Raw genomic sequence first — 113,401 nt, 5'->3', positions numbered from 1 at the left:
TCGAAGCCGGCCCCGGCGACGACGACGTCCGCACCCTCCCCTCCGCCGATGGATGGCGGATCCGGGTGTGGCTAGGGCCCGGCAGTGACCACTTCGCCGGCGGCGCGGCGGGCGAGGAGGTCAACGCCGACGACGGGTCGACCGTCGACGATCCCGACGTCGTCCGCACCGGCGGTGGACGTGACGAGGTGTCGTCGGGCGAGCAGAACACCGACCTGGTCGACGTGATCGATCTCGGCTGGGGCAACGACCGCCTCAGACTGGTCAGTCGCACGGCCGCGGCCACGTTCTCCGTCACGGGGAGCGCCGGCTTCGACGAGCTCGAGCTGTGGCCGTGGATGTACGACGGCCTCGGCAATCGGCCCTGGCTGGTCGACAACCGCGCGAGCGTCGGTCACGCCGGCTTCGAGGGCCGCACCACGATGTCGTGGACGTCGTTCGAGCGGTTCGGGCTCGAGCCCTCCGCCCGCTCGTGGAGCTTCCTCGGCGGGCCGTCCGACGAGACGGTGGACGTGAAGCGGCTCGGCTCGGCGCAGATGGGTGGCGGCGATGACCGCGTGCAGATCCTCGATGTGCCCCGAGACACTCGGATGCGCGGCGGGAGCGGCACCGACACCGTCGCCTTCAACAGCATGTCCATCCTGGACTGTCCGCGCACGGCGACGGTACGGATGGCGGTCGGCACTTACTCCTGTGCGGGGCCGGACGCCGACACGGGATCCTCGGAGTCCAGCAGACCAGACAGGCGGGCCTCGTTCTCCGGCTTCGAGTCGGCCGTGGCGAGCGGTCGCCGAGTGGTCATGGTGGGGAGCAGGCACGACGACCGCCTGGTCGCGATCCCCGACTGCGTCGCCCGAGTCCGCGCCGGAGGCGGCGACGATCAGGTGATCCTGCGCGGCGTCTGGTCCACCGAGTGCGGACCGGACTACCCGGTGCGCCGTCTCCTCGGCGGTCCCGGCGACGACGATCTCGTCGGCTGGAAACGCCGCGACCTGCTGATCGGCGGCCCCGGCCGCGACGTCGCGAACGGCCGCGGCGGAGAGGACCGGTGCGTCGCCGAGCGCCGAATCGACTGCGAGCGCTGAGCACGGATCCCGACTAGGGTGCGCCCCATGACGCGACTCCCCTCGGCACGTTCGCTATCGGTCGCCGCTTCCCTTGCCGCTGGGACGCTGATCCTCGGTGCGCTCAGCGCGCCCGACGCTGACGCGGCACCCGAGGCGACCTGCGCCGGCGAGACCGCCACGGTCGTCGGCAAGCCGCGCGCCTGGAAGCTGTACGGCACCGAGGGGCGTGACGTGATCGTCACCAACGGCGCCGAGTGGGTCGAAGCACTCGGTGGCGACGACCTGGTCTGTGTCACCGGTGACACCCGGACGGTCATCGCCGGGACCGGCGCCGACGACGTCCGAAACCTGCAACTCGCCGGCACCCTGCCGCGGGGCACGTCCATGAGCGCTCACCTCGGCCCGGGGTCCGACACCTATCTGGGCGGACCCGACGCCGACTTCGTGTTCGCCGACGACGACTTCCCGGGAGAGCGGGCCGATCGCGACGATCTCGACGTCGTCCGCACCGGTGCCGGCAATGACGGGGTGGCCAGCGGGCGCCCCTACTCGCGGCTGGTCGACACGATCGAGCTTGGCTCAGGGCGGGACTTGGCCTTCCTCGACGCCCTGTCGGGGGCGCCATCCTTCTCCCTGTCGGGCGGCAGCGGCAGGGACATGATCGTCATCGCGCGCGAGGCCAAAGGGGCCCTGCTGAAGGCGGACTGGGTCTTCGACAATCGGTCCTCGGCGGGCATCGCGACTGCCGATGGCGAGGCAGCCCTGAACTGGACGTCGTTCGAGCGGTTCGTCCTCGAGCCCCGATTCTCCTCCACGCGCTTCTACGGCGGCGACTCCGACGAGCGCGTTTCGGCGATGACCCTGCGCGAGGCCGATCTCGGGGCCGGCGACGACGTGATCGAGTACACGATGGCTCACCCGCGCCGCTCGGTCCTTCGTGGCGGTCCGGGGAGCGACCGGTTCGTGACCCATTTCCAAGACGAGCAGGCCGAATGCCTGGGCACTGCCACCGTGCGGTTGGCTGCGGGCACCTATGTCTGCGACGACGATCCCGCCTACCGAGCCTCGTTGGACGGGTTCGAGGGGGTCCGCATCGCGGCGGGGCGGGTCGACATCGCCGGGTCGCGGCGCGCCAACACGATTTTGGTGCATGCCCGCTGCGGTGGCACGGTGCGCGCCGGGTACGGAGCCGATCGGGTAACGATCCGACGTCCCCGGTACGGCTGTCGTCCCGTGCTGGACTGGCGGCCGATCCGGGTCGACGGCGGCCCCGGCGACGACGAGCTCGTCGGCTGGATCCGTCGTGACGTCCTCATCGGCGGGCCCGGGCGCGACAGCGCCGATGGACGAGCCGACGTCGACCGCTGCGTGGCCGAGCGCCGGGTGAGCTGCGAGGAGTAAGTAGCCCGACGCCAGGATCTGGCGTGGTCACCGCGTTAGGCTGCCGCATGACTCGGCTGCACTCGGCGATTCCCTGCTCCATCGCGAGCGTTCTGACGTTCGGCGCGCTGTCGCTGCTGCCAGCCGCCGGGGCCGCGGCGCCCGAGGCGACCTGCGGCGGGGAGACGGCCACGCTCGTCGGCCGCCCCGGCAGCGCCGAACTGGTCGGGACCAGCGGCCGCGATGTGATCGTCACCAACGGCGTCGAGTCGGTCGACGCTCTGGGTGGCGGCGACCTGATCTGCATCACCGGCGATACAGAGTCCGTCACAGCAGGCAGCGGCCGCGACGACGTCCGCAATCTGCAGACCGCCGACGGCGTTTCGGACGGGCCCGGAGTCTGGCTCGGACCGGGAGGCGACACCTACCTCGGTGGTCCAGGGCCCGAGGTCGTGTTCACCGACGACGACTTCCCCGAGTCGTTCGCCGCCCGCGACGACCGCGACGTCGTCGACACCGGAGCGGGCGCCGACATCGTCGCCACCGGACGTCCGGGCTCGCGGATGCTCGATGCTGTCGACCTCGGTCCCGGGCGGGACTCCGCGTCTCTGGAAGGACTCGCAGCCGGATCGACCTTCTCGCTCGCGGGCGGCACGGGTCGAGACACCCTCGTGACCTCAGAGGACGCCACCGGGGCCCTCAGCAATGGACGCTGGGTCTTCGACAACCGGCGCTCGCCGGGCATCGCGACGGTTGTCGGTGAGCCCGTCCTGTCCTGGACGTCGTTCGACGTGTTCGTGTTCGAGGCCCCGGTCCGCTCGGTCGACTTCCTCGGCGGCGACACCGACGAGCGGCTCACGGCGGACTCTCTACGCAGGGCAGACATGGGAGCCGGCAACGACGTCGTCCGGTTCACCGCAGCACACCCACGCGGCTCACAGGTAGCGGGCGGCTCCGGGACCGATCGCTTCGTGACGCATCGCCAGGACTACCCGGCGGAGTGCTTCGGCACGGCAACGGTTCGGATGGGCGCCGGCACCTATCGGTGCGACGACGACGCTCGCTACCGGGCGGCGTTCGACGGCTTCGAGGTTGCCCGGATCGCCGCCGGACGCGTCGACATCGTCGGCTCGCGGCGCGCCGACCAGATCGTCGTGCATGCCCGTTGCGGAGGCCGGGTGCGCGCTGGATACGGAGCTGATCGGGTGATCATCCGGCGTCCCAAGTACCGCTGCCTCGAGGGCGGCTGGACGCCGATCCGCGTCGATGGCGGTCCGGGCGACGACGATCTCGTCGGCTGGATCCGGCGCGACGTCCTGATCGGGGGACCAGGCAGCGACAGCGCCGACGGCGGCCCCGACATCGACCGTTGCTTCGCGGAGAACCGGGAGAACTGCGAGGAGTGAGTCGCCCGAGACCTCCCGCCTCACACGGCGGTGGTCGCCGGGAAGGCACGCCCGACGGCGCGGTACGGATCTAGATCGTCAGGTCGACGCGCCGAGACGGTGTCGGTCTGTGCCCGTTGCGGCGGTCAGCCGCCAGGGGTCTGTCGCGGGTACGGTGCCGTATGGTCCGACAGCGCTCAGCCGTCCGCGCAGCACTCACCGTGGGAGTCCTGATGAGCGGTGGCCTCGCCGCTCCCTCGCCCGCGCACGCGCACGCGGCGACGACGCCCGCCGCTACCTGCGCGGGCGAAGAGGCCACGCTCGTAGGCTCGCCGAGCCGCGACTACATCAGCGGAACACCACAGCGCGATGTGATCGTCACCAACGGCTCCTTCAGCGTCGAAGCCGAAGGCGGCGACGACCTGATCTGCATCACCGGGCGCACCCAGGAGGTCTACGCGGGCCCCGGAGCCGACGAGATCCACAATCTCCAGCCGAGCACCGGGTCCGTGCAGGTCGAACTCGGAACCGGCACCGACACCTACGTCGGGGGCCCGGGCCGCGACGAGGTCGACGCACTGGACCGCTACTTCGGCCCCGACGACCGCGACGTCATTCAGACCGGCGGCAATCGCGACCTTGTCGCGACCGGCAGTTGGGACACCGACATGGTCGACAGCATCGACCTCGGCCCGGGTCGCGACGCGTTCACGTCCTTCAGCCGGACCTCGGCGCCGTCGTTCTCCCTCGACGGCGGGCAGGGGTCGGATGAGATCTTCTTACTGGACGGCATCGACGACCAGTTCAACAGCGCGAAGTGGGAGATCGACAACCGGGCGAGCGCTGGGGTCGCCCGCGCCGACGGAGTACCGATACTGGCGTGGACCTCGCTCGAGCGCTTCTACCTCGAGCCGCCGGTGGGTTCGCTCTCGTTCCGCGGAGGGGACGCTGACGAGATGCTCACCGCGCCCAAGCTGCGCTCGGTCTCCATGGGCGCCGGCGATGACCTGGTGTCGTTCTACTCGCGTCCTCGAGAGGCCCGGGTCTCCGGCGGGTCGGGGACCGATCAGCTCGTGGTGGGGAGTACCTACAATCGGCTCTGCCGGGGCACCGCGACCCTGCATCTCAAGCGAGCTACCTACACCTGCACCGAACCGCGGGTGCGGGTGCGGGCCACCGGGTTCGAGGGAGCCGGCGTCGAAGGACGGTGGGTCGTGCTGACCGGCACCCGGACGGCCAACCGGCTCACCGCAGTGGCGACGTGCGGCGGCGTCGTGCGCGCCGGCTACGGGCGCGACACGGTCACCCTCGAACCCTCCATCGCGCCCTGTCCCGGGAAGCCCAGGCAGCCGGTCCGGGTGCTGGGCGGGCCGGGTGACGACGAGTTGATCGGAGGCCGGCATGCCGACGTCCTCCTCGGTGGTGCGGGCCAAGACTCCGCCGACGGTGGCCCTGGGGCCGACCTGTGCCGCGCGGAGCGTCGGACCCGCTGCGAGCGTTGAACCTCGATCTGGTCGTGCCCGGCCCGGCGTCGGTCTCATACGGCGATGGGGGCCTTGATGCCGGGGTGTGGGTCGTAGCCCTCGACGCTGATGTGCTCGAGGTCGAACTCGTCGAGCGCGGTGACGCCGGCGTCGAGCACCAGCCGCGGCAGCGGCCGCGGCTCGCGGGTGAGCTGGAGGCGCGCCTGCTCGAGGTGGTTCTCGTACAGGTGGGCATCGCCCAGGGTGTGCACGAAGTCGCCGGCCTCGAGCCCGGTCACCTGGGCGACCATGTGGGTCAGCAGGGCGTAGGAGGCGATGTTGAACGGCACGCCGAGGAAGACGTCGGCCGAGCGCTGGTAGAGCTGGCAGGAGAGCCGGCCGTCGGCGACGTAGAACTGGAACATCGTGTGACAGGGGGCCAGTGCCATCTCCGGGATGTCGGCCACGTTCCACGCCGAGACGAGATGCCGGCGGGAGTCGGGATTGCTCCGGATCTGCTCGACCACCTGGGCGATCTGGTCGACGTGGTGGCCGTCGGGTGTCGGCCACGAGCGCCACTGATATCCGTAGACCGGTCCGAGGTCGCCGTCGGCGTCGGCCCACTCGTCCCAGATCGTCACGCCGCGGTCCTGGAGCCACTTCACGTTGGTGTCGCCGCGCAGGAACCATAGGAGCTCGGCGAACACCGAGCGGGTGTGGACCTTCTTGGTGGTCACCAGCGGGAAGCCGTCGGCGAGGTCGAAGCGCATCTGATGCCCGAAGACGCTGCGAGTGCCGGTCCCGGTGCGATCGCCCTTGGCGACCCCGCGGTCGAGGATCAGCTGGACGAGGTCGAGGTACTGCTGCACCCGCTCAACTTTAGTTCACAGTGACAGGGTGCCCTCGATGGTCGTGCGCGTGTCCCCGCCGACCCAGACCTCGCCGGACCCATCGGTCTCGGCTGTCACATGGACCCGCCCGCTTCGCTGGAGGGCCGTGCCCTGGGCCGCGATGTAGGACGTCGGCAGGACCCGCCCGGCGAGCCACTGACCGAGGCCGGCGTTGAGGCTGCCGGTGACCGGGTCCTCCGGCACGCCGTACTGAGGGCAGAACGCACGAACCTCCAGGTCGGCGGCACCCCCGGGGCCGGCCACGCCGAGCTTGAGCTCGTCGAACCGGGCGAAGTCCGGGTCGAGCGCCAGCACGGCCTCGGCGTCGCGGAGGAGCAGGCCGAGCCAGCCGGGACCGTTGTCGATCCAGGCGGCCTCGACCACGTCGTCGCGAGTGACCCGCAGGGCAGCCACCGCGCGGTCGAGGTCGGCGTCGTCGGGCGGCCCCGACCGTTGCAGTGCGGGGGCGGCGAAGGCCAGGCGCTGGCCGCGGCGCACGCGCACGAGTCCGGCACCGCACTCCTGCACCACGACATCGTCGGAGTGGGAGGCTCCTCCAGCCTCCAGCCAGGCGTGCGCGGAGCCGAGAGTCGGGTGGCCGGCGAACGGCAGCTCGCCGCCGGGTGTGAAGATCCGCAGCCGGTAGTCGGCCTCGGGGGTGGTCGGCGCGAGGAGGAACGTCGTCTCCGACAGGTTCGTCCACCGGGCGAACGCGGCCAGTTGGTCGTCGGCGAGGTCGTCGGCGTCGTGGACGACGGCGACCGGATTGCCACCCAGCGGCTCGGCCGAGAACACGTCGACCTGGCGGAACCGGTGCATGCAGGCGAACGTAGCCGATCCGCCACGTGGCCGCCCCGCGACGTACGGGATCCGCCACGTACGGGATCCGCCACGTGTCCGCCCCGCCACGTACGGGACCCGTCACGTACGGGATCCTCCACGTAGCGGACCACTCACGTACGGGATCCGCCACGTAGCGGACCGCTCACGTAGGCGACCCAGTACGAGCGCGACCCGCTTCGTGCGCGGGCGTCGACGTCAGGGGTGCAGCGACATCGGGCCGTAGACGACCCGGTCGTGCTCCAGGAGTGTCACCTGGTCCACGCCGGCCTCGGCCAGCTCCGCCCAGGTCTCGCCGACCCACGACTCGGCGTCGGCCTGGCTGAGGAACTCCTGGCCGGCGAACTCCGCGGGCACCTGGACGCTCGCGCCCTCGGCGTCCTCGAAGCGCCAGATCCACGGGCGCTCCTCCTTGACCGGTGGCCGGAAGGACGGCGGCGGGTCGGGGAGATTCATGACTCGCGCACCGAGGTGTCGACGAAGGGGAGCTTCACCAGCTGGAACTGCTCACGCCGGCCGCGGACGTCGACCCCCACCTGCGCCTCGGGGTTGACGACCGAGGAGACCAGGGCGAGTCCGATGCCCTTCTTCAGGGTCGGGGAGAAGGTGCCGGAGGTGACCTCGCCCAGCAGGATGTCGGGCACCAGGCTCACGCTCATGTGCGGGCGCGGGATCGCCCGGCCCAGCGACTCCAGCGCGACCAGCTTACGGCGCGGTCCGCGCTCCTTCTCGGCGAGCAGCGCGTCGCGGCCCCAGAAGGCGTCCTTCTTCCAGCCCACGGCCCAGCCGAGCCGGGCCTCGTTCGGGGTGACGTCGAGGGAGATGTCCTGGCCGTGCAGCGGGTAGCCCATCTCGGTGCGCAGGGTGTCGCGGGCCCCGAGCCCGCAGGGCAGGAGTCCGTGCGACTCGCCCGCGGTCATCAGCGCATCCCACAGGTCGCCGGCGACGGCGTTCGGCGCGACCAGCTCATAGCCGCGCTCGCCGGTGTAGCCGGTGCGGCACACGACGACGGTCTCGCCCTCGAACGGCGCCTCGACGAAGCTCATGTAGTCGTGGCCGGTCGGGAATCCCGCGGCCTCGAGCACCTCGTCGGAGAGCGTGCCCTGGACGGCGAGGACGACGTACTCGCGATGGAGGTCGACCACCTCGATCCCGTCGGGCGCGGCCTCACGGAGCCGGCGGACGACCTCGGCGGTGTTGGCGGCGTTGGGGATGAGGAAGACGCTGTCGTCGCTGCGGTAGTAGGCGATCAGGTCGTCGACGATGCCGCCGGTCTCGGCGTCACAGCACAGCGTGTACTGCGCCTTGCCGGGCGCGATCTTCGCCAGATCGTTGCTCAGCGTGGCGTTGACGAAGTCGGCAGCGCCCGGGCCGCGGACCTCCGCCTTGCCCAGATGGCTCACGTCGAAGATGCCGACGCCGGTGCGCACGGCGGTGTGCTCGGCGACGACGCCGGAGTACTCCACCGGCATGCTCCAGCCACCGAACTCGGCGAACTTCGCGCCCAGGGCCTCGTGGCGCTCGTGCAGCGGGGACCTCAGGAGGTCAGACATGCCACGGAACCTACCGCAGCCGCCCGAGTACCCTGCGGCAGTGACGTCGTACACGCTGCGCAATGCCAATCCCGCCAAGACCCGCGCCGACGCGGTCGTCGTGGGCGTGCTCACCGGCTCCACGAGCGGCAAGGGCTCGAAGGCGTCCAAGGCGGCGCCCCGACCGACCCTGGCCCCCGGCGCCGACGACATCGCCGAGGCCTACGGACGCCGCCTGGCCCCGCTGCTCGCCACGCTCGGGGTCACCGGCAAGGCCGGCGAGGTGGTCAAGGTGCCGACGTCGAAGACGATCTCCTCGCCGGTGCTGGTGCTGGTCGGTCTCGGCTCCACCGTGACGCCCACCGGCGTCCGCCGCGCCGCGGGCGCGGCCGCCCGAGCCGTCACGAACTCGGCCTCGGTCGCCCTGGCGCTGCCCGGCGACTCCCCCGACCTGGTGCGCGCGGCCACCGAGGGCTACCTCCTCGGCGGCTACACGTTCACCGCGCACAAGGGCACCCCTCCCTCCTCGTCGGGTCCCGCCGAGCTCGTCGTCCTCAGCCCGGTCGCGCGCAAGAAGGACGTCGCGGCGGCATTCGAGGAGGCCCAGGTCGTCGCCCGCGCGGTGAGCGGCACCCGCGACTGGGTCAACGAGCCACCCAACTCGCTGCGCCCCCCGAGCTTCGCCGACGCGGTCGTGGCGACGGTCAAGGACCGCCCTCGCGGCGCGGCGAAGGTGAAGGTGAAGGTCCTCGACGAGAAGGCCCTCGCCGAGCTCGGCTGCGGCGGGATCCTCGCCGTGGGAGCCGGCTCCGACGCCCCACCCCGCCTGGTCGAGCTCACCTACTCACCGCGGGGCGCGAAGACCCATCTCGCGTTGGTCGGCAAGGGCATCACCTTCGACAGCGGCGGCCTGTCGATCAAGCCCGCCCCGCGGATGCACGAGATGAAGTCCGACATGGCCGGGGCCGCCGCCGTCGTCTGGGCCACCCTCGCCATCGCCGACCTCGGTCTCCCGATCAAGGTCACCACCTACGCCGCGCTCGCCGAGAACATGCTCGGCGGCGCCGCCATGCGGCCCGGCGACGTTGTCACCATGTATGGCGGCACCACCGTGGAGGTTCTCAACACCGACGCCGAGGGCCGGCTCGTGCTCGGTGACGCCCTGGTGCTCGCCAGCGAGCAGAAGCCCGACGTCATCCTCGACGTGGCCACCCTCACCGGCCACATGGTCGTCGCACTGGGCGACCGGGTCGGCGGCGTCATGGGCGCCGATGACATCGTCGCGGCCGTGCTGGAGGCCGCCGAGGCCGCCGGCGAGGACCACTGGCCGATGCCGATCCCCGAGTTCATGGACGAACGGATCCACTCCAGCAAGATCGCCGACCTCGCCCAACACGACTGGATCCGCTGGGGAGGCGGGCTCTTCGCCGCGGCGTTCCTTCGCGAGTTCACCGGCGGCCTGCCCTGGGCCCACCTCGACATCGCCGGCCCCTCCTACAACTCCGGAGGCCCCACCGGCCACGTCACCAGCGGCGGCACCGGCGTCGCCGTCACGACCCTCATCGAGTACGCCCGCGCCCTGTCCGAACGCTGAGTCGGCGCGGTGCGCGTCGACTCAGCCCTCGGTGCGGCGCTGGGCCTTCATCCGGGAGTTGTACTCGCGCATCCGCTGCGGGATGCCGACCACAGCGGCGTCGTAGGACGGCACCTGGTGCTTGTTGGCGAAGTCGTGGGCCCACTTGACCGAGGGCACGCGGCGGCGGGTCCACTCGCCGTCGTGGGCGACCAGCAGCAGCGTCACCTCGCTGACGGCGGTGCGGGGCTCCACGAAGCCCTCGACGCCGCGGCGGCTGGTGACGAAGTCGCGCAAGTGCTGCTCATCGACGCGGCCCGAGGCCCGGACCGTGGTGGAGCCGGTGCGCTCGCCGCCGGTCGGGCGGCTCATCCGCTGACGTGAACCGCCGCGGAACCGGTCGAGGAATCCCATGACACCAGTCTGCCTGCTCGGACCAGACGCCGACGGCAAATTCGTCGCCCACGCCGTATCGGGTCCTTGTCGCGGTGATCACCGGTAGTGCAAGGATGGGGCCGGATCAACCTCGACCTGACCTCGATCTGTGTGGAAGGACCAGCGTGGCCGACTTCGACGTCCTCGTTCTCGGAGCGGGATCGGGCGGCTACGCCTGTGCGCTCCGCGCCGCCCAGCTCGGGCTCTCGGTCGGCCTGATCGAGAAGGACAAGGTCGGCGGCACCTGTCTCCACGTCGGTTGCATCCCGACCAAGGCGCTCCTGCACGCGGCCGAGGTCGCCGACAGTGCGCGCGAGTCCGAGCAGTTCGGGGTCCGCGCCAGCTTCGAGGGCATCGACGTGCCCGCCGTCAACGACTACAAGGACGGCGTGGTCTCCCGGCTCTACAAGGGCCTGTCCGGGCTCATCAAGGGGCGCGGGATCACCGTCATCGAGGGTGCCGGCATCGTCACCGGCCCGCGCGAGGTCACCGTCGACGGGACGGTCCACACCGGCAAGAACCTCGTGCTCGCCTCGGGCTCCTATCCCCGGTCGCTGCCCGGACTCGAGATCGACGGCGAGCAGGTGCTCAGCTCCGAGCATGCTCTGCGTCTGGAGCGCGTGCCCGAGTCGGTCATCGTGCTCGGCGGCGGCGTGATCGGCTGCGAGTTCGCGAGCGTGTGGCGCAGCTTCGGCGCCGACGTGACGATCATCGAGGCACTCCCCCACCTGGTGCCCGCCGAGGACGAGGCCGCCTCGAAGGCTCTCGAGCGCGCCTTCCGCAAGCGCAAGATCGGCTTCCGGCTCAACACCCGTTTCCAGGGCGTCGAGGTCGGTGACAACGGGGTCACCGTGACGGTCACCGATGCCGACGGCAAGGAGAGCACCCTCAAGGCCGATCTGCTGCTGGTCGCCGTGGGCCGTGGGCCCGCCACCGACGGGCTCGGCTACGAGGACCTCGGCGTCACCCTCGACCGTGGCTTCGTCGTCACCGACGAGCGCTGCCGCACCGGCGTCGAGGGCGTCTACGCCGTCGGCGACATCGTGCCCGGCCTCCAGCTGGCCCATCGAGGCTTCCAACAGGGCATCTTCGTCGCCGAGGAGATCGCGGGGCTCGACCCGCAGCCGATCGACGAGGCCGGGATCCCGCGAGTCACCTACTCCCACCCGGAGGTCGCCTCGGTCGGACTCGACGAGGCCGCGGCCCGGGAGAAGTTCGGCGACGACGACGTCGAGACCGTCACCTACGACCTCGGCGGAAACGGCAAGAGCCAGATCCTCAAGACGCAGGGGTTCGTGAAGCTCGTGCGTCGCAAGGACGGCCCCGTCGTCGGCGTCCACCTGGTGGGCGACCGCGTCGGAGAGCTCATCGGGGAGGCCCAGCTCATCTACAACTGGGAGGCCTACGCCGACGACGTCGCGCCCCTCGTCCACGCCCACCCCACTCAGAACGAAGCTCTCGGCGAGGCCCATCTGGCTCTCGCCGGGAAGCCCCTGCACGCCCACTCCTGACCCACCCAGAAGGAAGCAGCTAGCCATGGCCACCGAAGTCAATCTCCCGGCACTCGGAGAGTCCGTCACCGAAGGCACCGTCACCCGCTGGCTCAAGCAGGTCGGCGACGAGGTCGCCGTCGACGAGCCCCTGCTGGAGGTCTCCACCGACAAGGTCGACACCGAGATCCCCTCCCCCGTGGCCGGCACCCTGCTCGAGATCAAGGCCAACGAGGACGACACCGTCGAGGTCGGCGCCGTGCTCGCGGTGGTCGGTGAGGCGGGTGAGTCGTCCGGTGAGTCATCGGACGAGTCTGCCGAGGAGCCGGAGAAGTCCGAGGAGCCCGAGCCGGCCCAGGATGAGTCCGAAGAGCCCGAGCAGTCGGAGGAGCCGGAGCAGTCCGAGGAGCCGGAGCCGGCGAAGTCTGAGGAGCCTGCCGCGTCGAGCTCGTCGGGCGGCGGCTCGGCCGAGGGCACGGCGGTCACCCTGCCCGCGCTGGGCGAGTCGGTCACCGAGGGCACCGTCACCCGTTGGCTCAAGCAGGTCGGCGACGAGGTCGCCGTCGACGAGCCCCTGCTGGAGGTCTCCACCGACAAGGTCGACACCGAGATCCCCTCCCCCGTGGCCGGCACCCTGCTCGAGATCAAGGCCAACGAGGACGAGACGGTCGAGGTCGGCGCCGAGCTGGCGATCGTCGGCGACGGCTCGGCCGCGCCGGCCGACTCCGAGCCCGAGCAGAAGTCCGAACCCGAGCCGGAGCCGGAGCCCGAGCCCGAGCCGGAGCCGGAGCCCGAGCCGGAGCCGAAGAAGGACGAGCCGCAGCCCAAGAAGGACGAGCCGGCCAAGCAGGAGGAGCCGGCCTCGAAGGAGGAGGCGGCGCCGCCGGCCAAGGACTCCTCGTCCAGCTCGGCGGGCTCCGCGTCGGAGAGCACCAACTACGTCACGCCGTTGGTGCGCAAGCTGGCCGCCCAGCACAACGTCGACCTGTCCTCGGTGACCGGGTCCGGGGTCGGTGGCCGCATCCGCAAGCAGGACATCCTCGACGCCGCCAAGGCCGCCGAGGCGGCGAAGTCGGCCCAGCAGTCGGCCCCGGCGTCCTCGGCCGCCCCGGCCGCGAGCGCGGCGCCGTCGGCCCAGGCGCCGTCGGTCACCCCGTCCCCGCTGCGCGGCACCACGGAGAAGATCAGCCGACTGCGCAAGATCATCGCCGAGCGGATGGTCGACTCCCTGCAGTCGGGCGCCCAGCTGACGCAGGTGGTCGAGGTCGACGTCACCAACATCGCCAGACTGCGTGACGCCTCGAAGGCTGACTTCCTGGCCCGCGAGGGCGTGAAGCTGTCCTACCTGCCGTTCTTCGCCAAGGCCGCGATCGACGCGCTCAAGCAGCACCCGAAGCTGAACGCCACGATCGACACCGACGAGGGCACGATCACCTACTACGACCGAGAGAACATCGCCTTCGCCGTCGACACCGACAAGGGCCTGATCACCCCGGTCGTCAAGGACGCCGGTGACCTCTCGATCGCCGGCCTGGCGAAGAAGATCGCCGACGTGGCCGAGCGGACCCGCACCAACAAGATCGGTCCCGACGAGCTCGGTGGCGGCACCTTCACCATCACCAACCTCGGCAGCGTCGGGGCACTGTGGGACACCCCGATCATCAACAAGCCACAGGTCGGCATCCTCGGCCCGGGCGCGGTGGTGAAGCGGGCCGTGGTGATCGACGACCCGAACCTCGGCGAGACGATCGCGGTGCGCCACATGGTCTACCTCGCGCTCACCTACGACCACCGTCTGGTCGACGGCGCCGACGCCGGCCGCTTCCTCCAGGACGTCAAGGCACGGCTGGAGGCCGGCGTCTTCGACGTCTGACCGGCTTCAGCCACACGGCGAAGGCCCGCCCCGAGCACTCGGGGCGGGCCTTGCCGTCGTTCTACCTGCGAGCTACCTGCAAACTACCTGCAAATGAGAGGGCTCAGAGCTCGAACTCGGACGGGTCGATCCCGACGGCGTGACAGGCCTCGCGCACGACGGCCTTCTCCTGCTCGTCGAAGTTCCCGTCGGCGCCGCCGATGATGATGCCGATCTGGATCACCGCACGCGCCTCGGCCGGCTTCTTCTTGGTCTTGCCGACCTGCTGGATCAGCTCGACCTTGCCGAGCTGGTAGTCGGCGGTGAGCTTCTGGCAGCTCTCGTCGAACTTGGCCCGCAGGCTCTCGGGCGGGAAGTTGCTGAGCACGTCGTTGGTGGTGATCAGGCCCGAGACCTTCTGCCGCTCGGACTCGTCGATGCTGCCGTCGGCGGCGGCCACCAGGGCGCACATCGCCATGCTGGCGTCGCGGAAGGCGCCGCTCTGCAGATCGTTCTTCTTGGCGAGCAGCTGCTGCTGCATCCCCTGGGTGGACTGGCGCAACTGCTTCCAGATGGACATCGGTGGGCGACCTCATTCACGTCGGGGATGGGTTCGGGAGTGGTGAGGTCTCATCGTGCCCGACCGTTCCAAGGGCTGCTGCTGTGCCACCCTCGCCGGCGCATCTGACAGGCTCTGGGCATGGTCGACGTCGCCGAGTCCCTCTCCTCCCCCGCTCCCGAGCCGCTGCTGGTCGTCGTGGCGGGCGGCTCGGGGTTCCTCGGGTCGCACCTGCGCTCGACGCTGCGCGAGCGCGGGCACGAGGTCGTCACCCTGGTCCGGCGAGCGCCCACCGCGACCGACGAGTCGCCCTGGGACCCCGAGGCCGGCACCCTCGACAAGACCCTGGTGCGGGGCGCCGACGTCGTGGTGAACCTCGCCGGCAGCCCGACCCTGGGAAACCCGCACTCCAAGGGGTGGGCGCGGGAGCTGCGTGAGAGCCGGGTGCGGACCACGGCGCTCCTGGCCGACACGATCGCCCAGGCGAGCACCCCGCCGGCGTTCCTGGCCGGCAACGGCATCTCCTACTACGGCGACCACGGTAACCAGATGCTCACCGAGGCCTCCGACACCCGTGGTCATGCCTTCCTGACCACGGTCACCCGCGACTGGCAGGACGCCGCCGAGCCGGCGGTGGAGGCCGGGGCGAGGGTGTGCGTGCTGCGCACCTCGCCGGTGATGGACCGTCGGGCGGCGCCGCTGAAGCAGCTGCGGCTGCAGTTCCTGGCCGGTCTCGGCGGCCGGCTCGGCAACGGCCGCCAGTACATGCCGATGTCGTCGCTGCGTGACTGGGTCGGCGCGGTCACCTTCCTGGCCGAGCATCCCGAGGCCAGCGGCCCGGTGAACATCTGCCTGCCGAAGGCTCCCACCAACGCCGAGTTCACTCGGGTGCTCGCTCGCGACCTGCACCGTCTCGCCGTGCTGCCGGCGCCGGCACCGGCGATCCGGCTGGGCGCGGGCCGGATGGCGCCGGAGCTACTGGGTTCGTTGAACGTGCGCCCGGCCGCCCTGCTCGGCTGGGGCTTCCGGTTCCAGGACGCGGACGTGGAGGCCTGCCTCGCCACCGGCCTCAACCCGCGCGATTGACCACTGAGGCCATCTGCCACGCACCTGCCCCGGAGCGCCGGAGCACCAGGCGCCGCGTGCTCGCCTCGTCGCTGGGCAGGGTGACCCCCTCGGCGTCGACGTCGCTGCCGGCGGACCGTGCCGTGGCGCGGGCCACCCGATCGGTGACCTCGAGCACCAGCCGCCGCTCGCCCTCGGCCCGCACGGTGAGCTCGAGGACCTGGGTGCTGAGCTCGGTGATCCGGGCCCCGCGCCCGTTCCACGCCTGGAGCATCGCCGCGTCGCGGCGTCCGGCCACCGAGCCGGGCGTATAGAGCCGGAGCAGGGCTGCGACGTCGCCGTCGGTCCAGGCGCGCGCCCGCGCGGCGTCCCACTCGCGCAGGATGTCGCGCGGGCTCGCCCGGGCGCTGCTGGTGGGGGCCTCGGCGGCCGGACCCGCGTGCGCGGCCGGCGCGGCTGCGTCGAGGGACGCCTTCGCCGGCGGATCGAGGACCGCGATGCCGACCGCGAGCCCCACCCCGAGCAGTCCACCGAGCAGCACCGCCAGCAGGACCCGCACCCACACCTGTAGCGGCAGCTGAACCGGGATCCGAGATGACATGCGACGAGCATGGCCCAGGTCGGCCACCGGCTGCCGAGGTTCTCCACAGGCATACGCTGGACCGCGTGAGCGACCTGTCCTTCCGTGTCGCGGGGCTCGGCCCCGACGCCGTCGACTACCTCGCCGCGTGGGAGCTCCAACGCCGGGTGCACGCCGACGTCGTCGACGGGGCACCCGGGACCGTGCTGCTGCTCGAGCACCCGCCGGTCTACACCGCCGGCACCCGCACCGACGACCACGAGCGCCCGGCCGACCCTGGCGGCGCCGACGTGATCGACGTCGACCGCGGCGGCAAGATCACCTTCCACGGCCCTGGCCAGCTCGTCGGCTACCCGATCGTGCGCCTGCCGGCCCACGTGAAGGTCGTCGACTACGTGCGCCGGGTGGAGGAGGCGCTCATCGCGGTCTGTGCCGACTTCGGCCTCGACACCGCCCGCATCCCCGGCCGCAGCGGGGTCTGGCTCCAAGCCGACGGCGCCCGGCCCGAGCGCAAGATCGCCGCGCTCGGCATCCGGATGAGCCGCAAGGTGACCATGCACGGCTTCGCCCTCAACTGCGATGTCGATCTCGGCTGGTACGACCGGTTCGTGCCGTGCGGGATCGAGGACGCGGGGGTCACCACCCTCTCGGCCGAGACCAGCCGCGACGTCACCGTCACCGACGTCCTGCCCTCGGTGGAGCGGCACCTGCGGCGACTGCTCGCCTGGGAGCCCTACGAGCCCACGCCGTCCTACGAGCCGCGGCCCGAGCCGGCCCACGCCCCTCGTATCCCGCTGGTGCGACCGATCCGCTGACCCGCGGCGCGCCGCGGCGCGGCTAGCCCTGCTTCGTGGTCAGATGACCCGTCATCGACCGAGGAGGGGCAGGGCGTGACCGACTACGTCATCGAGACCACCGGGCTGCGCAAGGAGTTCCGCGGACGGCGCGGGCTGCGGGTGGCGGTCGACAACCTCGACCTCGCGGTGCCGGCCGGCGGCGTCCACGGCTTCCTCGGGCCCAACGGCTCGGGCAAGACCACCACGATCCGGATGCTGCTCGGCCTGGCCCGAGCCACCCAGGGCACGATGCGCCTCTTCGGCGAACCGGTGCCGCACCGGCTGCCTGCGGTGATCGACCGGGTCGGCGCCGTGGTGGAGTCGCCGAAGTTCTCGCCGAACTTCAGCGGACGCCACAACCTGCTGCTGCTCGCGCGCAGCATCGGTGCGCCCACCACCCGGGTCGACGCCGCCGTGGAGACCGTCGGCCTCACCGGCCGCGACCGCGACCGCTACAAGTCCTACTCGCTCGGCATGAAGCAACGACTGGCGATCGCCGCGACCCTGCTCAAGGACCCCCAGCTGCTGATTCTCGACGAGCCGACCAACGGCCTGGATCCGGCCGGGATCCGGGAGATCCGCGACACCATCCGCGACCTCGGCGAGCGCGGCGTCACCGTGCTGCTCAGCTCCCACATCCTCGCCGAGGTGCAGCAGGTGTGCACCTCGGCCACGATCATCGGCAACGGTCGCCTGCTCGCCTCGGGCAAGGTGGCCGACCTGCTCGACTCCGGGTCCACCGCCTACGCCGTCGAGATCGCGGATCCCGCGGCCGCCGCGCGCGTCCTCGGTGCCGCCGGCCTGACTGCCACGCCCACCGAGACCGGGCTCCGCGTCGAGACCCACGACGGCGCAGCGGTCACCCGCACGCTCGGCGAGGCCGGCCTGTGGCTCACCGCGCTCACCCCGCTGCGTCGGGACCTGGAGTCGGTCTTCCTCGAGCTCACCGCGGCAGACACCCTGGGCAACGCCGCGCAGGCTCACGATCCCGGCGCCGACCCGAGGGGCGGTGTCGCGTGATCAGGCTGATCGGGGTCGAGCTGACCCGCGCGCGGTGGCGGCGCGCCGTCCTGGTGCTGCTGATCACGATGATCGTCGCGCCGGTGGGCCTCGGCGTCATCACGATCCTCGACCAACAGCCGGCCTCGGCCGACGCCTACGCCCAGGCTGAGGCGAAGGCCGCCAAGGAGGCTGAACGACCACGGGTCAAGAAGGAGATCGCAGCCTGCCTCGCCGACCCGGAGGGGTACGGCGTCGGGCCGGCCGACGATCCCGAGGTGCTGTGCGAGGAGTGGTACGCACCGCAGCCGGAGTGGTACCTCGACTACAACGCCCTCGATCTCGACGCGGCGCGAGGGGATGCCGGACTCGCCGTCGCGGTGATCGTGGCGCTGCTCGCCCTGCTCGTCGGGACGACGTTCATCGGCCATGACTGGAACACCGGCTCGATGAGCAACCAGCTGATCTTCGAGTCCCGCCGCGGCCGGGTGTGGGCGGCGAAGGCGGTGGCGGTCACGCTGGTCACCGGAGTGATCGCGCTGGTCGGCACCAGCCTCTTCTGGCTCATCCTCGCCGCGCGGTTCTGGAGCGCGGACGCCGAGATCCCCGACGGCGCGCTGCTCGACGGACTCCAGCACGGCTGGCGTGGCGCCGCCGTCGCGGGCTTCGCGGGCCTGATCGGCTTCGCCCTCACCATGCTCTCGCGCAGCACCGTGTTCACCCTCGGCGTGCTCTTCGGAGTGGCGGTCGCGGGCAGCATCCTGATCAACCTGCTCTTCGACGACCCCGGGCCGATCGACCCCAGCATCAACGTCGCGGCGGTCATCAACCACGACTGGGACTACTACGTCCAGACCCCTGAGTACTGCTGGGACGGCTCGGAGGTGACCGAGGACATGCAGGCCGACTGCAGCGAGGAACGCACCCGCGACTTCGGCGACGGCGTCCTCTACCTCGGAGTCCTCGGAGGGGCGATCTGCGCGGCGTCCGTGCTGTCCTACCGGCGACGGGACGTGCCCTGACGCGGCGTAGGATCGACGGGTGACGTCCGCTCCTACCTCGCCCACCGCACCGAACGGCCGCAAGCTCCTCCGCCTGGAGGCCCGCAACGCGGAGACGCCGATCGAACGCAAGCCGGAGTGGATCAAGACCCGCGCCAAGATGGGTCCGGAGTACACCTCCCTGCAGGAGCTGGTGAAGTCCGAGGGGCTGCACACGGTCTGCCAGGAGGCGGGCTGCCCCAACATCTTCGAGTGCTGGGAGGACCGCGAGGCGACGTTCCTCATCGGCGGCGACCAGTGCACCCGGCGCTGCGACTTCTGTCAGATCGACACCGGCAAGCCCGAGCCGCTCGACCGCGACGAGCCCCGACGGGTCGCCGAGAGCGTGCAGAAGATGGAGCTGCGCTACGCCACCATCACCGGCGTCGCCCGCGACGACCTCCCCGACGGCGGCGCGTGGCTCTACGCCGAGACGGTGCGCGCGATCCACGAGCTCAACCCCGACACCGGCGTGGAGAACCTCGTCCCCGACTTCAACGGCCGACCCGAGCTGCTGCAGGAGGTCTTCGAGTCGCGGCCCGAGGTGCTGGCCCACAACGTCGAGACGGTGCCGCGCATCTTCAAGCGGATCCGGCCGGCGTTCAGCTACCAGCGCTCCCTCGACGTGATCACCGCCGCGCGCGACTTCGGGCTGGTCACCAAGTCCAACCTCATCCTCGGCATGGGTGAGACCCGCGAGGAGGTCTCCCAGGCGCTGCGCGACCTGCACGGCGCCGGCTGCGAGATCGTCACCATCACCCAGTACCTGCGCCCCTCGGTGCGCCACCACCCCGTCGAGCGGTGGGTCAAGCCGGAGGAGTTCGTCGAGCTCAAGGACGAGGCCGACCAGATCGGCTTCTCCGGGGCCCTGTCGGGCCCGCTCGTGCGTTCGTCCTACCGGGCCGGTCGGCTGTACCGTCAGGCGATGGACGCCCGCGCGTCCGTGTAATCCCAGTTCTCCCCGTTTCACCCCTAGCCCCTTTCAGCACGGCGAGCGAGGCACCGCAGCACATGGCACGCACCAAGAAGCCCAAGGAGACCGACCCCACCAAGATGGGGCGGCGCCAGCAGCTGGTCGAGACCTACCGGATGACCCGTGAGGTCGACCCCCGCATCGGCCTGTGGATGCTCGTCGCGTTCCTCGTGGGCGCCGCCATCGGCTTCGGGCTCTTCTGGCTGTTCCCGGGCTCGGGCACCTTCGGGCTGATCATGGCGATCATCGGCGGCCTGCTGTTCGGTCTGCTCGCGATGATGATCGTGTTCAGCCGGCGTGCCCAGCGGGCGGCGTTCAACCGGCTCGAGGGGCAGCTCGGTGCTGCCGCCCGCGCACTCACGATGCTGCGGCGCGGCTGGAAGACCGACGAGATGATCGGCTTCACCAAGCAGCAGGACATGGTGCACCGCGTCGTCGGCCCTCCCGGGATCGTCCTGGTCGCCGAGGGCAACCCCAACCGGCTCAAGCCACTGCTGGCCAGCGAGCGCCGCAAGCACGAGCGGGTGGCCGCCGAGACCCCGATCCACGAGGTCATCGTCGGTCACGACGAGGGTCAGGTGCGGCTGCCGAAGCTGGTCAAGCACGTCCAGAAGCTCGGCCGCCAGGTCAAGCCGGCCGAGATCACCGACATCCTCAACCGGCTCAAGGCGCTGGACGCCCAGCGGCCCAAGGTGCCGCTCCCCCGCGGCCCGGTGCCGACGTCGATGAAGGGCATGCGCGGCAACATGCGCGGCCGCTGAGCCGGCTGCTCCTCAGCGCTTGGGCTTGGCCGCCTCGACCAGTCGCGCGAACTCGTCGTTGCGCACCGTCGCTGTGTCTGCGGCGAGGTCGTGCAGTCCGCGCCCGTCGGGCTTGAACACCAGCGGCGGGATCACCAGCGCCACCAGGCCCTGGCGCAGCAGCATCCGCCACAGCCGGTGCGGACGGAGCCGGCCGTCGGCGGGGATCACCCGCAGCCCGGTGATGATCTTGCCGAACGACCCGGCCAGCAGCCAGGTGAACAGAGCCGACTCCACGACGTACACGCCGAGGGTGAGGAAGCCCGCCGGGCTTCCCGGCTCGAAGTACCTCTCGGGCCCTACGATCGCGAGCACGACCAGCATCGAGGCGAACCAGTCGATCAGCAGGGCGAGTGCTCGGCGGGCCCAGGAGGCGGTCTCGAACTCGACGGCGACCGGTTGTTTCACGCCCCTAAGCCTAGGAGTCGACGCCGCTCGCCCACGATCCGGTGCGGTGTTACGTGGGTGAAACAAAGTGGATACGGTCTGGAAACTGCTCGTTCGGTAGTTTGGCGACAGTGCCCGCGGCAGTGTCGCGGCGGGATCCGACGTGAGGTTTCAGGACTGTGGCCGCCAGGCGCACAGCCGAGGAGGACGAATGTTCAGCAACGCCGACGAGCTGCTCGCCTACATCCGCGAGGAGGACGTCGCCATGGTCGACGTCCGCTTCTGCGACCTGCCGGGCGTGATGCAGCACTTCACCGTCCCGGTCTCGTCCTTCGACGAGAGCGTCTTCGAGGACGGCCTCGGCTTCGACGGCTCCTCCATCCGCGGCTTCCAGGCGATCCACGAGTCCGACATGTCGCTGTTCCCGGACCCGACCACCGCCTACATCGACCCCTTCCGCGTCGCCAAGACCCTCGTCGTCAACTTCTTCATCCACGACCCGCTCACCGGTGAGCCGTACTCCCGCGACCCGCGCAACATCGCCAAGAAGGCGATGGCCTACCTGTCCACCACCGGCATCGGCGACACCGCGTTCTTCGCCCCCGAGGCGGAGTTCTACGTCTTCGACAACGTGCGCTTCGAGACCAAGGAGAACGCCGGCTACTACGAGATCGACTCAGCCGCCGGCGCCTGGAACACCGGCGACGCCTTCGAGAACGACAACCGCGGCTACAAGGTCAAGTACAAGGGCGGCTACTTCCCCGTGGCCCCCACCGACCACTTCGGCGAGCTGCGCGACGAGATGGTCATCGAGCTGGAGAAGGTCGGCCTGCAGGTCGAGCGTGCCCACCACGAGGTCGGCACCGCCGGCCAGGCGGAGATCAACTACAAGTTCGGCGAGCTGCTCAAGGCCGCCGACGACGTCATGAAGTTCAAGTACATCATCAAGAACACCGCCTGGCGCAACGGCAAGACCGCCACCTTCATGCCCAAGCCGATCTTCGGCGACAACGGCTCCGGCATGCACGTGCACCAGTCGATCTGGAACAACGGCGAGCCGCTGTTCTACGACGAGACCGGCTACGGCGGCCTCTCCGACATGGCGCGCTACTACATCGGCGGCATCCTCAAGCACGCGCCGTCCCTGCTCGCCTTCACCAACCCGACGGTGAACTCCTACCACCGCCTGGTGCCCGGCTTCGAGGCCCCGGTCTCGCTGGTCTACTCCCAGCGCAACCGCTCGGCCTGCGTCCGCATCCCGATCACCGGCTCCAACCCGAAGGCCAAGCGCATCGAGTTCCGCTGCCCCGACCCCTCGGCCAACCCCTACCTCGCCTTCTCCGCCCTCCTCCTGGCCGGCCTGGACGGCATCAAGAACAAGATCGAGCCCACCGACCCGATCGACAAGGACATCTACGAGCTCCCGCCCGACGAGATGGCCGACATCGAGCAGGTCCCCGCCTCCCTCGGCGCCGTGCTCGACCACCTCGAGGAGGACCACGAGTTCCTCACCGTCGGCAACGTCTTCACCCCCGACCTGATCGACACCTGGATCGACTACAAGCGCACCCAGGAGATCCTCCCGATCCAGATGCGCCCGCACCCGCACGAGTTCGAGTTGTATTACGACATCTGATTGGCGTGAATCAGGGACGGTCGATCAACGCCAAACGTTGACCAAAGATCGCCTCTGACTTGCGGAAACGCCGCCGACGACCTTCGTGGTCGTTCGGCGGCGTTTCTCGTTATTCGTCGGCGGCTTGTTGCATGAGTGGTACATGCGGCCAGCTATCAATGACTTGGCCGCCCGCTGCGGGCAGACAGGGACGACGCCGCCCACGGATTAGGTCGTCTCCGCGCGCCCTTGACCTCATGCTCGAAGAGCTGCCACCGACCGCACGAGCCCGTTTCGTTCGAGCGACGTAAGCACGTCCGCGACCGTGCCGGGCGGATTCGCCCAGGATTCAGCGATGCGCTGGACGGCGCCGTAGACCGTGTCGCGGCTGAGGTCGATCTGGTCGAGGATAAAGGCGTCAGGGCCTTTGGCCTCGATGTCCCAGGCAGGCAACTCATCCGGCGGGAAGTCCCTGAGGTTGCTGGTGACGATCACCTGTACTCGCGCCTTAACCGCAGCCGCGAGGACGTGGCGGTCGTCCGGGTCTGGCAGCTCCAGCGCGTCGACGAGCGGTTCGTAACCCGTGACGAGACAGTCGCGGACCGCCCGGTTCATCAGCTCGCGGGTCCGCTCGAGCCGGGCGCTCTCAAGGTCCGGGCGATTGATCTTCAGGTTCCGGAAGACCTCGTCGAGAATCTGGTCGGTCAACTTGGCCTGCACCAGGCCCGCCTGTGCGACTCGGATGAGGAGATCTCGGAGCGTGCTGGGGTAGAGCACGTTCGCGTCGTACAGGACGACGAATGCCACCTCAGAGCAGGCCCATCTCTTGGTTGAGCCGGGTCAGCTCGTCGGCAGCCTCACGGCGCTCCTGATCGTCGCGCGCGATGTAGGCCATCAACGACTGCGCCTTGATCCGCCGATGCTTGCCGACCTTGCGGTACTCGATCTCGCCTGCGTCGAGCAGTCCAATCAGGAACGGCCGGCTCACGTTGAGCAGATCGGCAGCCTGCTGGGTGGTGAGCTCGGCGTGCGACGGCACGACCGACACACCCTGCCCCGCAGCCATATGAGCAAGTACCCGAGCAAGCAGCTCAACCGCACCACGCGGAACTACGAGCGGCTCCTCATCGTCGCCGGCGACGTCAAGGCGAATCACACTTTCGTGATGGGTCGCCAGATATCCCTGGATATGCGGTAGGGCCTCCACTGCGGCGGTGATGTCCGCATCGTTGGGCTCGACGGGCGCAAGAGCTAGGACGGTCATGGCACGACTCCTTCCTTCACGCATTATTCGCAATGAACGAAGCAAACGCAATAGTCGATAGATCGGACGCGACACGTCCCGGCGCTGCGCGACACGCCCGCTACGTTGCGGCCATGGCGCGACTCGAGCCCAGCGCGCCTGTCTATGCGTTGCCGCAACCGGACGGCACCAGCGTGACGCTCGACGACCGAATGCTGCGAGGTCATGGGTCAGGGCACCTGTCCTGGGTGAGGCACCGCGGCAGTAGGACGGCCCTGCGCCAGCACGCTCTGCAGGAGGTCGGGGTCCAGGCCGTGGGCGACGATGCCGTCGCGGCCGACCATGGTCTGGGCGGCCACGAGGACGTTGACGATCGCTTCCTCGGTGGCCTCGATGACGGCGTCGTACAACGGGTCCAGGTGGGCGTTGGCCACCATGGTGAGCGGCACCTCGACCGGCGACTCGGATCCGTAGTCGCCGTTGGGCAGGCCACGGTTGCGGGTCGCGAAGGCGAGGAAGATGTCGCCCGACCAGTTCTCCCCGGCACCTCCGGTCCGCGCGACCCCGAGGCCGGCGCGCTGGGCCAGCGCACGGCACTGGTGCGGAAGCAGCGGCGCATCGGTGGCCACGACGACGACGATCGAACCGCCACCGGACCGGCCCGCAGGGAGCTCGGGCATCTCGGGCTCCGGGACGACGTCGAGTCCGATCGCGCGACCGACGGGGACCCCGTCGATCGTGAGTCGTTCACGCCGGCCGTGGTTGGCCTGCACCAGGACACCGACGGTGTAGCCGCCCGCCTCGGGCTCGAGGACCCGCGACGACGTCCCGGTCCCACCCTTGAAGCCGTGGCAGATCATCCCGGTCCCGCCACCGACGCCGCCCTCGGCGACCGCACCTCCCGTGGCGATGTCGAGGGCCTCGCGGACGTGGTCCGCGGTGAGGTGTCCGCCGTTGATGTCGTGGAGCACGCCGTCCCACGTCTCGGCGACGACCGGCAGCCTCCAGAAGGGGAAGCCGGCCGGCCGCGCCGAGGTCTCCGCTGCGATGAGGGCGTCCCGGACGACGCCCACAGCGTGCGTGGAGGTGATCGCGACCGGTGACATCAACAGGCCCGACTCCCCCAGCCAGGTGGCACCGGTGAGCTCGCCGTTGCCGTTGAGGGCATGCAGCCCGGCGAAGACCGGCTCCTGCCACGCGGGCTCGTCGCGTGGCAGGACGACGGTCACTCCGGTGCGCACCGGTCCCTGGCCGACGGCGAGCGGTCCGTCGCCGTCGACGAGGGTGACCTGGCCGACCCGTACGCCCGGAACGTCGGTGATGGCGTTCCAGCGCCCGGGTCGGCCACTTCCTGGGCGGATGCCCAGGTCGCGTGCGCGTCGGGTCACGCGCGCCTGTCCTCGTCGGGTGCGTGCCGGTGCACGGGGTGCGGCTCGGGGATGCTGTCGTCGCCCTCGGCCAGGAAGGTGCCGATGGAGTCGAGCACCTCGGGCCGCTTGGCGCGGGTGTAGAGCAGGAACAGCACGCCCAGGACGATCCAGCCGAGGTAGACGAAGGGCAGGACGCCGTAGGTGCCGTCCTGCAGCGGCCACACCGTCTTGTACAGCGGGTAGACGAAGATCAGCGACCCGACCACGCCCAGCACGCCGTGGCGGAACCAGTGGAACTCGCCGATCGAGCGCATGAACCGGATCATTCCAGCGTTGGTGAAGATGTAGGACACCAGGAAGGCGATGGAGATCAGAAAGCCGAAGTAGCCCCACACGTTGAACGGGCCTGAGATGAACGCGAGCGGGACGCCGAGCACGATCGAGACCACGCCCATCACGACGATGGCGCGTGCCGGGGTGGAGCGGGACGAGACCCCGCCGAGCCACCGTGGGAGCACGCCTTCGCGTCCCAGGGTGTAGAGCACACGCGCGCCGGCGATGAAGGCGGTCTGGCTGAACGCGAGGATGCTGCTCAAGGTCGCGATCACCACGATGGCCAGGCCGACGTCACCCCAGTAGTCCTGCGCGATCGTCTGCAACGGAGCCGGGTCCAGCCCGAACTCGTCCATCGCGTCGATGCCATAGCCGTAGACCATCGCGTAGCTGACGAGCACATAGAACGCCGGCACCAGGATCGCCGCGACCCAGAGCCCCTTCGGGATCCCACGACGAGCGTCCTTGACCTCCTGGCCCAGGGTCGCACCCTCCTCGATGCCGACGTGGGACAGCACGGCGTACGTCATGGCCAACCCGATGCCGGACCATCCGGCCGCTCCGGCCGCGCCGGGGGTGAACGGCTCGATGCCCAGCGAGCTGCCGTCGGAGGGACCCGTGATGAGGATGTAGAGCGCGAGCGAGAGCAGCACGACGACCTCGATCGCCAGCAGGCTCAGCGCGGCGTGCAGCGACTGAGAGATGCCGAGGTAGGCCAGGGCGCACACGTAGGCGAGTGCGACGGCGGTGAACAGCCACCAGGGGAGGCTGATCCCGAACTGGGAGTCGAGCCACTGCTCTACCCAGCCTCCGAAGACGGCGAATCCGGCGGCGGAGAACACCATGTAGGCGCCGATGAAGGTCCAGCCGTAGACGAACCCGATGTTCTTGCCCCAGGCCCGCGAGTTCCACGTGTAGAGGCCGCCCGTGGTCGGCAGCCGCTTGGAGAACTCGGCGAACGTGTTGACCAGCAGGAGGATGCCCGGCCAGACGATGAGGAAGGCGAGCACGAGGGCTGCGCCGGCGAAGGCCCCCATGAACTGCAGGTTGAGCGCGATGACGGACGCCGGGCCGCAGCCGGCGATGGACAGCACGGCGACCTGCTTCCAGTCGATCGCGTCGCGGCGCAGGCCCGGGTCCTGGCTGACTTGTGCCGGCGTCATCTCCCCGTGCGGGGAGGACGAGAACTCCCCGTGGGACTTGGGCTGACTTGTCATCACTTCACCTTCGTGTCGGAGCGGATGTGAGATCCGAGAGCGGAGCGGACGGCGTCGGCCGCGTGGCCGAGTGCCGCGGCGCTGCGCGGGCACTGCTCGGGGAACTGGGCGAAGCCATGCGTCTCCCCTGAGTAGGTGTGCAAGGCCGCCTCGACACCGCTGGCCCTCAGGGCCGCGGCGTAGGCGACGCCTTGGGGCTTGATCGGATCCCGTTCGGGGACGAGCACGACAGCGGGCGGCAACCCGGCGAGGTGGGCGTGGTCCAGCGGTGACGTCTCCGGCAGCCGACGGTCCACCAGCCGGGGAAGATAGCGGTCCTGGTGCGACTCCAGCTCGTCGCGCGAGAGCACCACGCCGTCGAGCGCCGGGTCGACGCCGGCCTCGAGGTCGGTCGTGGTGACCGGATAGAACAGGAGCTGCAGCCGGAGCGGTACGCCGGCGGCGCGGCAGCGCAGGGCCAGCGCGACGGCGAGGTTGCCCCCGGCGCTGTCGCCAGCCACGGCGAGACGCCCGGCGTCCAGCCCGTGCGCGGCGCCGATCGACCGCACCCACCCGACGGCGCACTCGGCGTCGTCGACGGGGGCCGGATAGGGGTGCTCGGGGGCGCGCCGGTAGCCGACGCTGAGCACCGCACACCCGCTGCGCGCGGCCAGCTCCCGGCACATCCGGTCGTGGGTCTCGATGCTGCCGAGGACCCACCCGCCTCCGTGCAGGTACACGACGACCGGGACGACCCCGGACGTCGGACGGTAGAGCCGGGCCGGGACGCCGGGCGCGACCCGGACGTCGAGCACCTCCGCGAGCCGCGGCCCGATGCCGGAGGCCGCGGCGCACTCCTGCTCGTAGACCGCCCGCGCCTCGGCGAGCGGCAGGAGGTGCAGACTGGGCCGGCTCATCACAGCGGCTCGAGGTACCGAGCCACTTCCCAGTCGGTGACTGCGACAGCCTGGGCCCGGAGCTCGGCGCGCTTCATCTCGACGTAGTGGCTGACGAAGTCGGCCCCGAGCCAGTCGCGGGCGACCTCGCTGCGCTCGAGGAGGTCGAGTGCCTCGCCCAGGCTCGACGGAAGGAGCGGCACCTCCCCCTGCGGCAGCGCGTAGACGTCGAGGTCGACCGGGTCGGGGGGTTCGATCTTCTGCTCGACGCCGTGCATCCCTCCAGCGAGGAGCGCCGCGGAGGCGATGTAGGGGTTGGCGTCGCCGCCGGGCTGCCGGTGCTCGAGGCGCGTGCCGTCAGGCCCCTCGCAGATCGCCCGGAGCCCCACCGAACGGTTGTCGATGCCCCATGTGGCGGTCGTGCCCGCCCAGGAGTACGGCACGTAGCGGCGGTAGGAGTTGGGTGTCGGCGCCATCAGCGCCGTCAGCTCGGCCATCGTGCTGAGCACTCCGCCGGCGAAGTGCCGCATCGTGGTCGAGATCTCGTGCGGGGAGGCAGCATCGTGGAAGGCTCCGCGGTCGTCCTCGTCGCGCAGGCTGACGTGCAGGTGGCAGCTGTTGCCGGCCCAACTGCTGGCCGGCTTGGCCATGAAGGTGGCGAGCAGGTCGTGCTGCCCGACCACCTCCTTCACCGCGGACTTGAAGAGGAAGGCGTCATCCGCGGCCTTCACCGACCGTCCGTAGCGCAGGTTGATCTCGAACTGGCCCGGTCCGGTCTCGGGGTTGCAGGCCTCGACAGGCAGGTCGTAGGCGAGCATCGCGTCTCGGATCAGGGCCCCGACGCCCTCCTGATGCGAACCGAGCACGACGCCGTACGTGCTCGGCGCCTCCTGCAGCGGCACGAGGTCCTCGGCACGCTTGTGGTGCAGGGTGCCGACCTTCTCGCGCAGGACGTAGAACTCGAGCTCGAGCGCGCTCACCGGCTCGTAGCCCAGGGTGCGGCTGCGCTCGACGACCCGGGAGAGCACGGACCGCGGAGAGATGGGCACCGGTCCGCCGTCGTGCGGCAGGTGCCAGTCGCTGAGCAGCAGCACCGTGTCCGCGTGCCAGGGCACGATGCGCGCGGTCGAGAGGTCCGGCTTGGCGACGATGTCGGGGTAGCCGTTGCGCTCGGTCGGGAAGTAGCCCTCGTGGCCCTCTGGCCTCGCGACGAGGTCCGACTCGTCGACGTGCATGACCCAGAAGACGTCGCACAGGGGCAGGCCGTGCTCCAGTACGCGGCCGAGCTGCGCGAGCGGGATCCGCTTGCCGCGCATCACGCCGTGGGTGTCGCTGCCCCCGAGGACGACGGTGCGGACGCCGCGGCGCTCCAGGATGCCGACGAGGTCGGCGTCCGCCCGGAGCTCGCTCTGGAGGTCACTCATGCGCTCACTTCCTGTTCGGCGTCGGGGCTGGGGTCGTCCAGGATGAAGCCTTCGTAGTCGCGGAGGACGACCTCGCGGGCTTCGCGGCGGTACTGCCCGCAGCCGGCGACGTAGGGCATGAACACCCGCGGCTTGCCGGGGATGTTGGCGCCGACGTACCACGAGGTGGCCTGTGGGTAGAGCGTGTCGGCAGCGAGGTCTGCCACGTGCTCCATCCACTGCGCCTCGGCCCGGGGCTCGGCCTCGATGCGATCGAGGCCGCGCTCGCGCAGGTGGGCTATGCAGTCGGCGATCCAGTCGACGTGCTGCTCGATGGAGACGACCATGTTGCTCAGCACGGACGGGCTGCCCGGACCGGTGACCATGAACAGGTTCGGGAACCCGGCGGACTGCAGTCCCAGGTAGGTGCGCGGCCCGTGCCGCCATCGCTGCTCGAGCGAAACTCCCCCGACCCCGGTGAGGTCGACCTCGGTGAGAGCGCCGGTGATCGCGTCGAACCCGATGGCGAACACGATCACGTCGACCTCGAGCGACCTGCCCGCCAACGCGATCCCGGCCGCAGTGATCCGCTGCATCGGGTGAGCGTTGAGGTCGACCAGCTCGACGTTGTCGCGGTTGAAGCACTCGAAGTAGCCGGTGTCGGTGCACGTGCGCTTCGTGCCGATGTGGTGCCGTGGCGAGAGCAGCGAGGCGACCTCGGCGTCCCGGACGATCTCGCGAATCTTGTCCCGGGCGAAGTCCTGCGCGATGCGGTTGGCCTCGTCGTCGGTGAAGAAGTCGGTGAAGCCGGAGGACAGGGCACTGATGCCGCCGCGCTGCCAGCCCTTCTCGAAGCGTTGTCGACGCTCCTCCGGGCTCGCCTCGGCGGTCCGCTTGGTGGGGCTGTCGACGGGCACACCGCTCTCGGAGTCGCGGCAGACCTCGCGCCGCTCGTCCCAGGAGTCGACTGCCCGTCGCCACTCCTCCTCGGAGAGCGGATGGTTCTGCGCGGGCATGCTGTAGTTGGGCGTGCGCTGCAGCACGTAGAGCTGTTCCACCTGGTCGGCGAGCGCGGTGACGGTCTGGATCCCGGATGACCCGGTCCCGACCACGGCCACCCGCTTGCCGCTGAGGTCGACGGGCGAGGTCGGCCAGCTGCCGGTGTGGTACCACTCCCCCTCGAAGTCGTCGAGCCCGGTGAAGCTGGGACGCTTGATCGTGGACAGGTTGCCGCTCGCCATCACCACGTAGGTCGCCGTCACGGTCTCGCCGCTGTCGCACGTGACGGTCCAGGCGTGCTCCTCCTCGCACCAGGTGGCTGCATCGACGCTTGTTCCGAAGGTGATGTCGCGGCGCAGATCGAAGCGGTCTGCGACATGCTCGAGGTAACGCAGGATCTCAGGCTGCGCGGCATACCGCTCGCTCCAGCGCCACTCCTGCACGAGGTCCTTGTCGAAGGAGTAGCAGTAGTCGATGCTCTCGATGTCGCAGCGGGCGCCCGGGTAGCGATTCCAGTACCACGTGCCGCCCACCCCATCACCGCGTTCGAAGACGCGGACGCTGAGTTCGAGCTCGCGGGCACGGTGCAACATGTACAGACCGGAGAATCCGGCGCCCACGACGACGAGGTCGACCTTGCCGGTGGTCACGACACCACCAGCGTCGTGTCGCGTGACTCCAGGTCGAGGGCCGCCCGAAACGCGCCGTGCACCTCGTCTCGACTCCATGGGTGCGGCGACATCGTGAGGAAGTAGTCGTCGAGCGCGGCGTCGCTGAGACTGTCGAGGTCAGACTCCGTCACCCCGAGATCACGCAGCACGGGGAACTCCAGGTCCGCGAGCAGCTCGCGGACAGCCCGGACCAGACGGGATCCGTCGCGGCTGCCGTCGTCGGGCACGCCCATCGCGTCGGCGACGCGTTCGAGCCGGTCGGGCACGTGGTGCCGCTCGCGCTCGAGGGTCTCGGCAAGGACGAGCCCGATGGTCAGGCCGTGCGGTGCGCCGGTCACGCCGCCGATGGCCTGGCCGAGGGAGTGCTCGGCGGTGCAGTCGGAGATGTTCATCGCGAGCCCGGCCATCATGCTGCCGCACGACATCTCGGAGCGCGCCGTGTGGTCCTGGCCGTCGCGATACGCCGCGAGCAGGGACCGGCCCATGAGCCGGACCGACTCCAGCGCGATCGCGTCGCCGATGGGTGTGCGCACCTTGGCGACCACGGCGGCGATGCCCTGAGCGAGAGCATCGATCCCGACGTTGGCGGTCATCGTCGGCGGCATGCTCCAGGTCAGCTCGGGGTCGACGACGGCGTGCTGCGCCCGGAGGTGCGGGTGGGCGATACCAGACTTCCGGTCGTTCTCGGTGTCGGTGACGACGGCGCCGCCGGAGACCTCGGAGCCGGTGCCGGCGCTGGTCGGGACGGCGACGAGTGGCACGTCGGGGGCCGGGTAGGTGCGCGCCGATCGGAGGAACTCGCTCAAGGTGCACTTCACCTGCACACAGAGACGAGCCGCTTTGGCGGTGTCGATCACGGAGCCTCCGCCGAGCGCGACGATGGCTCCACAGCCGGACTCTCGGATCTGCGCGGCGACGTCGTCGACCATCGTGATCGTCGGCTCGCCGGCCGGCTTCTCGATGCGGCTCACCTGGAGCCCGTCCAGGGCGCGGACGACGGCGGCGGCCGCGGGGTTGAACTGCTCGAGGCCTTCGTCGATCAGGAGGGCGATCCGGTCGACGCCGAGGTCCTCGAGCAGGGCCGGCAGGCGGAGCGCTGCCCCCTCCCCGAACTCGACGCGTACGGGCAGGTGGTTGACGAACGGCAGAACGGGCTGGCTCACGGTGTGTATGTCTCCGGATCGGTTCGGGGTGTGGGTCATGCCGCACTGGGGATGCGGTCGCGGCAGGCGGCGACGAAGCCGGCGAAGAGCGGGTCGAGCGGTGGCTGCTCGGGGTGCCACTGCACACCGAGCACGAAATGCTTGGCTGGCCACTCAACGGCCTCGACGGCTCCGTCCGGGACCGAACGGGCGACGACGCGACCGCCCGTGCCGACCTGCGAGACGCCTTGGTGGTGGTGGGAGTTCACCGTGCGGAGTCCGGCGAGACCGCACTGTCCGAGCATGCTGTCGGCCTCGACCTCCACGCCGTGCTCCGTCACGTGGTCCAGGCGTCCGGGAGCGGGCCGGTGCTCGGAGTACCCCTCGTCTCGCAGGTGCTGGTGGAGGGTGCCGCCGGTGGCGACGTTGAGGATCTGCAGGCCGCGGCAGATCCCGAGGACGGGGAGGTCCTGCTCCAGAGCCGCGGTCGCGAGCGCGAGCTCGAAATCGTCCCGCACGGCGCTGGTCTCCTCCTGCCTGGGGCCGGGCGTCTGCCCATAGCGGTCGGCGCCGACGTCGGTCCCGCCGGCGAGCAGCAGCCCATCGAGGGCGCGGAGCACCTCGGTAACAGGACCCGCGCTCAACGGCGCAGGGGCGAGGACGACCGGCAGCGCGCCGGCCCGGTGCACGGCGGACAGGTAGGTCTCAGCGACCAGGACCGCGGGCTGAGCGGACCAATAGCCCCACGTCGCGAGCGTGGGGACCCCGCCCACGCCGATCAGCGGGACCGTGGCCCTTGGTCCGGTTTGCATACCAACAGACACTAGGACCACGTCGGGTAACCTGCAAGGGTGACGCACGACGACATCCTGCTGGCGCCTCTCCACACGCCGCCGGCCTATGCCGCCGTGGTGGACCGGGTCCGCCGCGCCCTTGCCTTGGGCGTGCTGCTCCCCGGTGACCGCCTCCCCTCAGAGCGCACCCTGGCCGAGGAGCTCGGGGTGTCGCGCGTGACCGTACGCGAGGCGCTCCGCGTGCTCCAGGGTGAGGGACTCCTGGTGACCAAGCGCGGCAGCGGCGGGACCGTGGTGTCCACGCCGGCACGCGAAGTCGGCCGCGTCAGCGAGACGCTGGTGAGCGAAGTGGCCGAGGTGTTCGAGTTCCGGGTGGCGGTCGAGAGCATGGCGGCCCGGCTCGCAGCCGAGCGGAGCGCCGGCGACGTGGCGAAGCTTCTGGACTGCCAGGACGCGCTCGCCTCGAGCACCGATGTGGACGCGTTCCGCAGAGCCGACTCGGAGTTTCACCTGTCCGTGGCCCACATGAGCGCCAACGCGATGCTGCGGCGCTCGATCGAGGACGCCCGCGCGGCGGCATTCTCCTGGTTGGACCTGCGGGAGTTCACGGTCTTCCACGACTCCTCGATCCGCGGGCACGCCGCGATCATCGAGGCCATCAGTCGTGGGGACGGCGAGGCTGCTGCTGCGGCGATGGTGGATCACATCAGCACAGCGCGCGGCGAGGTGTTGGCGGCCCTGCGCGCCGCCTGACGCCCAGCCGATCCCTCGGCGTGAGGCCCTGCGACGTTGCTGCGTGGAACCACCTGAGCCTCTGGCGCCGAGCTCGGCGGTGGGCTGCTCATCAGAGAGCGAGGACGGCTAGGCATCGCACCTCCGTGAACGAGGCGCAGAGAGCTGGAGCGATGCGCACGCCGCCGGCGAGCCGATAGCGGTCGAGCGCAACCCGTCATCCGCACCTGCAAAGTGGGTGGACTCCACCTCCACTCCCCCGCAGGCCTGGGGTTTCGGATCTGGCGATCGACCCCGCTGATCGTCAACGTTGGCCTGCCTGCGGAAACGCCGCCGAGTGATTATCGGGTCGCCCGGCGGCGTTTCTCGTGAGGCGTTCTCCCGGATGGCATCCGACGGTGCGATTGACGTGTCACTCACGGCGACTACGGGATCGTGGCTGGGCCACCGTAGAAGCTCGAGTCGATCGAGGCCTCCTGGCTCGCGCGCTCGCTTGGGGCCAAGTGCGTCTGACTCCGGCGCACGACGGTACAAGCGACCGGACGCGCTCAGTTCTTGTTGTGGCCAAGCGAGCGCGCCTGCAGCACGTCCTTCCAATAGGACTCGCGCTCAAGCACGTGGGAATCGTCAGTACGCATCGACCAGAACTCGAGCAGCGCGAACCTCAGGTTCGTGCGAAAGTGCTCCTCACCTTCCTCCTCCAGGAGTTCCTTCAGGCCGACGTTGTTGCCGTGCAGGGTCACGGCGTAGTTGCTCCACCGTTGCCAGATCCCGGTGTCGCCGTATGCCGAGCCGACGTAGCGCGCACCCGTCGTCTGGTCGTGGATCACGTAGACGCCCTTCATCTGCTCGAGCGCGATCCGCCAATCGGGTCGCTGTTGCCCCACGACGATCTGGAGGTCGGCGAGGGAGTGGTTGATGCGGTCGTGGCCCGGGAACGGATCGCCGACGAACGCTTCCTCGAGGATCGATGAAACGGTCATCTCGTCGATGCAGGACTCCATGTTCCGGCGCCGCTGCCGGCCGGCCAGATGCAGCCTGACGTAGAGCCGCCGGATGAAGGGCCCCATCAGGTCGTCCCGCGGGATCACGTCGTAGGAGTAGGTCCTCGGCTCGGGTCGTCTCCCGGTCACTTCCCAGATCCCCCCGAACAGCCAGAGACACGAATCGTGGCGATCCTGGGCCAGCGAGAATATGAACTGGCGATTGAAGGCGTTCGTGTCGGGTCGCCACGAGTTCCAGCGCTGCCACTCCGCCGGATCGTTCGCCAGAACGTCGATGGGGAACGCGCGACCGTTGAACACGGCGCAATGGACCTTGCAGGCGGCCGGGTCGAAGGTTGTCGGCAGCATAGATGCAAGCGGGATCGGCGGCGCCATGGCCGGAGCGTACGCGGAGGGTCCGATCGTCACGCTGAATCGAGGTGGTCGATCGTCTTCGGTTGACGGCGTCCATGGGGCGCTGGTCGCCGTCGATCGCGACCGCACCTCCGCGCGACTGGCGGGTGATCCGCACCGCATCTGCCGCGGTCGGCGGTTCTCCTGCGGACCCCCACTCCGAAGACTGGAAGGACCACCACACCGGTGGTTCAACGGTCACGAAGGAGTGAGTCATGACTTGGCCCGCAGGAGAAGCCGCGCTCGTCACCGGAGGTGCCTCCGGCATCGGGCTGGGCGTCAGTCGCGCGCTGGTCGCAGCAGGAGCCAAGGTCGCCGTCGCCGACGTCGACGAGGAGCGCATCCTTGCAGCGGTCAGCGAGCTGACCGAGGCTGGCGGAACGGCGACCGGCGTACGCCTGGACGTCAGCGACCAGAACGCATGGCAGCCGGCTGCGGACCAGGTGGAGCGCGAGCTGGGCCCGGTGTCGATCCTGTGCAACATCGCCGGCGTGAACGGCGGCGGGCGCGTCGAGGACACGCCGTTCGAGGTCTGGAAGTGGGTCCAGGGCGTGAACGTCGACGCCCAGTTCCTCGCTGCATCGACCTTCATCCCGCGCTTGCGCGCCCGCGGCGGGCGCGCGGTCATCCTCAACACCGCCTCGATCTCCGGCCTCATCGCGATGCCGCACGTCGGTGCCTACACCGCCTCGAAGTTCGCCGTCGTCGGCTTCACCAACGTCCTCCGCCGGGAGCTCGCCGACAGCGACATCGCCGTGTCCCTCCTCATCCCCGGGTCCGTGGCGACGCGGATCAACTACACGGCCGCCGCTGAGGAGGCGAAGAGGACCGGCCACCCGATCGATCAGGCCGTCGTCGACGCCAACCACGCGATCCTGGCCAAGGGTGCCGACCCGGACGCCGTCGGCCGTCAGGTCGTCGAGGCGCTCCAGGACCAGCAGCCGGTCATCGTCACCCACCGTGAGTGGGCCGAGCTCTACCGTGCCGAGACCGCCGGGATCGAGGCGGCCTACGAGGCCTTCGACGGCCGGCACGGGCCGGACGCGACCGCGCAGATGCTCCTCTCCGGCCACAACCCGGTGTCGGCATGAGCGCCGAGTTGATGAGAGCAGTTGTCTGCCAGTCCGGCGAACTGACGGTCGAGGAGATCCCTGCACCGCGGCCCGGGCCAGGGCAGGTCCTGCTCAACGTCGTGCGGGCGGGCATCTGCGGGTCCGACCTCCATGCGCGGGTACATACCGACACCCTCGCCGACATGGCCGGCATCGTCGGGTACGCCGACGCGCCCCGTCGTGCCGACGCCGTCGTCTTCGGGCACGAGTTCTGCGGCGAGGTCGTCGAGTACGGTCCCGAGACGAACCGGCGCTGGAAGCCGGGCAGCCTGGTCGTGGCGATGCCCATGATCCGCAACGACCGGGTTCCCTACATCCTCGGCTCGTCCCGCCAGGTCAATGGCGCCTACGCCGAGCAGATCGTGGTCCAGGAGTCGTTCACGTTCGAGGTCCCGAACGGCCTCGCCGCCGAGCACGCGGCACTCACCGAGCCGATGGCGGTCGGTTGGCACGCCGTCCGCAAGAGCCGGATCGGCACGAAGCAGACGGCGTACGTCATCGGCTGTGGCCCGGTGGGCCTGGCGGTCATCGCCACGCTGAAGGCGGCCGGTGTCCGCACGATCATCGCCTCCGACTTCTCCCCCACGCGGCGCAAGCTGGCCGTGCAGTGCGGTGCCGACGTCGTGGTCGACCCGCGCGAGGTCGACCCGTTCACCTCCGATCCGGCCCCTTCGGGTCCCGACAACGTGCCGGCTCTGCTCAACGTGGGGTTCGACGCGATGGAGAAGTTGCGCCGGGTGCCGAAGGCGCCGTGGTGGCTGGCGTTCCGCGCCATGCACAAGCTGAATGTCGGCGGCAACGGTCCGGTCGTGTTCGAGTGCGTCGGTGTGCCCGGCATCATCGACAGCCTGCTCGCCGCAGCACCTCTCATGAGTCAGCTCATCGTGGCCGGCGCCTGCCTCGAGCCGGACACCTTCGAGCCGTCGCGCGCGATCGCCAAGGAGATCGACATCCGCTTCTCCACCGGCTACACCCCCGGCGAGTTCCGCGACACCCTCCACATGATCGCCGACGGCATGGTCGAGGCCTCCCCGCTGATCACCGGCACCGTCGGCTTCCACGGCGTCGAGTCCGCCTTCGCGGCCCTGGGCGACCCCGAGCGCCACGCCAAGATCCTCATCGACCCGCACAGTCCCGTCGTGGACGCCTGACCAGTCCGACCCCACCCGAAGGAGCACCATGACCGAGACCGTCAGTGCGCGGTTCGCCGACACCCCGGTGTGCCCGCCGGTCGACCCCGAAGCCGGCGCCGTGCTCACTGCCATGACCGCGCTCGTCCCGGCCGTGAGCGGCGAGACCCTGGACGACCTGCGGGCATGGGGCGCGAGCGTGCCGGTGCCCGACCTCACCGCGGACGGCGCGGTGGTCGTGACGGAGCGGGAGGTCCCCGGCCCCTCGGGTGCGCCGGACCTCACGGTGACGATCCTCGCCCCGGCGAGCGGCCCGACCGGCCTCCCGCTGATCTACAACATGCACGGCGGCGGCCTGGTGATGGGCAACCGCTACATGTACCTGCACGAGTTCCTCCCGTACGTGGCGCGGTCCGAGGCCGTCGTCATCTCGGTGAGCTACCGGCTCGCGCCGGAGCACCCGGCCCCCGCCCAGGTCGAGGACTGCTACGCCGGCCTGGTCTGGGCCGAGGACAACGCACAAGAGCTCGGCGTGGACCCGGAGCGGATCATCGTGGCCGGCATCAGCGCCGGCGGTGGACTGGGCCTGGGCGTGTCGCTGAGGGCGCGGGACGCGGGCTACCCCGCTATCACCCATCAGGTGCTCGTCGCGCCGATGACCGATGACCGCTTCGACCTGCCCAGCATGCGCATGGTCGACGGCGGCCCGAGTGACCGCAACGACATGGCCTGGATGTGGGACGCCGTCCTCGGCACCGATCGTGACGAGACCACCATCGCGCCGTACGTCGTGCCCGCCCGCGCAGCGGACCTGTCCGGGCTGCCGCGCACCTACCTCGACGTCGGCGGCTCCGAGTGCTTCCGCGACCCGGTGCTCGAGCTCGCGATGCGCCTCTCTCAGGCGGGGGTCCTCGTCGATCTCCACCTGTGGGGTGGTGGGTACCACGGCTTCGACCTCAACGCTCCCGACGCCGCGGTCTCGCGCGCTGCCCGCGCAGCCCGCGACGAGTTCCTCACCCGCGCGCTGTTCGCACCGCAGACCCCCACCGACCGCTGAAGGAGACCCTCATGACGACCACCGCGCTCCCCCGCCCGCCGTTCGACCCCGAGCTCGAGGTGATGCTGGAGGCGATCGGCCAGCAGATCCCCCTGACCATGACGCGCGAGATGATCCCGATGATCCGCCAGGTTCCGCCGTTCGCGCTGACTCCGGAGGAGTACGACGCGATGGGGCTCTCCGTGCGCGATGTGCCGATCACCGGCTACGAGGGCGCCGAGATCCTGGTCAGCGTCATCGCCCGCAAGGACCACACCGGCACCGGCCCAGGGATCTACCACACCCACGGCGGCGGCATGGTGACCGGCGACCGCTTCGCCGGCATCCAGCACGTGCTGCCCTGGGTCCTCGACAACGACGCCGTGCTCGTCACGGTCGAGTACCGCCTGGCCCCCGAGCACCCGGACCCGACCCCGGTCGAGGACTGCTACGCCGGCCTCCTCTGGACTGCGGAGAACGCCGGCGAACTCGGTATCGACCCGGACCGGATCCTCATCACCGGCGCGAGCGCAGGTGGCGGTCTCGCTGCCGGCACCGCACTGCTCGCCCGCGACAGGCGTGGCCCGAAGCTGATCGGCCAGGTGCTCGTCTACCCGATGATCGACGATCGCGACCGCACCATCTCCTCCCAGCAGTACGAGGACCTCGGACTGTGGGACCGCACGAGCAACCGGATGGGCTGGAGCTGCCTGCTCGGCGATCGCGTGGGAACCGACGAGGTGTCGATCTATGCCGCCCCGGCACGCGCGACCGACCTGTCGGGGCTGCCGCCGGCGTTCATCGACTGCGGCTCTGCTGAGGTCTTCCGCGACGAGGACGTCGCCTACGCGTCCGCGCTGTGGGCTGCCGGCGTCCAGTGCGAGCTGCACGTCTGGCCGGGCGGATGGCACGGCTTCGACCTGGCGGCGCCGGACACGGTCCTCGCCAAGCGGATGGTCGCGGCGCGCCGCGACTGGGTTGCGCGCCTGCTGAGCGACTGATCCGCGAGAGCATGGGGAGAGGCCGGCCGAGGTGAGGAGCACGCGATGACCAGCAGCCGCCCGCGGCCACCCTTCGATCCCGAGTTGAGTGCGGTTCTCGCGGTGCTGGGCGACCAGCTCCCTGACCTCACCCCGGAGACGATTCGATCGTTCCGGGCCCAGGCGGTGAACCCGATGCCGCTGACGGAGCAGCTGTTGGGCGAGCATGGCGTGACCCGTCGCGACCTCGCCGTCCCGGGGTTCCTGGGCGACGACATGCTCATGACGGTGCTCGCCCGAGCAGACCACATCGGCAGCGGCCCCGCCATCTACCACCTCCACGGAGGCGGAATGATCGCCGGTGACCGCCTGCTCGGACTTGCGCCGATGCTCCCGTGGATCGTCGAGCACGACGCGGTGCTGGTCAGCGTGGAATATCGCCTGGCGCCGGAGTTCCCGGACCCCTACCCGGTCGAGGACTGCTACGCCGGCCTGCTCTGGATCGCTGCCAACGCCAGGCAACTGGGCCTCGACCCCGATCGGATCGTCGTGGCCGGCGCCAGTGCCGGCGGCGGACTCGCCGCGGGCATCGCTCTGCTGGCGCGGGACCGCGGCGGACCGCCACTCGCCGGGCAGCTGCTGCTCTGTCCGATGCTGGACGACCGGGACCAGAGCGTGTCGACGGAGCAGTACGACACCGGCACCTGGGTGCGCGCCCACAACCGGGTGGGCTGGCAGGCGCTGCTGGGCGAACGCCGCGGGACCGGGACCGTGTCCCCCTACGCGGCACCCGCGCGGGAGACGGACCTGACGGGACTGCCACCTGCGTTCATCGACTGCGGATCCGCCGAGCTCTTCCGCGACGAGGCGGTCGGCTACGCCTCAGGTCTCTGGGCGGCCGGCGTGCAGTGCGAGTTGCATGTCTGGGCCGGAGGCTTCCATGGCTTCGACCTGCTCGCCCCGCACACTGCGGTCTCCCAGGCGGCGATCGCCGCTCGGGACAGCTGGGTCACGCGACACCTCGCTACCTGAGCCACGCGCTCGCCGGTCGACGCCGGAGCGTTAGGCTGGACAACCCGACGCTGGAGCGCACATGCAGGAACTCCTCGGGCGGCTCACCGCCCTGGATCCCGAAGCAAGCGAGGCCCTGAAGGTCGTCACCTACTTCGATGCGCTCGTGGCCGCAGGCGTCGGGCTCGACGCCCTGCTCCGGGCAGCAGCGGCCCTGAGCGGCACGGTGGCCGGGGCCGAGCGCCGTGGCCGAGTAAGCAGGTTCGACCCGTCCGGCAAGAGGTGCGAGACCACCGCGGGCACCTGCCGCTCACCCGAGCGCTCCGGCGCACACTCGCGGGTGTGGCTCGAGCGAGACGGAACCCTCCACGCCAACGACGAGATGGTCGTCGAGCGCCTCGCACTCGCCGTCGAGCTGCTGGAGGCGAAACGCGGACGTGACGGCAGCCTCGATCTGGTGCTGGACCACGCGACGCCCCACGGCGAGCGAACGGCGGCCCTGGCGCGCCTCCGCATCAATCCCGGGGCCCAGATCCGGGTGATCGCCACCCGGCTCGAGGACCGGATCGAGGGAGCTGCGTCGACCGTCGTGGCGACCCGCTACGGCATGCTGCGAGCCACCCTCGACCTCACCGGACAGACACCCGTCGGGGCCCGCGCCGGGCTCGGCACCTGGACCCGCGCCGACCGCGCGCCCGAGTCCTGGGAGGGCGCGGTGGTGGCCCAGCGCCTCACCAGCAGGGCCGATCCGGTCGTCGACTCGACCACCCTCGGAGCCATGCTCGGGCTCGCCCTCTCCTATGACCCCGAAGCCCCTCACCCCGACGTCACCGCGCTCGCGCAACTCGACGACCGCGCCCGCGAAGTGCTCCTCGCGCTCGTCGAGTGCGAGAGCATGCGTGCCGCGTCGACCCGCCTCGGCATGCACCACTCCAGCATCCAGGCCCGCCACGACGCACTGACCCGCGAGCTCGGCTACGACCCGCGGACCCCCATCGGTCGCATGCGCTACGTCGCTGCCGCGCTGCTGCTCCGGCTCACGGTGCCGCTCGACCCCACCGACTGACTTCCCACACCTCACGCCGCTCGGCGGGCGGCTCTCGCGGCCCCCCACTACGGTGGCCACATGACCAAACTTTCAATCATCTACTACTCCAGCTACGGCACGGCCCACGCGATGGCGTCGCGGATGGCCGCGACCGCCGAGGCCAAGGGCGCCGAGGTGCGCCTGCGCCGGGTCCGGGAGACCGCACCGGACGAGGTCGTCCAGAGCGTCGAGGGCTGGGCCGCGCACGCCGCCTCCGTCGGCGGCCAGCCGGTCGCCGAGCCCGAGGACATCGACTGGGCCGACGCCGTGATCATGGGCTCCGGCACCCGCTACGGCCACGTCACCAGCCAGCTCCAGTCGTTCATCGACACCCTCGGCCCGCTGTGGCAGGAGGGCAGGCTCGCCGACAAGGTGTACGCCGCGTTCACCTCCAGCCAGACCAGGCACGGCGGGCAGGAGACGACCCTGCTCGCGATGCTGACCACGTTCTGCCACTTCGGCGGCATCATCGTGCCGCCCGGCTACACCGACCAGATCAAGTTCGCCGACGGCAACCCGTACGGCGTCGGCGTGGTCACCGGAGGCGACGGCGTGGACGAGACCGCGAACGCCGCGCTCGATCACCTCGTCACCCGCGTGGTCGACGTCGCCCAGCGCCTGGAGGACTGACCCGCCACGGCTGCCGTGGTCACCGGCTCGGGCGGGGGCCGGGCCGGTGACAGGGCACTGCAGCTACACGTCGTGGTCCCCCGCTCGAGCCCCTCGGCGGCTGCTCACCAACAGCTCGCCGCCCTTCATCGCGACGTCGAACGGATCGCCGCAGACCTCACCGACCGTGGCGGACGAGGTGGACCCGATGGCTCCACCGACGCATCGTCCCGTAGGCTCGGCCTCGCCTGTGGAGCAGGAACCCGGTGTGATTCCGGGGCGGTTCCGCCACTGTGATGTCGCTCGACGACCAGCCAGACACTGACCACCGGCATTCCGACCGATCGACGGGGCGAGAACCCCGGAGGAGGAACCCGGCGATGGCCGAGCCGTCTGTCCGTATCGCGTTGCTGTCGACGTCCGACACCGACCTGCTGTCCGCGCGGGCCAGCGGTGCCGACTGGGTGTGGGCGAATCCGGCGCGCTCGCTGCCGGTGCTCGAGGACGTCGACCTGGTGGTCGTGCGTCTCCTGGGCTCGCCGCACGACCTGGACCCGTGGCGCGAGGCGCTGTTCGTCGGAGACCGGCCGGTGGTGGTACTCGGCGGCGAGCAGCAGCCGAGCGCGGAGCTGATGGAGCTGTCCACCGTGCCGATCGGCGTCGCCGCCGAGGCCCATCGCTACCTCGCCGAGGGCGGGCCCGAGAACCTCGGCCAGCTGCACGCATTCCTCTCCGACACCGTGCTGCTCACCGGCGAGGGCTTCGAACCGCCCGCGGAGGTCCCCGCCTGGGGCATGGCCGAGCGGCCCACCGACCGGCCGCGGGTCGGCGTCCTCTACTACCGCGCGCACGAGGTCAGCGGCAACAACGGGTTCGCCCGGGCGCTGTGCGAGGCCATCGACGACACCGGCGCAGCAGTGGGTGTGCCGATCTTCGCCGGCTCGCTGCGCTCGGCACCCGACGACCTGTACGCCGCGCTCGGCACCCTGGACGCCGTGATCGTGACCGTGCTCGCCGCCGGCGGCTCCGTGCCCGCGGCGGCGAGTGCCGGTGGTGACGACGAGGCCTGGGACGTCGAGCGGATGGCCGCCCTGGACATTCCGGTGCTGCAGGGGCTGTGCCTAACCAACAGCCGAGCGGAGTGGGAGGCCTCCGACGACGGCGTCAGCCCGCTCGACTATGCCGGCCAGATCGCGATCCCGGAGTTCGACGGGCGGATCAGCACCGCGCCGTTCTCCTTCAAGGAGATCGACTCGGACGATCCGGCCGGCCTGCCGGCGTACGTCGCCGACGCCGAGCGCTGCTCACGCGTGGCTCGTATCGCTGTCAACCACGCCCGTCTGCGACACCTCCCGAACGCCGAGAAGCGACTGGCGCTGGTGCTCTCGGCGTACCCCACCAAGCACGCGCGGATCGGCAACGCCGTGGGCCTGGACACCCCGGTCTCCGCCATCCAGATGCTGCGCCGTCTGCGGGACAGCGGCTACGACCTGGGCGCGGACAATGTCGTGCTGCCGCTGCTCGACCTCGACGACGACACCGCCGCCGGCGATGCGCTGATCCACGCCCTGATCGCCGCCGGCGGTCAGGACGAGGAGTGGCTGACCTCGGCCCAGCTCAGTGACGCGCACGTGCGCATCAGCCAGGCCGACTACGACGCGTGGACGGCCGACCTGCCCGACGACCTGCGCGAGTCGATGGTCCAGAAGTGGGGCCCCTCCCCCGGATCGCTGTTCGTCAACGACCAGGGCGAGCTGGTGCTTGCCACGCTGCGCGCGGGCAACGTCGTCCTGCTCATCCAGCCGCCACGCGGCTTCGGGGAGAACCCGGTCGCGATCTATCACGACCCCGACCTCCCGCCGAGCCACCACTACCTCGGCGCCTACCGCTGGCTGGAGCACGGATTCGGCGCCGACGCCGTCGTCCACCTCGGCAAGCACGGCTCGATGGAGTGGCTTCCCGGCAAGAACGCCGCACTGTCGGCCTCCTGCGGTCCGGACGCGGCGATCGGCAGCATGCCGCTGATCTACCCGTTCCTGGTCAACGACCCCGGCGAGGGCGCTCAGGCCAAGCGACGAGCCCACGCCACGATCGTCGACCACCTGGTGCCGCCGATGGCGCGCGCGGAGTCCTACGGCGACATCGCCCGGCTCGAGGGGCTGCTCGAGGAGTACGACAAGATCTCCGCGATGGACCCGGCCAAGCTGCCGGCCATCCGCGGCGAGATCTGGCAGCTCATGCACGCCGCACAGCTGCACCGCGACCTCGGCCTCGAGGAGCGCCCCGGGGACGAGGAGTTCGACGACTTCCTGCTCCACGTCGACGGCTGGCTCTGCGAGATCAAGGACGCCCAGATCCGCGACGGACTGCACGTCCTCGGCGCCGCACCCACGGGCGAGGCGCGGGTGAACCTGGTGCTCTCCATCCTGCGCGCGGCACAGGTGTGGGGTGGGGTCGGCAACGCCGTCCCCGGTCTGCGCGCCGCGCTCGGCCTCGCCGACGGCGCCTCGGCCGCCGAGACCGACGCCTTCGAGGCCCAGGCCCGGGGACTGGTGGAGGCGATGGAGAAGGCCGGCTGGGACCCTGCGGTCGTCGGCGACCTCCACGACGACCAGGACGTGCGGCAGGTGCTCACCTTCGCCGCGACACAGGTCGTGCCGCGCCTGGCCCGCACCACCGACGAGCTCGACGCGGTGCTGCACGCCCTCGACGGCGGCTTCGTGCCCGCCGGGCCCTCCGGCTCCCCGCTGCGCGGCCTGGTCAACGTGCTACCGACGGGACGGAACTTCTACACCGTCGACCCGCGCGCCGTGCCGTCCCGGCTCGCCTGGCAGACCGGCCGGCACATGGCCGACTCGCTGGTCGCCAAGTACCTGGAGGAGACCGGCGACTACCCCGCCTCGGTGGGCCTGTCGGTGTGGGGCACCTCGGCGATGCGCACCTCGGGCGACGACGTCGCCGAGGTGCTCGCACTCCTGGGGGTCCGCCCGGAGTGGGACGCCGAGTCCCGTCGGGTCAGCGCGCTGTCGGTGATCCCGCTCGACGAGCTCGACCGCCCGCGCATCGACGTCACCGTCCGCATCTCCGGCTTCTTCCGCGACGCCTTCCCCCACGTGGTCGCCATGCTCGACGACGCGGTACGGATGGTCACCGAGCTGGACGAGCCCGCCGACCGCAACCACGTGCGGGCCCACTACCTCGCCGACCTCGCCGAGCACGGCGACGCACGCCGGGCCGCTACCCGGATCTTCGGCTCCAAGCCGGGCTCGTACGGCGCAGGCATCCTGCAGGTCGTCGAGTCCGGGACGTGGCGCGACGACCAGGACCTCGCCGAGGTCTACACCGCCTGGGGCGGGTTCGCCTACGGCCGCGGACTCGACGGAGCACCGGCCGCCGACGACATGCGCGCGAACTACCGCCGGATCAAGGTGGCCGCCAAGAACGTCGACTCCGCCGAGCACGACATCGCCGACTCCGACGACTACTTCCAGTACCACGGCGGCATGGTCGCCACCGTCCGGGCGCTGACCGGAGCCGAGCCCAAGGCCTACGTCGGCGACTCCACCTCCCCGGACGCCGTACGGACCCGGACCCTCGCAGAGGAGACCGCACGCGTCTTCCGGGCCCGCGTGGTCAATCCGCGCTGGATCGCGGCCATGCAGCGACACGGCTACAAGGGCGCGTTCGAGCTGGCCGCGACCGTCGACTACCTGTTCGGCTTCGACGCGACCGCCGGCGTCGTGCACGACTGGATGTACGAGAGGCTGGCCCAGGAGTACGTCCTGGACGAGACCAATCAGCGGTTCCTGCGCACCTCGAACCCGTGGGCGTTGCGCGGCATCGTCGAGCGACTGCACGAGGCGGCCCACCGCGGCCTGTGGGCCGAGCCCGACGCCGGCACGCTGGCCGCGATGCAGCAGGTCTACCTCGAGGTCGAGGGCGAGCTGGAGGACGGCGTCGAGGCATGAAGGTCCGGATCCTCGGCGTCGGCATGGGGCCCCAGCACGTCACGGCCGAGGTCGGCGCCGCACTGCGGACCTGCGACTACGTCGTGGCCGCCGCGAAGTCGGCCGACGACGACCTGCTGGCCGTGCGCCGGGCGATCGCGGAGGCGTCCGGCGTCGAGGTCGTGCCGGTCCCCGATCCCGAGCGCGACCGCGATGACCCGGCCGACTACCCACGTGCGGTCGCCGCGTGGCACCAGGCGCGGGTGGCCGCCTACGAGTCCGTGCTGCGCGAGCGCGGCGGCACCGCGGCGTTCCTCGTGTGGGGCGACCCGTCGCTGTACGACTCGACGATCCGCATCGTCGACGGGCTCTCCGAGCGCCTGCCGATCGACTACGACGTCCTGCCCGGGATCAGCGCGCCGCAAGTGCTGGCCGCAGCCCATCGGATCGTGCTGCACCCGGTCGGCCGTCCGGTCCACCTGACCACCGGCCGCCGCCTGCGGCAGAGCATCGCGGCCGGCCAGACGAACCTGTGCGTCATGCTCAACGCCCACCTCGACCTGGCTGGGCTGGACGACTGGTCCATCTGGTGGGGCGCGAACCTGGGCACCGACACCCAGTCGCTGGTGGCCGGTCGGGTCGGCGAGGTCCTCGAGGAGATCGAGGCGGCCCGGATCCGGGTCAGGCGCGAGGCGGGCTGGGTGATGGACGTCTACCTCCTGCGCGCACCCACCGGACGCTCGTCGTGAGCGGCCTGCTGGTCGCCGGGACCACCTCGGACGCCGGCAAGAGCGTGGTGACGACCGGGCTGTGTCGCGCCTTCGCTCGGCGCGGCGTCGCGGTGGCGCCGTACAAGGCGCAGAACATGTCGAACAACTCGATGGTGTGCCGCTCGCCCGACGGCTCGATGGCGGAGATCGGGCGCGCCCAGTGGGTGCAGGCGCTGGCGGCCGGCGTAACCCCCGAGCCGGCCATGAACCCGGTGCTGCTCAAGCCCGGCAGCGACCGGCGCAGCCATGTCGTGCTCATGGGAGAGCCGGCCGGCGAGGTGAGCGCGAGCGACTGGGAGAGCGGCAGACGACACCTCGCGCGCGCGGCCCACGAGGCCTACGACGACCTCGCCGGGCGCTTCGAGGTCGTCGTCGCCGAGGGCGCCGGCAGCCCGGCCGAGATCAACCTGCGCGCCGGGGACTTCGTGAACATGGGGCTGGCCCGCCATGCCGACCTGCCGACGATCGTGGTGGGCGACATCGACCGTGGCGGCGTCTTCGCGGCGATGTACGGCACTCTGGCGCTCCTCGAACCTGCCGACCAGGATCTGGTGGCAGGGTTCGTCGTGAACAAGTTCCGCGGAGAGAGAGCACTGCTCTCCCCCGGCCTCGAGTCGCTGGAAGGCCTCACCGGACGTCGGGTGTTCGGCGTACTGCCGTGGGATCCGGCGCTCTGGCTGGACTCCGAGGACGCCCTCGACCTCGACGGACGCCGTGCGGACGGCGGCGGGACGCGCACGGTGGCAGTGGTGCGGCTCCCCCGGATCAGCAACTTCACCGACGTCGACGCCCTCGGACTCGAGCCCGACCTCGACGTGGTCTTCGCGTCCGCTCCGCGCGACCTGGCGGACGCCGACCTCGTCGTCCTGCCCGGCACCCGCGCGACGATCGCCGACCTGGCCTGGCTGCGCGCTCATGGTCTCGACCATGCGATCAGGGCCCACGTGCGTCGCGGCCGGCCGGTCCTCGGCATCTGCGGCGGCTGCCAGATGCTCGGGCGCACGATCGCCGATCCGCACGGCGTGGAGGGCCCACCGGGAACCGTCGAGGGTCTCGGTCTGCTCGACCTCGACACCACCTTCGGCCCCGAGAAGGCGCTGCGAATCCACGAGCCGGCCGGCTACGAGATCCACCACGGGCGGGTCGCGGGCGAGCACGTCCGCGGCCAGGTCGTCGGCACGATGGTGCACGGGGCGATGGAGGACGACGACCACCGCGCGACCTATCTCGCCCAGGCACTCGGCGTCGCGAGCCGGGCCTCCTTCCCCGCTGCCCGCGAGCGACGCCTGGACCGGCTCGGCGACCTGGTCGAGCGGCATCTGGACGTCGGCGCCCTGCTCGATCTCGCCCGGCACGGAGCACCCGCACACCCGCCCTCTATACCGCTAGGCAGATCCCCGGGCGGCGCGGCATGAGGCTGCTCCTGCTCGGCGGCACCGGTGAGGCCCGCGACCTGGCGGCTCGGCTGGTCGGGGACGGCGTCGACGTGACGAGCTCGCTGGCCGGCCGGGTGGCCCGGCCCCGGCTCCCGGTCGGCACGGTGCGGATCGGCGGGTTCGGCGGGGTCGACGGGCTGCGGGCGGCCCTGACGCGGTTCGACGCGGTCGTCGACGCCACGCACCCCTTCGCTGCCGGGATGACCGCGAACGCCGCGGCCGCCTGCACCGATGTACCCCTGCTGCGGTTGGAGCGTCCGGGGTGGGACCCGGACCCGAGGTGGCACTTGGTCGACACCCACGACGCCGCGGCCGCCGCGGCCGCCGACCTCGGTGCGCGCCCCTTCCTCACGATCGGCCGCCAGGAGCTGGCCCGCTTCGTGCCCGCCCTTCGCCGGAGACAGGTCCTGGCCCGCGTGGTCGACGCACCGGACCTGGACCTGCCGAGTCCGTGGCGGCTGGTGACGAGCCGCGGCCCCTACACGCTCGACGGCGAGCTGGCCGTGCTGCGCGGCCACGGGAGCGACGTGCTGGTCACCAAGGACTCCGGCGGCAGCCACACGTGGCCGAAGCTGCAGGCGGCCGCGGATCTGGCGATCCCCGTCGTCGTCGTCCGCCGGCCCGCCGGCCCGATCGGCGTCACCACCGTGCACACGGTCGACGAAGCCGTCGCCTGGGTGAGGGAGAGAGCATGAGGATCCTGGTCACCGGCGGTGTCCGCTCGGGCAAGTCCCGCCACGCGGAGTCCCTCGTGCCCGGGCCGGCGACCTACGTCGCACCGGGCCCGACGCTCGCCGAGGACGCCGACCCCGACTGGGCGGCACGGGTCAAGGCCCACCAGGACCGTCGCCCACCGACGTGGACGACGGTGGAGGCTCGCGACCTCGCGGCCGCGCTCGGAATCCGCGGGCCGGTGATCGTCGACTGTCTCGGCACGTGGCTGAGCGCCGTCCTCGACGAGCGGGCACTGTGGGACTCCCCGAGCGCGGAGGCCGAGACCGTCGTCCGCGGCCTGGTCGAGGAGGCCGCCGACGTGATCCGTGGCCGGGACGACGTCGTGCTGGTGACCAACGAGGTCGGTCTCGGCGTCGTCCCCGCCCATCGCTCGGGCCGGCTGTTCCGAGACCTGCTCGGACGGGTCAACCAGGAGATCGCCGCGGCCTGCGACGAGGTGCATCTGGTCGTCGCAGGCCGCGTGCTCAGGCTCTGATCACAGACTCGCTGCCAGCGCCCTTCGATCGGCGTCGGCCGCCTCTCGGCGGTAAAGGCGTCCGACGAGGCCGGCCAGGACGACGCCGAGCACGCCCCACATCGTGGCCAGGGTGATGAGCGAGGCTCGGCGGAAATACCAGAGCACGTCGGCCGGGAAGTCGCCGAGCTCGTTGACAGTCGCGAAGACCTCCGCCGCGGCCACCATCACGACCAGGTAGCCGGCCGCGCCGATCACGGTGCCGCCGTAGGTGCCGATGCGGCCGCGCAGCCTGACCGCGGCGTACGTCGCCGCCACCGCGGCGAGCACGGACAGGAGCAGGAAGCCGAAGTAGAGCGCGGTCCGGTCGCCGATCGTGTCGCCACTGCCGACGGCCGGTGGATTTGCGGGGTACTTCAGGAACGGGACCAGGGCCACCGAGACGAACCCGATCAGTGCGACCAGCGCGACGGTCTGACCCGGCAGGAGTCGACCGATTCGACCGACCGCGCCGGCCGAGACGAGAGCCACGATCCCGCCGAGGGCGAGGCCGATCGTCAGGGTCCCGGTGAGCAGGCCCCAGGTGCGCTGGGTGCTCCGGGACACCTCGGCGCCGCCCTCTTCACCGTGCGAGTGGGAGTGGGCGGCCTCGTCGTGGTCGTGGGAGTGCGCCTCGGCCGCCGGCTCGCCGGACGCACCGGCGTCCTCGAGTGAGATGGCGGCCTCGACCTGTGGCTCGGCGACCAGGTAGGCCACGAAGAAGGTGGCCAGTCCGGCGACCAGGCCGGCGAGCAGGCCGCGGATGAGGAATGCGCGTGCGTTCATCGAGTTGTTCCGTTCGGGAGGTCGCCACGACCGCCGCCACGGCAAGCAAGGCAAGCTGCCGGGCGGTGACGGCGAGACGGACGCCGGGTTGCTGGTTCCGGTCAGTGGCAGGGGTAGCCGAGCAGGTGCCGGCCGTCGTGGACCCACTCGTGGATCGCGGTCCCGGACGGGATCGAGATCGCACCCTGGTCGGCGCTGACGAAGAAGATCACCAGCACGGCGAGGAGCCCGAAGAACAGCGCCCATGGCGCGAGCTCGCGCAACGGGATGGTGGGAACCTCGACGGCGCCGGCAGAGGGCGCTGGGATGGCCGAAATGGACTGCGACATGTGTCCTCCTCAGGGGGTGACTGCGCCCCCGGTCAATGGGATCAACGGACACTCGGGTCTGACTTCACCGCCCCTTCGGGCGATGTCACAGTAGCGCGACTGTGCCGGATTCCCACCGGCTTCCTCGCATCCGTGGTGCCAACGCTAGCAGGTGTTCTGCCCTGTGTTCCGGGCAAGTCGGTGTCGTTCCACGACGTGTCCCCCGACCAGGTGTTCGCCGACGATCCGGGTGGCTGCGGCGGCGTCGACGCCGCCGTACCAGACGTCGTCGGGCTGGATGCTGAGGACCGGCGCCTGGTTGCAGGGGAACTGACACCCGGTGTGGACCACGAGCACGTCGGAGTCGCCGATCCGGTGCTCGATCATGCCCAGGAGCAGGGCACGCAGTGAGTCCTCGGCGCCCTTGGCCGTGCATCGCGGGCCGCGACAGACCAGCACCTGGTGCCGATGTCCGGTCACCTGCTCCCACGCGGCCGAGGTCAGCCCTGGCTCCGCGCCGGTGATCGGACGCGTGAGGGTGCGGGCCTTCTCGTAGGCGTCGAGATCGGCGATGAGCGACGACGCCACGAGGATCTCCGGACGGGAGCCGGAACGCTCGCGCCACCAGTGGCCGGCGATCCGACGCAACCAGGAGTGACCTGGGGCGATCGGCCCGGTGTCGACGCCGACGAGCGTGATCGTCGTGGCGCCGGCGTCGGCCAGGCGGGTGAGCTCGGCCGACAACGACGGGTCGCCCATCTGGAGGAAGGCCAGTGTGGCTTGGTGGTTCTTGGCTGCGGCCCGCAGCTCGTCGCGGCGGTCGACGTCGCTGACCGACATCCCCACCAGCACCTGGTGGCGGGTCATCGCCGGGCCCCGAGGAACGCAGCCGCGAGAGCGGCGCTCACACCGACTCGGAGAGCCAGCCGGTTCGCGACCGGGATGTCGCCGGGCTCGACCGGTCGTCCGTCGCCCAGGATCGCGCGGTCCTCGGTGCGGTCGCCGTAGTAGCGGTTGGTTCCGCCCAGCCGGACGCCGAGTGCGCCCGCGAAGGCTGCCTCGACCACGCCGCCGTTCGGACTCGGGTGTCCGGCGGCGTCGTGGCGCCAGGCGCGCCAGGCCCGGTGCGCCCGTGCGGGCTCCGCGGCCAGGACGAGCAGGGCCGACAGCCGCGAGGCGGGCAGGTTGACGAGGTCGTCGAGACGCGCGGCCGCCCAACCGAATCGCTCGTACCGGGCGTTACGGTGCCCGACCATCGCGTCGAGGGTGTTGGCGGCGCGGTAGCCGAGGAGTCCCGCCGGCCCGAGGATCGCTCCCCACAGCAGCGGCGCGACGACCGCGTCGGAGGTGTTCTCCGCGACGGACTCCACGACCGCGCGGGACACCTCGACGGCGTCGAGGTGCTCGGTGTCGCGACCGACCAAGCGCCGGACCCGAGCCCGGGCGCCGGGGAGGTCGCCGCGCGCAAGGCGTGCGTGGACGGCGGCGGCCTCCCGCTCCAGCGAGCGCCCGCCGAGCACGACCCAGGTAGTCGCCGCGACGACTGCGGTCCGCGCCACCGGGATGCGGTCGAGCAGCAGTCCGACGGCGACCGCCCCGCCGACGAGCGCGCCCTCGTGGAGGAGGCCGCGAGTGCGGGAGTCTCCGTACGTCGTCTGCTCCAGCCGCGCCGCGCAGGTCCCGAACCCCGCGACCGGGTGCCAGTGCCGCGGGTCGCCGAACGCCCGGTCGGCGGCGAAGCCGATCAGGAGTCCGACGGCGCGCGCAGGAGGCATCAGGCCCCGGCGAAGACGACGAGCCGGACGTCGGTGACCGGTGCGGGCGGCACCTCGCCCTGACACGAGGCGACCCACACTCCGAGCTCGCCGAGACGGCCCAGCGCTCCCGGCGGCGTGGCGAGGGCGCCCAGGCGAGCCTCGGCCTCGCAGCGGGCGGTGTCGGAGGGGGCGGCGAGGGAGGTCATGGATGCGTCCTTCGAGATGGTCTCGGGGTCCGATGGGATGGTGCGACGGCGTCGAGGGCGGCGAGGAGTCGGGCGGTGAGCACCGGCGGGCGGACCGCGATGCGCACCCAGCTGGCATCCAGCCCCGGGAACGTGTCGGCCCGGCGCACGGCGACGCCACGCCCGCGCAGCGCGTCATGGACGCCGTCGCCGACCCGCGCCAGCACGAACGGCGCCGCCGAGGCTACGTGCTCGACGTCGCGCTCGCGCAGGCCCTGCTCGAGGACCCCGCGCCAGTCGCCGAGGGTGACGGCCCGCTGGTACGACTCGGGCCCGGCCTGCGCGGCCGTGCAGGCCACGGTGGCCGCGATCGCGGCGGTCGAGACCGCCCACGGCGTCTGGAGCTCGGCCAGGCGCCCGACGACCTCGTCGTCGCCGACGACGTAGCCGGCCCGGACGCCGGGGATGGACCAGTGCTTGGTCAGGCTGCGCACCACGACGAGGCTGGGGACGCGTTCCCCGCCCAGCGTCTCGGGCTCACCGGGCACCGCGTCCATGAACGCCTCGTCGACGACGACGACCCGATCCGAGGGGCCTGCCTCCAGGATCCGCAGGAGCGTGGCTGCCGGGTGCAGCACTCCGGTCGGGTTGGTCGGGTTGCCGACGACGACCAGGTCGGCGTCGTCGGGGACCGCACCAGGATCGAGGACGAAGCCGTCGTCGGGGCGGCACAGCACCTCTGTGACCAGGTGGCCGGCCTGGGCGAGGGCCGCGTGCGGCTCGGTGAACTGTGGGTGGACCACCACCGGACGACGCCACGCCCGCAGCCTCGCAATCAGCGAGAAGGCCTCGGCCGCACCTGCCGTGGCCAGCGCCTCCGCGACCGGGCGCCGGTGTCTGGCCGCCACGGCGTCGGCCGCGCGACCGGCGTCGGGGTAGGCCGCGGCGTCCGCGATCGCCTCGCGCAGGGCGTGGTCGAGCCAGCGCGGTCGGGGCCCGTCGAAGACGTTGACGGCGAAGTCGAGGAGCCCGGGCGTCGCCTCGACGTCGCCGTGGTGACGCAGGGGGTCTGCCGGCGCCCGCCGGGACTCGCGGGCGGAGGCCGGAGGCGGGCTGGAGCCGCGGTGTGGTGCGGTCGCGTGCACGGCGTCGGCGAAGCGCTGCGCGAGCCGCGGGTGGCCGGCCCAGTGGGTGTGGAGATAGGAGGCGTGCAGGGTGGCCGTCGCGAAGCCGGTCGGTGCCGAGTCGATCTCCCAGGCAGGGTGCTCGCCGGCGTCGGGGACCGTGCGGGTGCGGTGGAACTCGTGCCCGGTGACCTGCTCCCCGATCCGGGTGAGCAACGAGTCCGCGACCGCGGTCGCGACGGGGTAGCGCAGCGTGAGTCGTTCAGACATCGCCGCGGACGCCGCGACGACACCGGCCATGCGGACGCCGTCGAGCGACTCGGCGAGGTAGAGGAGACCGGCGCACTCGGCGACCGTCGGGACGCCGTCGGCGACCGCGGTGCGCAGGTCGTGCAGCAGGGCGGTGTTCGCGGCCAGCTCACCGGCGTACATCTCGGGGAAGCCGCCGCCGAGGTAGATGCCCTGGGTGCCGTGCGGGAGAGCCGGGTCGGTCAGGGGGTCGAACGACTCGACGCGACAACCGGCTGCCGCGAGCAGCTCCTCGGTCTCGGCGTAGCGGAAGGTGAAGGCACGTCCGCCGGCCATCGCGACGACCGGGCGACCCGGGCCGGCCGGCACCGTCTGCGGGGACCACGGCTCGGCGTCGAGGTCGGGCGCGGCGCGCGCGGCGTCGACCAGGGCGTCGAGGTCGAGATGGCGTGCCACCTGCTCGCCGAGGTCGTGGATGGTGCGGGCCGAGCCGTCGCGCTCGGCGGCGGTGACCAGGCCGAGATGACGCGACGGCGCGGTCAGCCGGTCGTCGTGCGGAAGGACGCCGAGCACCGGGATGCCGGTGCGTTCGAGCGATCGGGTGATCTCGGCGGTGTTGCGCGGCGAGCCCGCCCGGTTGAGCACGACACCGGCGATGGTCACGTCCGGGTCGTAGGCGGCCAGCCCGGCGGCGATCGCCGCGGCCGTGCGGGACAGCCGGTCGATGTCGAGCACCGCCACGATCGGGGTGCGGGTCAGCGCCGCGACGTGGGCGGTGGAGGCGAAGCCGTCGGTGCCCAGGCGGCCGTCGTAGAGACCCATCACGCCTTCGATCACCGCGACGTCGGCGTCGCGGGCGCCGTGCAGGAGGAGCGGCACGATCTGCTCCTCCCCCACCAGGTGCGGGTCCAGGTTGCGTCCCGGGCGCCCCGTGGCGAGTGCGTGGTAGCCGGGGTCGATGTAGTCGGGTCCGACCTTGTGGCCACTGACGGCGTGGCCGGCCTCGCGCAGCGCCGCCATCAGGCCGGTCGCGACGGTGGTCTTGCCCTGGCCGGTGGCCGAGGCGGAGATCACGAGTCGTGGGAGGGCTACCACTCGATGCCCGCCTGCCCCTTCTGGCCGCGGTCCATCTGGTGCTTGACCTTGGTCATCTCGGTCACCAGGTCGGCCGCTTCGACGAGAGCGGGGTGGGCGCGGCGGCCGGTCACCGTCACGAACTGCCGCCCGGGGCGCTCGCGCAGGGTCGAGACGACGTCGTCGACGTCGACCCAGCCCCATTCCATCGGGTAGGTGAACTCGTCGAGCACGTAGAGGTCGTGGCGCTGTTGCGCGAGCCGGCGCTTGACCTCGGCCCAGCCCTCGGCGGCGTCGCGCGCGTGGTCCTCGACGCTTCCTCCCTTGCGCGACCACGACCAGCCGGCGCCCATCTTGTGCCACTCGACCGGGCCGCCCTCACCGGTCTCCTCGTGCAGTCGCCCGAGCCGCTCGAGAACGGTCTGCTCGCCGATGCGCCACTTGGCCGACTTCACGAACTGGAAGACCCCGACGTCCCAGCCCTGGTTCCAGGCCCGGATCGCGAGACCGAACGCGGCGCTCGACTTCCCCTTGCCGTCTCCGGTGTTGACCATCAGCAGTGGCAGGCGGCGGCGCTGCGCCGTGGTGAGACCGTCGTCGGGGACGACGGCGGGCTTGCCCTGTGGCATCAGGCCGCTCCCCTCTGGGTGCGGTCGCGCACCGTGCCGGCCAGCGCCTCGGCACTGACGTCGCCGACCGGGAGATGCTCGGCGCCCAGCAGCTCGGCGAGCCGGCGCGCGAGGCCCAGGCGCATCGGCCCGCTCTCGCCGTCGACGACCACGGTGGTGACGCCGAGACCGGCGAGGTGCTCGGCGGCCTGCTGGGACCGCGCGACGGCGTCCGCGCCACCGGTGGCGCGGCCGTCGGTGACCACGACCAGCAGCGGTCGCAGCCGGGGGTCGCGCAGTCGCTCGCGGGTCAGCACCCGGGCGGCCTCCAGGAGCCCTTCGGCCAGCGGCGTGCGTCCGCCGGCCGGGAGTTCGTCGAGCCGCGCGGCGGCGATGTCGACCGAGCGGGTGGGTGGCAGCGCGATCGCCGCCTCGGCCCCCCGGAAGGTGATCAGGCCGACCTTGTCGCGGCGGCGATAGGCATCGAGCAGCAGCGAGAGGATCGCGGTCTTGACCTCGGTCATCCGGCGACGCGCGGCCATCGAGCCCGAGGCGTCGACGCAGAACAGGACGAGGTTGGCCTCCCTGCCCTCGCGCACCGCGATCCGCAGGTCGGCACCGCGGACGTCGATCCGCCCCGTACGCGGACGGGACGGCTGCTGCGCGGCCGCTGCCTTCAGGGTCTCGACCAGGTCGAGCGAGCCGGACGAGCCCGGGCGGGCTCCCACGCGACGTCCGGTGGTGGCGACGGCGCGGCTGCGGCGCCCCGCATCGCCGGCGCCCAGGCCCCGCACGGTCAACAGGCGCGGCCGATACGGGGCCGCGGCGGCGACGGTCGAGGTGGGCGCCGATCCCCCGCCCGGCGGCGCCTGCCGCGGTTCCCCGGCGACGTCGGACGGCTCGTCGGAGCCCTCGGGAGGTGCGTCCGCCGTCGCGTCCCGCGCTGCGTCGCTCGTCGGGCCCTCGCCGTCGGGGCCCTCGCTGTCGGGGCCCGCCTGCTCCTCGGGACCCTGACCCTCCGGTGGCTCGGGCGGCAGCTCCTCGTCGCCGAGGACCCGGTCGAGCAGGTCCTCGTCGATCCCCGGTGCGTCGAACGGGTTGCGACGGCGGCGGTGCGGCAGCGCCAGCAGTGCGGCGCGGCGGATGTCGGCGCGGGTGACCTCGTCGCGGCCCTCCCAGGCGGCATGGGCGAGCGCCGCCCGCGCGGTCACGATGTCAGCGCGCAGTCCGTCGACCTCGAACGCGGCGCACACCTCGGCGATCTTGAGCAGCGCGGGCTCGGTGAGCCGGACCTTGCCCAGCCGCTCTCGTGACGACTCGATCCGGTCGGTGAGGGCGCGGTCGGCGTCGCGGTAGCCGGCGGCGAACGACACCGGGTCGGCGTCGTAGGCCATCCGTCGGCGGACCACCTCGACGCGCCGCGCCGGGTCCCGCGAGGCGGCGACCTCGACGGTGAGCCCGAACCGGTCGAGCAGTTGCGGGCGCAGCTCGCCCTCCTCGGGGTTCATGGTGCCGATCAGCACGAACCGGGCGGCGTGCTCGACCGAGACGCCGTCACGCTCCACCGTGGCGCGCCCCATCGCGGCCGCGTCGAGCAGCAGGTCGACCAGGTGGTCGTGGAGCAGGTTCACCTCGTCGACGTAGAGGATCCCCCGGTGGGCACGGGCCAGCAGCCCGGGCTCGTACTCGACTCTCCCGTGGGAGAGGGCACGCTCGAGGTGCAGCGAGCCCAGCACCCGGTCCTCGGTGGCCCCGACCGGGAGCTCGACCAGGCGCACCGGCCGGGTGCGCGTCTCAGCGTCGGAGCCGAAGGGGCCGTCCGGCGAGGAGGCGCCGGGGTCGGCGGGGTCGGTGGCGAACCGGTCGTCTGCGTACACCTCGATCGGCGGCAGCACGGCCGCCAGGCCACGAACGGTGGTCGACTTCGCCGTGCCCTTCTCACCGCGCACGAGGACCCCGCCGATCTCGGGCGAGATCGTGGTGAGGACCAACGCGAGGCCCATGTCGTCGAGTTCGTCGGCCGCGCAGCCGACGACTGCTGAAAAGGGGTACTGCTCCGGCATCTGAGGCTCCCGCTCGATTCGCCATGGATCATGGTCGGGCGCGAGGCCGGTCTTCGGACTTGTCGAGTCCGATGCTCGGAGCATCGGCTCGGTTCACCGCAGCGGGCCTGTGCCGGAGTCTCACCGGCTTCCCAGATTCTCCCCGCCGGTCGTTCGCACCGTTTCCGATGATCGGACCGTTGGGGCACCTCGTGCCTGTCGCCGGACACGATAGCGTCTGGCGGCGTGGTGATCGTGGTCGGCATCGGTGCGGACGGATTGGCCGGTCTCTCCGCGGCGGCTCGGGAACAGGTGCTGGCAGCTCCGGTCGTGATGGGCGGTCGACGTCACCTCGATCTGCTCCCCGACGTCCCCGGCCAGCACCGGGAGCCGTGGCCCTCGCCGATGCGCGAGGCGCTCCCCGCCCTGCTCGACGGTCTCGCCGACCGGCTCGGAGTTGGGCTCGACCGAGTGGTCGCGCTCGCCTCCGGCGACCCGCTGGTCTCCGGCGTCGGATCCACCCTGATCGAGCTCCTCGGGGCCGAGCGGGTGCAGATCGTGCCCGCCCTCTCCTCGGTGGCCCTGGCGCGAGCAGAGCTCGGGTGGCCGGCCGAGTCGTGCGCCGTCGTCACCGTGGTCGGACGGCGCGCGGAGCTAGTCCTGCGCGAGCTCGCGCCCGGGCGCCGGGTGCTCGTGCTCTCCGCCGACGAGAACACCCCTGCCGAGGTCGCCGGCCTGCTCACCCGGAGCGGGTACGGCGCGAGCACGATGCACGTGCTCGGCGACCTCGGGACGGCGGGCTTCTCCCGGGTCGACGGCACCGCCGGCGGCTGGGCCGCGACGTCGCCGCGGTTGAACGTCATCGGGGTGGAGCTCCTCGGACCCCCGGCCGGATCGTGGGTCGCCGGGCTCCCCGACGCCGCGTTCGAGCACGACGGCCAGCTCACCAAGCGCGACCTGCGGGCCTCGGCGCTCGCCCGGCTGGCCCCGGTGCCCGGCGCCCACCTGTGGGACGTCGGCGCCGGTGCCGGGTCGGTCGCGATCGAGTGGCTGCGCGCGCATCCGTCCTGCACCGCGACGGCGGTCGAGACGAACCCCGACCGGGCCGAGCGGATCTCGCGGAACGCCGCCGCCCTCGGCGTCCCGGTCCTCCAGGTCGTCAACGGCTGCGCACCCGCCGCCCTCGCCGGGCTGGCGGCCCCGGATGCGATCTTCGTCGGCGGAGGCGCGAGCGTCCCCGGCGTCCTCGAGGCCTGCCGGAGCGCGCTGCGGCCCGGCGGCCGGCTCGTCGTCCACGGCGTGACGCTGGAGACCGAGCAGCTGCTCGCCTCCGCGTACGCCGAGCACGGTGGCGAGCTCACCCGGATCGCCGTCGAGACCGCCGCCCCGATCGGCGGCTTCACCGGTTGGACGCCGGCGCGGGCCGTGACTCAGTGGGCCTTCCGCTCGCGCGAGGGGTCGTAGAGGTACGACTCGCCGCCCGGCCGCGGGTCGAGGGCGCGACCGACCAGGATCACCGCGGCCTGCCGGAGCCCGGCCTCCTCGACCCGGTCGGCGATGGTCGCGACCGTGCCGCGCAGGATGCGCTGGTCCGGCTGGCTCGCGCGGTAGACGACGACGACCGGGCACGCGGCGCCGTACTCCGGCTCGATCTCGCTCATCAGCCCACGGGTATGGGTGATCGCCAGGTGCAGCACCAAGGTCGCCCGCGTGCGCGCGAACGCGGTCAGCGACTCGGTGTCCGGCAGCGGCGTCGAGCGCGCCTGCGTGCGGGTCAGCACCACCGACTGGGCCAGCAGCGGGACGGTCAGCTCCCGGCCGACCTCGGCGGCCGCGGCGGCGTAGGCCGGAACGCCGGGCGTCACATCCCACGCCACGCCGGCGGCGTCGAGCCGGCGGGTCTGCTCGGCGAGCGCGGAGTAGACCGACGGGTCCCCGGAGACCAGCCGCACGACGTCGCGTGCGGAGACCAGCCGCTCCATGATCTGGTCCAGGTCGAGGTTCTGGGTGTCGACGAGCTCGGCGTCCGGGCTCACGTGGCCCAGCACCTCGGGGTCGAGATAGGTGCCCGGGTAGAGCACCACCTGCGCCTGGCCCAGCAGCCTGGTCGCGCGCACCGTGAGCAGGTCGGCCGCGCCCGGGCCGGCTCCGACGAAGTGGACGGTCACCAGTGGTCGCCGCCGTCCGCCACGAATCGGGGGGTCCAGACGCCGGCCGGGCTGACCCGGGTGGAGCCGGCACCGACGATGACCAGGCATGACATGTCGATGCTCGCCGGGTCGAGCTCGCCGAGCGTGGTCACGGTCAGCGACTCGTCGGCGCGACCGATGGCACGACCGACGACCACGACGGTGTCCGGGGTGCGATGCTCGAGCAGCACCCGACGCGCGGTCGCGATCTGCTCGGTGCGCGAGCGCGACGCCGGGTTGTAGATGGCCAGCACCAGGTCGGCCTCGGCGATCGCCCGCAGCCGTCGCTCCACGACCGTCCACGGCTTGAGCCGGTCCGAGAGGGAGACCACGGCGAAGTCGGCGCCGATCGGTGCCCCCGCCCGGGCGGCCACCGCCTGCACCGCGCTGACCCCGGGCAGCACCCGGATCGAGACGCCGGCGTATGCCGGGTCCTCGGCGGCCTCGAAGACCGCGGCCGCCATCCCGAAGACGCCCGCGTCGCCGCCGGAGACGACCGCGACCCTCTCCCCCGACGTCGCCAGGTCCAGTGCGTGCCGGGCCCGGTCGACCTCCACGGTGTTGCCCGAGGCGTGCCGGGTCAGTCCCGCCCGCTGCGGCACCCGGTCGACGTACGGCCCGTAGCCGACGACGTGGCCGACCTCCGCCAGCGCCATGGACACCTCGGGAGTGAGCCAGCACTCCGGCCCGGGGCCGAGCCCCACCACCAGCAGCTCGGCCGCTGCCACGGTGGGGGCGGCAGCGTGGTCCCGCTCGGCGCCGCGCGAGCGCGGGCCGTTGCGCGAGTCGCCGGTGACCACGATCAGCGAGAAGTACGGCACCGTCTCGGCCTCGACGTCGGCGACCGGCAGCCACCGCTGCTCCGGCGTGGTCGCCCGCTCGACGTACAGGGCGTCGTCGAGCCGCCCGGCCGCCTCCAGAGCGCGACGCACCGCGGGGAAGGTGCGCCCCAGCTTCATGATCACCGCCCCGTCGGTGCCCGCCAGGCGCCGGGCCAGCTCGGGCTCGGGAAGCGTGCCGGGCAGCACGGTCAGCACGTCGGTCTGGCGGACCAGCGGACTGGCGACGGCTGCGGTGGCAGCCAGGAACGCGGGCACCCCCGGCACGATCTCGGTCGGGTACCGCTGTGCCAGACGGTCGTGCATGTACATGTAGGAGCCGTAGAAGAGCGGGTCGCCCTCGGACAGCAGGACGACGTCGCGCCCGGCGTCCAGGTGGCCGGCCAGCCTCGCCGCCGACTCCTCGTAGAAGTCGGCCAGGGCTCCGGCGTACCCACCCGGATGGTCGGTCGAGCCGGTGGTGACCGGGTAGGTCAGCTGCTCCTCGATCACCCCGGCAGGGAAGAGCTCGGCCGCGATGCGCCGCGCGTTGGAGCTCTTGCCGACGCCGGCGTGGTAGGCGATCACGTCGGCCTGCGCGATGAGACGTGCCGCCTTGCGCGTGATCAGCTCCGGGTCGCCGGGGCCGACGCCGACGCCGTGGAAGTGCCCGGTCATTCCGCCTCCTGAGCCAGTGCGTTGAGGGCCGAGGAGGTCATGGCCGAGCCGCCCCGCCGGCCGCGGACGGTGACGTAGGGGAGGTCGATGGCGTGCGCGGCTCCGAGCTCGACCAGGGCCTGCTTCGACTCCGCAGCGCCGATGAAGCCCACCGGGCAGCCGACGATCGCGGCCGGGCGCGGGCCGCCGTCGAGGATCGTCTCGAGCAGGTGGAAGAGCGCGGTCGGCGCGTTGCCGATGGCCACCACGGCTCCGTCGAGGTGCGGCTCCCACAACGACACCGCGGCCGCCGTGCGCGTGGTCCCCCAGGTCCGCGCCAGGCCGGGCACCCGCTCGTCGTTGAGCAGGCACACCACGTCGTTGTCGCGCGGGAGCCGGCTGCGGGTGATCCCGGTGGCGACCATCGTGGCATCGCACAGGATCGGGGCCCCGGCCTCCAGCGCGTCTCGCGCGGCGGCGACCAGGCGTGGGTGGACCAGGAGGTCTGCAGCCAGGTCCACCTGGCCGCTGCCGTGGATCATCCGCACGGCCAGCTTCTCCGCGTCCGGTGGCATCGCGGCGAGGTCGGCCTCGCGCCTGATGGTGGCGAAGGAGTCGAGGTAGATCTCGGGCCCGCTGTCGACGTACTCGTAGTGCCGTGCGGGCCGACGCGGCTCAGCCATGTGTTCCTACTCCCGGGACGAGGACGCCGCGCCAGGGCGTCACGACGAGCTGGTCGGCCTCGGCGCCGAGTGCGAGCACGGCGTCGCGGTCCAGGCCGCCCTCGGGGACCGGAACGTGCCGGCCGCCGGGCACCTGGCCGTACGGAAGCGGTGGAGCCGGCTCCGGCACCCGGGGGTCAGCCGCGGTCGGTGTCACCAGCGGCCGGTCGAGATCGGCGACGTGCCACCGGGCCGCTCGTCCGCTCCCCCGGACCGTCAGGAACAGGTCGGCGAGTCCGGCCAGCCTGGCCGCGGCGTCGCGGCATGGCACGACGCCTGCCCAGTGTGTCCCGACCCGCAGCGCGACGACGTCGGCGTCGAGCGCGACGACGCCCAGGTCGCAGGTGCGCTCCATCAGGTCGCCGCGGCCGTCGTCGAGGACGAACAGGAAGCGCCCTGGGAGCGTGGCGAGCTCGGCGGAGGCGCGGATCCGGCGGTCTAGCTCCTCGGCGACCGGTCGCAGGTCGGCGCGCCCGCCGGCGAGTCCGGTCTGCGGCGACACCATGACGTTGCGGACCAGGTCGTGGGTGGGGGCCGGAAGCAGTCCGGTCTCCTCGATCGCCCGGACCGCGGCGTCGTCGAGCCGGCCGTCGGTGCCGGGGAGGCCGCGGACCTGGAGGTTAGCCCGCGATGTGACGTGGACGCGGCCGTCGCCGTAGGCCTCGGCCGCCTCGCTCAGCAGCCTCAGCGACGTCGAGGAGACCCGGCCGCCGATCAGCCGGAGCCGGACGAGTAGGCCGTCGGCGGCCTCCCAGGGGCGCAGGACGCCGGGACACCGGTCGGTGCGGGTGCGGTGGGCTGACACGTGCTGGGCCTGTCTGGTCAGGGACCCTGTCGCGGAGTCCACGTACGACCTGGCGACGGTCCTCGCCAGTGCCAGCAGGTCTTCGGACTCGGGATCGACCGGAGCGAGACACCTTCCCAGGGTGGTGACCCCAGTGGCATGTTGCCTCGCCCGTCACCCTCACCGCTGCGCGTCAGTCCCGGATTCGCACCGGGTTCCCTGACTCCACGAGGTGGAGCACGACTGGCGCCGACAGACTACCGCGCCCGGGCGGGCCACCATCGCGGGCTCCGGCGCGCGTCTGAGCTGGCCAGATCGCCCCGCGCCTTGCGTGCTCACCGTGCGGCGGCGACCTCGCGCACCATCACGCAGTTGCCCAGGCCCTTGGGGCGGTCATAGGTGAAGCCCTCGCGCTCGTACATCGCGCGGGTGCCGTTGTAGAGGAAGGAGGAGTTCTTCTTGCGGACGCCGCCGGTGTCGTGCGGGTAACCCTCCACCACTCCCCCGCCGGCCCGGGCGATCAGGTCGACCGCGCCACGCAGGGCGAGCGCCGCGAGGCCCTGGCCGCGGTAGGTGCGCTCGACCAGGATGCAGGTGACCCGGTAGTCGGGCAGCCGCTCGGCCGTGGCGAGGTACTCCTTGCGGTGGTGGATGCCGGGCAGCTCCTCGGGCGTGCCGTACTCCGCCCAGGCCACGGCGCGGTCGCCGTCGAAGACCAGGGCGGCGTGGGCGATGCCCTCCTCGACCAGCCGTTTCTTCAGGGCCCGGTTCCCTTCTGCGCTCTGGCCGCGCTCGGCGCAGTCGGGGTGGAAGTGGGTGCACCAGCAGCTGGCGAACATGCCCTTGTTGCGCTCGAGGATCCCGGCGAAGTCGTCGAAGGTCTCGGGCGTGAGCGGCCTGATGGTGAGGTCGGGCATGGTGACAACCTAGGGGTGAACCAGGACGTCGGGCGTCCTGGAGGACTCCCCGGCAGACTTTTCCGATTTTGTGTGGAAGCGATGTCGAAGACGCAGGAGGCTGTTCGACGTCTGGATGAATCGGCCACCGACCCGCGGTGTGCCACACACACGTGAGGAGAGCGCGATGCCGCGTTTCATGGGTTTCGTGAGGATGGAAGAGAACATCGGGACGCCGCCGCAGTCGCTGTTCGAGGCGATGGACGCCCACATCGGTGAGCGGGCGGCCAAGGGGATCTTCCTCGACGGCGGCGGCCTGTACGGCACCGAGGACGCCGTCAACTACGTCGTGCGCGACGGCGAGGTCAGCCGGGTCGACGGCCCGTACGCCGAGGCCAAGGAGGTCGTCGGTGGCTGGTCGCTGATGCAGTACGACACCGTGGAGGAGGCGATCGCGGACCTGAAGGTGTTCGCAGAGCTGCACGCCGAGCACTGGCCCGAGGTCACCGTCATCTCCACGCTGCGGCAGATCTCCGAGGGTCCGGAGGCGCCCGGCGACTGATGCGGCGACCGGGCACGCGGCGCTAGTGTCACCGCGTGCCCGGAGCGAGCGACGACGGCGCGCGCGAGGCGATCGTCGCGGCCTGGCGGGCCGAGTCGGCCCGCTTGATCGGCGCGCTCGTCCGGATGACCCGCGACCTCGAGCTCGCCGAGGACCTCGCCCAGGACGCGCTGGTGGCCGCGCTCGAGCAGTGGCCGGACGCCGGCGTCCCCGACAACCCCGCGGCCTGGCTCATGACGACGGCCAGGCGGCGCGCCGTCGACCAGTTCCGGCGCAACCAAACATTGCGCCGCAAGACCGCGGAGATCGGCCACGGCCTGAGCGAGGAGGATCCCATGGGCGACCTCTCCGAGCAGGTGGACCTCATCGAGGACGACGCCCTCCGGCTGATCTTCTTGACCTGCCACCCCTCGCTGACGCCCGAGTCGCGTGCGGCGCTCACCCTGCGGCTCGTCGGCGGACTGACCACCGCCGAGATCGCCCGCGGCTTCCTGGTCGCCGAGTCCGCGATGGGGCAGCGGATCTCGCGCGCCAAGCGCACCCTGGCGCACGGCGGCGCCGAGTTCGACCTGCCCACCGGGGCCGATCGACTCGCCCGGCTCGACGACGTGATGGGCGTGGTCTACCTGATCTTCAACGAGGGCTACACCGCGACCTCGGGTGCGGACTGGATGCGGCCGGAGCTGAGCGTGGAGGCCATCCGGTTGGCGCGGATGCTCTCGGCTCTCGTTCCGGACGAGCCCGAGGTGCACGGCCTGCAAGCCCTGCTCGAGCTCCAGCACTCACGCAGTGCCGCACGTCTGGACGCCTCGGGCGGGCCGGTCCTGCTCGAGGACCAGGACCGCGACGCCTGGGACCGGGGCCTGATCGAGAGCGGTCTCGCCGCGCGCGCCCGGGCCGAGCGGCTCGCCGCCCGCGGCACCCCGGTCGGGCGCTACTTCCTCCAGGCGATGATCGCCGCCGAGCACGTCCGGGCGCCCACGGCGCACCAGACCGACTGGCGGCGCATCGCGGGCCTGTACGACGCCCTCGCCGCGGCCGCACCGGGACCCATCGTCGAGGTCAACCGGGCGGTCGCGCACGGTCGCGCCTTCGGACCCGATGCCGGGTTGGCGGTCCTCGATGCCCTTCCCGTGAACGCCCTGGCCGGCTCGCACCTTCGCCCCAGCGTGCGCGGGGACCTCCTCGCACGCGCGGGCCGCGCCGCCGAGGCGGCCGCGGCGTTCGCCGAGGCGGCCGCGCTCACCCAGAACGCCGGCGAGCGGGCGGTCCTCCTCCGCCGAGCTCGACTCGGCTCGTAGCCCGACCCAGCGCTACTGCTCGACGTCGAGGCTCGCGAGCCACTGGTCACAGACCTCGCGCATCCGAGAGACGTCCATCTCCTTCGACTTCAGCAGCACCTGCACGCTGAGCCCGTCGATCAGCCCGATCAGCCCGTTGGCGAACATCGTCGCGTCGCCCTCGCGGAACTGCCCGGCCTCCTGCCCGTCGGCGATGATCCGCCGCACGAGCTCGCGCCACTCGCCGTAGACCCGTTCGTTGAGCGCTGCGAGGTCGGGGTCGTGCAGGCCCTCCACCCACAGCTCGGCCCACACGTGCCACGCCTGCACGGTGACCTCATCGGTGGGCAGGTAGGACTCCACGAAGGCCCGCAGCTCGGTGTGCGGGTCGTCGTGCTGGTCCAGGATGTGACGCCGCCGCGCCAGCGAACGCTCGAAGTTCCACTCGAACGCCGCGGTGATGAGATCGCGCTTGGTGGCGAAGTAGTAGTGGACCGTCCCGGTGCTCGTACCCACGCGCTTCGCGACGTCCGAGATCCGCAGCGCGCTGAACCCGACATCGGCAAGGACCTCACAGGCGCCCCCGAGGATCTGCTCCTTGCGCTCTGCCTCAACGCTCGGTCTGGCCATCACTACCTCTCCGCCGGCCGCTTCCTCCGAGTTCGGACAGCGGGTACGGCGTTACCCTCGCCGTTGAGCGCCGCCCCGGTCAAACCTCGTGCGACACCACCAGGGCGTCGACGGCGAGGACGCCGTCCTGGTCGACGCGCAGTGGGTTGACCTCCACCTCGTCGTGACCCGGGATCCCGGTCACCTGCGAGAGCGCCGAGACGGTGCGCGCGAGCGCGTCGACGTCGGCGGCCGGACGGCCGCGCCAGCCGGCCAGCAGCGGGTAGCTCACCAGGCGACGGATCATCGCGCGAGCGGTGTCGACCGAGACCGGGGCGAGCTCGAGGACCGTGTCGCGCCACAGCTCGGCCTCGGTGCCGCCGGCACCGACCATCACCACCGCACCGAACGTCGGATCGCGGCGGACGCCGGCGATGACCTCGACGGGACTCGGCCGCTGGTCGAGCTCCTCGAGCACGTACGCACCGGGGCCGAGCCGGCCGTGCATCTCGGCGAAGGCGGCGACGGCCGACTCCTCGTCGCGCAGTCCGACGACGACGGCCGCGTGCTCGGTCTTGTGCTCGATCCAGTCGGCCTTGAGCACCCACGGCCCGTGCAGCCGGCGGGTCGCCGCGCGCACGTCGTCGATGCTGTGCACCTCGGCGGCCTCGGGGAAGGGGACGCCGAGCGACTGCAGCAGCGCGCGGGCCGCGAGGTAGCCCGATCCCACGGCGACCGGTTCGCCGGGGACGCTCGGCTCCGGCACCTCGCGGACGTCACGGCCGATCCGCACCGCTCCGGTGAGTGCTCCGATCGCGGCCTCGACGCTGGGGAAGACGGGCAGGCCGAGCTCGCGCGCGCGGGTGAGGCTGGGCGAGTCGGGGCACATCGAGTGGACCAGGACCGGCTTGCCGGAGGCGGCCACGGCGGCGGCGAGCGACTCCACGACGCCGATCTCCCGATCGGCCTGCGAGGGGGTGTCGACCGAGTAGCTGCCGAAGTAGCCGGAGAGCAGGACGGCGTCGACGTCGGCGTCCTGCAGGCACGCCTGGACCACGCGGGCGTAGGTGGTCATGTCCTGCTCGCCGCCGCCGGCCAGGTCGATCGGGTTGCCGACGCCGGCGTCGGCGGGAAGCATCCGGGCGATCTCGGCGCGCCGGTCGGCGTCGAACTCGACGACGTCGAGTCCCGCGGCGTCGGCGACGTCGGCGGCCACCGCGCCCTGTCCCCCGCTGTCGGCCACGATGCCGACCCGGGGGCCTGCGGGCAGCGGCGCATGGCTGAGCAGCACGGCGAGGTCGACCGCCTGGGTCGGGGTGTCGACGCGCCAGGCGCCGGCGACCCGGCAGGCGGCGTCGACGACGTCGGTGCCGGAGGTCATCGAGCCGGTGTGGGAGGCCGCCGCGGCGCGACTGGCACCGCTGGCGCCGACGGTGAGGACGATCGTCTGCTTGCCGGCCGCACGCATGCGCCGGACGGCGTCGATGAAGTCGGCCCCCTCGCCGAAGCTCTCCGCGTAGAGGATCGCGACCCGGGTCTGGGAGTGGTCGGCGAGGGCGCCGAGGGCCTCGGCCGCGCTGACGTCGACCTGGTTGCCCACCGACACGAACCGCGACACGCCGAGTCCGCGGTGGGCGGCCAGGCCGGCGATCTCGGAGCCGAGCTGCCCGCTCTGGGAGATCACGCCGATCGGCCCGGGGTGGAACTCGCCCCACGCCAGGTGGAGCTCGGTGTCCATGTCGACCATGCCCAGGCAGTTCGGCCCGATGATCCGCGCGCCCGCGGCCCGGATGCGGGCGGCGAGCTCGCGCTCGGCGCCGACCCGGCCCACGGCGCGGTCGACCCCGGCGGTGATGCCCAGGAACCCGGTCGCACCGCGCGCCAAGGCCTCGTCGACGACGTCGGGCACCGCGGCGGCCGGGACCGAGAGGACGACGAGCCCGAGCGGGCCGTCGATCTCGTCGAGCGTGCGCACCGTCGCCACGCCCTCGACGTCGGCGCCGCGCTGGTTGACCAGGTGGACCGTGCGCCGGTCCGCCCCGCGCAGCGCACCGCGGGCGAGGAACCAGCCCCACTTCGACGGATCGGCGGACGCGCCGACCACCGTGACGACGTCGGGGTCCCACAGTGCGTCGAGTCCGCTCGACGTCGACAGCTCGGTGCCCTCGGCCGGCTCGCCGGTCGGGCCATCGGTCAACACGGTGACCGTCACCGGCTGATCGCCCGGGAGATGATGAGCTTCTGGATGTCGGAGGTGCCCTCCTCGATCTCCTCCAGCTTCGCATCGCGCAGCCACCGCTCGACGGGGAACTCGCGCGAGTAGCCCCAGCCGCCGTGGGTGGCCAGCGCCGCGCTGGCGACCCAGGTGGCGTTCTCGGAGGCGACGAGCTTGGCGATGGCCGCCTCCTCGGTGGCGGGACCGCCCTCGTCGAAGAGCCTCGCTGCGCGCATGGTGAGCAGGTGCGAGGTGTCGACCCGGGCGGCCATCTCGGCCAGGCGGAAGGCGACGGCCTGGTGGTTGATGATCGGCGTGCCGAACTGCTCGCGCTCCTTGGCGTACTGGAGGGTGGTGTCCAGTGCGGCCCGGGCGAGGCCGGTGGCCGAGGAGCCGATGAGGATGCGCGAGGCGTCGAAGGTGCTCATCAGTCCGTAGAAGCCCTGGCCCTCCTCGCCGAGCCGGTCGGAGACGGGCACGCGCACGTTGTCCAAGAACACCTCGGCGTTGACGATGCCCTTCTGCCCGTGCTTGGGCATCGGCTGGCCGATGGTGAGGCCCTCGGCGTCCCGCGGCACGATGAACGCGGTGATGCCGCGCGACCGCTTGCTGGGGTCGACGGTGGCGAAGATGACGAAGTACTCGGCGTAGGGCGCGTTGGAGATCCAGGTCTTCTGGCCGTTGAGGACGTACTCGTCGCCCTCGCGCACCGCGCGGGTCTGGATGCTGGCGGCGTCCGAGCCGCTGCCGGGCTCGGTGGTGGCCAGTGCGGTGATCGGCGGGTTGTCCGAGCACAGCAGGCCGAGCCAGTGCTTCTTCTGCTCCTCGGTGCCCAGCGCCTCGATCGGCCCGGAGAAGAAGCCGTTGGAGGTGAGGAAGTTGCCGATGGAGATGTCGCCGTAGCACAGCTCCTGCTGCACCAGAGCCTGCGAGGTGAGGTCGGTGATCCCGCCGCCGCCGTACTCCTCGGGAAGCATGTAGTGCGTCAGTCCGATGTCGGCGGCCTTCTTCCACAGGTCGAGCGGCGACTCGGTGTCGGCGGCGTCGACCTCGGCGGCCCGGGGCCGGATCTCCTTGGCCGCGAAGTCGCGAGCCAGGCGGATGAACTCGGTCTGCTCCTCGGTACGGGGCAGGGCGTCACGGATGGCTCGGGTCATGGGACGGCTCCTCGAAGATTGTTGACTGACGGCTCAGTTATTAACCAGCATGGGTCGCGGCCACGAACGTGTCAAGCGTCACGTCGAACTTCCTTCAAGGCCTTGACGAGTGATCCCCGTCACGCTTTCATACATAACTAATCGATCAGTCAACTTAGGAGCCCGCATGCGCACGAAGGCGATTTCATTGGTGTCCACCGCAACGCTCGCCCTCACCCTGACCGCCTGCGGAGGCGGCGGCGGTGGCGACGACAAGTCGGTGACGGTGACCATGTGGGGCGGCCAGGCGCAGGAGGCGCACGTCGCCTCGTACTTCAACCCGTGGGGCGAGGAGGCCGGGGTGAAGATCCTCCAGGACTCCCCCACCGACTACGCCAAGCTCGACGCCCAGGTCGACTCCGGCAAGGTGAACTGGGGCCTGGTCGAGGTGGAGCCGAACTACGCCGAGACGGCCTGCGCCGAGGGGAAGCTCGAGAAGCTCCCCGAGCGCGTGGTGACCGCGGCGCAGGAGGCCGAGGTCGACCCCGCCCAGATGAACGACTGCGCCCTCCCGATCCTCCAGTACACCTTCAGCATCGCCTACAACACCGACACGTTCGGCGATGCCCACCCGACGAACTGGGAGGAGTTCTTCGACACCGAGAAGTTCCCCGGCAAGCGCGGCTTCTGGAAGTACGTCACCGGCGGCATCTTCGAGGCGGCGCTGCTCGCCGACGGGGTGGCTCCGGAGGACCTCTACCCGCTCGACCTCGACCGCGCCTTCGCCAAGCTCGACACGATCAAGGACGACATCGTCTGGTACGACACCGGCGACCAGCAGGTCCAGCTCGTCGCCAGCGGCGAAGCGCCGCTGGTACAGGCGTGGAACGGCCGGATCACACAGGCCGCCAAGGCCGGCGAGCCGGTGGCCAACGAGTACGGCGAGAACCTGATCTCCTACGACCAGGTCGTCATCCCGAAGGGCTACAAGAACGCCGACCTCGCCCAGGACTGGATGGTCTGGTTCCTGGAGAACCCGCAGGCGCAGGCCGACGACGTCGAGGCCTCCGGTTACGGCCCGGCCTCCCCCAAGGCCGTCGAGCTGGTCCCCGAGGACATCCGTCCCGACGTCGCCGGTGGCGCCGACGTCAACGACCAGACCGCCACGCTCATCGACTACAGCTACTGGGCCGAGAACTACGCCGACGTCACCGAGCGGTTCAACACCTGGATCGCCAAGTGAGTCTCACCCGCAGCGTCACTCTGGAGAAGTCCGGTAGGCCGGGAACCCGCTCCGGCGGACCCTCCCGCCTCCGGTCGAAACTGCGCCTGGACGGCTGGGGGCTGCTCGCCGTGCCCTTGCTGGTGTTCCTCCTGGTCATCTTCGTCGGGCCGTTGTGCCTGCTGATCGCCAAGAGCTTCACCGACCCGACCGTCGGGTTCGAGAACTACCAGAAGATCTTCGCCGAACCGCTGTACCTGAAGATCCTGCGCAACACCTTCGTCACCGCGCTGGTGGTGACGGTCGTGACCCTGCTGCTGGCCTACCCGTACGCCTACCTGATGACCATCGCGAAACCGTTCTGGCGCACGATCCTGCTGCTGCTGGTGCTGGTGCCGTTCTGGACCAGCGTGCTGGTGCGCACCTTCGCCCTGGTGCTGCTGCTGCGCGACACCGGCGTGCTCAACACCATCGCCCAGGACGCCGGACTGATCAGTGAGCCGATCGCCATGCTCCGCACGCTGCGCGGCGTCGTGTTCGGCATGGTGCAGGTGGCGCTCCCGTTCGCGGTGCTGCCGATCTACGCCACCATGCGCGGCATCGACACCCGGCTCACCCAGGCCGCGCAGGGCCTCGGCGACCGCCCGTCCGGTGCCTTCTGGCGGGTCTTCGTGCCGCTGAGCATGCCGGGCGTGGCCGCGGGCATGCTGCTCACCTTCATCCAGGCGCTCGGGTACTACATCACCCCGGCGATGCTCGGCGGCCCGAAGAACACGATGATCGGCGAGCTGATCGTGCAGCAGGTGAGCACCGTTCTCCAGTTCGGCTTCGCCGCGGCGCTCGCGGTGATCCTGCTCGTCACGACGTTCGTACTGCTCGCGATCGCCGGACGCTTCATGAACCTCGAACGAATGCTGATGGGGCGGTCATGACTCGTATCCTCACCCGCACCGGGCTCATCCTGCTCGCCGTCGTGATCGGCGCCTACATCCTGCTCCCGATCCTGATCATCCTGCCGATGTCGGTCTCGAACAACGCCTTCTTGACCTTCCCGCCCGAGGGCTTCACCTGGCAGTGGTTCGAGAAGCTCAAGCTCGACCCGACCTGGCTGGACGCCGCCACCTCCAGCCTCTGGATCGCCCTGCTCTCCGCGGCCCTCAGCGTCGTCCTCGGGACCCTCGCGGCACTGGCGCTGGTGCGCGGGCGGATCCCCTTCCGCGGTCCGGTGCTCATGGTGATGCTGGCGCCGTTGATCGTGCCGTACGTGATCGTGGGCCTGGCGGTCTACATCGCTTTCCTGCGGATCGGGCTCACCGAGACGACCCTGGGCTTCGTGCTCGTGCACACCTGCCTGGGCGTGCCCTACGTGATGATCAACGTGTGTGCCGGCCTGGTGGCCGTCGACCGCCGTCTGGAGATGGCCTCGATGAACCTGGGCGCCGGACCGGTGAGCACGTTCTTCCGGATCACGCTGCCCGCGATCCTGCCCAACATGCTGGCCGGTGCGCTGTTCGCGTTCATCACCAGCTGGGACGAGGTGGTCGTCGCGATCTTCATGTCCGGCCCCACGCTCACCACTCTGCCGGTGAAGATGTGGGCCGGGATCCGGGTCCAGATCGACCCCACGCTCGCCGCCATCTCCAGCCTGGCCCTGCTCGTCATCGTGGCCTGCTTCGTGATCATCGGGCTCGGCCGCCTCGTGCAGCGCCTCTTCGCCCGCCGCTCTCTCTCCTCCGACAGCACAGGTGCCTGACATGTCCAAGAAGAATCCCGTGACCGAGCCGCGAAGCGGCGCCGCGATCAAGGTAGACGGCGTCCGCAAGGAGTACGGCTCGCTCACCGTCCTCAACGACGTCGACCTCGACATCCGGGCCGGTGAGTTCCTCACCCTGCTCGGCGCCAGTGGCTCGGGCAAGTCGACGCTGCTCAACATCATCGCCGGCTTCATCAAGGCCGACGGCGGCTCGGTGCAGGTCGACGGCCAGGACCTCACCACGGTGCCGGCCCACAAGCGCGGCCTGGGCATGGTCTTCCAGCACTACGCGCTGTTCCCGCACATGTCGGTCTACGACAACGTCGCCTACGGTCTGCGCCGCCACGGCTTCCCCAAGTCCGAGATCCCCGACCTGGTCGCGGGGGCACTCGACATGGTCGAGATGGGGCACCTCGGCAAGCGTCGTCCCGCGCAGCTCTCGGGCGGTCAGCAGCAGCGGGTCGCGCTCGCCCGGGCCGTGGTGTTCCGCCCGCGCGTGCTGCTCATGGACGAGCCGCTCGGCGCCCTCGACAAGATGCTGCGCGAGCAGCTGCAGCTGGAGATCCGCCGGCTGCACCAGGAGATGGGCATCACCTTCGTGTTCGTCACCCACGACCAGGAGGAGGCCCTGACCATGTCGGACCGCATCGCCCTGCTCGAGCGCGGCGACATCGTCCAGCTCGGCACGCCCGAGGAGCTCTACGGCGCCCCCAACAGTCGCTTCTCGGCGGAGTTCATCGGGGTGTCCAACATCTTCAACGGCTCGCGCAACGGCGACGTGTTCACCGATCAGGGCAACAGCGCCACCCACAAGGTGAGCGTGGGCGACCCGCAGGGAACCGCGCTGATGGTCCGGCCCGAGCGGCTGCGGGTGACCGCGGGACAGGTGACGCCGCAGGCCCACGAGAACGCGCTGCCCGCCGTCGTCCGCGACTGCGTGTACCTGGGCAGCGACCGCAACATCCACGTCACCACCGCCTCGGGCGAGAGCCTGGTGGCCCGGACCGAGGTGCCCCGCGTCAGCGACGGGATCGAGCCCGGCGCCGCGGTCACCCTGACCTGGAACATCGACGACGGTCGCGTCCTGGCCGGCGGGACCGGGCTGTGAGCGCGGTCACCGGCGGCGAGGCGCTGGTCCGGGCGCTGGCCGAGCACGGAGTCGACACGGTCTTCGGCATCCCCGGCACCCACAACCTCTCCGCCTACGCGGCGCTCCCCAAGCACGGGATCACCCACGTCTCGCCGCGCCACGAGCAGGGTGCCGGGTACGCCGCCGACGGCTATGCCCGCTCCACCGGACGGGTCGGCGTCGCGCTCACCACCACGGGGCCGGCCATCCTCAACGCCGCCGCCGCGGCCGCGCAGGCCTACTCCGACTCGGTCCCGGTGCTCTTCGTCTCCCCCGGCATGCCCTTGCAGCACCCCGGCCAGGGCAACGGACTGCTCCACGAGATGCGCAACCAGCCGGGCGTGATGGAGGCCGTGCTCGGGACCAGCATCCGGGTCACCAGCGTCGAGGAGATCCCGCTGGCCGTCGCGCAGGCGTTCGCCGCCATGCTCGAAGGGCGACCGCGGCCGGTGCACCTGGAGGTGCCGCTCGACCTGCTCGACGTCGCCGCCGAGGTCGCCTCGGTGCCGGCGGTCCGCACGGGCACGCTCGGCCCCGACCCGGCGACGATCCGCGACGCGGTCGAGAGGCTCGACGCGGCCGAGCGGGTGGTGCTCGTGGTCGGCGGCGGCGCGGCCGGCGCGGCCGAGCAGGTCGCCGCCCTCGCCGACCACCTCGACGCCGCGGTGCTCAGCACCGCCAACGGCAAGGGCACCGTGCCCGAGGACCACCCGCTGTTCGTGGGCGCCGGGCTCCAGCACCCCGCGGCCCTCGAACTGTGCGCCGAGGCCGACGTCGTGCTCGGCGTGGGCACGGAGTTCGCGCCGTCGGACTGGTGGATCGGGCTCCCCGACTTCGGCGGCTCGGTGGTGCGCGTGGACATCGACGCCCAGGAGATCAGCGCCAACGTCGCACCCGACGTCGCGATCGTCGCCGATGCCGCGACCGCACTCGATGCGCTGCTGCTCGAGACCCGGCCCCATCCCGCTCAGGACTGGACCGCCTCCTGGCGGCGGCGGTTCCTGGAGGAGGCCGGCGCCGAGGGTGCGCCGTGGCTGGAGATCGTGGACGCGCTCGCGCAGGCGCTCCCGCGCGACGCGATCGTCGCCGCCGACAACGCGATGGCCGTCTACTACGGCGCGCTGTCCAACCTGCCCTTGTACCGGCCGCGCGCGTTCCTGTATCCCACCGGCGCCGGGACGCTCGGCTTCGGACTGCCGGCGGGCATCGGCGCCAAGGTCGCCGAGCCGGACGCGCCGGTCGTGGTGCTCCAGGGTGACGGCGGCATCATGTTCACCGTCGCCGAGCTCGCGATGGCCGCGCAGGCCGGGCTCGCGCTCCCGATCGTGGTGGTCGACAACGGCGGCTACGGCGAGATCCGCAACGAGATGGACGATCGCGGCGAGCCCATCCACGCCGTCGCCCTCGGCTCCCCCGACTTCGTGGCGCTGGCCGAGTCGCTGGGCTGCCGCGGGATCCACGTCGAGGACGCCGCCGCACTCGGTGCCGCGGTGGCCGACGCGTTCACCGCCGACCGACCCACCCTGATCCACATCCGCGAGCACAGCCGGGCCTCCGGCTCGCCGGAGGCTCCTGCGTGATGGCGTCTGCCCCCGTCGCGGTCTATGCCGACGTCGTCGACCTCGATCCCGCCCCGGGCGTGCGACTCCTGGAGGAGTCGGGCTTCGAGGTGCGGGTGCTCGACAGCGCCGACCCCGACGCGATCGTCAGCGGCGCCCACGACGCGGCCGCGCTGCTGATCGGGTACGCGCCGGTGACCGCCTCGATGCTCGACCGGCTCGGCTCCCTGCAGATCGTGGCGACCCAGTCGGTGGGTATCGACAGCGTCGATCTCGACGCCTGCCGGCGACTCGGCATCGCGGTGAGCAACGTGCCGGGTGCGGCGACCGAGGAGGTGGCCTCGCACGCCCTGGCCATGTCGCTCGCGCTCGTCCGTGGCCTCCCGTTCCTCGACCGGGCCGTCGCCGACGGCGTCTGGGACGGCACCCGCGAGCAGCTGCTGCGCCTGTCCGAGATCACCGTCGGGGTCATCGGCCTGGGTCGGATCGGGGCGCGCTATGCGCGGATGATCGGTCCCCTGGTCGGCCGGGTCGTCGGCTACGAGCCCTACGGCACCGCGCCGGACGGCGTGGAGCAGGTCGAGCTCGACGAGCTCCTCGACGTCAGCGACCTGGTCAGCCTGCACCTGCCCTCGACCCCCGACACCCAGGGGCTGCTCGATGCCGGCCGCCTGTCGCGACTGCGCCGCGGCGCGATGCTGGTCAACGCCTCGCGCGGCGACCTGATCGACACCGCGGCCCTCCTCCGCGCGCTGGACGACGGCGTCCTGTCCGGAGCCGCCCTCGACGTCCTGCCCCACGAGCCGCCTGCGCGCGACGACCCCCTGGTGCGGCATCCGCGCACCCTGGTGACCCCCCATGCCGCCTACCTCTCCCCCGCGAGTGCCCGTGACTATGTGCTCCACCAGGCCCAGAGCGTGCTTGCCCACTTCGCCGGGACCGGGACGAATCTTGCGGACCCTGGATGAACGACGCCGCGAGCGCTCGCGCCCGGTCGGCGCAGCCGCGCCTCCCGGTGGCCGCGCTCGCCCTGCTCGGCGTGGCGATGGCGTGGGGGTCGTCGTTCCCGATCTCCAAGGAGCTGTTCACCCACCTGCCGGTGCCGGACTACCTCGGCGTGCGGTTCTTCCTTGCCCTGCTGGCGGTCTGGCTGTTCCGTCCGCGGGTGATCGTCTCGCTCACGCGCCGTCAGGTCGGGGTCGGCGTCCTGCTCGGCCTCATCTACGGAGCCGGGCAGTTCCTCCAGTTCGCCGGGCTGAGCCGCGCCTCGGTCACCGTGTCGGCATTCCTGGTCTCGATGTACGTCGTCGTCGTGCCGCTGTTCGGCGCGGTCGTGCACCGCACCCGTCTCTCGCGCGCCACCACGCTCGCGGTCGTGCTGGCGGTCGCCGGGGTGATGGCGATGTCGTTGAGAGGCTGGTCGTTCGGCTTCGGCGAGAGCCTGGTCCTCGCGAGCTCCGTGCTCTACGCCGCCCACATCCTGGTCACCGGACGCCTGGTGCGTCCCGGCGAGGCGCAGGCCGTCACCATCGTGCAGATGGCAACCATCTCGGCGACGTTCACCGTCGTGGGAGCTGCCGACGGCCTGACACTCCCCCACGGTGGGCAGTGGTGGCCGATGCTCTACCTCGCGCTGGTGTGCGGCGGTCTGGCCATGGTGGCGCAGGCCTGGTCGCAGGCGCGGATCTCGGTGGCCCACGCCTCGGTGGTGATGGTCACCGAGCCGGTCTGGGCCTCCTTCTTCGCGGTCGCCTTCTTCGCCGAGACTCTCGATGCCCGCACCATCCTCGGCGCACTCCTGGTGCTCGCCGCCGCGGCGCTCGTCCTCACCGACCGTGGCCAACGGCTGCCCGCGGTCGATCCCCTGCCGGTTCAACCTTCCCCTGCCCTCAGTACGGACCCAGACGCCACCACCAAGGAGTGACATGACCTTCCACAACGAGTTCACCGAGACCTTCGGCATCGAGCACCCGATCGTGTGCGGCGGGATGCTCGCCGTCGGTACCGCCGACCTGATCGCCGGCGTCGCGAACGCCGGAGCGCTCGGCTTCCTCAGCGCCCTCACCCAGCCGACGCCGGAGGCGCTGGCCGCAGAGATCGCGCGCTGTCAGTCGATGACCGACCGGCCCTTCGGCGTCAATCTCACGATCCTGCCGACGATCGAGCCGGTGCCCTACGACGAGTACCGCGACGCGATCATCGAGTCGGGCGTGAAGATCGTGGAGACCGCGGGCAGCAACCCGGCCCCGCACCTGCCGTCGCTGCATGCCGCCGGCATCAAGGTGATCCACAAGGCCGTGGCGGTGCGGCACGCGCTGAAGGCGCAGTCCCTCGGCGTCGACGCGGTGAGCATCGACGGCTTCGAGTGCGCCGGCCACCCGGGCAGCGACGACGTCCCCGGGCTGGTGCTGATCCCCGCCGCCGCGCGGGTCCTCGACATCCCGATCATCGCCTCGGGCGGCTTCGCCACCGGGAGCGGCCTGGTCGCCGCGTTGGCGCTGGGTGCCTGCGCGATCAACATGGGCACTCGGTTCGAGGCCACCGTCGAGGCGCCGATCCACCGCAACGTGAAGGACCGGATCGTCGCGCACTCCGAGCTCGACACCACCGTGGTCTTCCGCGAGTTCGGCAACACCGCACGGGTCGCGAAGAACTCGGTGGCCGAGGAGATCCGCGAGATCGGCGCCCGGCCGGACGCCACCTTCGCCGACGTCGCCCACCTCGCCTCCGGCGCGCGGGCCCGCGAGCAGGTGCTGGCCGGCGGCGACGTCGAGGGCGGCATGTGGTGGGCCAGCCAGGCCCAGGGCCTCATCGACAGCGTCGAGACCTGTGCCGACGTCGTCGACTCGATCATCGCCGAGGCCGAGGAGATCATCTCCAAGCGGCTCCCCGACCAGCTGGCCTGAGCCTCTGCGGCCCGGCCGCGCGGGGGCACAGGTACCGGGTCATCGGGTGGCCGGGTAGTAGCGGCGGCGCAGCCACAGGGCGACGTAGACGAGGCCGACGAGGACGGGAACCTCGATGAGGGGGCCGACGACGCCGGCCAGGGCTTGGCCTGAGGTGACGCCGAAGACGCCGATCGCGACGGCGATGGCGAGCTCGAAGTTGTTGCCGGCGGCGGTGAAGGCAAGGGTGGTGGTGCGCTCGTAGGTCATCCCGAGTCTCTTACCGACGAAGAACGATCCGGCCCACATGAGCGCGAAGTAGGCCAGGAGCGGCAGTGCGATCCGGGCCACGTCGAGGGGTCGCCCGGTGATGGTGTCGCCCTGGAGGGCGAAGAGCACGACGATGGTGAACAGCAGTCCGTACAGCGCGGCCGGTCCGATGCGAGGCAGCAGCGTGGACTCGTACCAGTCGCGACCCTTGGCCCTCTCCCCCACGGTGCGGGTCAGGAATCCCGCGGCCAGCGGAATGCCGAGGAAGACCAGGACCGACTTCGCGATGCCCCACACCGAGACATCGAGACCGGTCGTGGCGGGAAGACCGAGCCAGCCGGGCAGGACCTCGAGGTAGAAGTAGCCGAGCCCGGCGAAGGCGATGATCTGGAAGACCGAGTTGATCGCGACCAGGATCGCCGCGGCCTCGCGATCGCCGCAGGCGAGGTCGTTCCAGATCAGCACCATGGCGATGCAGCGGGCCAGGCCCACGATGATCAGACCGGTGCGGTAGGCGGGCAGGTCGGGCAGCATCAGCCACGCGAGGGCGAACATCATCGCGGGGCCGAGCACCCAGTTCAGCACGATCGAGGCGGCCAGCAGGCGCTTGTCGGAGGTGACCTGGCCCAGCTCGTCGTAGCGGACCTTGGCCAGCACCGGGTACATCATCACCAGCAGGCCGATCGCGATCGGCAGGGAGACCGAGCCGACCTCCACCTTCGTCAGCGCGACGTCGAGGCCGGGGACGACCCTGCCGAGCAGAAGCCCGGCGGTCATGGCGGCGATGATCCACACCGGCAGGAACCGGTCCAGCGTCGAGAGACGCCGGATGACCGCCTCGTCTGCGGACGCCGCGGTGCTCGCGTCGACGGTGTCGCTCACCCGCAAGCCCCGGCGGCCTTGGACTCGGCTCCGGCGCCGCCGAACAGGTTGGCGACCGCCGCCACCGCCCCCGGGCTGACGCGGTAGTAGACCCAGGTCCCGCGCTTGGAGCGCTCCAGGAGTCCGGCCTCGTGCAACACCTTGAGGTGATGGCTGATGGTCGGCTGGGACAGGTCGAAGGCGTCGTTGAGATCGCACACGCACGCCTCGGCGCCCTCATGGGCGGCGACCAGCGACATCAGCCTGAGCCGTACCGGATCGGCCAGCGCCTTCAGCAGTGGCGCAATGCCCTCGGCAGCCTCCCGAGACAGAGGGGTGGTCATCAGGGGCGAGCAGCAGGCGACCGCCTCAACCGGCGTCAACGCAGACTTCGACACACATCTATGTTGACAGACATCTATGTCTGCGGCAACGTCCATATCGACAACCATCGACAACCATCGATATCTCGCCAGGAGGCATTCATGTCCCGGATCCAGCTCGCTCTCAACGTCGACGACCTCACGGAGTCGATCGCGTTCTACTCGACCCTGTTCGACACCGCCCCCGCCAAGGTCGAGGCCGGCTACGCCAACTTCGCCGTGTCCGAGCCCCCGCTGAAACTGGTCCTCATCGAGAACCCCGGCCACGGCGGCTCGATCAACCACCTCGGCGTCGAGGTCGCCGACACCGACAGCGTCGATGCCGAGCAGACCCGCCTGCACGAAGCCGGGTTCGCCTCGGTCGACGAGCGCGACACCGTGTGCTGCTACGCCAAGCAGGACAAGTTCTGGGTCGAGAACGCTCCCAACGGCGAACGCTGGGAGATCTACACCGTCCTCGCCGACAGCCCCACGTTCAGCGACGACGAAGCGCCTGCCGACTGCTGCGGCAGCGTCGCTACCTGGGCCTAGGGACCTACGTCCGCATCGGAGGCGCATCACCGGCGGCGTGGAGTTGGTAGTGGTGGAAGGGGCAGTGGAGTCGGGCGTCGTGGGTGTTGGTGTGGCCGCCTTCTTGCCAGGGGTGGGTGTGGTGGACGTGGCAGAACGCTGCGGGGGTGTCGCAGCCGGGGGTTTGGCAGTGAACCTGTTCGAGGCCGATCGCGATCCGTTGGGCGGGGGTGTGGAAGCGGCGGGTGCGGCCGAGGTCGAGGACCTCGCTGCGGCTGCCGAGGACGGCGGGGATGATCCCTGCCTCGCAGGCGAGTCGGCGTGCAAGGCCTGGTGAGATGTCGGTGCTGGTGTCGAGGTGGGCTGCCTTCAGGCCGCCGAGCAGGGTGTCCAACTGCATGGTGACGATGACGGTGGCGTTGAGCCCGCCGGCCTTGGGGAGCTTCTCGGTGGGGAACCGTTCCACGTACTCGGCGAACGCCTGTCCCAGTCGCTGCGGGGTGGGCTTGGCGTAGTCAAACGAGCCGGCGCCCTCGGTGGCGCGGACGTGTTTGGGTGCCGCGAGCGCGGCGAGGGCCTTGCGGAGCATCGAGCCCTGCGCGACCGGCAGGGTGAACCGACCATGGGTGAGGCCCTGGTCGTCGTCGTACATCGAGAACGACGTGTGCTTCCGAGCCCGGGCTTCCTCGGCCTCCAACAGCCGGGCCTCGTGCTCGTCAGCCCGAACCGGATCGACGACTTCCAGGATGCGACGGCCGAGGATCTTCAACGCTCTCGCGTCGTGATGGGCCGCTTCTGCGATCAGGTGCTTCTCGGCCAGGTCGCGATGTACGGGGTCGAGTTCGTCGACCGCCGCGACGATCACCGCAGCTTGGTCCGGCAGCACCCTTCCCTCGGCCGCAGCGACCCGGGTCTGTTCGTGGGTCGCGAGCTCGTGGGCGAGGCGGGTGGTGCGGTGCGCGCGCCCGGGGGTGATCGGGACCAGCCGGCGCAGCCACGCGCTGACCGACCGGGCGCCGATCGAGCCGGGCAGGTCCAGGGCGTCGGCCTGGGTGAGGGTGCGGGTCTCGAGCTCGGCGAGGCTGGCGGTGACTTCGGCCAGGTCGACCAGCAGCGCAGCGGTGTCGTCGGCGTCCAGGCTCCAGAGCGGGGTGTCGACGTGGCCGGCTAGGTCCTTCTTGAACCGCGCGACCAGTACCGCGAGCGGGTGCCCGGTTCCGGTGTCGGTGGTGGCGGCCATGTCTGATTCTACCTCGCCCGACGGATATTCGCTAGTGTGTTCTAGTAAGTCTTTGGGGGTGCCGGGGTTTCGTCGGCGCTCGCTTGCGCTCGCTTACTCAACCTCCGGCGGGTGGGCCGTTCTCGGAGGTTGAGCAAGCGGTGCGCGTGAGGAACGAGCGCGGACCGCGCCGACGAAACCTCCCGACCGGCCTCGGAAACGCGAGCCGGGCGAGCCGGCATACCCGGAGCGGGCAGGGGTGGCCGCGCAGGCGGCGGCGCGGGCGAAGCCCGTGCCGGCAGCGCGCCGGATGAGTCGACCGACCGGGACCCGCAGTCAAGGACGGACGAAGTCCGCCGCGAAGCGGACGCCGCAGGCGATCCTTGACGGCGGGTGTCGGTCGACTACGCGCGCGGCCACCCCACCACCCAGGCCGGTCGATGCACCGAGCACAGCACGAACCCGCCACAGTCGCGCAGTCCGCTGCCGGGGTTTCGTCAGCGCTCGCTGGCGCTCGCTTGCTCAACCTCCGGCCCGGGGGGCGACTCTTCGGAGGTTGAGCAAACGGGACGCGTGAGGAACGAGCGCGGACCGCGCCGACGAAACCTCGCAACCGACCCCGGAAACGCGAGCCGCGCGAATCAGGCGCGAGCGAGTCAGCGACGGCGGAGCGAGCAGGGGTGGCCGCGCAGGCGGCGGCGCGGGCGGAGCCCGTGCCCGCAGGCGCGCCGGTCGACTACGGGCGCGGCCACCTCACCACCCAGGTTGCGTCGGCGCACCTATGCGCCGACCCGGCGGCACAGTCGCGCAGTCGGTCGTCGGGCTTTCGTCCGCGCTCGCTGGTGGTCATCTCCGTTGGTTCACCAAGGGTCTCCGCACCCGGGTCACGCACCCCGAGCACGGAGACCTCGGACGAACCAACGGAGGGGACCCCTAGTGCGGTTCCGTGGTCGGATCCTCGGTCGCCGCCCGGCGCACGACCAGCGCGGCCAGCGCGGTGGTCACCGGGACCGCAGCGACCAGGCCGAGGGTGCCGACCACGCTGCGGACGATCTCCTGGGCCACGATCTGGTCGGTCAGGACGGTGCCCACCGACTCGTTGTTGGCGATGATGAGGATCAGCAGCGGTAGCGAGGACCCGGCGTAGGCGAGGATGATCGTGTTCACCACCGACGCGATGTGGGAGCGCCCGACGCGGGTGCCGGCCCGGTAGAGCTCCCGGACGCCGTAGGCGGGGTTCGCGTGCGCGACCTCGGCCACCGTCGCGGCCTGCGTGACGGTGACGTCGTCGAGGACGCCGAGCGAGCCGATCACGATCCCGGCGAGCAGCAGGCCCTGCATGTTGACCGAGTGGGTGAGCCCGAGCGAGGCCGAGATGTCGTCGACGATGCCGGTCAGGTGGAGCGCCGACACCGCGATCGCCGAGAGCACCCCGGTCAGCGCGAAGCTGATCAGCGTGCCGAGGACGGCGACCGTGGTCGAGAGCGAGAAGCCGTGGGTGAGGTAGAGCACGGTGAGGGCGATCGCCGCCGATCCCACGATCGCGATGAGCAGGGGCGACTCCCCCGCGAGGATCGCCGGTACGACGAAGAACAGCAGCACCCCGAAGGTGACCGCCAACCCGAACAGCGCGGTGAGCCCGCGCAGCCGCCCGAACGCGACCAACGCCAGGGCGAACGCCGCCGCGAGGATCCACAGGCCCTTGCCACGCTGGTGGTCGACCACGGAGAACACGTCGCCGTCGGGGGTGGTGGACGTGATCAGCACCACCTGATCGCCCTCGGCGATCTGGGGGGCGCCCGGTCCGTTCGGCAGTGGCGCCGTGACGGTCTCGCCCTCGGCATCGCCCTTGGTGATCTTCACCCGGGTGGTGCCGCAGCCGTTGACGTCCTCCTCGAGCTGCTGCGGGCACGGCTCGCGCTCGATCGAGACGATCTCGCCGTTCAGCTGGTCGGCCGAGCCGGGCTGCTCGGGGACCGAGATGTCCTCGGAGGGCCACAGCCAGATCATCGCGGCGAGGGTGATCACCGCGATGGGCGCCATGATCGCCGCCGCGATCCGGCGCAGGCGTCGGTTCGTCGGGGCGGCATGCCGCGGGTGATGTGCGCCCAAGGCGAGTCCTCACCAGGTCGAGACCGCCGACGGATCACCCGCCGATCGCTGGGCCCCGATCCTAACGACGTCACCGGCTCGCCCGAGCACCGGCAATACCCCGTCAAGGCGCGTTAAGACCGCGACAAGATCGACCGAGCGCCGCCCGGCAGGCGCTTCGCTGCTCTCATGAGTCTCGAATCCGGCCTCCTGCTGGCCGCCGTCCTGGTCCTCGCGGCCTACCTGCTCGCGGCGCTGATCCACCCGGAGCGGTTCTGATGTCCCCGACTGCGGCCGGTCTGCTGTCCATCGCGACCCTGGTCGCGCTGCTCGCCGCGGCCTACGTGCCCCTCGGCGACTACATGGCGCGCGTCTACACCGGCACCACGCATCTGCGCGTCGAGCGGCTCGTGTACCGGGTGTCCGGTGTGCGCCCCGACGCCGAGCAGAGCCCGCGCGCCTACCTGCTGAGCGTGCTCGGATTCAGCCTGGTCAGCCTGGTGGCGCTGATGGCGATCCTCATGGCCCAGTCGTGGCTGCCGCTGGACCGCGGCATGGAGGGCATGCCGCTGTGGATGTCCTACAACACCGCGGCCTCCTTCGTCGCCAACACCAACTGGCAGTCCTACGCCGGTGAGTCGACCCTCGGGTTCACCGCGCAGATGGCCGGGCTGGCGGTGCAGAACTTCCTCTCGGCGGCGGTCGGCATGGCGGTCGCCGTCGCGCTGGTCCGCGGCTTCGTCCGGGTGCGCTCCGGCACGCTCGGCAACTTCTGGGTCGACCTGACGCGCGGAACGCTGCGGATCCTGCTGCCGCTGGCATTCGTGGGCGCCGTCTTGTTGATGGTCGGCGGCGTCGTGCAGACCTTCTCCGACGTGAGCATCCACACCCTCACCGGCCAGGAGCAGACCCTGCCCGGGGGCCCGGTCGCCAGCCAGGAGGTCATCAAGCTTCTCGGCACCAACGGGGGCGGCTTCTTCAACGCCAACTCCGCCCACCCCCTGGAGAACCCCAACAGCGTGACCAATCTGCTTCAGATCCTGCTGATCCTGCTGATCCCGGTGTCGCTGACCAGGACGGTCGGGACGATGCTCGGCAACCGCAAGCAGGGCCTGGCGATCCTCGGCACGATGGCGTTCCTGTTCGTCGTCCTCCTGGTCACCACCACGTGGGCCGAGGCGGGCTCCCACTCCCCTACCGCTCGGGCCGCCGGTGCGGCGCTGGAGGGCAAGGAGGCGCGGTTCGGCGAGTGGGCCTCCTCGCTCTTCGCCGTGGCGACGACCGGGACCTCGACCGGTGCGGTGAACTCCGCTCACGACTCGTTCACCCCGGTCGGCGGCGGCGCGGTGCTGCTGAACATGATGCTGGGCGAGATCGCACCGGGCGGCGTGGGCTCGGGGATCTACGGGATCCTCGTGATGGCCATCCTGGCCGTCTTCGTCGCCGGCCTGATGGTCGGACGCACACCGGAGCTGCTCGGCAAGAAGATCGGCACCCGCCAGCTGACCTACGTCGCGTTGTACACGCTCACGACCCCCGCGCTCGTGCTGGTCGGGTCCGGTACCGCGATCGCGCTGCATTCCACGCCGGATGCCATGGGGAATCCGGGCGGCCATGGCTGGAGCGAGGTGCTCTACGCCTATACCTCCGGTGCGAACAACAACGGCAGCGCGTTCGGTGGCCTCACCGTCACCAGTGACTTCTTCCAGATCACCATCGGCCTGGCGATGCTCCTGGGCCGCTTCCTCCCGATCGCGCTGGTGCTGTTGCTGGCCGGCTCCCTCGCCGCGCAACCCAGGCTCCCCGCGACCGCCGGGACCCTGCCCACCCACACACCACTGTTCGCCGGGGTGTTGACCGGGGTCATCGTCGTGATGACCGGTCTGACCTACTTCCCCGGACTCGCCCTCGGACCGATCGCGGAGGCACTGGCATGACCACGACCACCCCAGCTACCCCGGCCACCCCAGGCACCCCGGCCGGCCCCAATCCCACGGACGGCCCGGCGTCCGGCACGTCGCCCGAGCACGGTGACGTCGGACGGACGCGAGGAGCGGGGACGCCGGGCGGAGTGGGACTCGGATCCCTGGCCGCGCAGGCGGCCGCGCAGCTCCCGGCGGCGCTGCGCAAGCTCGACCCGCGCTACCTGTGGCGCTCGCCGGTGCTGTTCCTGGTGTGGCTCGGCTCCCTCGCGGTGACGATCGCAGCCGTCACCGACCCGAGCCTCTTCACCGCCTCCATCGCCGTGTGGCTGTGGCTGACCGTCCTCTTCGGGAACCTGGCCGAGGCCGTGGCCGAAGGCCGCGGCAAGGCCCAGGCGGCCTCCCTGCGCGCCACCCGCAGCGACGCCCTGGCCCGCGTCGTGCAGGCCGACGGCAGCACGGTGTCGGTGCCCGGCACCCAGCTCGCCGTCGGTGACCGGGTGCTGGTCGAGGCCGGCGAGATCATCCCTGGCGACGGCGACGTCGTCGACGGCATCGCCGCGGTCGACGAGTCGGCGATCACCGGGGAGTCGGCACCGGTGATCCGTGAGGCCGGAGGGGACCGCAGTGCGGTCACCGGTGGCACGCGGGTGCTCTCGGACCGGATCCTGGTCGAGGTGACGGCCGCCGCCGGCGACACCTTCCTGGACAAGATGATCGCACTGGTCGAGGGCACCTCGCGTCGCAAGACGCCCAACGAGGTAGCGCTCTCGGTCCTGCTCGCGAGCCTGTCGCTGGTCTTCCTGCTCGCGGTCGCCAGCCTGGCCCCCATGGCGGACTACGCGGGCGCCCCGCAGGGCCTCGTCGTCCTGGTCGCCCTCCTGGTGTGCCTGATCCCCACCACCATCGGGGCGCTCCTCTCCGCCATCGGGATCGCCGGCATGGACCGGCTCGTGCGGGTCAACGTGCTCGCGATGTCCGGGCGCGCGGTCGAGGCGGCCGGCGACGTGAGCACGCTCCTGCTCGACAAGACCGGCACCATCACCTACGGCAACCGGCGCGCCTGCCGGCTCGTCGCCGCCCCGGGCGTCGGAGCAGACGAGCTGCGCGACGCCGTCCGGATCGCCAGCCTCGCCGACCCGACCCCCGAGGGCCGCTCGATCGTCGACCTCGCTCGCGACGCGGGTGCACCGGACGACGAGCTGCCGGCCGGCACCGAGCTGGTGGAGTTCAGTGCCCAGACCCGGATGTCGGGCATCGACCTGCCCGATGGCCGGGAGCTTCGCAAGGGCGCGGGCAGCGCGGTCGGTGCGTGGGTCGGCGCCGACCTCGGCGCCGAGACGACGGCGGCGATCGACGAGATCGCCCGCAGCGGCGGCACTCCGCTCGTGGTCGCCGAGCGGCACCGCGGAAGCGCGCGCGTGCTCGGCGTCGTGCACCTCAAGGACGTCGTCAAGGAGGGCATGGCCGAGCGCTTCGAGCAGCTGCGGGCGATGGGCATCCGCACCGTGATGGTGACCGGCGACAACGCCCTCACCGCAGGGGCGATCGCCGAGGAGGCCGGCGTCGACGACTTCCTGGCCGAGGCCACGCCGGAGGACAAGCTGGCCTACATCCGCAAGGAGCAGGACGGCGGCCGCCTGGTCGCGATGACCGGCGACGGCACCAACGACGCCCCCGCGCTCGCCGCCGCCGACGTCGGGGTCGCCATGAACACCGGCACCTCGGCGGCGAAGGAGGCCGGAAACATGGTCGATCTCGACTCCGACCCGACCAAGCTCATCGACATCGTCGAGATCGGCAAGCAGCTGCTCGTCACGCGGGGCGCGCTGACGACGTTCTCCATCGCCAACGACGTCGCGAAGTACTTCGCGATCATCCCGGCGATGTTCGTGGCCGCCTATCCCTCGCTCGACCGGCTCAACGTCATGGGACTGGCCACGCCGCAGTCGGCAATCCTGTCGGCGGTCATCTTCAACGCGCTGGTCATCGTGGGCCTGATCCCCCTCGCGCTGCGCGGCGTCACCTTCCGCGCCGCCTCGGCCACGACCGTCCTGCGACGCAACCTGCTCGTCTTCGGCCTCGGGGGGCTCGTGATCCCCTTCGCCGGCATCAAACTCATCGACCTGCTCGTCTCGAGCCTTCCCGGAATCGGCTGACCCATGAACGCCTTGATCGATCTCGCCCGCCAGTCTCTCGCCGCCCTGCGAATCCTGCTCGTGTTCACGCTGGTGCTCGGAGTCGGCTACCCGCTCGCCGTCTGGGCCGTCGGGCTCGCACTCGGCGACCGGGCGCACGGACAGCCCGTCCGGGTCGACGGCGCGGTCGTCGGGTCCCGGCTCCTCGGCCAGAGCTTCGAAGGCGAGCGGTGGTTCCACTCCAGGCCTTCTGCCAACGACTACGACCCGCTGGCATCGGCTCCGACCAACCTCGGGCCCCGCAACCCCGACCTGCTCGCTGCGATCGAGCAGCGCCGCGCCGACGTCGCGCGCACCGAGGGCGTGCCGGCCGCCGAGGTCCCCGCGGACGCCGTCACCGCCTCCGGATCCGGACTGGACCCTCACATCTCCCCCGAGTATGCGGCGATCCAGGCCGATCGGGTGGCCTCGGCCAACGGCCTCCCGGTCGCCGAGGTCGACAGGCTCGTCGCGCAGCACACCTCGGGCCGGGCCCTCGGCTTCGTCGGTGATCCGGTCGTCGACGTCCTGGAGCTGAACATCGCCATCGCCGCCGCGGTCACCGAGGACGCGCCTGCGTGACCGGGTCCGGGGGCGCCTGCCCGCACGTGGAGACTGAGGCCATGACCACCGCGCCCGGCCGAGGAAGGCTCCGGGTCTATCTCGGTGCCGCCCCCGGCGTCGGGAAGACCTTCGCCATGCTGAACGAGGGGAACCGGCGCCGCGAGCGCGGCACCGACGTCGTGGTCGGCTACCTCGACACCCACGGCCGCGCGCGTACCGACGCCGCGGTGGGCGGGCTGGAGGTCGTGCCCCGGGCGAAGCTCACCTACAAGGAGACCGAGCAGGAGGAGATGGACCTCGACGCCGTCCTCGCACGACACCCGGCGGTGGTGCTCGTCGACGAGCTCGCCCACACCAACGTGCCCGGCAGTCGGCACACCAAGCGGTGGCAGGACGTCGAGGAGCTCCTCGCGGCGGGGATCGAGGTCGTCACCACGGTCAACATCCAGCACCTGGAGTCGCTGAACGACGTCACCGAGTCGATCACGGGAGTGCGTCAGCGAGAGACGGTCCCCGATGCGGTGGTCCGCTCGGCCGACCAGATCGAGCTGGTCGACATGAGCCCACAGTCGCTGCGTCGGCGCATGGCCCACGGAAACATCTACGCCCCCGAGAAGGTCGATGCCGCACTGTCGAACTACTTCCGCGAGGGCAACCTGACCGCGCTGCGGGAACTCGCCCTGTTGTGGCTCGCCGACCGCGTCGACGAGGGGATGGACACCTATCGCGACGAGCACGCGATCACCCGCACCTGGGCCACTCGCGAGCGCATCGTCGTCGCCGTGACCGGCGACGCCGAGTCGGTCACGCTGATGAGGCGGGCGGCCCGCATCGCCTCGCGCCGCAGCCACGGTGAGTGGCTCGCGGTCTACGTGACGCGCCGCGACGGGCTCAGCGGGGCGCCGCCGGACCGGCTGGCCGACCTGCGCGTCAAGGCCGAAGAGCTCGGCGGCACCTTCCACACCATCGTCGGCGACGACCCTGCGGTGGCCATCTTGGAGTTCGCGCGCGCCGAGAACGCCAACCAGATCCTCATCGGCGCCAGCCGTCGCGGGCGCATCTCCGCCGCCCTCCGGCCCGGCATCGGCGACCGGGTCATCGCGGCGCCCGGAGACCACGACGTCCACATCGTGACCCACGACTACGCCCGCCGACGCCGTCCGGCGCCCTCGCGCGAGACCCTGGGGCGCACGCGGCGGATCGCCGGATTCGTCGTCGCGGTGCTCGCGCCGGCAGCCTTCGCCGGACTGCTCAAGGCGACGGCCCAGTTCCATGCCCTGCCATCGGAGTCGATGGTGCTCATGGCCGTCGTGGTGGCGACCGCCCTCCTCGGCGGCCTGCTACCCGCCGTCGTCTCCGCGCTGTGGAGCGGCCTGCTGCTCAACTACTACTTCACACCCCCGCTGTACCAGTTGACGATCGCCGAGCCGGGCAACGCCCTGGCCGTCGCGTTGTTCGTGGTGGTCGGCATCGCGGTAGCCACGGTCGTCGACCACTCGGCCCGGCGCACCGCCGAGGCCCGGCGCGCGCGCGCCGAGGCCGACGCACTCACCGTCCTCTCCCACAGTCTGCTCAACTCCGGCGACGACCTCACCGGCCTGCTCACCTCGGCCGGCGAGCTGTTCGGCGCCTCCGGCGCAGCGGTGCTCCGCCGGCGCGACGACGGCACCGAGGCCGGCTACGACATCGTGGCCGCCGTCGGGGATCGCCCAGGCGCGCCGTCCGGCGAGGAGGTGTCGGCGGCGATCGACGACGACACCGTGCTGGTCCTGCGCGGCGGCCGGCAGGGCTCCGCCGAGCGCAGCCTGCTCAACGCCTACGCCGCCTACGCCAAGGTGATGGCCGACCGGCAGCGGGCCGCCGCCGCGGAGGCCGAGCGGCTGCGCCTGGCCGACACCGACCGGACCCGGACCGCACTGCTCGCCTCGGTCTCCCACGACCTGCGCTCCCCACTGGCGGCGGTGAAGGCGTCGGTGGCGACGCTGCGCAACGAGACCCTCTCCCTCCCGCCGCGTGACCAGGCCGACCTGCTGGAGAACATCGAGGACTCGACCGACCGGCTCACCGCGCTGGTGACCAACCTGCTCGACATGAGCCGCATCGCCAGCGGCGCGCTGACCGCCCGCCCCGGCGAGGTGGGGCTCGAGGAGGCCGTCCGATCGGCCCTGGCCCCGCTGCCGGGGAGCGAGCGGATCGTCGTCGACGTCGACCCCGGTCTCCTCGCCCTGGCCGACCCGGGCCTGCTGGACCGGGTGATCGCCAACCTCGCGGAGAACGCGCTGAAGTACACCCCGACCGACGCCGCGATCCGGATCGACGGTGCGGCGACCGACGACGGCGCCGCGGGCCCACGGGCGATCCTGCGGGTCAGCGACAACGGGCCAGGGGTCGCCGACCACGATCGCGACCGCCTCTTCGCGCCGTTCCAGCGCCTCGGCGACGTGCCCAGGAAGGACGGCGTGGGCCTCGGGCTCGCCGTGGCCCGGGGGCTGACCGAGGCGATGGGCGGCACCATCGCCACCGAGGACACTCCCGCCGGGGGGCTCACCTTCATCGTGGACCTACCCCGCCCCGACGATCCCGAGGAGCCGGCATGACCTTCGTGCTCGTGGTCGACGACGACCCCGCGATCCTGCGCACGCTGACCATCAACCTGCGGGCGCGCGACTACGAGGTCGAGACGGCCGGCGACGGACGCTCGGCGCTGCAGATCGTCGATGAGCGGATGCCCGACGTCGTGCTGCTCGACCTCGGCCTCCCCGACCTCGACGGCGTCGACGTCCTGACCAGGCTGCGCGGATTCACCGAGGTGCCGGTGATCGTGGTCTCCGCACGCAGCGAGCCGGACGACAAGGTCGAGGCGCTCGACCTCGGCGCCGACGACTTCATCACCAAGCCCTTCTCGATCGAGGAGCTGCTCGCCAGGATCCGCGTCGTCAGCCGCCGCAACGCCGTCGACGAGCCCGCGCTCGTCGTCCTCGCCGGCGACCTGCGACTCGATGTCACCGAGTCCCGCGCCACGCGCGGCGACCAGACCATCCACCTCACGCCCATCGAGTGGAAGATCGTCGAGACGCTCGCCCGGCGACGTGGGCGCCTGGTCCGCCAGGCCGAGCTCTTGCACGCGGTGTGGGGCTCGGGATACGAGCGGCAGACGAACTACCTGCGCGTGCACCTGGCGAGCATCCGCCGCAAGCTGGAGCCCGACCCGTCGCGACCGACGCTGTTCCTCACCGAGCCGGGCATCGGTCACCGGCTCGCCGCGTCCGACGCGGCGCGCTGAACCGGGCCGCGCGAGGGCACCTCGAGCAGCCGCAGCGCGAGGAGAGGGCACGCCGCGATGGCGCGTCGCGCCTGGGCCCGCTCTCCCGGCGGCACCACCGGGTCACCGCGGACGTGGTCGCCGCGCGCCATCGGGAAGCCCCACGGGTCGAGCGCCAGGAGGGTCGGAAGGAGCTCCGCGCAGGCGCCGTGGCCGTCGCAGCGGGTCCAGTCGACGTGCAGCACCTGCTGCCTCGAGGCGCTCATCGCGGGCACGTCCCGGCCAGATGACCCTCGAGGTGGGCCCCGAAGGTGCGCAGCATCGAGCGCACCATCCGCACGGTGCCGTCCGGATGTGCGCAGGCTCCCCGGTACTCGACCAGGCGGGTCAGGTGCTCGACCCGGGCGACCAGGTCGTGGCTCCCCCGCGTCGGCGATCGCCGGGCGTCTCCGGGGAGGCCGGCCAGAAGCGCGAGGGTGTGCGCCAGCACCGGGAGTCCGTTGAGGCACGGTCCGCACTGCCGGGCGCTCTGACCGGCGAGGTAGCCCGCGATGCTTGCGGTGGCCTCGATCGGGCACTGGCGCCGGTCGAGCACATGGAGGACGCCGGCGCCGGGTGCGGCGCCCCACGGGGCGAGGGCGGCGACGTCGAGCGGGGTGTTCAGGGCCGACGCCGGCAGCCAGGCACCGTGGTAGCCGCCGACCAGTACCCCGCTGACCAGATCGGTCCGGAGGCCGAACAGCCCCAGGACCTGGTGCATCGGGGCGCCGCGTGGGGTCTCGGTGACGCCGTCGGCCACCACCTCGGTGCTGCTGCCCGACACGGTGGCGAGGAAGGTGCCGGGATCCTCGGCAGTACCGACCGAGCGGAACCACGCAGCACCGTGGCGCACCAGCAGCGCGATCTGCGCGGCGGTCTCGGTGTTCACGACCAGCGTCGGACGTCGCTCGAGCCCGCGCTCCCAGGTCGGCGGCACCGGGTCACTCGGCACCTGGGGACGCCCGTTGAGCACGTTGACCACCGCCGTCTCCTGGCCGCCCACGAACGTGCCCGCGACCGTCCGCACCTGTGCGCGAGAGCCCACCGCGGCGATGCTCCTGCGGAGTGCGGCGGACTCCATCCGGTCCGAGACGGCCACGACGACCCGCCCCGCACCCAGTGCGCCGGCCAGGATCTCGGCGCCGTCGCGGACCAGTCCGGGTGCGAGCGCGATCAGGGTCTCGTCCTTGCGGGACAGGGGCTCCCCCTCGACGGCGTTGACGACCACGGCCGGTCGCCGAGGCTGCGCGGCCACCGTCGCGAGCTTGCGGCCCGTGGGGAAGCCGGCCCCGCCCCGTCCGGTCAGTGCCGCCGCAGCGAGCAGCTCGGACAACTCGTCCAGGCCGGGCCTACCCAGGACGGGAGAGCCGTCGTGGGCGAGAAGCCGGTCGTGGACGCTGCCGACCACTCGCAGACCTCCACCGATCACCGGACGCTGCGGCATGGTGGTGCTCATGCCTGCCGCCCCGCTCGTGCGGGGACCTGGCGCGGGATGCGGACCCCGCGGTGGCCGCGGTCGGCGAACCCGGGAAGCAGCCGCCAGGCGACGGCGGAGCCGACCGCGACCACGCACACGCCGGCGAGCGCGAGCAGCCACCAGCTCCGGCCGTCGGTGCCGTTGCCGATCGCGTGCCCGACCACCAGCGGCCACAGCGCATAGGTCGCCCAGTGCACGGCGCGGAAGACCCGCGGACCGACATGCCGGCGCAGCAGACTGGTCAGCATCACGACCACCAACAGGTCCACCGCGAGCGTCCCGAGCCCCTGCCATACGGGTCGGAAGCGGCCGGCGAAGGGCACCACGACGTCGAACCAGCGCAGCTGGGCGTACGGGTCGAGCAGCAGGCTGCCGAGATGGACGACGACCAGTCCGGTCGCCATCAGGGCCGCCGCGCGGTGGATCTCGTTCACGCCGAAGCGTCCCCAGCCGGCGATCTCGCGGCCCGACCGGGTCGCGATGCCGAGGACCACGCTGATCGTCATCAGCACCAGCGCCACGACGCCGGTCCCTCTCCCCAGCGCCCACAGGGCCTGCTCGGCCACGGCGCTCACGAGACTGCCTTCATCTCGCTCGGAAAACCGTGGAAGGTGTCGATCCGACCGTCGATGCCGACCAGGCGAGCCGGCAGGCCGGCTCGACGAAGCCATTCCGGGCCCTCGACCCCACGGATCAGAGCCGCGGTGGCCGCCCCGTTGGCCTCCAGGCAGGTGGGCGCCACCACGGTGGCGGTGCGCCACGGCGTCCGTGCGCTGGTGCCGGTACGCGGATCGCGAAGGTGGTGCCCGAGGTGTCCTCTCTCGTCGCGCCACTGCCTGTGCAGCGTGCTCGACGTCGCGATTGCCGCCCCGGCAGCCAGGCTCACGGTGAGTGCCGGGTCGTCCTCGGCGTCCTGGACCGCGACCTGCCAACCGCCGATCGGCCCACCGGCGGTGGCGATGTCGCCGCCGAGCGAGACGAGCACGCCGGTCCCGCACTCGCGGTGGATCCGATCGGCGATCAGGTCGGCTGCCCGGGCTTTGCCCGTCGCGCCCAGGTCGAGCCGAATGCCGGCTCCCAGGGTGAGCATCGAGCCGTCCAGCCGGATCCTGGACCTGGACCTGGGCCAGGCACCGAGCACCGGCGTGACGAGACCATCGGTCGCCCGTTCGACGTCGAGCGCGGCGTCGAGGACGCTCGCCAGCAGCGCGGACACCTCGTGCGTGCCCGCGGTCAGCCGGCTGATCTCGCTCGTGGGTGAGTAGCAGTCGATCGCCGACTCGATCCGGCCCATCAGCCGGTTGGCCAGGTCGTAGGCGCGGGCGGTGCGGGTCACGTCGGTGACGACGAGCCGACAGGTCGTCGTCCAACGCTTCCACGTGCGGGTACCAGGACTCATCGTGGTCGGCATCAGGAGCCCTTGGTCGTGGCGTGCGCCTGAGGGTTGCCACCCGAGCCGAGCAGGCCCCGGCCGACCAGACCCGAGCCGACCAGGCCAGACCCGACCGGGTCGGACCCGACCGGGCCCGAGACCCCGTCCTGGACGGTCGGACTCGGGGTCGCCACGGTCGGCGCGGTGAGCGACTGGGCGAGCAGCCCGCCCGCGATGGCGACGGCGCCGATCGATGCACCCGCGACCAAGGTGATCCGGGTCTGGCGTACCCGCAGCTGTGCGGCGCGTCGGTGTCCGAGAGCATCATGGAGGTGGGGGCGCGGGGGCATCGGCAGATCCTTCCTGGGTGATCGTCGTCCACGATGTCCCGGCGAATCTGCCAACAACCTGATCGTCGGATCGGCTGGCGTGAAATGCTCCTCCCATGAGCTCTGATGACCGCCGCGACGTCATCGTCGGCGTCCTCGAGGAGGCCTTCGCGCCCCTGATGAAGGCCGCACCCGCCGCGTTCCGCGCGAAGTACCGCACGATGGCGCGGGATCCGCACGCGTTCTACCGCGGGTCCGCCTGCCTCTACTACTACGACGTGATCCGCGGCGCGGAGACCGACGACCCGTTCGCCGATGGCGCCGCGAGCCGCATCTGGGTCCACGGCGACCTGCACGTCGAGAACTTCGGCACCTACCTCAACTCCGATGGCCGGATGGTCTTCGACATCAACGACTTCGACGAGGCCTACCTGGGCAGCTATACCTGGGACCTGCGTCGGTTCGCCGCCTCGCTGGCGCTGGTCGGCTGGCAGAAGGCTCTGCCCGCCGAGGACGTCGAGGCGCTCACCGAGCGCTATCTGCGCGCCTACCTGGACCAGGTGCGCCAGTACGTCGACAGCGAGACCGACGACTTCGCACTCCACCTCGACAACACCGACGGCCCCGTGCACGACGCCCTGGTCACCGCCCGGCGCCAACGGCGCGCCGACCTGCTCGACGCGAACACCCGCGAGGTCGACGGAACCCGCTCCTTCCGCGACGACGACCCCACGATCCGCCGACTCGACGACGACGAACGGGCCGCGGTGGAGGAGGCCTTCGAGCGCTACCTCGCCACGATCCCCCCGCGGCGCCGCGCCGAGCGCGAGCTCTTCTACGACCTCCGCGACGTCGCCGGCAAGTCCGGCTTCGGCATCGGCAGCGCCGGCCTGCCCGCCTACAGCGTGCTCGTCGAGGGCTACAGCCAGGCGCTGGACAACGACGTCCTGCTCTCGATGAAGCAGGCCAACGCCCCGGCGATCAGCCGGTTCGTCGACACCACCGACATCGACGCCTACTTCGAGAACGAGGGCCACCGCACGGTCGTGAGCCAGCGCGCCCTCCAGGTGCACACCGACCCGATGCTCGGCTACACCGACCTCGACGGCGTCGGCTACGTCGTCTCGGAGGTCTCCCCCTACGAGGTCGACCTCGACTGGTCGCTGCTCAACGAGCCCTCCGACATCGAGCAGGTCGTCGACCTGCTCGGCCGCGCCACCGCGAAGATCCACTGCGCCTCCGACGAGGACAGCGAGCAGGACCTCGTGGAGTTCCAGGTCGAGGACGCGATCGTCGAGGCCATCGACCGAAGGGACGACGAGTTCGTCGCCTGGGTCGTCGACTTCGGGCGCCGCTACGCCGAGCAGGTCCGCGCCGACCACGCCACCTTCGTCGACGCCTTCCGCGAGGGCCGGATCGGCGTCTCGGCGACCTGATTGACCTCCACGTCCCGGCGTCGAACCGACTTGGTCACAAGGTGACCGACGGTGGGGTCCAATCCGCCCGGCTCGCCTTGACGTCCTTGGCGAGTTGCTCGAAGCCCACCGATCCACTCGCGAGTTGCGAGTTGGGCACCGGCCGCGTGTGGATCGCGTCCAGCGCCGTGCGCATGTTCTGGGTCATCTTGGAGATGTCGGTGGAGTAGCCGCTCCAGATGTCATAGGCCTCGGCAGCCGAGGTCAGCGCCATGATCTCCACCTTGTCGGCGAGCACATAGGACAGTCCGCCGGTGATGACGCTGACGGTCCCGGCCACCGCCGACACCGGCGGGATCAGCGCGATGACGCCCGTGCCATAGCTGACACCGCCCAGGATGGTCTTGGCGCCGCTCTGGTCGTTGAACTTGCCCGTCGGCCATGCTCCGGAGGGTCCACGGAACCGTTGCCACTGCTGCAGCGCCAGCCTGGCGTGGTCCCTGGCCGCGGTTGTCACCTCGAGCAGGTTCTTCTGGAAGTCGTTCACGGTGGCCGTGCTCTGGGCGGCGGTCGCGGTGAGTCGTTGCGCAGCGTCGAGATAGAGCGCGCACTTGTCGTTCACGTCGGTCCAGAAGCCGAAGAACGACTCCGACGACCGGGAGGTCGCCGGCCAGTACTTCTTCAGGTCTGAGAGCCAGGCCGGTGCCGACGCGTCGTCGGGGCCGACCCAGCCGGCATCGGAGGTGAGCTGGCTCTGCAGCCACCGCGCGAAACCGGCGAGGTTGTCCACGTCGGTGGACATCGTGCTGGGGTCGGGCTCCCAGATGTTCTGGCCCCAGAGCTTCAAGGTGCCGGGGCTGCCGTACCCGGTATAGGCCTCCTTGCCCAGCTTCCAGGCCGCCTCGGCTTCCCGCGCGATCCGCTTCCCCGTCTCGTCCGGGGTCTCGGAGTGCTCGTTCGCGGAGGCGAGGTCGACCCCCCAGAAGGCGTGGTTCATGACGAATCCGTACTTCCCGGGGAAGTGGAACTCCTCGTTGAACATCCGGGTTCCCTCCGGCTGCTCGGGGAACTTGCCTCCCTCGACCGTCAGGCTCGTCGGGAAGTACGCCTCGAGCACGTCGAGGTATCGCTCGTTCCCACAGAGCTCGCCGAGGAGTTCGCAGATCTCGGTGTACAGCGGCTGGAGCTGGTCGATGATTCCTGCCATGGCCCTGCTCAGACTTTCGGTGCGGTCGGGAGGTCTGCGGTGTCGGGGTCGCCGACGTAGGAGCGATGCTTGTCCAGCCAGGCCTTGGCCTGCTGGTCGGTCTTGACGAAGTCGTCGGCGATCCTGTCGAGTCCGACCGCTGTGTCGTTGAACGTCTTCACCATCGATCTCATATGGATGAAGAGCTCGACCGCCACGTCGGCGAGATCCCCGCCGATCGGATGGTTGCCCGCCAGGTTCAGCTCCGTCACCAGGCCGTCGATGCTGCTCGACAGCAGGCCGGCCTCGGCAGCGAAGGCATGCGCCTTGGCCGGACACTCCTCGTGAGCGGCCTTGTAAATCGCGCTCATCTTGATGTCGATCACGCTCATCGCGAGGGACCTCCCGTCAGTTCTGTGCCTTCAGTTGTGGGGTGCCCGGGCGCGATCCGGCGCAAACCGCTCTGGCAGCAGTCAGTCCCGGCCCGTGCTGTTCTTCGCGATCTCGGCCGGCCTGGTCACGATCGGGGCGGGATCGGCCGCGGCGACGACCGCGACATAGTCCTCCCCCAGGTCCACCGCCGTCAGGTGGTGGGCCGGATCGTCGAGCCGGACGCCGGTCATCGGCTCCATCAAGCCGGTACCGCGGAGCTTCAGGACAGCCTCCTTGCGCACCCAGGTGGCCAGCAGGTCCTCGGCGTCCTCCCCGGGCGCCAGCACATCGCCGGCGTCGATCTCGGCGGGCCAGGTCTGCCGCCGCTCGACGTCGACACCCACCGGCCCTGACCGGCGCCAGGCGAGGACGACCCGATCGGCCGCGTGGGACACCGAGGCCTCGAGCCCCGCGACCTGCGGCTTCCCGTGCGGGCCGCCGCAGCGCGGGCACCGCAGCTCGACTCGGACGTCGGCGGGATCGAGCCCGAGCACGGCTGCCGCGCGGGTGCGCAGCAGCATGCGCCCGGTGACGAACCTGGCCCGATCCTCCTGCCGGGCGAACCGCGCCACCCGGTCGCGCTCGGCGTCGTCGAGCATCGAGAGCCGGGCAGCGACGTCCGGGGCATCGAGCGCGAGCGGGGTGGACCACTCGACGGTGATCAGGCCGTTGTCGGACACTGGACCCATCCTGTCGGGACGAGCGTCGGTTCGTCCGCTCGGGTCGGGCTCGTTCCCCATCCGCACGCTTGCTCAACCTCCGGCGCAAGGCCTACGCAACTTCATCGGCGCGGGTCGGGCTCCTTCTCACGCCCCGCCTGTTCGACCTCCGAGGATCGCGTCTCACGAACGGCACCCGGCGGTGGCCGGAAGGAGCGAGGGCGCCTAGAGTGAGGCGGGTCACACATCTGAACTCAGTTCCTCCTGCTGCCGCGCGAAAGGTCGACGCTCTGATGTCGCTGTCCTCCAGGCTCGCAGCGCTGGTCGCCCTCGCGGTGACCGGTGCCGCTCTCGTCGTCACTCCGACAGCCGCGACGGCCGCCGCACCGGCCGCTGCCGCTGCCCCGACTGCAGCCGAGCCGAGGACCTGGAACATCGACGCCGCCGACCTCCCGACGCAGGCCTGGTGGGTTCGCGAGACGAACCAGAACAACCTCGACCACCCGCTCACGATCACCGAGGGCGACACCGTCCTGTGGCACTTCGACGACGCCACCCAATACCACGACCTCCTCAGCCAGGACACCCTCGCGCCCTGGATGCCGCCGCTGACCAACGGCGGCGACCCGGGCGACCCGGCGATCAGCTACACCTTCGACACCCCGGGCACCTACCACTACATCTGCAACAACCACCAGCCGTTGATGTCGGGCTCGATCATCGTCCGGCCGGCCGGCTCCGAGGGCGAGAACCAGCCGCCCACCGCGGCCCCGATGGCCTCCCCGCAGAGCGGCGCCGCACCGCTCCTGGTCTCGTTCATGGCCCATGGTGGCGATGCCGACGGCGACCCGCTCACCTATCTGTGGGACTTCGGCACCGACCCGGGCACTTCCGACCAGTCGGGTGAGGAGAACCCCCAGTTCACCTACACCGCGCCCGGCACCTACACCGCGACGCTCACCGTCTCCGACGGGCGGGGCGGGGAGGCGGTGGAGACGCTGCCGATCACGGTCAGCGGCGGGACTGCGGGACCACAGGCCAGCGCCGCGGCCGACATGACGTCTGGAGTCGCGCCGCTCGCCGTCCAGTTCAGCGGGTACGCGCTCGATGCCGGGGGCCAGCCGCTCGACGACGCCACCTATGCCTGGGACTTCGGGCTGCCCGGCGACGGCGACACCTCGACCGCTCAGAACCCGGCCTTCAACTACACCGACCCGGGGGTCTACACCGCGACCCTGACCGTCACCGACACCGGCGGCCGGCAGGCCACCGACAGCATCGACGTCACGGTCACCGGTGAGGGCGCGCTCCCCGAGGTCGAGGCGAGCGCGACACCCACGAGCGGTGCGGCGCCGCTCACAGTGGACTTCGACGCTCAGGTCACCACCACCGGCACCTTCCACCCCTTTGCCGCCGGGCTCACCACCTACCCCGACCTGACCGGCACCGCCGAACTCGTCCGAACCCGCGGCCAGACCCACGCCAGCCTCGACGTCACCGGACTCAAGCCCGAGGCCCGGCACGACGTCCACGTCCATGAACAGGCCTGCACCGACGGCAACGCCGGAGCACACTTCCGCTTCGACACCACGAAACCCTTCGGCGCCAGCAACGAGATCTGGCTCCCCTTCACCTCCACAACAACCGGCGCCAGCGGACCAGTCGCGGTCAGCCAACCCCAACGCGCCGGAGCCAAGGCCGTCTCCATCGTCATCCACGACCCCGACACCCCCAGCCTCCGCATCGGCTGCGTCGACCTCGGGCCCACCACCGACGGCCTCACCTACACCTGGAACTTTGGCGACGGCACGACCAACACCGGCCCCAACCCCACCCACACCTACACCACGGCCGGCACCTACACCGCCGTCGTGACGGTCGCCAGCGGCACCGAGAACGTCACCTCGTCGGTGAAGGTCGTGGTGCGCGACGTCGTGGCGCCGGACACCTCGATCACCTCCGGACCCAGCGGCACGGTGCGTGCCAAGCGCGCTGTGTTCCGGCTGGCCAGCACCGAGTCGGGTGGCGGCTTCGAGTGCCGGCTGGACCAGGCGGGCTGGCGCTCCTGCGGCGCGAGGGCGGTCTTCGCCGGCCTGGGCGAGGGCAAGCACACCCTGCGCGTGCGGGCGCTCGACGCCGCCGGCAACCGGGACGCCTCTCCCGCACTGCGCACCTGGACCGTCGACCGGACTGCGCCCAGGATCACCGGCACCAAGCCGACCGGAACCGTGCGCGATCGGACGCCGACGATCCGGGCCACCGTGCGCGACCGTTTCACCGCAGCACGGTCGATCGACGTCGTGCTGCGGGTCGACGGGCTCAAGGCCCCCGCCACGGTGAAGGCCGGCGGCAAGGTGGCGTGGACGCCGAAGCGCGCCCTGGCACCGGGCCGCCACGTCGTGCGCCTGGTGGCCGCCGACGCCGCCGGCAACCGGACCACGCGGACCTGGCGGTTCACCATCCGTCGCTGACCCGTCCCGGACTCACGTCGTAGGCTCACCGCCGTCATGTCGAGCCCGTCCCCCGATGCCCCGCTGCTCGTGGTGGTCGACGGCCCGTCGCTCCTGCACCGCAACCACCACGCCCGCCGTGACACGGGGCTCCGCGACCGCGGCGGCCGGCCGGCGTGGGCGCTGCACGGGATGCTGCGCCAGATCCTGGAGACGATCGACCGCTTCGCTCCCGACCTGGTGGTGTTCGGCTTCGACGACCGCACGACGTCGACGCGCGCCGACGGCTACCCCGACTACAAGGCCGGCCGGGCCGAGAAGCACCCGCTGCTGGTCGAGCAGCTCGACCGGGCCGCCTCGATGCTCGACGCACTCGGCCTGCGCACCGTGACCCCGCCGGGGCTCGAAGCCGACGACGTGAGCGCCTCGGCGGCAGCGTGGACCCAGCGGGCCGGCTGGCAGTGCCTGATCGTCACCTCCGACCGGGACTCCTTCGCCCACATCGGTCCGGGGACGTGGGTGCTGCGCCTCATCGACGGCGGCATCCACGGATCGCCGCTGCTCGACCCGGTGCGGCTGCGCACGATGTACGGCGTCGCGGCCGAGCACTACCTGGAGTACGCCGCCGTGCGCGGTGATGCCAGCGACAACCTGCCGGGGATCCCCGGCATCGGGCCGAAGACCGCCGCGCTCCTCTTGACCGGCATGGGCTCGATGCGCGCGGTGTGGGCCGACATCGACCATTGCGCCGGCGCCAACCTCGTCGCCGCAGTGGACTCCCTCGCCGAGGAGGCGGGCGCTGCGCGGGTGGGAGCCCGCGTGCTCGCGCGGCTCACGGCCCCCGGCGCGCGCGAGCGCTTCGACTTCAACATCGACCTGATGACCGGCCGCGACGACGTCGATCTCGGCCTGACCCCCGACCTGCCCGGCACACCTGGGCTGCTTCCGCTGGACCCCGACGTCGTGACGCGCGTCGTCGGCCACCTCGGCGTGCCGGCCACGACCGACCTGGCGCTCCGCGTGCTCACCGAGCCACCCGCCTCCCGGTCGTGAGAACTTCGCCGAAAGGTGTTGGCATACATCGCCGATCAAGGTGGCAGACTCACCCTCGTGGGGGACCTGCTGGGCGCGCCGTCGGGAGGCGTGCGCACCGATCGCGAAGGAGTGGCTGAGCGCCGCGCCGTCGTCATCGAGGACGACGAGGACATCCGGGGGGTTATCGCCTACGCACTGGGGAGCCAGGGCTTCGAGGTGCGCACGGCCGGGACCGGACTCGAGGGCGTGGACCTCGTGCACACCTTCGACCCCGATCTGGTCACCCTCGACCTCGGCCTTCCCGGCATCGACGGGATCGAGGCCTGCCGCCGGATCCGTCGGATCACCGACGCCTACCTCGTCATCGTCACCGCGCGCGGCGAGGAGGTCGACCGACTGCTCGGCCTGGAGACCGGCGCCGACGACTTCCTGACCAAGCCGTTCAGCCTGCGCGAACTCCAGGCGAGGGTCAACGCGATGTTCCGGCGACCGCGCCGCGGACATGGGCACTCCGGACCGCCGGGCACCCTCGCAGCGCGGTCGGCCGGCGCCTCGGTCGCGGTGGCGCACCCCGCCCACGAGGTCCTGCACTACGGCGTGTTGCGGCTCGACGTCGAGGGGCGCCAGGCCTTCCGCGGTGCCGACGAGCTCGCGCTCACCCGCACCGAGTTCGACCTGCTCACCCACCTGATGCGCAGCCCACATCGGGTGTGGTCGCGCGAGGCGCTGCTCCGCTCGGTGTGGGACACCGCGTGGGCCACCGACACGCATCTGGTCGAGGTACATGTGGGGAACCTGCGCCGCAAGCTGACCGGAGGCGCGGGAGGACCGGCCACGTTCATCAAGACCGTGCGTGGGGTCGGCTATCGCATGGAGCCGCTCGACACCTGAACCCGCCCGGCACCGCCCAGCGCATCGGCGGCGTGCGTCAGATAGCCGGCGATGGCGGCGTCGGTGCGGCGGGCGACCTCGGCGAGCACGAGCAGCAGCGAGGACGCCCCTGGGAGGTCGTCGGAGCGTAGGTAGCCCTCGATGAGGGTCGCGGTCCGGGCCAGCTCGTGGGCGCCGATCATCGTCGAGGACACCTTCAGGCTGAGCACGGCATCCATGGCCTCCTCGACGTCGGCACCGCGCACGGCGTCGACCAGGCGCGACACCCGCTCCCCCAGCATCCGCTGGAAGGTCTCGGCGAGACCGAGGAGGAACGGCCGGGCCCGATCATCGTCGGCGAGCTGATGCAGCGTGCGCGGATCGAAAACGGTCATGGCGGCGTCCCTCGGTGGTCGTCCTCCCAGGGTGCGCGATCCACATCAGGTCCGGATCAACGCCCGTGCACGGGAGGCTCAAGGAACCCACAAACCAGCATCGGGAAAGAGCGCGGACCGCGGCCTCTGGGGGGATCGGCCGCGGTCCGCGCGGGGACGATCATGGCACACCTGGGGCCGAGTCGGGGCATCCACACGTGATTGAAACGAAAATTGTTTCGCGGGAGACGCTCCGCCTCACCAGAAGATCCGGTCGACCACCCCGTGGGCACGCCGGGTGAGGCGCAGATAGTCGTTGACCATCTCGTCGGTGCCGTCGCTCGGATACCCGAGGATCGAGGCCACCGCGGCACGCTCGCGCGTGTCGCGGGGCAGCTGATCGGCGGCCTTCCCCCGCGCGAGGGTGACCGCATTGCGCATCCGGCTCACCGCACGCCAGGCCTCGGCCAGGATCGCGGCGTCCTCCGGCGACATCAGGCCCTCGGCGCTGGCCGCCTCGAGCGCGGCGAGGGTGCGCGGCGTCCGCAGCGACGGCACCTGGCCGGCGAAGCGCATCTGGAGCAGCTGGATGGTCCACTCGATGTCGGCCAGTCCCCCGCGCCCGAACTTCAGGTGCAGCTGTGGATCCGCGCCGCGCGGCATCCGCTCCTTGTCGACGCGGGCCTTGATCCGCCGGATCTCGATGACGTCGTCCTCGCTCAGGCCGGCCTCGGGGTAGCGCAACGGGTCGATCAGTGCCTCGAACGCCTGCCGCAGCTCGGGGTCGCCCACGGCCGCGTCGGCGCGCAACAGAGCCTGGGCCTCCCACACCTTCGACCACTTGGCGTAGTAGGCCGCATAGGAGTCGAGGGTGCGCACCAACGGGCCCTGCTTGCCCTCGGGGCGCAGGTCGGCGTCGACGGTGAGGGCCGGGTCGGCTCCGGGCAGGGCGAGCTGGTTGCGGACCTCGTTGGCGACCGCGGTGGCGTACTGCGCGGCGCGATGCGGGTCGGCGCCCTCGACCGGCCGGTGCACGAACAGCACGTCGGCGTCGCTGCCGTAGGACAGCTCGAAGCCGCCGTAGCGGCCCATCGCCACGATCGCGATCTCGGTGGGCGGCTCCGCCAGCCCGCGCTGACGGCAGATCGCGTGTGCGGCGACGTCCAGGGTGGTCTCGAGGGTGGCGTCGGTGATCCGCGAGAGCGCGGCGCCGACGTCGGCGACGTCGGTGAGGCCGAGGACGTCGCCGGCCGCTACCCGCAGCAGCTCACGCCGCCGGACGGCGCGGGCGGCGCGGACAGACTTGTCGAGGTCGTCCTGCCGCCCGGACGTCGAGCGCATCTCCTCACGCATCGCCTCGACGCTGAGGGGGGTCAGGTCGTCGCCGAGCATCCGGACGCCTTGGGGCTCGCGCTCCAGGAGGCCGGTGACGTAGCGGGAGGTCGAGAGCACATGCGCCAGCCGCTCGGCCACCTCGCCCTCGTCGCGCAGGGTCCGCAGGTACCAAGGAGTGCGCCCCAGGGTGTCGCTGAGCCTGCGGAACCCGAACAGGCCGGCGTCGGGGTCGGGCCCCTCGGCGAACCAGCTGAGCATCGCCGGCAGGAGGGCGCGCTGGAGCGTCGCGGTACGGGACACGCCGCTGGTGAGCGCCTCCAGGTTGCGCAGCGCGGCCTGCGGGTCGGCGTACCCCAGGGCCGCGAGGCGGTCTCCGGCGGCCTCGGAGGACAGTCGCACCTCACCGCTGTGAACTCGGGCCACGGCGGTGAGCAGGGGGCGGTAGAACAGCTTCTCGTGCAGCCGGCGCACCTCGCGGCGGTGGTGCTCCCACTGGGCGGTGAGCGTCGCCTCGGGCTTCTTGAGGTAGCCCAGACTGCGGCCGAGGCGGCGCAGCTCCGCCGGATCGTCCGGGACGACGTGGGTGCGGCGCAGGTGCTCGAGCTGGATGCGGTGCTCCAGGGTGCGCAGGAAGGCGTAGGCGTCATGGAGCGCCTCGCCGTCCTCGCGGCCGACGTAGCCGTGCTCGGTGAGCTGGGCCAGCGCGCTCAGGGTGGTGGGGGCGCGGATCTGGTCGTCGGCCCAGCCGTGCACCAGCTGGAGCAGCTGGACGGCGAACTCGACGTCGCGCAGGCCGCCCGAGCCGAGCTTCAGCTGCCGCTCGGCCTCCTTGGCCGGGAGGTGGTCGAGCACGCGGCGGCGCATGGCCTGCACCTCCCCCACGAACCCGTCGCGGTGGGCGACACTCCACACCATCGGCTCCACCAGGTCGACGAACTCGTGCCCGAGCTCCAGGTCGCCGGCGACCGGCCGCGCCTTCAACAGCGCCTGGAACTCCCACGGCTTCGCCCAGCGCTCGTAGTAGCCGCGATGGCTGGCCAGGGTGCGGGTGAGCGGCCCGGCCTTGCCCTCGGGGCGCAGGGCGGCATCGACCGGCCAGATCGTCCCCTCGCCGGTGTGCTCGGAGCAGACCCGGATGAGGTGGCTGGCCAGACGACTGGCAGTCCGCACCGTCACCGACTCGGGGGTGTCGTCGCCGACCGGCTCGTGCACGAACAGCACGTCGACGTCGGAGACGTAGTTGAGCTCGTGACCGCCGCACTTGCCCATGGCGATGACCGCCAACCGCACGCACGCGGCCTCCTCGCCCACCCGTTGCCGGGCGATCGCCAGCGCGGCGTCGAGGGTGCCGGCCGCCAGGTCGGACAGCTCGGCGGCGGCGTCGTCGAGGCCGACGTCGTGCGTCAGGTCGCGGGCGGCGAGACGGAGCAGCACCCGGCGGTACTCCACGCGCAGGGCGTCGACGGCCTCGGCGTCCGGCAGCGTGGCCGTCGGTGCCGGTGCGGTGAGGTCGGCTCCGACGGCCGCGAGCAGTCCCGCGCGGACGGCGTAGGCGGCCGGTCTGGTCGTGGCGAGCGTGTCGTCGGCCAGCTCGCGCCAGTGCCGCGGATGCCGTATCAGGTGCGAGGCGAGCGCCTCGCTGGCGCCGAGCACGCCGAGCAGCCGGGTGGCCGTGGCGTCGTCGTCGACCAGGGCGGCCAGGAGTCGCTCGTCCTCGCCCGGCTCCGCGGCCGCGGCGGCGTCGAGCAGCGCCACCAGGCCCGCCAGCGCCTGGTCGGGGTCGGCGGTGGCCCCGAGCAGCGGAGCCAGCGGCTCAGCCGCGGCGCCGAGCCGCTCGATCTCGACGAGTGAGCGGTCGGTGTCGAGGAAGCCCAGCCGCAGCAGGGCCCCCTTGGTCGTCGCGGACCGCGGCACGATCAGGCCCCGGTGTCGACCGGCGCGCGCAGCACGCAAGCGAACGACGTCGCGAGTGGCCGCCACGCCTCCTCGAGCTCGTCGGCCGCGGCGCCGACCTCCTCGGTCAGCGCGGCCGCCCGGGTGTTGCCGAGCGAGTCGGAGGCCGCCCACAGTCCGACCACCGTGCTGTCGACCTCGGGATGGCCCTGGATCCCCCACGCGCGGGGGGCGAACCGGGCGGCCTGGATCTCGCCGGTCGCCGCGCGAGCCAGCAGCACGGCGTCGTCGGGCAGGGCGGAGACGATGTCGACGTTCCACTGCAGGCAACGCGGGCTGCCGGCCGCCGCGATGGGGCCGAGCAGGTCGTCGTCGTGGGCGTCGTCGGTCCAGCCGACCCGCATCAGCTCCTGCTGCCGCCCGGCGGGATTGACGATGACCGGCGCGTCGAGGGCCGCCGCGAGCAGCTGGTGGCCCAGGCAGATGCCGAGCGCCGGGACGTCGTCCGCGACGGCCGCGCGCAGCAGGCCCTTGGTGGGCCCCAGCCACGGGTGCTCGGCGTCGTCGTAGGCGCCCATCGGCCCGCCGAGCACGAGCAGGCCGTCGTGGTCGGCGAGGTCGGCTGGCAGCGGCTCCCCGGCGTAGGGCCGGCGGACGTCGAGCTCGACGCCGTCCTCGGCCAGCCAGCGGCCCACCAGCGCGGGTGGGCAGTCGTCCTCGTGCTGGACGACCAGCACGAGCGGAGTCGGGTTCGGCGTCGTCATGGCCGCCTCAGATGACCGGCAGCATCTGGTCGCGCTCGAAGACCGAGACCTGGCCGCGGTACTCGTCCCACTCGGCCCGCTTGTTGCGCAGGAAGAAGTCGAAGACGTTCTCCCCCAGCGTCTCGGCCAGCAGCTCGCTGTCCTCGGCGACCATGATCGCCTCGTTGAGGTTCTTCGGCAGCGGGTCGATGCCGAGGCTCTTGCGCTCGCGCTCGGACAGCGCCCACACGTCGTCCTCGGCCTCACGGGGCAGCTCGTAGCCCTCGTCGATCCCCTTCATCCCGGCGGCCAGGATCGCCGCGAACGCCAGGTACGGGTTGCAGGCCGGGTCGAGGGTGCGCACCTCGATGCGGGTGGAGGCGCCCTTGAGGGGCTTGTACATCGGCACGCGGACCATCGCCGAGCGGTTGTTGTGCCCCCAGCAGACATACGACGGCGCCTCGCCGCCGAACATCATCCGCTTGTAGGAGTTGACCCACTGGTTGGTGACCACGCTGATCTCGGCGGCGTGCTTGAGGATGCCGGCGATGAAGCGGCGTCCGGTCTCGCTGAGCTGGTACTCGGCGCCGGCCTCGTAGAAGGCGTTCTGGTCGCCCTCGAACAACGACACGTGCGTGTGCATCCCCGAGCCCGGGTGGGTGGTGAACGGCTTGGGCATGAAGCTGGCCCAGATGCCCTGGCTCAGCGCCACCTCCCGGATGACGGTCCGGAAGGTGAGGATGTTGTCGGCCGTCGAGAGCGCGTCGGCGTAGCGCAGGTCGATCTCCTGCTGCCCCGGCCCGCCCTCGTGGTGGCTGAACTCGACCGAGATGCCCATCGCCTCAAGCATCGTGATCGCCTCACGCCGGAAGTCCGAGCCGTAGGACTGTGCGGTGTGGTCGAAGAACCCGCTGCGGTCGACGGGAATCGGGTCGACGCCCGGCTGCGGGGTGTCCTTGAAGAGGTAGAACTCGATCTCGGGGTGGGTGTAGAAGGTGAATCCGCGTTCCGCAGCACGCGCCAGGGTCCGCTTGAGGACATAGCGCGGGTCGGAGTACGACGGGCTGCCGTCGGGCATCACCACGTCGCAGAACATCCGCGCCGTGGCCGGGCCGTCCTCCATCCCGCGCCAGGGCAGGATCTGGAACGTCGAGGGATCGGGCAGCAGCAGCATGTCGGCCTCGTAGACCCGCGCGAATCCCTCGATCGCCGAGCCGTCGAACCCGATGCCCTCCTCGAACGCGCCCTCGAGCTCGGCCGGCGCGACCGCCACCGACTTCAAGAACCCCAGCACGTCGGTGAACCACAACCGCACGAACCGCACGTCGCGCTCCTCGAGAGCGCGGAGAACGAAGTCTTCCTGCTTGCCCATGGCTGGAGCCTAGTGGCGACCTCCCCCGCCCAGCCCCGGAGGTTGAGCAAGCGGGCGACACCGGCCATGAGTCGCCGCGCTCGGAGGTTGAGCAAGCCGGGAGGGCGAGGACCGAGCCCGATCGGCGCCGACGAAACCTCGCAACCGACCCCGCCAACGCTGGCAGCCACGGTTGCCGGGGTTTCGTCGGCGCTCGCTGGCGCTCGCTTGCTCAACCTCCGGCCGCAGGAGCTGCGACGAAGGAGCAGCTCCGTCGCGGGCGGAGGTTCAGCGGGCCCCGCGGCCGAGGAACGAAGCCGCGACGGGCGAGACGAAACCACGCAAGCCTCCGGAGGTTGAGCAAGCCGGGAGGGCGAGGAACGAGCCCGACCGGCGCCGACGAAACCTCCCGACCGATCCCGGGAACGGTGGCGACGACGGTTCCCGACAGCCGTCGGCGCTCGCAACGTGCCTAGCCGACCTGGATGCGGGGGCTCCAGCCCTCGTGGCCCGGCTCGCGGTAGCGCTGGTTGCGCAGGCCGTCGTCGACCGCACCCTCGGTGGCTGTGACCTCGCTGCCCACGTAGGTGGTGTACACGAACCACGCGCGGACCCAGGCCGGGTCGCCCAGGCAGTGGCGGGGCACCGAGACCACGACCTTGCGCTGGTTCGGGACGAAGCGTGCAGAGGCGCGACGGCACTGGCCGCCGTGGACGTTGTAGTACTCCACTGTGGTCCGTCCGGCCTCGCGGTTCACCACCATCTGGGCCGTCAGGTCGTCGACTCCGGACTTGAGGCCGACGGTCGCCGTCATGTTCCGCGACCGCGGCATCGAGCCGACGCGGGCGACGAGGCGAACGGCGCGTTCGGAGTGGTTGATCGCCACCCGGCGGACGTCGGCGTCGGTGTTGCGCGGCGCGGGCCTCGACGTCCCCTCGAAGTAGGACAGGATCGAGACGTCGCCTGTGGCATCACGGTGGGTCCACGACTCGGCATGCGCGGGCGCGCTCGTGAGCATGGTGGCGGCGGCGAGGAGCAGAATCGGGGCCAGGGCACGGCGGGCCATGGGTCCTCCTAATGGTGAGGGTGGGGGTGGCAGCCCGAGTGTCCTGGTTCGAGGTGGCTGTTCGTGCCGAAACGAGCGGACTGTTCGAACCGCGGACGGCCGATCACTCCGCCGGGACGTTCTCCAACTCCGCCAGCCACGCGGTCGGGGCGGCGTCCGACGGCATCCGCCAGTCGCCGCGGGGTGACATGGTGCCGCCGGGTGTGACCTTCGGGCCGTTGGGCAGCGCGGAGCGCTTGAACTGGTTGGCGAAGAAGCGCCGGCAGAACACCTCGAGCCAGCGGCGAATGGTCGCCAGGTCGTACTCGCCGCGGCGGTCGTCGGGGAAGTTGGGCGGCCACTCCCCCGCGGCGACGTCGCGCCAGGCGTGCCAGGCCAGGAAGGCGATCTTGCTGGGCCGGTAGCCGCGGCGCAGCACGTGGTAGAGCGTGAAGTCCTGCAAGGCGTAGGGGCCGACGGAGTCCTCGGTGCGCTGGGGCTCCGCGCCGTCGCGGTTCGGGATGAGCTCGGGGGTGATCTCCTGGTCGAGGATCTCCTGGAGCACCTCGTCGGTCTCGGGTCCGAACTGGCTGGAGTCGATGACCCAGTTGATCAGGTGCTGGATGAGGGTCTTGGGGACGCCGCCGTTCACGTTGTAGTGCGACATCTGGTCGCCGACGCCGTAGGTGCACCAGCCCAGCGCCAGCTCGGAGAGGTCGCCGGTGCCGAGCACGATGCCGCCGCGGTGGTTGGCCAGCCGGAAGAGGTAGTCGGTGCGCAGGCCGGCCTGGACGTTCTCGAAGGTGATGTCGTAGACCTCCTCGCCCTCGGAGTAGGGGTGGTCGAGGTCGTCGAGCATCTGCCGGGCGGCGGCGGTGATGTCGAGGGTCTCGAAGCTGACCCCCAGGCTCTCGGCGAGGCGGGTCGCGAGTCCCTTGGTCGTCTCGCCGGTGGCGAAGCCGGGCATCGTGTGGGCGAGGATGTCGGTCCGCGGTCGGCCGAGACGGTCCATCGCCTTGGCCGCGACGATCAGCGCGTGGGTGGAGTCCAGGCCCCCGCTCACGCCGATGACGATCTTGGGCTGCCAGGTGTCGGTGGAGATCGCGCGCAGCCGCTGCTCGAGACCGGAGACCTGGATGTTGTAGGCCTCGTAGCAGTCCTGGGCCAGCCGGGCCGGGTCGTCGGGCACGAACGGGTAGCGACGCTGCGCGCGCCGGAAGCCGATGTCGCCGGCGGGCGGATCGAGCCGGAACTCCACCCACGTCGCCGCCGGCGCCTGGGCGCGGCGGTTGTCGTCGAAGGTGCCCTGGCGCATCCGCTCCTGCCGGATCCGGTCGAGGTCGACGTCGGCGACGGTGCGCTCGGCCTCCTCGCCGAACCGGTCACCTTCGGCCAGCAGGTCTCCGCACTCGTAGATCATCGTCTGGCCGTCCCAGGACAGGTCGGTGGTCGACTCGCCCTGCCCGGCGGCTGCGTAGACGTAGGCGGCCTGGCAGCGGGCACTGGCGCTCTTGGCCAGCAGCCGCCGGTCCTCGGCGCGGGCGATGGTGATCGGGCTCCCCGACAGGTTGAGCAGCACCTGTGCCCCCGCCAGCGCCGCCGTCGCGCTCGGTGGCACCGGCACCCACATGTCCTCGCAGATCTCGACGTGGAAGGTGAGACCGGGCAGGTCGGTGGCCGCGAAGACGAGACCGGTGCCGAACGGCGCCTCCAGCGCGCCGACGGCGATCACGTCGTCGGCGGGCTCGTCGCCGCTGGCGAACCAGCGGCGTTCGTAGAACTCGCGGTAATTGGGCAGGTGGGTCTTGGGCGCGACACCGAGGAGCTCGCCATCCTTGATCACCAGGGCGCAGTTGTAGACCCGGCTGCCGTGGCGCAGCGGAGCGCCGACCACGATCACGGGCAGCAGACCCTCACTGGCGGCGACGATCTCCTCGACCGCCGCGACGGTCGCGTTGAGAAGGGTGTCCTGCAGGAATAGGTCGTCGACGGCGTACCCCGTGAGGCCGAGCTCGGGGAACAGCGCGATCGCGACGCCGTCGTCGTGGCACAGGCGGGCCTGCTCGATGGTGCGGGCCGCGTTGGTGGCCGGATCGGCGATCGCGACCGGCAGCGTGCAGGCGGCCACCCGTGCGAATCCCTGGGCGTAGGCGGAGTAGAAGTCCACGCCCGGAGTCTAGGGAACCTAGGGATCTACTCCCCGGGGGCGGATGCCACGGCGAGCAGGAGCGCCGCCGGCAGTTCACTGACCCGGCTGAGTTGACCGGTAGCGACGTTCCAGGTGAACAGGTATTGGGTGCCCGGTGTGCCGCCGAGGATCACCGAGGCGAGCACCGTCTCGTCGTCGAGCCAGGCGAGCGCTGCCATGGTGCCGCCATCGGTGTAGCTGTCGTGGGGGTCGCGGATCGGGAGGTAGGCCCGCGTGGCCAGCGTGTCGCGTTCGACGGCGATCAGCCCGTTCTCCTCGGCGCCCTCGCGAGGCGGGGTCCAGTTGCCGACACCGCGGACCGCGGCCAAGACGTCGTCCGTGGCCGCCGGCCGGTTGAGGCTCTGGAGTTCGTCGCTGTACACCGCGGAGGTCTGCTCACCGCCGCGGAACTCGACGACCTGTCGGGGCGGTCCACCGAGGAAGCCGAGCAGGGCGCCGTCGGGTGCCGCGGCGAGGTCGTAGGGCGCGCCCTCGAGGCGGCTCGTCGCGCCGTCGCCGCCGGAGGGCAGGTACCAGGATCGCCAGTCGCGCACGAACTGCCCCACCAGCAGGCCGCCGTCGGCGTCGAGGTCCAGCTCCACACCCCAGTCCGGTGCGACCTGGAAGCCGTCGGGGTAGGCCCGGCGCGCCCACTCGCCGCCGTCAGTGGACGTCCACAGCGCGGACCGTCCGGCGAAGGCGACCACGGAGCCGTCGGGACTCAGTGCCGGCGCCGAATGCTCGTTGAACGCCGGTTCTGGGTAGTCGATCTCGGTCCGCGCGCCGGAGGCATGCCATAGCGAGATCGCCTCGCCGTCGTCGACGGCCGCAAGCACGGGCGTGTCATCAGACTGTGTCGCTGCCACATCCCTCGGGTCCAGCGAGCGCGGGAACGACGTCCCCTCGGCCCAGGGCAGGTCGGCGACCGTCGCCGGATCCCACAGGTCCTGGACGACGGCCGGGTCGATCGGTGGCGCTGTGGCCGGCTCGGGGTCGGGCTCGATCTCCGTCGTACTCTCCTGAGACGACGTCGGCAGGCTCGGCACCGCCGGGCCCGGCGTGCCCGAGCCCGCGTTTACCACGGTCGCGGTGACGATCGCCCCTACCGCTACGGCGGCGACCACGCCGGCGGCCGCACCACGACGCCGGGCGCGACGACGTCGGGCGGACAGGAGCGCGGCGGGCGCGAGGCGGGGAGCCTCGATGGCGTCGGTAGCGCGCTCGAGAGCGTCGTGGAGCGTGTTCATCGGGTCTCTCCGATCAGGTCGAGCAGTTCGGGTGCGCCGGTGCGCAGGCGGGCCAGGGCCGCGGCGTTCTGGCTCTTGACGGTGCCGACGCTCACGCCGAGTGCCTCGGCGGTCTCTCGCTCGGAGAGGTCGTCGAAGTGGCGCAGCACGAGCACCCGGCGTTGCGCCGGGGTGAGCCGGTCGAGCGCCCGGCGGACGACGAGGGCGGCCTCGGGGTCGGTGCTGGTGCTCGACCGGTCGGATGCCGGGTCCTCCACCGAGGTCTCCCGGCGCAACCGCCGCCACCAGCTCACGTTGTCGCGCGCGATGATCGTGCGGGCATAGGCGGTCGGGTTGCCCGCGGCCAGCCTGCCCCACCGCAGCGCCACCTTCACCAGTGCCTCCTGCACGAGATCCTCCGCGCGATGCAGGTCGCCGGTGATGAGGTACGCCGAGCGCAGGAGCGCGCGCTCGGCCCCTGCGGCCCAATCGGTGAAACCTTGGTCGTCCACGTTGTCCCCTTTCACCCCTCCAACGCGGCAGGGGGCTCCGGGGGTTGGCGTGAGTTGAACCGACGAAGAAGATGGGAGCGCCGCGATGAATCTGAGTCCGACGCCCGGTCGAACCCGTCGTCCACCCAACCTGATCCGAAGGAGAACCTCATGTCGACTCGCCTCAACCCCTACCTCCAGCTGCGCGGCCAGGCTGCCGACGCGATGAACTTCTACCAGTCCGTCTTCGGCGGCACCCTTGAGCTCAACACCTTCGCCGAGTTCGGCGGCATGGGGATGCCCGAGGAGGAGCAGGGCAACGTGATGCACTCCCAGCTGCTGGTCAACGACACGTTCGTGATCATGGCCGCCGACGTCCCCAGCCACATGACCGGCGAGT

The 113,401-nt window shown here is 71.4% G+C and carries 104 protein-coding genes and 3 riboswitches (2 of these 107 running past the window's edge); of the genes, 50 read left to right on the top strand and 54 right to left on the bottom strand.

What is annotated here, in order from left to right:
* From WMR31_RS07695 to WMR31_RS07680, 4 genes are all read left to right on the top strand, one after another.
* A protein-coding gene (locus WMR31_RS07695) for a hypothetical protein (protein ID WP_340538203.1) crosses the window boundary here: on the top strand, window positions 1-1,085 show its 3' portion. It extends 262 nt beyond the left edge of the window; only the last 1,085 of its 1,347 coding nucleotides appear in the window; its start codon lies beyond the left edge, outside the window; the stop codon is at window positions 1,083-1,085.
* A gap of 27 nt (window positions 1,086-1,112) precedes the next feature.
* The gene (locus tag WMR31_RS07690; RefSeq protein ID WP_340538202.1) at window positions 1,113-2,468 is read left to right on the top strand and encodes a hypothetical protein; all 1,356 of its coding nucleotides are present in this window, start codon (window positions 1,113-1,115) and stop codon (window positions 2,466-2,468) included.
* A 47-nt stretch (window positions 2,469-2,515) separates the two neighbouring features.
* A complete protein-coding gene (locus WMR31_RS07685) occupies window positions 2,516-3,853 on the top strand; it encodes a hypothetical protein (RefSeq protein WP_340538201.1) in 1,338 nt (445 codons plus the stop codon).
* Window positions 3,854-4,065: 212 nt separating this feature from the next.
* The gene (locus WMR31_RS07680) at window positions 4,066-5,334 is read left to right on the top strand and encodes a hypothetical protein (RefSeq protein WP_340538200.1); all 1,269 of its coding nucleotides are present in this window, start codon (window positions 4,066-4,068) and stop codon (window positions 5,332-5,334) included.
* A 35-nt stretch (window positions 5,335-5,369) separates the two neighbouring features.
* Here WMR31_RS07680 and WMR31_RS07675 read toward each other — a convergent pair whose 3' ends face one another.
* The 4 genes from WMR31_RS07675 to gcvT form a co-directional block, all read right to left on the bottom strand.
* On the bottom strand, window positions 5,370-6,164 hold the full coding sequence (locus WMR31_RS07675; protein ID WP_340538199.1) for a thymidylate synthase: 795 nt from the start codon (window positions 6,162-6,164) through the stop codon (window positions 5,370-5,372).
* A 15-nt stretch (window positions 6,165-6,179) separates the two neighbouring features.
* Window positions 6,180-7,004 carry a PhzF family protein gene (locus WMR31_RS07670; protein WP_340538198.1) on the bottom strand — a complete coding sequence of 275 codons (825 nt, stop codon included), beginning with the start codon at window positions 7,002-7,004 and terminating at the stop codon, window positions 6,180-6,182.
* Window positions 7,005-7,223: 219 nt separating this feature from the next.
* On the bottom strand, window positions 7,224-7,481 hold the full coding sequence (locus tag WMR31_RS07665; protein WP_340538197.1) for a hypothetical protein: 258 nt from the start codon (window positions 7,479-7,481) through the stop codon (window positions 7,224-7,226).
* Window positions 7,478-8,578 (bottom strand): glycine cleavage system aminomethyltransferase GcvT, encoded by a 1,101-nt coding sequence (gene gcvT, locus WMR31_RS07660; protein ID WP_340538196.1) that lies wholly within the window; start codon window positions 8,576-8,578, stop codon window positions 7,478-7,480. Before gcvT ends, WMR31_RS07665 begins: the two co-directional genes overlap by 4 nt.
* A gap of 40 nt (window positions 8,579-8,618) precedes the next feature.
* Here gcvT and WMR31_RS07655 point away from each other — a divergent pair, with 40 nt between their 5' ends.
* Window positions 8,619-10,151 (top strand): leucyl aminopeptidase, encoded by a 1,533-nt coding sequence (locus tag WMR31_RS07655; RefSeq protein WP_340538195.1) that lies wholly within the window; start codon window positions 8,619-8,621, stop codon window positions 10,149-10,151.
* Between the two features lie 21 nt (window positions 10,152-10,172).
* Here the strand turns inward: WMR31_RS07655 and WMR31_RS07650 are convergent, their stop codons facing one another.
* A complete protein-coding gene (locus tag WMR31_RS07650; protein ID WP_340538194.1) occupies window positions 10,173-10,544 on the bottom strand; it encodes a hypothetical protein in 372 nt (123 codons plus the stop codon).
* A 146-nt stretch (window positions 10,545-10,690) separates the two neighbouring features.
* Here WMR31_RS07650 and lpdA point away from each other — a divergent pair, with 146 nt between their 5' ends.
* Both lpdA and sucB read left to right on the top strand, forming a co-directional pair.
* The gene (lpdA, locus tag WMR31_RS07645) at window positions 10,691-12,076 is read left to right on the top strand and encodes a dihydrolipoyl dehydrogenase (protein WP_445321613.1); all 1,386 of its coding nucleotides are present in this window, start codon (window positions 10,691-10,693) and stop codon (window positions 12,074-12,076) included.
* A gap of 25 nt (window positions 12,077-12,101) precedes the next feature.
* Window positions 12,102-13,928, top strand: a complete 1,827-nt coding sequence (gene sucB / locus WMR31_RS07640; RefSeq protein ID WP_340538192.1) for a 2-oxoglutarate dehydrogenase, E2 component, dihydrolipoamide succinyltransferase — start codon at window positions 12,102-12,104, stop codon at window positions 13,926-13,928.
* 103 nt (window positions 13,929-14,031) lie between these two features.
* Here the strand turns inward: sucB and WMR31_RS07635 are convergent, their stop codons facing one another.
* Entirely contained in the window at window positions 14,032-14,487 is a 456-nt protein-coding gene (locus WMR31_RS07635) for a tellurite resistance TerB family protein (protein WP_340538191.1), read from the bottom strand.
* A gap of 120 nt (window positions 14,488-14,607) precedes the next feature.
* Between WMR31_RS07635 and WMR31_RS07630 the strand changes: the two genes are divergently transcribed.
* Window positions 14,608-15,552 (top strand): TIGR01777 family oxidoreductase, encoded by a 945-nt coding sequence (locus WMR31_RS07630; protein WP_340538190.1) that lies wholly within the window; start codon window positions 14,608-14,610, stop codon window positions 15,550-15,552.
* On the opposite strand, the gene WMR31_RS07625 is transcribed toward WMR31_RS07630, so the two are convergent.
* Window positions 15,536-16,132, bottom strand: coding sequence for a Cif family virulence factor (locus WMR31_RS07625; RefSeq protein WP_340538189.1), 597 nt, complete (start codon window positions 16,130-16,132; stop codon window positions 15,536-15,538). The genes WMR31_RS07630 and WMR31_RS07625 overlap by 17 nt on opposite strands.
* Before the next feature lie 65 nt (window positions 16,133-16,197).
* Between WMR31_RS07625 and lipB the strand changes: the two genes are divergently transcribed.
* The 5 genes from lipB to WMR31_RS07600 all read left to right on the top strand — a co-directional run bounded on the left by lipB (window position 16,198) and on the right by WMR31_RS07600 (window position 20,720).
* Window positions 16,198-16,926 carry a lipoyl(octanoyl) transferase LipB gene (gene lipB, locus WMR31_RS07620; protein WP_340538188.1) on the top strand — a complete coding sequence of 243 codons (729 nt, stop codon included), beginning with the start codon at window positions 16,198-16,200 and terminating at the stop codon, window positions 16,924-16,926.
* Window positions 16,927-17,001: 75 nt separating this feature from the next.
* Window positions 17,002-17,967, top strand: coding sequence for an ABC transporter ATP-binding protein (locus WMR31_RS07615; RefSeq protein ID WP_340538187.1), 966 nt, complete (start codon window positions 17,002-17,004; stop codon window positions 17,965-17,967).
* Entirely contained in the window at window positions 17,964-18,968 is a 1,005-nt protein-coding gene (locus tag WMR31_RS07610) for an ABC transporter permease subunit (protein ID WP_340538186.1), read from the top strand. Before WMR31_RS07615 ends, WMR31_RS07610 begins: the two co-directional genes overlap by 4 nt.
* Before the next feature lie 19 nt (window positions 18,969-18,987).
* Window positions 18,988-19,935, top strand: a complete 948-nt coding sequence (gene lipA / locus WMR31_RS07605) for a lipoyl synthase (RefSeq protein ID WP_340538185.1) — start codon at window positions 18,988-18,990, stop codon at window positions 19,933-19,935.
* 62 nt (window positions 19,936-19,997) lie between these two features.
* Window positions 19,998-20,720: a DUF4191 domain-containing protein gene (locus WMR31_RS07600; RefSeq protein ID WP_340538184.1), complete on the top strand. Its 723-nt coding sequence runs from the start codon at window positions 19,998-20,000 to the stop codon at window positions 20,718-20,720.
* Between the two features lie 12 nt (window positions 20,721-20,732).
* Here the strand turns inward: WMR31_RS07600 and WMR31_RS07595 are convergent, their stop codons facing one another.
* Window positions 20,733-21,167, bottom strand: coding sequence for an RDD family protein (locus tag WMR31_RS07595; RefSeq protein ID WP_340538183.1), 435 nt, complete (start codon window positions 21,165-21,167; stop codon window positions 20,733-20,735).
* Window positions 21,168-21,357: 190 nt separating this feature from the next.
* Between WMR31_RS07595 and glnA (WMR31_RS07590) the strand changes: the two genes are divergently transcribed.
* Entirely contained in the window at window positions 21,358-22,782 is a 1,425-nt protein-coding gene (glnA, locus tag WMR31_RS07590) for a type I glutamate--ammonia ligase (protein ID WP_340538182.1), read from the top strand.
* A gap of 234 nt (window positions 22,783-23,016) precedes the next feature.
* On the opposite strand, the gene WMR31_RS07585 is transcribed toward glnA (WMR31_RS07590), so the two are convergent.
* The 9 genes from WMR31_RS07585 to WMR31_RS07545 all read right to left on the bottom strand — a co-directional run bounded on the left by WMR31_RS07585 (window position 23,017) and on the right by WMR31_RS07545 (window position 32,826).
* Window positions 23,017-23,568, bottom strand: a complete 552-nt coding sequence (locus WMR31_RS07585; protein ID WP_340538181.1) for a PIN domain-containing protein — start codon at window positions 23,566-23,568, stop codon at window positions 23,017-23,019.
* A 1-nt stretch (window position 23,569) separates the two neighbouring features.
* Window positions 23,570-24,025 (bottom strand): helix-turn-helix domain-containing protein, encoded by a 456-nt coding sequence (locus WMR31_RS07580; RefSeq protein WP_340538180.1) that lies wholly within the window; start codon window positions 24,023-24,025, stop codon window positions 23,570-23,572.
* A 209-nt stretch (window positions 24,026-24,234) separates the two neighbouring features.
* A complete protein-coding gene (locus tag WMR31_RS07575; RefSeq protein ID WP_340538179.1) occupies window positions 24,235-25,392 on the bottom strand; it encodes a DmpA family aminopeptidase in 1,158 nt (385 codons plus the stop codon).
* The gene (locus WMR31_RS07570; protein ID WP_340538178.1) at window positions 25,389-26,924 is read right to left on the bottom strand and encodes an APC family permease; all 1,536 of its coding nucleotides are present in this window, start codon (window positions 26,922-26,924) and stop codon (window positions 25,389-25,391) included. The genes WMR31_RS07575 and WMR31_RS07570 overlap by 4 nt, the downstream gene beginning before the upstream one ends.
* Window positions 26,924-27,820, bottom strand: coding sequence for an alpha/beta hydrolase (locus tag WMR31_RS07565; RefSeq protein ID WP_340538177.1), 897 nt, complete (start codon window positions 27,818-27,820; stop codon window positions 26,924-26,926). The genes WMR31_RS07570 and WMR31_RS07565 overlap by 1 nt, the downstream gene beginning before the upstream one ends.
* Window positions 27,820-29,223 carry a glutamine synthetase family protein gene (locus WMR31_RS07560; RefSeq protein ID WP_340538176.1) on the bottom strand — a complete coding sequence of 468 codons (1,404 nt, stop codon included), beginning with the start codon at window positions 29,221-29,223 and terminating at the stop codon, window positions 27,820-27,822. The genes WMR31_RS07565 and WMR31_RS07560 overlap by 1 nt, the downstream gene beginning before the upstream one ends.
* Complete coding sequence (locus WMR31_RS07555) at window positions 29,220-30,851, bottom strand: flavin-containing monooxygenase (protein ID WP_340538175.1); 1,632 nt, start codon at window positions 30,849-30,851, stop codon at window positions 29,220-29,222. The genes WMR31_RS07560 and WMR31_RS07555 overlap by 4 nt, the downstream gene beginning before the upstream one ends.
* Entirely contained in the window at window positions 30,848-32,035 is a 1,188-nt protein-coding gene (locus WMR31_RS07550; RefSeq protein ID WP_340538174.1) for an iron-containing alcohol dehydrogenase family protein, read from the bottom strand. Before WMR31_RS07550 ends, WMR31_RS07555 begins: the two co-directional genes overlap by 4 nt.
* Window positions 32,036-32,070: 35 nt before the next feature.
* Window positions 32,071-32,826, bottom strand: coding sequence for a gamma-glutamyl-gamma-aminobutyrate hydrolase family protein (locus WMR31_RS07545; RefSeq protein WP_340538173.1), 756 nt, complete (start codon window positions 32,824-32,826; stop codon window positions 32,071-32,073).
* A gap of 39 nt (window positions 32,827-32,865) precedes the next feature.
* Between WMR31_RS07545 and WMR31_RS07540 the strand changes: the two genes are divergently transcribed.
* Entirely contained in the window at window positions 32,866-33,561 is a 696-nt protein-coding gene (locus WMR31_RS07540) for a FadR/GntR family transcriptional regulator (RefSeq protein WP_340538172.1), read from the top strand.
* Between the two features lie 527 nt (window positions 33,562-34,088).
* Here WMR31_RS07540 and WMR31_RS07535 read toward each other — a convergent pair.
* Window positions 34,089-34,919 carry a GIY-YIG nuclease family protein gene (locus WMR31_RS07535; protein ID WP_340538171.1) on the bottom strand — a complete coding sequence of 277 codons (831 nt, stop codon included), beginning with the start codon at window positions 34,917-34,919 and terminating at the stop codon, window positions 34,089-34,091.
* Between the two features lie 233 nt (window positions 34,920-35,152).
* Between WMR31_RS07535 and WMR31_RS07530 the strand changes: the two genes are divergently transcribed.
* From WMR31_RS07530 to WMR31_RS07475, 12 genes are all read left to right on the top strand, one after another.
* The gene (locus WMR31_RS07530) at window positions 35,153-36,028 is read left to right on the top strand and encodes an SDR family NAD(P)-dependent oxidoreductase (protein WP_340538170.1); all 876 of its coding nucleotides are present in this window, start codon (window positions 35,153-35,155) and stop codon (window positions 36,026-36,028) included.
* A complete protein-coding gene (locus WMR31_RS07525; protein ID WP_340538169.1) occupies window positions 36,025-37,200 on the top strand; it encodes a zinc-binding dehydrogenase in 1,176 nt (391 codons plus the stop codon). Before WMR31_RS07530 ends, WMR31_RS07525 begins: the two co-directional genes overlap by 4 nt.
* A 28-nt stretch (window positions 37,201-37,228) precedes the next feature.
* Entirely contained in the window at window positions 37,229-38,236 is a 1,008-nt protein-coding gene (locus WMR31_RS07520; protein ID WP_340538168.1) for an alpha/beta hydrolase, read from the top strand.
* Between the two features lie 11 nt (window positions 38,237-38,247).
* Complete coding sequence (locus WMR31_RS07515) at window positions 38,248-39,216, top strand: alpha/beta hydrolase (protein WP_340538167.1); 969 nt, start codon at window positions 38,248-38,250, stop codon at window positions 39,214-39,216.
* Window positions 39,217-39,261: 45 nt separating this feature from the next.
* On the top strand, window positions 39,262-40,227 hold the full coding sequence (locus tag WMR31_RS07510) for an alpha/beta hydrolase (protein ID WP_340538166.1): 966 nt from the start codon (window positions 39,262-39,264) through the stop codon (window positions 40,225-40,227).
* 61 nt (window positions 40,228-40,288) lie between these two features.
* Window positions 40,289-41,272, top strand: coding sequence for a hypothetical protein (locus tag WMR31_RS07505; protein ID WP_340538165.1), 984 nt, complete (start codon window positions 40,289-40,291; stop codon window positions 41,270-41,272).
* 60 nt (window positions 41,273-41,332) lie between these two features.
* The gene (wrbA, locus tag WMR31_RS07500; RefSeq protein ID WP_340538164.1) at window positions 41,333-41,923 is read left to right on the top strand and encodes an NAD(P)H:quinone oxidoreductase; all 591 of its coding nucleotides are present in this window, start codon (window positions 41,333-41,335) and stop codon (window positions 41,921-41,923) included.
* A 196-nt stretch (window positions 41,924-42,119) separates the two neighbouring features.
* A riboswitch (cobalamin riboswitch) is annotated at window positions 42,120-42,246 on the top strand.
* A 36-nt stretch (window positions 42,247-42,282) separates the two neighbouring features.
* Complete coding sequence (cobN, locus tag WMR31_RS07495; RefSeq protein WP_340538163.1) at window positions 42,283-45,870, top strand: cobaltochelatase subunit CobN; 3,588 nt, start codon at window positions 42,283-42,285, stop codon at window positions 45,868-45,870.
* On the top strand, window positions 45,867-46,598 hold the full coding sequence (gene cobF / locus WMR31_RS07490) for a precorrin-6A synthase (deacetylating) (protein ID WP_340538162.1): 732 nt from the start codon (window positions 45,867-45,869) through the stop codon (window positions 46,596-46,598). The genes cobN and cobF overlap by 4 nt, the downstream gene beginning before the upstream one ends.
* Window positions 46,595-48,034 carry a cobyric acid synthase gene (locus tag WMR31_RS07485; protein ID WP_340538161.1) on the top strand — a complete coding sequence of 480 codons (1,440 nt, stop codon included), beginning with the start codon at window positions 46,595-46,597 and terminating at the stop codon, window positions 48,032-48,034. The genes cobF and WMR31_RS07485 overlap by 4 nt, the downstream gene beginning before the upstream one ends.
* A complete protein-coding gene (locus WMR31_RS07480) occupies window positions 48,031-48,750 on the top strand; it encodes a cobalt-precorrin-6A reductase (RefSeq protein WP_340538160.1) in 720 nt (239 codons plus the stop codon). The genes WMR31_RS07485 and WMR31_RS07480 overlap by 4 nt, the downstream gene beginning before the upstream one ends.
* Window positions 48,747-49,265 (top strand): bifunctional adenosylcobinamide kinase/adenosylcobinamide-phosphate guanylyltransferase, encoded by a 519-nt coding sequence (locus tag WMR31_RS07475; RefSeq protein WP_340538159.1) that lies wholly within the window; start codon window positions 48,747-48,749, stop codon window positions 49,263-49,265. The genes WMR31_RS07480 and WMR31_RS07475 overlap by 4 nt, the downstream gene beginning before the upstream one ends.
* Here WMR31_RS07475 and WMR31_RS07470 read toward each other — a convergent pair whose 3' ends face one another.
* From WMR31_RS07470 to WMR31_RS07435, 8 genes are all read right to left on the bottom strand, one after another.
* On the bottom strand, window positions 49,266-50,069 hold the full coding sequence (locus WMR31_RS07470) for a CbtA family protein (RefSeq protein ID WP_340538158.1): 804 nt from the start codon (window positions 50,067-50,069) through the stop codon (window positions 49,266-49,268).
* Window positions 50,070-50,170: 101 nt separating this feature from the next.
* On the bottom strand, window positions 50,171-50,398 hold the full coding sequence (locus WMR31_RS07465) for a CbtB domain-containing protein (RefSeq protein WP_340538157.1): 228 nt from the start codon (window positions 50,396-50,398) through the stop codon (window positions 50,171-50,173).
* Between the two features lie 144 nt (window positions 50,399-50,542).
* Window positions 50,543-51,244, bottom strand: a complete 702-nt coding sequence (locus tag WMR31_RS07460) for a (2Fe-2S) ferredoxin domain-containing protein (protein WP_340538156.1) — start codon at window positions 51,242-51,244, stop codon at window positions 50,543-50,545.
* Window positions 51,241-52,152, bottom strand: a complete 912-nt coding sequence (cbiB, locus tag WMR31_RS07455; RefSeq protein ID WP_340538155.1) for an adenosylcobinamide-phosphate synthase CbiB — start codon at window positions 52,150-52,152, stop codon at window positions 51,241-51,243. Before cbiB ends, WMR31_RS07460 begins: the two co-directional genes overlap by 4 nt.
* Window positions 52,152-52,340 (bottom strand): nicotinate-nucleotide--dimethylbenzimidazole phosphoribosyltransferase, encoded by a 189-nt coding sequence (locus WMR31_RS07450; RefSeq protein ID WP_340538154.1) that lies wholly within the window; start codon window positions 52,338-52,340, stop codon window positions 52,152-52,154. Before WMR31_RS07450 ends, cbiB begins: the two co-directional genes overlap by 1 nt.
* The gene (gene cobBC / locus WMR31_RS07445; RefSeq protein WP_340538153.1) at window positions 52,337-54,766 is read right to left on the bottom strand and encodes a bifunctional hydrogenobyrinic acid a,c-diamide synthase/histidinol phosphate aminotransferase CobBC; all 2,430 of its coding nucleotides are present in this window, start codon (window positions 54,764-54,766) and stop codon (window positions 52,337-52,339) included. Before cobBC ends, WMR31_RS07450 begins: the two co-directional genes overlap by 4 nt.
* A gap of 14 nt (window positions 54,767-54,780) precedes the next feature.
* Window positions 54,781-55,395: a cob(I)yrinic acid a,c-diamide adenosyltransferase gene (gene cobO / locus WMR31_RS07440; RefSeq protein WP_340538152.1), complete on the bottom strand. Its 615-nt coding sequence runs from the start codon at window positions 55,393-55,395 to the stop codon at window positions 54,781-54,783.
* Window positions 55,395-57,437 (bottom strand): VWA domain-containing protein, encoded by a 2,043-nt coding sequence (locus tag WMR31_RS07435; protein ID WP_340538151.1) that lies wholly within the window; start codon window positions 57,435-57,437, stop codon window positions 55,395-55,397. The genes cobO and WMR31_RS07435 overlap by 1 nt, the downstream gene beginning before the upstream one ends.
* Before the next feature lie 27 nt (window positions 57,438-57,464).
* Window positions 57,465-57,613: riboswitch (cobalamin riboswitch) on the bottom strand.
* A 49-nt stretch (window positions 57,614-57,662) separates the two neighbouring features.
* On the opposite strand from WMR31_RS07435, the gene cbiE reads away from it, so the two are divergent.
* Entirely contained in the window at window positions 57,663-58,880 is a 1,218-nt protein-coding gene (gene cbiE, locus WMR31_RS07430) for a precorrin-6y C5,15-methyltransferase (decarboxylating) subunit CbiE (protein ID WP_340538150.1), read from the top strand.
* On the opposite strand, the gene WMR31_RS07425 is transcribed toward cbiE, so the two are convergent.
* The 5 genes from WMR31_RS07425 to WMR31_RS07405 all read right to left on the bottom strand — a co-directional run bounded on the left by WMR31_RS07425 (window position 58,847) and on the right by WMR31_RS07405 (window position 63,503).
* Window positions 58,847-59,584, bottom strand: coding sequence for a cobalt-precorrin-4/precorrin-4 C(11)-methyltransferase (locus tag WMR31_RS07425; RefSeq protein ID WP_340538149.1), 738 nt, complete (start codon window positions 59,582-59,584; stop codon window positions 58,847-58,849). The genes cbiE and WMR31_RS07425 overlap by 34 nt on opposite strands.
* Window positions 59,581-61,101: a precorrin-2 C(20)-methyltransferase gene (locus WMR31_RS07420; protein WP_340538148.1), complete on the bottom strand. Its 1,521-nt coding sequence runs from the start codon at window positions 61,099-61,101 to the stop codon at window positions 59,581-59,583. Before WMR31_RS07420 ends, WMR31_RS07425 begins: the two co-directional genes overlap by 4 nt.
* A complete protein-coding gene (locus WMR31_RS07415) occupies window positions 61,098-61,763 on the bottom strand; it encodes a precorrin-8X methylmutase (protein WP_340538147.1) in 666 nt (221 codons plus the stop codon). The genes WMR31_RS07420 and WMR31_RS07415 overlap by 4 nt, the downstream gene beginning before the upstream one ends.
* Complete coding sequence (locus WMR31_RS07410; protein ID WP_340538146.1) at window positions 61,756-62,607, bottom strand: ferredoxin-like domain-containing protein; 852 nt, start codon at window positions 62,605-62,607, stop codon at window positions 61,756-61,758. The genes WMR31_RS07415 and WMR31_RS07410 overlap by 8 nt, the downstream gene beginning before the upstream one ends.
* Window positions 62,608-62,663: 56 nt before the next feature.
* Window positions 62,664-62,849, bottom strand: a riboswitch (cobalamin riboswitch).
* 72 nt (window positions 62,850-62,921) lie between these two features.
* Window positions 62,922-63,503 carry a GNAT family N-acetyltransferase gene (locus tag WMR31_RS07405; protein WP_340538145.1) on the bottom strand — a complete coding sequence of 194 codons (582 nt, stop codon included), beginning with the start codon at window positions 63,501-63,503 and terminating at the stop codon, window positions 62,922-62,924.
* Between the two features lie 193 nt (window positions 63,504-63,696).
* On the opposite strand from WMR31_RS07405, the gene WMR31_RS07400 reads away from it, so the two are divergent.
* Both WMR31_RS07400 and WMR31_RS07395 read left to right on the top strand, forming a co-directional pair.
* Window positions 63,697-64,044, top strand: coding sequence for a YciI family protein (locus WMR31_RS07400; protein ID WP_340538279.1), 348 nt, complete (start codon window positions 63,697-63,699; stop codon window positions 64,042-64,044).
* Window positions 64,045-64,079: 35 nt separating this feature from the next.
* The gene (locus WMR31_RS07395) at window positions 64,080-65,345 is read left to right on the top strand and encodes an RNA polymerase sigma factor (RefSeq protein ID WP_340538144.1); all 1,266 of its coding nucleotides are present in this window, start codon (window positions 64,080-64,082) and stop codon (window positions 65,343-65,345) included.
* 12 nt (window positions 65,346-65,357) lie between these two features.
* Here the strand turns inward: WMR31_RS07395 and WMR31_RS07390 are convergent, their stop codons facing one another.
* The 3 genes from WMR31_RS07390 to WMR31_RS07380 all read right to left on the bottom strand — a co-directional run bounded on the left by WMR31_RS07390 (window position 65,358) and on the right by WMR31_RS07380 (window position 69,305).
* A complete protein-coding gene (locus WMR31_RS07390) occupies window positions 65,358-65,954 on the bottom strand; it encodes a TetR/AcrR family transcriptional regulator (protein ID WP_340538143.1) in 597 nt (198 codons plus the stop codon).
* Window positions 65,955-66,033: 79 nt separating this feature from the next.
* A complete protein-coding gene (locus WMR31_RS07385; protein ID WP_340538142.1) occupies window positions 66,034-68,130 on the bottom strand; it encodes an acetate--CoA ligase family protein in 2,097 nt (698 codons plus the stop codon).
* An 11-nt stretch (window positions 68,131-68,141) separates the two neighbouring features.
* Entirely contained in the window at window positions 68,142-69,305 is a 1,164-nt protein-coding gene (locus WMR31_RS07380) for an acyl-CoA dehydrogenase family protein (RefSeq protein WP_340538141.1), read from the bottom strand.
* Between the two features lie 166 nt (window positions 69,306-69,471).
* On the opposite strand from WMR31_RS07380, the gene WMR31_RS07375 reads away from it, so the two are divergent.
* From WMR31_RS07375 to WMR31_RS07340, 8 genes are read left to right on the top strand one after another with little or no spacing between them, the layout of a single operon-like run.
* Window positions 69,472-70,527 carry an ABC transporter substrate-binding protein gene (locus WMR31_RS07375; RefSeq protein WP_340538140.1) on the top strand — a complete coding sequence of 352 codons (1,056 nt, stop codon included), beginning with the start codon at window positions 69,472-69,474 and terminating at the stop codon, window positions 70,525-70,527.
* Window positions 70,524-71,438 carry an ABC transporter permease gene (locus tag WMR31_RS07370; protein WP_340538139.1) on the top strand — a complete coding sequence of 305 codons (915 nt, stop codon included), beginning with the start codon at window positions 70,524-70,526 and terminating at the stop codon, window positions 71,436-71,438. The genes WMR31_RS07375 and WMR31_RS07370 overlap by 4 nt, the downstream gene beginning before the upstream one ends.
* Window positions 71,435-72,259 (top strand): ABC transporter permease, encoded by an 825-nt coding sequence (locus tag WMR31_RS07365; protein WP_340538138.1) that lies wholly within the window; start codon window positions 71,435-71,437, stop codon window positions 72,257-72,259. Before WMR31_RS07370 ends, WMR31_RS07365 begins: the two co-directional genes overlap by 4 nt.
* Before the next feature lie 19 nt (window positions 72,260-72,278).
* Window positions 72,279-73,367, top strand: coding sequence for an ABC transporter ATP-binding protein (locus WMR31_RS07360; RefSeq protein WP_340538137.1), 1,089 nt, complete (start codon window positions 72,279-72,281; stop codon window positions 73,365-73,367).
* The gene (locus tag WMR31_RS07355; protein ID WP_340538136.1) at window positions 73,364-74,968 is read left to right on the top strand and encodes a thiamine pyrophosphate-binding protein; all 1,605 of its coding nucleotides are present in this window, start codon (window positions 73,364-73,366) and stop codon (window positions 74,966-74,968) included. Before WMR31_RS07360 ends, WMR31_RS07355 begins: the two co-directional genes overlap by 4 nt.
* On the top strand, window positions 74,968-75,915 hold the full coding sequence (locus WMR31_RS07350; protein ID WP_340538135.1) for a C-terminal binding protein: 948 nt from the start codon (window positions 74,968-74,970) through the stop codon (window positions 75,913-75,915). Before WMR31_RS07355 ends, WMR31_RS07350 begins: the two co-directional genes overlap by 1 nt.
* The gene (locus WMR31_RS07345) at window positions 75,912-76,871 is read left to right on the top strand and encodes a DMT family transporter (RefSeq protein ID WP_340538134.1); all 960 of its coding nucleotides are present in this window, start codon (window positions 75,912-75,914) and stop codon (window positions 76,869-76,871) included. The genes WMR31_RS07350 and WMR31_RS07345 overlap by 4 nt, the downstream gene beginning before the upstream one ends.
* Window position 76,872: 1 nt before the next feature.
* Window positions 76,873-77,853 carry an NAD(P)H-dependent flavin oxidoreductase gene (locus WMR31_RS07340; protein WP_340538133.1) on the top strand — a complete coding sequence of 327 codons (981 nt, stop codon included), beginning with the start codon at window positions 76,873-76,875 and terminating at the stop codon, window positions 77,851-77,853.
* Between the two features lie 39 nt (window positions 77,854-77,892).
* Here WMR31_RS07340 and arsB read toward each other — a convergent pair whose 3' ends face one another.
* Both arsB and WMR31_RS07330 read right to left on the bottom strand, forming a co-directional pair.
* The gene (arsB, locus tag WMR31_RS07335; RefSeq protein WP_340538132.1) at window positions 77,893-78,984 is read right to left on the bottom strand and encodes an ACR3 family arsenite efflux transporter; all 1,092 of its coding nucleotides are present in this window, start codon (window positions 78,982-78,984) and stop codon (window positions 77,893-77,895) included.
* On the bottom strand, window positions 78,981-79,307 hold the full coding sequence (locus WMR31_RS07330) for an ArsR/SmtB family transcription factor (RefSeq protein WP_340538131.1): 327 nt from the start codon (window positions 79,305-79,307) through the stop codon (window positions 78,981-78,983). The genes arsB and WMR31_RS07330 overlap by 4 nt, the downstream gene beginning before the upstream one ends.
* 141 nt (window positions 79,308-79,448) lie before the next feature.
* Between WMR31_RS07330 and WMR31_RS07325 the strand changes: the two genes are divergently transcribed.
* Entirely contained in the window at window positions 79,449-79,877 is a 429-nt protein-coding gene (locus WMR31_RS07325) for an ArsI/CadI family heavy metal resistance metalloenzyme (RefSeq protein WP_340538130.1), read from the top strand.
* Window positions 79,878-79,881: 4 nt separating this feature from the next.
* On the opposite strand, the gene WMR31_RS07320 is transcribed toward WMR31_RS07325, so the two are convergent.
* The gene (locus tag WMR31_RS07320; RefSeq protein ID WP_340538129.1) at window positions 79,882-81,096 is read right to left on the bottom strand and encodes an HNH endonuclease signature motif containing protein; all 1,215 of its coding nucleotides are present in this window, start codon (window positions 81,094-81,096) and stop codon (window positions 79,882-79,884) included.
* A 912-nt stretch (window positions 81,097-82,008) separates the two neighbouring features.
* Window positions 82,009-83,187, bottom strand: a complete 1,179-nt coding sequence (locus tag WMR31_RS07315) for a YibE/F family protein (RefSeq protein ID WP_340538128.1) — start codon at window positions 83,185-83,187, stop codon at window positions 82,009-82,011.
* A 168-nt stretch (window positions 83,188-83,355) separates the two neighbouring features.
* Between WMR31_RS07315 and WMR31_RS07310 the strand changes: the two genes are divergently transcribed.
* The 6 genes from WMR31_RS07310 to WMR31_RS07285 are packed head-to-tail and all read left to right on the top strand — an operon-like array spanning window position 83,356 to window position 91,112.
* Window positions 83,356-83,445, top strand: a complete 90-nt coding sequence (locus tag WMR31_RS07310; protein ID WP_340538127.1) for a potassium-transporting ATPase subunit F — start codon at window positions 83,356-83,358, stop codon at window positions 83,443-83,445.
* A complete protein-coding gene (gene kdpA, locus WMR31_RS07305) occupies window positions 83,445-85,103 on the top strand; it encodes a potassium-transporting ATPase subunit KdpA (RefSeq protein WP_340538126.1) in 1,659 nt (552 codons plus the stop codon). Before WMR31_RS07310 ends, kdpA begins: the two co-directional genes overlap by 1 nt.
* On the top strand, window positions 85,100-87,247 hold the full coding sequence (gene kdpB / locus WMR31_RS07300) for a potassium-transporting ATPase subunit KdpB (protein ID WP_340538125.1): 2,148 nt from the start codon (window positions 85,100-85,102) through the stop codon (window positions 87,245-87,247). Before kdpA ends, kdpB begins: the two co-directional genes overlap by 4 nt.
* A gap of 3 nt (window positions 87,248-87,250) precedes the next feature.
* Window positions 87,251-87,847, top strand: coding sequence for a potassium-transporting ATPase subunit KdpC (gene kdpC, locus WMR31_RS07295; protein ID WP_340538124.1), 597 nt, complete (start codon window positions 87,251-87,253; stop codon window positions 87,845-87,847).
* A 41-nt stretch (window positions 87,848-87,888) separates the two neighbouring features.
* A complete protein-coding gene (locus WMR31_RS07290) occupies window positions 87,889-90,426 on the top strand; it encodes a DUF4118 domain-containing protein (protein WP_340538123.1) in 2,538 nt (845 codons plus the stop codon).
* Window positions 90,423-91,112: a response regulator gene (locus tag WMR31_RS07285; RefSeq protein ID WP_340538122.1), complete on the top strand. Its 690-nt coding sequence runs from the start codon at window positions 90,423-90,425 to the stop codon at window positions 91,110-91,112. Before WMR31_RS07290 ends, WMR31_RS07285 begins: the two co-directional genes overlap by 4 nt.
* On the opposite strand, the gene WMR31_RS07280 is transcribed toward WMR31_RS07285, so the two are convergent.
* From WMR31_RS07280 to WMR31_RS07260, 5 genes are read right to left on the bottom strand one after another with little or no spacing between them, the layout of a single operon-like run.
* On the bottom strand, window positions 91,079-91,357 hold the full coding sequence (locus WMR31_RS07280; protein WP_340538121.1) for a ferredoxin: 279 nt from the start codon (window positions 91,355-91,357) through the stop codon (window positions 91,079-91,081). The two genes, WMR31_RS07285 and WMR31_RS07280, sit on opposite strands and share 34 nt — an antisense overlap.
* The gene (locus WMR31_RS07275) at window positions 91,354-92,586 is read right to left on the bottom strand and encodes an NADH-ubiquinone oxidoreductase-F iron-sulfur binding region domain-containing protein (RefSeq protein WP_340538120.1); all 1,233 of its coding nucleotides are present in this window, start codon (window positions 92,584-92,586) and stop codon (window positions 91,354-91,356) included. Before WMR31_RS07275 ends, WMR31_RS07280 begins: the two co-directional genes overlap by 4 nt.
* Window positions 92,583-93,182, bottom strand: a complete 600-nt coding sequence (locus WMR31_RS07270; protein ID WP_340538119.1) for a ferric reductase-like transmembrane domain-containing protein — start codon at window positions 93,180-93,182, stop codon at window positions 92,583-92,585. The genes WMR31_RS07275 and WMR31_RS07270 overlap by 4 nt, the downstream gene beginning before the upstream one ends.
* Window positions 93,179-94,018: an FAD:protein FMN transferase gene (locus WMR31_RS07265; RefSeq protein ID WP_340538118.1), complete on the bottom strand. Its 840-nt coding sequence runs from the start codon at window positions 94,016-94,018 to the stop codon at window positions 93,179-93,181. The genes WMR31_RS07270 and WMR31_RS07265 overlap by 4 nt, the downstream gene beginning before the upstream one ends.
* Complete coding sequence (locus tag WMR31_RS07260; RefSeq protein ID WP_340538117.1) at window positions 94,018-94,329, bottom strand: hypothetical protein; 312 nt, start codon at window positions 94,327-94,329, stop codon at window positions 94,018-94,020. The genes WMR31_RS07265 and WMR31_RS07260 overlap by 1 nt, the downstream gene beginning before the upstream one ends.
* A gap of 95 nt (window positions 94,330-94,424) precedes the next feature.
* Between WMR31_RS07260 and WMR31_RS07255 the strand changes: the two genes are divergently transcribed.
* Window positions 94,425-95,744, top strand: coding sequence for a DUF2252 domain-containing protein (locus tag WMR31_RS07255; protein ID WP_340538116.1), 1,320 nt, complete (start codon window positions 94,425-94,427; stop codon window positions 95,742-95,744).
* A 34-nt stretch (window positions 95,745-95,778) separates the two neighbouring features.
* Here WMR31_RS07255 and WMR31_RS07250 read toward each other — a convergent pair whose 3' ends face one another.
* The 3 genes from WMR31_RS07250 to WMR31_RS07240 form a co-directional block, all read right to left on the bottom strand.
* Window positions 95,779-96,930: a hypothetical protein gene (locus WMR31_RS07250; protein WP_340538115.1), complete on the bottom strand. Its 1,152-nt coding sequence runs from the start codon at window positions 96,928-96,930 to the stop codon at window positions 95,779-95,781.
* A gap of 8 nt (window positions 96,931-96,938) precedes the next feature.
* On the bottom strand, window positions 96,939-97,301 hold the full coding sequence (locus WMR31_RS07245) for a hypothetical protein (protein WP_340538114.1): 363 nt from the start codon (window positions 97,299-97,301) through the stop codon (window positions 96,939-96,941).
* Window positions 97,302-97,382: 81 nt separating this feature from the next.
* On the bottom strand, window positions 97,383-98,021 hold the full coding sequence (locus tag WMR31_RS07240; protein ID WP_340538113.1) for a 4'-phosphopantetheinyl transferase family protein: 639 nt from the start codon (window positions 98,019-98,021) through the stop codon (window positions 97,383-97,385).
* Between the two features lie 272 nt (window positions 98,022-98,293).
* On the opposite strand from WMR31_RS07240, the gene WMR31_RS07235 reads away from it, so the two are divergent.
* The 3 genes from WMR31_RS07235 to WMR31_RS07225 are packed head-to-tail and all read left to right on the top strand — an operon-like array spanning window position 98,294 to window position 102,376.
* Window positions 98,294-100,471: a PKD domain-containing protein gene (locus tag WMR31_RS07235; RefSeq protein WP_340538112.1), complete on the top strand. Its 2,178-nt coding sequence runs from the start codon at window positions 98,294-98,296 to the stop codon at window positions 100,469-100,471.
* Between the two features lie 36 nt (window positions 100,472-100,507).
* Window positions 100,508-101,503 (top strand): 5'-3' exonuclease, encoded by a 996-nt coding sequence (locus WMR31_RS07230; protein WP_340538111.1) that lies wholly within the window; start codon window positions 100,508-100,510, stop codon window positions 101,501-101,503.
* A 57-nt stretch (window positions 101,504-101,560) separates the two neighbouring features.
* A complete protein-coding gene (locus WMR31_RS07225; protein ID WP_340538110.1) occupies window positions 101,561-102,376 on the top strand; it encodes a response regulator transcription factor in 816 nt (271 codons plus the stop codon).
* On the opposite strand, the gene WMR31_RS07220 is transcribed toward WMR31_RS07225, so the two are convergent.
* The 8 genes from WMR31_RS07220 to WMR31_RS07185 form a co-directional block, all read right to left on the bottom strand.
* Entirely contained in the window at window positions 102,349-102,750 is a 402-nt protein-coding gene (locus WMR31_RS07220) for an Hpt domain-containing protein (RefSeq protein WP_340538109.1), read from the bottom strand. The two genes, WMR31_RS07225 and WMR31_RS07220, sit on opposite strands and share 28 nt — an antisense overlap.
* 237 nt (window positions 102,751-102,987) lie before the next feature.
* The gene (locus tag WMR31_RS07215; protein WP_340538108.1) at window positions 102,988-105,978 is read right to left on the bottom strand and encodes a bifunctional [glutamine synthetase] adenylyltransferase/[glutamine synthetase]-adenylyl-L-tyrosine phosphorylase; all 2,991 of its coding nucleotides are present in this window, start codon (window positions 105,976-105,978) and stop codon (window positions 102,988-102,990) included.
* A gap of 2 nt (window positions 105,979-105,980) precedes the next feature.
* The gene (locus tag WMR31_RS07210) at window positions 105,981-106,721 is read right to left on the bottom strand and encodes a type 1 glutamine amidotransferase (protein ID WP_340538107.1); all 741 of its coding nucleotides are present in this window, start codon (window positions 106,719-106,721) and stop codon (window positions 105,981-105,983) included.
* A 7-nt stretch (window positions 106,722-106,728) separates the two neighbouring features.
* Window positions 106,729-108,072, bottom strand: a complete 1,344-nt coding sequence (gene glnA / locus WMR31_RS07205) for a type I glutamate--ammonia ligase (protein ID WP_340538106.1) — start codon at window positions 108,070-108,072, stop codon at window positions 106,729-106,731.
* A 451-nt stretch (window positions 108,073-108,523) separates the two neighbouring features.
* On the bottom strand, window positions 108,524-109,117 hold the full coding sequence (locus tag WMR31_RS07200) for a hypothetical protein (protein WP_340538105.1): 594 nt from the start codon (window positions 109,115-109,117) through the stop codon (window positions 108,524-108,526).
* Between the two features lie 103 nt (window positions 109,118-109,220).
* The gene (locus tag WMR31_RS07195) at window positions 109,221-111,263 is read right to left on the bottom strand and encodes an NAD(+) synthase (RefSeq protein ID WP_340538104.1); all 2,043 of its coding nucleotides are present in this window, start codon (window positions 111,261-111,263) and stop codon (window positions 109,221-109,223) included.
* A gap of 26 nt (window positions 111,264-111,289) precedes the next feature.
* On the bottom strand, window positions 111,290-112,531 hold the full coding sequence (locus WMR31_RS07190) for a TolB-like translocation protein (RefSeq protein ID WP_340538103.1): 1,242 nt from the start codon (window positions 112,529-112,531) through the stop codon (window positions 111,290-111,292).
* Window positions 112,528-113,022 (bottom strand): SigE family RNA polymerase sigma factor, encoded by a 495-nt coding sequence (locus WMR31_RS07185; protein WP_340538102.1) that lies wholly within the window; start codon window positions 113,020-113,022, stop codon window positions 112,528-112,530. The genes WMR31_RS07190 and WMR31_RS07185 overlap by 4 nt, the downstream gene beginning before the upstream one ends.
* Before the next feature lie 150 nt (window positions 113,023-113,172).
* Here WMR31_RS07185 and WMR31_RS07180 point away from each other — a divergent pair, with 150 nt between their 5' ends.
* Window positions 113,173-113,401, top strand: the 5' portion of a protein-coding gene (locus WMR31_RS07180; protein ID WP_340538101.1) for a VOC family protein. It continues 191 nt past the right edge of the window; 229 of the gene's 420 nt are visible here — the first part of the coding sequence; the start codon lies at window positions 113,173-113,175; its stop codon lies off the right edge, out of view.

Source organism: Nocardioides epinepheli (genome assembly GCF_037936805.1).
Classification (GTDB): domain Bacteria; phylum Actinomycetota; class Actinomycetes; order Propionibacteriales; family Nocardioidaceae; genus Nocardioides.
The sequence above is the reverse complement of the archived record's forward strand: the minus strand, read 5'-3'. Positions and strand labels throughout refer to the sequence as shown.

What these genes read in the sequence shown, in the direction of transcription:
- WMR31_RS07690 (WP_340538202.1), top strand. Translation starts at nt 1,113, where the DNA reads ATGACGCGACTCCCCTCGGCACGTTCGCTATCGGTCGCCGCTTCCCTT.
- WMR31_RS07685 (WP_340538201.1), top strand. Translation starts at nt 2,516, where the DNA reads ATGACTCGGCTGCACTCGGCGATTCCCTGCTCCATCGCGAGCGTTCTG.
- WMR31_RS07680 (WP_340538200.1), top strand. Translation starts at nt 4,066, where the DNA reads ATGAGCGGTGGCCTCGCCGCTCCCTCGCCCGCGCACGCGCACGCGGCG.
- WMR31_RS07670 (WP_340538198.1), bottom strand. Translation starts at nt 7,004, where the DNA reads ATGCACCGGTTCCGCCAGGTCGACGTGTTCTCGGCCGAGCCGCTGGGT.
- WMR31_RS07665 (WP_340538197.1), bottom strand. Translation starts at nt 7,481, where the DNA reads ATGAATCTCCCCGACCCGCCGCCGTCCTTCCGGCCACCGGTCAAGGAG.
- gcvT (WP_340538196.1), bottom strand. Translation starts at nt 8,578, where the DNA reads ATGTCTGACCTCCTGAGGTCCCCGCTGCACGAGCGCCACGAGGCCCTG.
- WMR31_RS07650 (WP_340538194.1), bottom strand. Translation starts at nt 10,544, where the DNA reads ATGGGATTCCTCGACCGGTTCCGCGGCGGTTCACGTCAGCGGATGAGC.
- sucB (WP_340538192.1), top strand. Translation starts at nt 12,102, where the DNA reads ATGGCCACCGAAGTCAATCTCCCGGCACTCGGAGAGTCCGTCACCGAA.
- WMR31_RS07635 (WP_340538191.1), bottom strand. Translation starts at nt 14,487, where the DNA reads ATGTCCATCTGGAAGCAGTTGCGCCAGTCCACCCAGGGGATGCAGCAG.
- WMR31_RS07630 (WP_340538190.1), top strand. Translation starts at nt 14,608, where the DNA reads ATGGTCGACGTCGCCGAGTCCCTCTCCTCCCCCGCTCCCGAGCCGCTG.
- WMR31_RS07625 (WP_340538189.1), bottom strand. Translation starts at nt 16,132, where the DNA reads ATGTCATCTCGGATCCCGGTTCAGCTGCCGCTACAGGTGTGGGTGCGG.
- WMR31_RS07600 (WP_340538184.1), top strand. Translation starts at nt 19,998, where the DNA reads ATGGCACGCACCAAGAAGCCCAAGGAGACCGACCCCACCAAGATGGGG.
- glnA (WP_340538182.1), top strand. Translation starts at nt 21,358, where the DNA reads ATGTTCAGCAACGCCGACGAGCTGCTCGCCTACATCCGCGAGGAGGAC.
- WMR31_RS07580 (WP_340538180.1), bottom strand. Translation starts at nt 24,025, where the DNA reads ATGACCGTCCTAGCTCTTGCGCCCGTCGAGCCCAACGATGCGGACATC.
- WMR31_RS07570 (WP_340538178.1), bottom strand. Translation starts at nt 26,924, where the DNA reads ATGACAAGTCAGCCCAAGTCCCACGGGGAGTTCTCGTCCTCCCCGCAC.
- WMR31_RS07565 (WP_340538177.1), bottom strand. Translation starts at nt 27,820, where the DNA reads ATGAGCCGGCCCAGTCTGCACCTCCTGCCGCTCGCCGAGGCGCGGGCG.
- WMR31_RS07560 (WP_340538176.1), bottom strand. Translation starts at nt 29,223, where the DNA reads ATGAGTGACCTCCAGAGCGAGCTCCGGGCGGACGCCGACCTCGTCGGC.
- WMR31_RS07545 (WP_340538173.1), bottom strand. Translation starts at nt 32,826, where the DNA reads ATGCAAACCGGACCAAGGGCCACGGTCCCGCTGATCGGCGTGGGCGGG.
- WMR31_RS07535 (WP_340538171.1), bottom strand. Translation starts at nt 34,919, where the DNA reads ATGGCGCCGCCGATCCCGCTTGCATCTATGCTGCCGACAACCTTCGAC.
- WMR31_RS07530 (WP_340538170.1), top strand. Translation starts at nt 35,153, where the DNA reads ATGACTTGGCCCGCAGGAGAAGCCGCGCTCGTCACCGGAGGTGCCTCC.
- WMR31_RS07525 (WP_340538169.1), top strand. Translation starts at nt 36,025, where the DNA reads ATGAGCGCCGAGTTGATGAGAGCAGTTGTCTGCCAGTCCGGCGAACTG.
- WMR31_RS07520 (WP_340538168.1), top strand. Translation starts at nt 37,229, where the DNA reads ATGACCGAGACCGTCAGTGCGCGGTTCGCCGACACCCCGGTGTGCCCG.
- WMR31_RS07515 (WP_340538167.1), top strand. Translation starts at nt 38,248, where the DNA reads ATGACGACCACCGCGCTCCCCCGCCCGCCGTTCGACCCCGAGCTCGAG.
- WMR31_RS07510 (WP_340538166.1), top strand. Translation starts at nt 39,262, where the DNA reads ATGACCAGCAGCCGCCCGCGGCCACCCTTCGATCCCGAGTTGAGTGCG.
- WMR31_RS07505 (WP_340538165.1), top strand. Translation starts at nt 40,289, where the DNA reads ATGCAGGAACTCCTCGGGCGGCTCACCGCCCTGGATCCCGAAGCAAGC.
- wrbA (WP_340538164.1), top strand. Translation starts at nt 41,333, where the DNA reads ATGACCAAACTTTCAATCATCTACTACTCCAGCTACGGCACGGCCCAC.
- cobN (WP_340538163.1), top strand. Translation starts at nt 42,283, where the DNA reads ATGGCCGAGCCGTCTGTCCGTATCGCGTTGCTGTCGACGTCCGACACC.
- cobF (WP_340538162.1), top strand. Translation starts at nt 45,867, where the DNA reads ATGAAGGTCCGGATCCTCGGCGTCGGCATGGGGCCCCAGCACGTCACG.
- WMR31_RS07480 (WP_340538160.1), top strand. Translation starts at nt 48,031, where the DNA reads ATGAGGCTGCTCCTGCTCGGCGGCACCGGTGAGGCCCGCGACCTGGCG.
- WMR31_RS07475 (WP_340538159.1), top strand. Translation starts at nt 48,747, where the DNA reads ATGAGGATCCTGGTCACCGGCGGTGTCCGCTCGGGCAAGTCCCGCCAC.
- WMR31_RS07470 (WP_340538158.1), bottom strand. Translation starts at nt 50,069, where the DNA reads ATGAACGCACGCGCATTCCTCATCCGCGGCCTGCTCGCCGGCCTGGTC.
- WMR31_RS07465 (WP_340538157.1), bottom strand. Translation starts at nt 50,398, where the DNA reads ATGTCGCAGTCCATTTCGGCCATCCCAGCGCCCTCTGCCGGCGCCGTC.
- WMR31_RS07460 (WP_340538156.1), bottom strand. Translation starts at nt 51,244, where the DNA reads ATGACCCGCCACCAGGTGCTGGTGGGGATGTCGGTCAGCGACGTCGAC.
- cbiB (WP_340538155.1), bottom strand. Translation starts at nt 52,152, where the DNA reads ATGCCTCCTGCGCGCGCCGTCGGACTCCTGATCGGCTTCGCCGCCGAC.
- WMR31_RS07450 (WP_340538154.1), bottom strand. Translation starts at nt 52,340, where the DNA reads ATGACCTCCCTCGCCGCCCCCTCCGACACCGCCCGCTGCGAGGCCGAG.
- cobO (WP_340538152.1), bottom strand. Translation starts at nt 55,395, where the DNA reads ATGCCACAGGGCAAGCCCGCCGTCGTCCCCGACGACGGTCTCACCACG.
- WMR31_RS07435 (WP_340538151.1), bottom strand. Translation starts at nt 57,437, where the DNA reads ATGCCGGAGCAGTACCCCTTTTCAGCAGTCGTCGGCTGCGCGGCCGAC.
- WMR31_RS07420 (WP_340538148.1), bottom strand. Translation starts at nt 61,101, where the DNA reads ATGACCGGGCACTTCCACGGCGTCGGCGTCGGCCCCGGCGACCCGGAG.
- WMR31_RS07415 (WP_340538147.1), bottom strand. Translation starts at nt 61,763, where the DNA reads ATGGCTGAGCCGCGTCGGCCCGCACGGCACTACGAGTACGTCGACAGC.
- WMR31_RS07405 (WP_340538145.1), bottom strand. Translation starts at nt 63,503, where the DNA reads ATGCCCGACCTCACCATCAGGCCGCTCACGCCCGAGACCTTCGACGAC.
- WMR31_RS07400 (WP_340538279.1), top strand. Translation starts at nt 63,697, where the DNA reads ATGGAAGAGAACATCGGGACGCCGCCGCAGTCGCTGTTCGAGGCGATG.
- WMR31_RS07390 (WP_340538143.1), bottom strand. Translation starts at nt 65,954, where the DNA reads ATGGCCAGACCGAGCGTTGAGGCAGAGCGCAAGGAGCAGATCCTCGGG.
- WMR31_RS07380 (WP_340538141.1), bottom strand. Translation starts at nt 69,305, where the DNA reads ATGACCCGAGCCATCCGTGACGCCCTGCCCCGTACCGAGGAGCAGACC.
- WMR31_RS07375 (WP_340538140.1), top strand. Translation starts at nt 69,472, where the DNA reads ATGCGCACGAAGGCGATTTCATTGGTGTCCACCGCAACGCTCGCCCTC.
- WMR31_RS07365 (WP_340538138.1), top strand. Translation starts at nt 71,435, where the DNA reads ATGACTCGTATCCTCACCCGCACCGGGCTCATCCTGCTCGCCGTCGTG.
- WMR31_RS07350 (WP_340538135.1), top strand. Translation starts at nt 74,968, where the DNA reads ATGGCGTCTGCCCCCGTCGCGGTCTATGCCGACGTCGTCGACCTCGAT.
- WMR31_RS07345 (WP_340538134.1), top strand. Translation starts at nt 75,912, where the DNA reads ATGAACGACGCCGCGAGCGCTCGCGCCCGGTCGGCGCAGCCGCGCCTC.
- WMR31_RS07340 (WP_340538133.1), top strand. Translation starts at nt 76,873, where the DNA reads ATGACCTTCCACAACGAGTTCACCGAGACCTTCGGCATCGAGCACCCG.
- WMR31_RS07330 (WP_340538131.1), bottom strand. Translation starts at nt 79,307, where the DNA reads ATGACCACCCCTCTGTCTCGGGAGGCTGCCGAGGGCATTGCGCCACTG.
- WMR31_RS07325 (WP_340538130.1), top strand. Translation starts at nt 79,449, where the DNA reads ATGTCCCGGATCCAGCTCGCTCTCAACGTCGACGACCTCACGGAGTCG.
- WMR31_RS07320 (WP_340538129.1), bottom strand. Translation starts at nt 81,096, where the DNA reads ATGGCCGCCACCACCGACACCGGAACCGGGCACCCGCTCGCGGTACTG.
- WMR31_RS07310 (WP_340538127.1), top strand. Translation starts at nt 83,356, where the DNA reads ATGAGTCTCGAATCCGGCCTCCTGCTGGCCGCCGTCCTGGTCCTCGCG.
- kdpA (WP_340538126.1), top strand. Translation starts at nt 83,445, where the DNA reads ATGTCCCCGACTGCGGCCGGTCTGCTGTCCATCGCGACCCTGGTCGCG.
- kdpB (WP_340538125.1), top strand. Translation starts at nt 85,100, where the DNA reads ATGACCACGACCACCCCAGCTACCCCGGCCACCCCAGGCACCCCGGCC.
- kdpC (WP_340538124.1), top strand. Translation starts at nt 87,251, where the DNA reads ATGAACGCCTTGATCGATCTCGCCCGCCAGTCTCTCGCCGCCCTGCGA.
- WMR31_RS07290 (WP_340538123.1), top strand. Translation starts at nt 87,889, where the DNA reads ATGACCACCGCGCCCGGCCGAGGAAGGCTCCGGGTCTATCTCGGTGCC.
- WMR31_RS07285 (WP_340538122.1), top strand. Translation starts at nt 90,423, where the DNA reads ATGACCTTCGTGCTCGTGGTCGACGACGACCCCGCGATCCTGCGCACG.
- WMR31_RS07280 (WP_340538121.1), bottom strand. Translation starts at nt 91,357, where the DNA reads ATGAGCGCCTCGAGGCAGCAGGTGCTGCACGTCGACTGGACCCGCTGC.
- WMR31_RS07275 (WP_340538120.1), bottom strand. Translation starts at nt 92,586, where the DNA reads ATGAGCACCACCATGCCGCAGCGTCCGGTGATCGGTGGAGGTCTGCGA.
- WMR31_RS07265 (WP_340538118.1), bottom strand. Translation starts at nt 94,018, where the DNA reads ATGCCGACCACGATGAGTCCTGGTACCCGCACGTGGAAGCGTTGGACG.
- WMR31_RS07260 (WP_340538117.1), bottom strand. Translation starts at nt 94,329, where the DNA reads ATGCCCCCGCGCCCCCACCTCCATGATGCTCTCGGACACCGACGCGCC.
- WMR31_RS07255 (WP_340538116.1), top strand. Translation starts at nt 94,425, where the DNA reads ATGAGCTCTGATGACCGCCGCGACGTCATCGTCGGCGTCCTCGAGGAG.
- WMR31_RS07250 (WP_340538115.1), bottom strand. Translation starts at nt 96,930, where the DNA reads ATGGCAGGAATCATCGACCAGCTCCAGCCGCTGTACACCGAGATCTGC.
- WMR31_RS07245 (WP_340538114.1), bottom strand. Translation starts at nt 97,301, where the DNA reads ATGAGCGTGATCGACATCAAGATGAGCGCGATTTACAAGGCCGCTCAC.
- WMR31_RS07235 (WP_340538112.1), top strand. Translation starts at nt 98,294, where the DNA reads ATGTCGCTGTCCTCCAGGCTCGCAGCGCTGGTCGCCCTCGCGGTGACC.
- WMR31_RS07230 (WP_340538111.1), top strand. Translation starts at nt 100,508, where the DNA reads ATGTCGAGCCCGTCCCCCGATGCCCCGCTGCTCGTGGTGGTCGACGGC.
- WMR31_RS07220 (WP_340538109.1), bottom strand. Translation starts at nt 102,750, where the DNA reads ATGACCGTTTTCGATCCGCGCACGCTGCATCAGCTCGCCGACGATGAT.
- WMR31_RS07210 (WP_340538107.1), bottom strand. Translation starts at nt 106,721, where the DNA reads ATGACGACGCCGAACCCGACTCCGCTCGTGCTGGTCGTCCAGCACGAG.
- glnA (WP_340538106.1), bottom strand. Translation starts at nt 108,072, where the DNA reads ATGGGCAAGCAGGAAGACTTCGTTCTCCGCGCTCTCGAGGAGCGCGAC.
- WMR31_RS07200 (WP_340538105.1), bottom strand. Translation starts at nt 109,117, where the DNA reads ATGGCCCGCCGTGCCCTGGCCCCGATTCTGCTCCTCGCCGCCGCCACC.
- WMR31_RS07190 (WP_340538103.1), bottom strand. Translation starts at nt 112,531, where the DNA reads ATGAACACGCTCCACGACGCTCTCGAGCGCGCTACCGACGCCATCGAG.